The following is a 114850-nucleotide window of genomic DNA, read 5'->3' on the forward strand; positions in this document are numbered from 1 at the left end:
ATAAAAGGGTTTTTCTTGTTCTTGAAGTTAAGATTTCGATCGAAGTCGCAGAAGCATCGCTCCATGTCCATCCCGCAAGCGAACAAAACGATCTGGCGTAGCGCCGTTGCGACAGATAAGGAAGCTGCTAGGAGAGTCGAACGCTTGGGCCTGTTCACGATGAATGACGGCGACTGCGACTTTCAGCAACGGGGTAAGACTGAGGATATCATGAGCAAGAACAAGCTGATCCGTTTCGACGTCGCCGACAATCAGGCCGGCGGCCAGCGTCGCCCTTTCGCCAAGGCCGTCAGGGCAGGCGATTTCGTGTACGTTTCGGGCCAGGTTCCGACCATCAACGGCGAAATCGTTACGGGCAATATCGTCACGCAGACCGAGCAGGTCATTGCCAATATCAAGGATGTCCTTGCTCTTGCCGATTGCACGCTCGAGCATGTGGTGAAGGTCAATGTGTGGCTGGATGACGCTCGTGATTTCTCGAGCTTCAATGCGGTATTCGAAAAGCATTTCATCGATCATCCGCCAGCCCGTTCGACCGTTCAGTCGCCAATGATGGTCGATGTGAAGGTGGAAATGGACGTCATCGCCTACAAACCGCTCGACTGACCGAGCGCTGTTTTTTGCCTCGATTGCGGTGCGGCAAGGGCTGCATCGCAATTGATCTCGCGTCCATTTATGGTGACGCAATTTAATAATCAGTTTCTCCAATATCTGCTCTTCAATCCCAAAACAGGCGCGCTGTCTGCTTCGGGATTTTGGATAAGCGCACGCTTTTTTTTCCCGATTGCGGCCCTGTAGTCGCGACTCGCTCTGCTGCCACCAGGACACAGCTCTCGCGATATCCCCACGCAATTTCCGGTAGCGGGGGCTTGCGTGCCGACATCAGCGGCAATCTTCCAAATCTTAAAATCGATGCCTGTTGATTTCCAATCAGCGATTGACGAGCTCTGAAACTCGATATTAAATCAATTTGATTGACTACTCACAAACAGCAAGAGGGGCTGGAAATGAGAATGAGGAAAAAGTCATTGCGCAATCTATTTTATCGGACATCACTGGCAGCGGCGGCGCTTGGCGCTTCACTGGCGTTCGGTGCAGGCATGGCATCTGCGGAATCCGTGCTGACGATGCACATCGAGGAGCAGACCAGCTGGGTCAGCAACTTCAATCCTTTCGATCTGGCCGGTCGTCGCCAGAGCACGATGGATTTCATCTACGAGCCGTTGGTCATCTTCAACGCCAATGACGGCGGCAAGCCGGTCTGGCGTCTCGCGACCAGCTACAAGTTTTCCGACGATCTCAAGTCGATTACGTACGAACTGCGCCCCGGCGTGAAATGGTCGGACGGTCAGCCGCTGACGTCGGCCGACGTGAAATACACGATCGACCTGATGCTGAAGAACCCGGCTGTCGACACCGTTGGTGTCGGCCAGACAGTCGCCTCCGTCGAAGCACCGTCGCCGACAGAGGTGACGATCAAGCTCAAGGCCGTAAATTCCGAATTCCCAGAATCCCTCGCCGATCTCGCCGTCGTGCCCGAGCATATCTGGAAGGACGTGGCCGATCCGGTCGCCTTCAAGAACGAGAAGCCCGTCGGCTCCGGCCCGATGACCGAGGTTCGCCGCTTTACCCCGCAGGTCTACGAGCAGTGCCGCAATCCGAACTACTGGGATGCGGCGTCGCTGCACGTCGATTGCCTGCGCCTGCCGCAGATTTCGGGCAACGACCAGATGCTGGCGCTGCTGCCGGAAGGCACCGTGGACTGGATCGGCTCGTTCCTGCCGCAGATCGACAAGACTTTCGTCGCGCTCGACCCACAGCATAATGGTTACTGGCAGCCGCCGGCGGAAACCGTTGCCTTCGAGATGAACTTCAAATCTTCGAGTGTCGGTAATTTCGAGGCATTCAAGGATCTCAACTTCCGCCATGCGTTCAGCCTCGCGATGGACCGCAAATCGATGGTCGATATTGCCGGCTTCGGTTATCCGGTCGTCAACCTCCATGCCAGCGGCCTGCCGCCGCGCTTCGAAAGCTGGCGCAACAAGGCTGCCGAAGGCGACAAGGACGCCTTCATGGGTTTCGATACCGACAAGGCAAACAAGATCCTGGATGACGCCGGCTACAAGAAGGGCGCGGATGGCTTCCGCACCACGCCGAGCGGCAAGCCGATCACCTTCGCGGTCATCGTGCCGAACGGCTGGACCGACTGGATCGATGCCGTGCAGATCGCCGTCGAAGGGCTTCGCGCCGTAGGTATCAATGCCTCCGTCGCCACGCCGGAATACGAGCAGTGGCGCAAGCAGCTTCTCGATGGCAGCTTCGATGTCGTCATGAACTCGCGCGCCGACAGCGCGACGCCGTTCCAGGGCTATTATCAGAGCCTGTCGACGGCCTATGCCGGCAAGCTCACCGTCGCCGCGCCACGCTACTCCAACCCGAAGCTCGATGCGCTCTTCGATCAATATCTGAAGTCGTCTTCCGATGATGATCACAAGAAGATCTTCAACGATATCCAGGTTCTGATCGCCGACGATTTCCCGGTCGTTCCCGTCTTCAACGGCCCGACCTGGTATCAGTATTCCAGCAAGCGTTTCACCGGTTGGGTCACGGACAAGGATCCGGTGATGAATCCGGAAAACCATGATAACAACCGCATGCGTCTCATGCATCTTCTGCGTCTGAAGCCGGTCCAATAAGGCCAAAGCGAAGGAAGCAGATATGCGTGTTTCGAGCCGGCGCCTCGGCGTCTATGCGGTGGCACTGGCCTTCGCGATCGTCGTGAACTTCATTCTTCCCCGGCTTATGCCGGGGAGTCCCGTCGATGCCATGGTCGCCCAGCTCGGGCCGCGGGCCACGCCCGCGGCAGTCGAGGCGATCAAGGCCCGTTTCGGCGAGATCGACCAACCGATCATGATGCAGTTCCTCGATTACCTTAAAGGCCTCGCCACCTTCGATCTTGGCGTTTCGGTCAAATACTATCCGCAGACGGTGGTCCAGGTGCTGAGCCGGGCGACTCTCTGGACCATCTTCCTTGTGGTCACCGCGATCATATTTTCGCTGTGTGTCGGTGTCGTGCTCGGTGCGGTCGCGGCATGGAGGCGCGGCGGGCGGTTCGATACGGTCGTATCGCCCTTCGCGGTCATCCTGTTTTCGATACCGCCCGTCATCGTGGCGCTCACGACCCTGTTCGTCTTCGCCGTATCGTTGCGCTGGTTCCCCGTGGGATATGCCTATGATCCCAACCTCGATCCGGGTTTCAATTTCACCTTCTTGGGCAGCGTGTTCATGCACGCGATCCTGCCGGTGCTGACGCTGTCACCATTCCTGATCGGTGAGTTCCAGACCACCATGCGTTCTTCGATGATCGTCGTGCTTGGCGAGGATTACGTGACGATGGGCCGCGCCAAGGGGCTGAGCAATCTCGCCGTCATGTTCGGCTATGGCGCGCGTAACGCGCTTTTGCCGGTTCTCACCAATCTTGCGCTGATACTCGGCGCCGTCTTCGGCGGCTCGATCGTTACCGAGATTGTCTTTAATTATCCGGGTCTTGGGCTGACGTTGTTTACCGCCAGTGTGGCGCGCGACTATCCCGTCATCCAGGGACAATTGCTGCTGATGACGCTCGCAACGCTCGGCGCCAATTTCCTCGTCGACATCATCTACGGCCTCGTTGACCCGCGATTGAGAGAGGCAGGCCGATGAGCTTCTCCTTCCGATCTATTTTCAGCCAGAAGAAGGCGCTTGTCGGCTTCGTCATCGTCGCGGCGCTATGCCTGATGGCGATCTTCGCGCCGATCATCGCTCCCGGCGAGCCCGGCGCTCGCGTGGGGCGGTCACATCAACCACCATCCGTCGAGCATGTCTTCGGCACGACGAAGATGGGCCGCGACGTCTACAAGCAATTCGTCTGGGGCGCCAGAAGCTCGCTTTCGGTCGGCTTCGCCACGGGCATCGCGATTACCGTGCTCGGCACCGCCATCGGTCTCATCGCCGGCTATACCGGCGGCAAGACCGATGCGGCACTCGACCTTGCCACCAACGCGGTGCTGGTCATCCCGAACATGCCGCTCCTCATCCTGCTCGCTTCCTTTGCCGGCACAGTCGGGCCGATGACGATCATGACTATCATCGCCCTGACGTCCTGGCCATGGGGTGCGCGCATGACGCGTTCCCAGACGATGGCGCTGCGCAACCGCGATTTCGTCACCGCCGCCAAGATGATCGGCGAGCCCGCCTGGCGCATCATCTTCGTCGAGATCCTGCCGAATCTGACGCCGCTCATCGGCATCAACCTGGTCGGCAGCATCATCTATGCGATCGTTGCCCAGACCACGCTCGAATATCTCGGCTTCGGCGATCCGCTGAAGGTTACTTGGGGCACCATGCTTTACAACGCTCAGAATGCCTCGGCCATCATGGTCGGCGCCTGGTGGGATATCGGCATACCGGCCATCGGCATCGCGCTGACGGGGCTTGGTCTTGCGCTGATCAACTTCACCTTCGATGAAATCGCCAATCCGCAATTGCGTTCCGGCCCGGCCTTGACCCGCTGGTTCCGCCTGACACGCGCTCGCAACCGCATGATGAGGACCGAGCAATGAGCGGCAATCTGCTTGAGATCGAACATCTCAATATCGACTATCTGCTCGACAAGGGTGATTTCCGCGCGGTGAAGGATGTATCCTTCAATATCGGCCGCGGCGAAATCTTCGGTCTTGCCGGCGAATCCGGCTGCGGCAAGAGCACGATCGCCTATGCGATCACCCGGCTCTCCAAGGCTCCGGCCTGGATCAGCGGCGGAAGCATTCGGCTTGACGGGCAGGATCTGCTCAAGATGCCGGAAGGCGAGCTGCAGAAGATCCGCTGGAAGCGCATCGGCATGGTATTCCAGAGCGCCATGAATTCTCTCAATCCGCTGATGCGGGTGGAGGCACAATTCCACGACGTCTTGCGTCGCCACACCGGATGCACGTGTCAGGAATCGCGTGCGCGGGCCGAAGAAATGTTCAAGCTGGTCGGCATCCCACCGCATCGCGTCGGCGATTACCCGCACCAGTTTTCCGGCGGCATGCGCCAGCGCATCGTCATCGCCATCTGCCTGGCGCTACGTCCTGAACTCATCATCATGGACGAACCGACTACAGCGCTCGATGTCGTCGTGCAGCGTGAGATTCTCGAACAGGTTCTCGACCTGCAGCAGACCTATGGCTTCTCGGTGCTGTTCATCACCCATGACCTGCATCTGATGGCGCAGCTATGCCACCGTATCGGCGTCATGCTGAGGGGCGAACTGGTCGAGGTCGGTGATGTCACTCAGGTCAGCCAGTCGCCCGTTCATGAGTACACGCGCAAGCTTTGGAATGCCATTCCACAGCTTCCGGCCAGCGCCCATCCTCTCGGAGTTTTCGCATGAAACCGCAGATACAGGCTGTGACTGCAGAACCCGTCATCCGGCTCGATGATATCCAGCGCCATTTCGGCCCCGTGCACGCGTTGAAAAGCGTTTCCCTTTCACTATTCGCGGGAAAGGCGCTGGCATTGGTCGGCGAATCCGGCTGCGGCAAGACCACCTGCGCCCGCATCATTGCCCGCCTCGACAAGCCGACTGCCGGCCGGCTCCTCTTTCGCGGACAGGATCGCACGGCGCGAGGGGCGAGCAAAGACGAGCGGATGTACCGCAAGGATGTGCAGATGGTGTTTCAGGATCCGTTCTCCTCGCTCAACCCGGCCTTCACGATCAATCATCACATCGCAAGGCCACTGCAGTTGCACGGTGGAGACAAGCCCAAGGCCGAGCGAGAGGAGGATATCGCGAAGCTGCTCGAGAGTGTCGGGCTCGATCCTGCGGTGACGCGGCAGAAGTTTCCGCACGAACTCTCCGGCGGTCAGCGCCAGCGCGTCAATATTGCCCGAGCGCTTGCGGTTTCTCCGAGCGTACTGGTGGCCGACGAGCCGACTTCGATGCTCGACGTCTCGATCCGCAAGGACATTCTCGATCTGCTGGCACGGGTAAAACGGGAAAACGATCTCGCCATGCTCTACATCACCCATGATATCGCAACGGCTGCCCATGTTGCGGAGGAGATCGTGGTGATGTTTGCCGGCCAGATGGTCGAGTGGGGCGAGACCGATGCCGTCCTCGCCAGTCCAAAGCACCCCTATACGCAGCTTTTGCTTTCTGCTGTGCCGGATGGTGGCCGTAGGTTCGTGACCGGCGGCAGTGCCCGCTTCCTCGAACAGGCGGAGAAGATCCGCGCGCTCAGCCGGCCGGTCTCGACAGTGGTCGAGGAGGTCGGCCCCAATCATTTCATGCGTGCGCTCGTCGCATCGAATTAGGAGGAATTCCCCTTGGACTACCTGGTCAATCTATCGGCCCTGCCGATCGACACCCAGTCGCCGGAGCGCATGGCGAAGGCAGGCGTCACCATTCGGCGGGCACTGCCGCCCGAGTTGAGGCTTATCACCGGTTGGGTGGCGGAACATTTCAGCCAGGGCTGGGCGAGCGAGACGACTGTCGCGATGAGCCGCCAGCCGCCGACATGCTTTATCGCCACGCGCAATCGGGAGCTTGTTGGCTTTGCCTGTCACGAGGCGACTGCTCGCGGCTTCTTCGGCCCGACCGGCGTCGACGAAAGCGTTCGCGGCCTCGGCATCGGGCGCGCGCTGCTGTTTGCCTGCCTCAACGACCAGAAGGCTATGGGCTACGCCTATACGGTCATCGGCGATGTCGGCCCGTCGGAATTCTACGAGAAGACGGTCGGCGCGATCCAGATCCCCAATTCCGCACCCGGCATCTACGCCGGCATGCTCAAGCTTTGAACGAACCCCTCAGGAAGAAAGAATGCTCATGTCCACACCGCGATCCCTGGCTCTGCGGCTTGAAACAACCTGGAACCCGCCGACGGGCGATAAGGAATTTTCCTATGTCCTGCGGCTGAAGAACTTGTCATCAGAGCCGCTTTCCGGATTCGCGCTCTGCGTCAGCGGCCCCGGCCGCGTTGATCCTGCCGGCATCGTCGAGGGCGCAACGGTCACGAAACGGCTGTCCAATTTCACCGAATTCCAGCCGCCGGAAGGCTTCATACTGGCTGGTGGTGAGACATGGACCATTACGGTTCATGCTTTGAGCTGGCCCTTCCGTCACTGGACGGATGGTGCCACCAGTGCTTATCTGGCGCTTTGCGATGGAACTGCCGTATCCCTTGCCACTGAGCCGACGCGCACATCGTCAAGCAATGCACCTTTGAAGCGCGGCGCCGAAATCTATCCCGTTCCGGCCAATCCTCCTGTTCCACTGGCGATCATTCCCTGGCCGAACCGCGTTGCGGTTTCGTCGCGCCGTCCGCTGCCGGCGGGCTTTGCGCTGAAGGCGACGACACCAGAAGCACAGGCGGCGGCTGCAAGCTTCACGGCTCTCGTAGAGCATCTCTTCGCGGCCGAGGGACTTGTCCGCGCCGAGGCGGAAGGCGCTGCAACGGTGGTGCTGCGTCAAACGGAAGGTCTAGGCCCCGAAGCCTATAGGCTGGAGTTTGCCTCGGAGAGCGTCACTGTCGAGGCGAGTACCCAGACCGGCTTCGTCTATGGCCTCGTCACCATCGGCCAGATCTGGCGCGGGGCACGCCTGCATCCACAGGCTTTCCATTTCCCGGCCGCCGGCGAGATCGTCGACGAGCCGTCCATGAGCTGGCGCGGCCTGCATCTCGACGTCTCGCGCCAATTCTACGGCACGGCTGAAATCAAGAAGCTGATGGCGGTTCTTGCCTGGAACAAGCTCAATCGCTTCCATTGGCACCTATCGGACGACGAATCCTGGCGCGTCGAGATCGATGCCTATCCGGCATTGACGGAGATCGGCGCATGGCGGGGCCACGGACTGCCGTTGCCGCCGCTTCTCGGCTCCAGCCCGGCTCGCACCGGGGGCTATTATACCAAGGCGGCCGTGCGCGAGATCGTCGCTTACGCCAAAGGTTTCGGCATCGAGATCCTGCCCGAGATCGACATGCCCGGCCATTGCTATGCGATGCAGCAGGCGATCCCGGAGCTTCGCGATCCGAACGAGGTCGGCAGCTATTATTCGGTGCAAGGCTTCCCGGACAATTGCGTCAATCCGGCGCGCGAAAAGACCTATGAGGTTATCGAGACCATCCTTTCCGAACTGATCGAACTCTTCCCGTTCAAGACGATCCATATCGGCGCCGATGAAGTGCCGCTTGGCGCTTGGTCCGGCTCTCCGGAGGCGCTTGCCCGTCTGCGCGAACTGGCCGGCGACGAGTTAGCGGACGCCCATGCCAAGCGCCTGAACGTCATCACCAACACGCACGGGGCCGACGATATTCACGGCTCGGGTGCTGCTATCCTGCAGGCCGAATTCCTGGAGCGTATCCAGGCGTTTCTTGCCTCGAAGGGCTGCATAACTGGCGGTTGGGAAGAGGCGGCGCATGGTGACAGGATTGACAAGGACAAGAGCTATCTCTGCAGCTGGCGCAACGTCGAAGTGGCGGCTGAGCTCGCTGGTCGTGGCTACGAGATCGTCGTCTGCCCTGGCCAGGTCTATTATCTCGACATGGCGATGCGCCCGGACTGGGACGAGCCGGGCGGCAGTTGGGCCGGCTATTCCGACGCGGAGAAGATCTACACCTTCGATCCCGTCGGCGGCTGGACGGATGCGCAGAAGGAGAAGCTTCGTGGCATCCAGGCCTGCATCTGGTCGGAGCCGATGACCGACCGCGCCGTTTTCGACCGGCTCGTCTTCCCACGTCTTTCGGCGCTGGCGGAAACCGGCTGGACCAAGCCTTCGGCCAAATCGTGGGAGCGATTCAAGGCGCTCGCAGGCACGATGCCGCTGCTTTACGGCCTGCATCAATTTTGACAGCTTGATGCACGGCCCTCAGGCGCGACCCAGCCGGGTCGCGCCTGAGCAAGGTTGCCAGAACGCAGCTCGAGCCGCTTGCCTAGCCTATGACGGCGCGGTGCGTCAGCGGCTTCTGAAGCACATCGAATTGAGGGTTGGTTTCCGAGAAAATGGGCAAGGCCGCCGCGCCGAGGATGGCGGTATCCTTGCCGGTGGCGCCGATCATCAACCGGGGAATGGTGCGCTTTTCCATCGGATTCACTGGAGTGTACAGCGGCTCCACGCGCTCGGCCAGTCCGATCATGAGGGATGTGGGAGCGCTGCCGCCAAGCACGATCGTCTGCGGATCGAAGGCCAGTTCGAGGAAATCGAGCGTCTGTCGAAGCGGCTGCACAGCCTGTTCCAACCAGACCTCCAGGCCGCGGTTGTTGGCCGCAATCATCGCATCCAGTTGATCCGGGTCCAGCTCCTGCGCATCCTCGATCTCCAGACATTCGTAGGCGACGGATGGCGAGACATAGCGGTCGAGACAGCCGCGCTTACCGCAGGTGCAAAGCCTGCCATGCGGCTCGACGATGATGTGGCCGATTTCGCCGGCATTGGCACGGCTGCCCTTGTAGAGGTGGCCGTCGAGGAACATGCCGGCGCCGATGCCGCCGTCACCCGCCAGAAAGAGATAGACGAAGCTTCCGAGGCCGCGGGCAACACCATGGAGCCGCTCGCCGATCGCCGCCGCTGTGGCATCGTTTTCGACAAGCACAGGCAGGCCGATCAGGCGTTCGAGTTCACGGGCCACGGGAAAATCCTGCCAGCCCGGCAGGTTCAGTGGGCTTAGCGAGGTGACGCCGCCATCGGCGTAGCGACCGGGTAGGGCAATGCCGACGCCCAGCAACCGGGCGTGATCGAAGGAAAAGGCTTCCTGCAGATCCCTGACGATCTCGGCAAAGATCGACATTGCCTCGGTCGGTCCCGGCCTGTCGACATGGCGGTCAATGCGGACGCAAACCGTGCCGGAAAGATCCGTGAGTACCCCGGCCGCACGCTGGCGGCCGAGTTCGAGGCCGATGGAGTAGGCCCCCATGGGATTGATGGTGTATGGGATGATGGGCTGGCCGCGGGCGATCTTCTGCGCCTCCATCGGGATAAGGAGGTGCGAACGCGCGAGTTCCTCCACGATATTCGAAACCGTCTGTGTGGTCAGTGCTGTCATGCGCGCAATCGCTGCGCGCGACATCGGCCCGTTGGTGCGAATGGCCTCGATCACGACACGCCGATTATGCGATTTGGCCTGTTCGAGATTCGTGCCTGAAATTGTCTTCATGGGAGGACCGGAGATGACTTCATTTTATGTTGTTGCTTGCCACGCTTACCATGGCGTGGAGGAGGGGCTGCATGCCGCTTCTGCGTCTATATGTAGTTTCTATGCTTTTGCCGATGCGTTCAAGCGGCGATCAATTGAGGTCGCGCCGTTTGAACGGGAGTGCATGCGCTTTTTCTCGTCTATAGATGATCCGCGCGTCTCTTTACTGCGGCTGACATTGCGTTAGTGTCTGGTTACCTCGGCCTTTTGCCGCGGTAAGCCCCGGAGGAACTCGATGATCAGACTGCTCGGAATCGCCATTATCTCGACCTGCATTGCCGGTGGTGCGATGGCGGCGGATGCGACATGCAAGGCCCAGGCCGCCGATAAGAAGCTGGCAGGCGCCGCTTTGACCAGTTTTACCAAGAAATGCGAGAAGGACGCCGCAGCCGCCTGCGATACCCAGGCAGCATCAAAGAAGCTTGCTGGCGCCGCAAAGACCAGCTTCGTCAAGAAGTGCACCTCCGACGCCGCCGGCAGCTGATCGCCCAATTTTTTGTCTTGTCTCAAGAGGCTTCGGCCGTCGTTGGCGGCCGGGTCAAAAAGTGCCTCGCTACCGAGGTCGATCCGGCGATCGGTATATTCCAGTCTCGCGAGCTATGCTTCACCCAGTAGGCAACCGAGTTCGGACCATATTATTCCTTGCGGTAGGTACCTTGCAGGGTCACGCCATCCGCAAAATCGCACACACCCGCCTGTGATACGCGCCAGGTTCTTGCGTCGAGACGGTCAAGGCCGATCTTGCACGCTTCTCTGGTGAGTTCAGCGTGCTCCTTCGTCAGCGGGACGACACCGTCGATGCCATCGGCATTGACATCGCCCGCGTCGGCGCCGCCCGGGCCAACATAGGTCGAGGCGAGCGAGACCGCGAGGAAGCCCTCAACCGGCCCGAAGATCGCGAGATGACCCTCATTGCCGTCGGCGCCGGTCGACTGGAAATCCGCCGATGCGCTTTGTCCGCCCTTGGTCCTCAGGAGAGACGCGATCCGGTCGTCGTAGGCCTGTCGAATGCATTCAGCGTCGCTGCAGGACTGTACCGTCGTAATCCAGTGCCGTTGCTGTTCCCGGATTTTGCCCGCGTCGTCGTGCTTCAGCGCGGCAGCATAGAGATCGCTCACCATCGCATCCCGGGCCAGCAGCGATTTGTCCCGACAAATCATGTGGTCACCTGTCGAACCAGGTTTTGCGCAATCGATCCCTGCGGCCTCGGCGTTCATGGCAAATAAACCGATGATGGTCACCGCCGAGGCGGATCTTGCAATCTTCATGGGTACCTCCATCCTCCGACACCGAAGCTAATTATGGCTGCTGGCGGTTTCGTAAAGGTCATCCGGCAGACGGCCAAACTCGACAAATGTCGCACCGGTGTTTGAAGATCGTCGATATCCTCCTAGTTTGGACAATCTGAGCGGATTGATGTCGATGGGAGGTCGCGTGGAAGGCGAAAAGCAATTGTCCGGCAGGATCACGTTCCTGATTGTCGGTTCCTTGTTTCTTGCCATTGCCATAGCGATGGGAGCCTTGGCACTTCACCTTTATCGGACCTACGCAAACGCGACCGCCATGGCAGCATGCACGGTTTTCTCCTGGGGCTTCGGCAGCATGCTCATTTCGATGGTGCTCGTGCTTCTGACTTCGAGAAAGAAGGTTAGGGGCAGGCTCGCCACCAGACGCGGCAAGGTGACAGTCAGGCTCGGCAATAGGCCCCCAGGCTCCAATAGTCACGTGACCGGCGATGGTGTTGAAGCCGAAGGCGAGGCGGGGGTGCCCATCACAAGCCTAATCCCCTCTCTCTTCCTGATGGCCTCCTCGATCGGCTTGGCGCTTCTCGGCCTCTTCCTTTTCGGCCTGCATCGGCTCGATCTTATCGGATCGGGAATGTTCATTGCATTCGTGATCTATATTGCAAATTGGAGCAGGCTGGCTTGGCCGCGGAGATAGCTTTCTTGTGTCGGCGGGGGCGTGGAAACTTCGCCGGCTATTCCGCCTTCCTAGATAGGTTTCAACAGATCGATCGAATGTCAGGCTGCATCCTTGCGATCGCTTTCGAACGAGGTATTTGCCTCCAGCGGATCGAGATCGACCCGATATGCGAACAATCTACGGCTAGCTCTGACGGTCATCGGAATAAGCAGAGGCAGAAGCAAATCTCGCAGAAACAGGCTAAGGCGACTGTTTTTTCGTTTCCTCGAAGCATTCTGCCGGGTGAGCTTCACCACGCGGGCAATACGCGGGCGCCGGAAAGCCTCATAGCGGGCAAAGGCTGCGCCGTGGTCGAGCGTCGCTGCGAGACAGGATGACAAGACTACCGCATCTTCTATTGCCATCGAGGCACCCTGGCCGGCATGTGGGCCGATGGCATGCGCGGCGTCGCCCAGCAAGACGACACGCCCGGTCGACCAGACCGGAAGCTGCGGCATATCGAAGATGGGATAGCTGCGCTCGACCTGACCGACCGCTTGAAGGATCGATCTGTTTGGTTCGGGATCGTCGGCATGCATCTGACGAACGTGAGCGGCGAGTGCTGCCGGTTCCAGTGCGCGTACGGCGTCCGCTGTATCAGCGGGGAAGGAATCGAACCAATATACTGGACGGGATGCCGTCTTGATGTAACCGAAGAAGGCTTTCTCGCCGAAGGTCATGCGCATGACGCCATCCGTAGCCGGTATGTCGGCATCGACGATGCCGCCTGTGCCGATAAGGCCGGTAAATTGCGGCTGGGGATAATCCGGAAATATTTGTGTACGGACGAAGGATCGCAGTCCGTCGGCGGCGACGAGCAGGTCGACGGCAAGACCAACCCCTTCGGAGAAGTTGAGCGTTACGGCATGCGCATGATTGTCGACCTTGGTCACGCGCCGGCCAAATTGTATGGTGATGCCTTCGGCTTGGCACTTTTCGATCAGGATGCCTGTGAGAACGGCGCGCCTGATGGTGACGGCGGGTGTGCCGAATGCCGCCAAATGGTCGCTCTGATCGACGAGCGCGAGCCTTTTGCCACGCGCATTGCAGAGCTCGATGGCACGGGTTTCCAATCCCTCACGCAATACTTCTTCGTAGCAGTCCACCGCGCGCAGCCCGTTCATGCCGTTGGACGCGAGCGTCAGAAACTCCCCTTCGGACAAGGCGGCTTCCTTGGAGCGGGCTTCGAACAGGACCGGATGAAAGCCAAGTCTTGCCAGCCGGAGCGCGAGCACAAGCCCGCCTATGCCGGCGCCGCATATGCCAATCGTCGCCTCGGAGTTTGTCGCTCGATTCATGGTTGCGGCAGGATCGTCAATGGGGCACATTGGTTCTTCCTTCTAATAGTTTGATGAATGAATTATTCGATGATCGAACAAAAGTCAAATGAAGATGAGCGTCATCTCGTGGAAGCCATCAGCCTTGCCTGCATGCGCTGGCAGGAGGCGACCGAGAGCTTCGACGAAACCTTCGGCAAGCTGCATGGGCTCAATAGCGCCGAGCGGCGCTGTCTCAGCGTAATCATGCGTGCGCCGCAGCCCGCAAACGCCGTCGCCAAGGCTATCGGCCTTGCACCGCCATCGGTTACTGCCTTGATCGATCGCCTTTCGGCCCGGGACCTTCTCCACCGCGTTCCCGATCCGGACGACCGACGTCGCGTGCTGGTAGCACCGTCCGAGAAGGCGATCAGGCTGGGACAAGAAGCCTATGGCCCAATCGAGCAGGCCGGCGCGCAGATGCTTAAACAGTTTTCCGAGGCGGAAAAGCAGGTGATCTTGCGCTTCGTCACGCAAGCCATCGAGATGCAGGAGCGAGAGCTCGAGCGGCTGTTGCAGCAGGACAAGAGCTGAATTCAATCGTCGGCGGACGATGCTCCGATTTTAGGAGCGCGGTACGTCTTGTCATGATCTACGACATTTCTTTACTATCCGATGTTATAATCGGGCTCGGGGATAAATTTGAAGGCCCGCTGGGAGAAGATGCTGGACGCGGAAATCGTCGCATTCCTGGAAGCGTGTCCGATGGCGGCACTTGTGCTCGACGCCGTCGGCACGATCGTCTTCGCCAATGCGGGAGCCCTGGAGCTCTTTATCCTTTCAGATGCGCCTCACGACCTATCCGTCTCGGATTTGATACCGGAGTGGCCGCTGCCGGGCGCTGCGTCGCAGCCATTGCTCGTGACAGGCGCCGGCCATCGACGGGATTGCCGGGTCAACGTCATGACTTGGTCCTCGGCGTCAGGAAGGTTGACGGCGGTTCTTATCGAACCAGGGAGTGAAGACCGCCATGCTGCGGTGGCGGCGAGAGAGGCCAATCTGCGCCTTCGATATGTGATCGAGATGCTGCCGGAAGCGGTCTGCGTCTTCGATGCGAGTGATCGCTACGTCCTGTGGAACGAGAAATATGCGGAGCTCTATCCGGATATCGCCGATCACCTCAAACCGGGCATCGCGTTCGAAGATATTCTGAAGATCAGCCTTGCAAGCGGCCGCATGCCGGAGGTTGTCGAAGACAAGGATATGTGGCTGAAGCAGCGCATGCGAAAGTTTCGCCAGCCGGTTTCACAGGAGGAGCAGCAGCTCCAGGATGGGCGATGGCTTCGGCATGATGATCGGCGTACGCCCGACGGCGGGGCCATTGGAATGCGGATAGACATTAGTGAGCTGAAACAGCGCGAAGAGCGGTTGCGGCAGCTTTTCGATGCCAATCCGATGCCGATGCTCCTATGCGATGGCAGCAATCTGCAGATCCTTCAGGTCAACCGGGCAGCTATCGACTTTTATGGCTTTTCAAAAGCGACGCTGCTCTCGCGGAGGGCGTGCGACATGCATGCCGAGAGCGAGGCGGATCGCTTTGCAGATGGCCTTCTCGAACTCGAGGGCGATTGCGAGGCCAGAACCGTCTGGCGGCAGAGAGTGGCCGATGGGTCGGAACGCCACGTGCTTGTTTACGTTCGATTGCTCCACGAAGGCCTGGAACGCCGCCTCCTGCTGACCATTGCCGATGTCAGCGATCGCATTCTCGCGGAGGCCGAAGCCAATCGTCTGGCACGGCACGACATGCTCACCGGATTGCCGAACCGGATGTGCTTCTACAAGGCTCTCGATGACGCCTTGAAGGTAAATAACGGAAGGAGCGTCGCCGTTTTCTGTCTTGATCTCGATGGGTTCAAGCCGGTCAACGACACTTTCGGGCATGCTGCCGGCGACGAGGTTCTCAAGATGGTGGCCGAGCGGCTGCGTGGTGCGGCCAGAGGCCACATGGTTGCGCGCTTGGGCGGTGATGAGTTTGCCATCCTGATGACCGGGGAGGTGGGCGATGTCGCCGACGTGGCGAAGGGTTGCATTGCTGCCTTCAAATCCTCCTTTCGCATTGAGGGCACCACCGTCGATATCGGTATCAGTATCGGCGTTTCGGCGGCGCCGGAGAATGGCGAGAACGGAGAAGTTCTGATTCAGGAAGCGGACCGTGCCCTCTACCGAGCCAAAGCCAACGGCCGGAACACATGGCGGATGGCGAGCAGTGACCACCGCCAACAGACCGTTTCAGCACGCGTGAGATAAGAGGCGGTTCAAAAACGCACGGGCATTTGTGGCTCTTGAACTTGGCTTGATCTCTCCTCATTTCAGTAGTCACTGTTTCAATCTGTCGAACCGACAGCCTCCTGCTTTTCAACAGTTGCTGCCGTTCCTCTATGCGACGCGTCCGCGTCGGAGGAGTTTTCATGGGCTTTATTGATCGCGATATCCAGCCGTCATCTGATGCCGGGCTGCTGGATGCCTATTCTCAGTCGGTATCGAGTGCCGTCGATCTCGTCGGTCCGGCAGTCAGCCGCATCGAGCGTTTGGGCGGCCGTGCCGGACATGGCTCGGGCTTTGCCATTTCGCCTGATGGCCTGGTCGTCACCAACAATCATGTCGTCGACGATGCCAAGGCGGTACGCATCAAGACCCCGGAAGGGGCGACCGTTGAGGGCAGAGTGCTTGGGCGCGACCCGGATACCGACCTCGCTCTCATTCGCGCCAATGATTGGCCGGGCAATTGGGCGCGACTTGGCGACTCCAAATCGCTGAAGCGTGGTCATATCGCGATCGCCATCGGCAATCCCCTCGGCTTCGAATGGACTGTGACCGCCGGCATCGTCTCGGCGCTTGGCCGCTCCATGCGCGCGGCCAGCGGGCGTCTCATGGAAGATATTATTCAGACGGACGCCGCCCTCAATCCCGGCAATTCCGGCGGTCCGCTGGTTTCTTCCGCCGGTGAAGTGATCGGCGTCAATACCGCTGTCATCCAGGGTGCGCAGAGCATCGCGTTTTCGGTCGCCTCCAATACGGCCAAGCATGTGGTGTCCGAGATTCTGCGTTTCGGCCATGTCCGGCGCGCTTATATCGGCATTGCCGCTGATATGGTCGAGCTGCATCGGCGCATCGCGCTGGAAGCCGGCGTCACACATTCGACCGCCGTGCGTCTGCGTCGTGTCGAGAAGGATAGTCCGGCCGAAACGGGCGGCTTGCAGGAGGGTGACTACCTGCTTGCCATCGATGGGCACGCCGTCTCCGGCATAGATGATGTCGTCAGGCTACTTGATGGCGACAAGATCGGCATGGAGATCGAGGTCTTGATCTTCAGCGTCGGCGGTCTGGTCGAACGAAGGCAGGTCAAGCCTTCGGCACGACCTGCTATCTAACGAATGGCGCTAATCCTTGAGACGGCAGCATTGCACTCGCGGTGCTGCCGTTCTCTTTTATCCTCTTCCGACAAGCGGCATTTTCGTTGCCATTACAGTCATGGAAAGAACATTGGCGTCGAGCGGCAGGGTTGCCATATAGACGACGGCGCGGGCAACATGCTCTGCCGAAATCGTCGGCTCCGCTGCGGTCTCGCCATTTGCCTGCAGCACGCCGGCACTCATCCGCGCCGTCATGTCGGTGGCGGCATTGCCGATATCGATCTGGCCGCAGGCGATGTCGAAGGGACGACCGTCGAGCGCCGTCGATTTCGTCAGGCCGGTGATCGCATGTTTCGTGGCCGTATAGGGTGCGGAATGCGGCCGCGGTGTCGTCGCTGAGATCGAACCGTTGTTGATGATGCGGCCGCCTTGCGGCGCCTGGGCTTTCATCAGGCGGAATGCCTGCTGCGTACAGAGGAACGCGCCCGTCAGGTTCGCACCGAGAATGGCGTTCCATTGCTCGAAGCTCAGCTCCTCCATCGGCACGGCCGGCAGACCCATGCCGGCATTGTTGACCAGAAGGTCGAGGCGGCCATAGCGGTCGGCGATCATATCGAAAAGGCTGCGGACCGATGAGGGGTCACTGACATCGGCGGCAACCGCAAGAAATTCCGTTCCGGTCTCCTCGGCAAGCTCGCGGGCAGTTTTTTCTAGAACGTCAGCCCTGCGTCCTGAGATGACGACCTTGAAGCCTGCCGAGCCGAGCGCCTTGGCGATGGCTCGACCGATGCCCGTGCCGCCACCAGTCACCAACGCGATCGCATTTTTTACATCCGATGATGCCTGCGTCATACGACCCTCCCGTCCAGTTCATCTTCGATATGCGCCCGCAGAATCTCGTCGAAGCTCTGTTCGGCCTTGAAACCGAGATCGGTCGCACGCTTGGCGTCGAACTGTGTCGCCCAACCGGAAACGATGCGCTCGATCATCGGATCCGGCTCGCGGCGGATGAGCGCAACCGCCTTGTCGCCACCGACACGGCGCAGGGCATCGATCTCATCGGCAACGAGCGCCGAAAGTCCCGGCATGGTGAGATTGCGACGCGGCCCGACCTTCGCCGTATCGAGCGTTGCGGCGTGCACGAAGAAGCCGACGGCGGAGCGGGGACTTGCAAACCAGTGCCGCACCGTATCGCTGACGGGCAGAACGGCCTCTTTGCCGACCAGCGGTTCACGCAGGATGTTGGAAAAGAAGCCGGAGGCCGCCTTGTTGGGAGTGCCGGGACGCACGCAGATGGTCGGCAGTCGGATGCCAATGCCATCGAAAATGCCTCGGCGCGAATAATCGGCAAGCAGGAGTTCCGTGATTGCCTTCTGCGTGCCGTAGCTCGTCAGCGGCGCGGTCAGGAATTCGTCACCGATGACATCGGGGAAGGGGGTGCCGAACACGGCAATGGAAGAGGCGAAGATGACGCGCGGGGTATAGGCCGATTTCAGGCCTTGCTGGCGAATGGCTTCGAAGAGTGCCCGCGTGCCGTCGAGATTGACGGAGTATCCCTTGTCAAAATCGGCTTCGGCCTCGCCCGAAACGATGGCGGCGAGATGGAAGATCATATCCGGACGGTCTTCGATGAGCTTTTCCGCAACACCAGGGCTCGCAAGATCGATCGTTAGGGCTTTCGATATGGATTGAAGCGCTTCCGGCACCGGCGGCTGGAAGGCATCGACCAGCGTCAGGTGATCGATAGCCTTGCCGAGAATCGTCGGCTCGTCGGCGATGCGGTTGACGAGCTTGCGGCCGACCATGCCGGCAGCGCCCAGGATCAAAACATGCATATTGGATTTTCCTCCCAATAGAGCAATTCCAGGAAAAGTGCGGTTTTCCATTCGGAATTGCGAGAAAACAAGCAGACGGAGCGGCTCAAAGGATTCAATGAAAAGCTGAACCACTCCAAACTGATATCAGTCTTCGGGATCGATCCCGAGCAAATGTCTTTGATGGCCATCCGGCATCGAGGATGCCAATCACCTTTTATTTGAATGCCTGCAGCCAGGCGAGCCCTGCCTCCGTCGTGGTTGCCGGCCGATATTCCGCGCCGATCGGCCTGTCATAGCCAAGCTTCTCCAGGAACTGCAGAATATGACGGTAGTCGATCTCCCCGTGGTCTGGTTCCCGTCTATCCGGAACGGCGGCGATTTGGATGTGGCCGATTGCCGCCATATGATCCTCCAGCCTGCGGGTCAGGTCGCCCTGCATGATCTGGAGGTGATAGCAGTCGAACATCAGCTTGAGGTTGGCGGCATCGATCGCGGCTATGATATCGAGTGCCTGATCGGCAGTCTGCAGGAAGTAGCCTGGCGCATCGCGATAGTTGAGCGGCTCGATCAGGATCGTCGTCCCCGTCTTGTCAGCGCGTTCGCAGGCATAACGCAGATTGGCGATGAAAGTGCCCCGCGCCTCGTCGCCGGCGGACTTGCCCGCCATCACATGCACGTTTCGCGCGCCGATGGCGGCTGCATAATCGATCGCCTGATCGATGAGACGACAGGCTTCATCCTCGCGGCCCGGAATGGCGGCAAGTCCATTGTCACCGGCCGCGATATTGCCGCGGGCGGTGTTGAGGCCGAGCATGGAAAGGCCAGTCTCCTCCAATGCCTGACGCACGGCTTCAGCGGGCGTGTCGTAGGGGTAATGGCATTCCACCGCATCGAAGCCGGCGCGCTTGGCGGCGCGGATAGCGTCGGGAAGGGAAAGCTCCTGCCATAGGAAACCCAGATTGGCCGAAAAGCGCGTCATGGTCAGTCCCATTCCACATCATAGGTGCGGATGAGATCGGCGATCTGTGCCTCCGTCAACAGCGAAGGATTGGCCCCGCGCGTCAAGATGGCAAGCTTTGCCGTCTCTTCCAGTTCTTCAATCGCATAGACAGCCGCTTCCAGATCTTTCGCGGAAACGACGGGTCCATGTGCTGCCAGCATGACGGCGCTGCGCTTGCCGGCCAGTCCGCGAATGGCATCGCCCATCGCCGGGTCGCCCGGCATGAAATAGGGCAGGAGTTTTACTTTGCCGAGCTTCATGATCGAATAGGCCGTCAACGGCGGCAGCATGTTGTCGGCATCGACGCCGGGCAGGATCGAGAGGGCCACCGAGTGGCTGGAATGAAGATGGACCACGGCGCCCGTCTTCTTCGGCCGTGTCTCATAGAAGGCGGCATGCAGCGGCATTTCCTTGGTCGGCTTATCGCCGCCGATCAGACGCCCTTTGTCTTCGAATAGCGAGAGGCGTGCCGGATCGAGGCGCCCGAAGGAACTGCCCGTCGGCGTCACCAAAAGCCTGCCGTCGCTGAGGCGTGCCGAAATATTGCCCGAAGAGCCGGCGGTCAGCCCGCGGTCGTAGAGCGACTTGGCCATCATGCATATCTGTTCGCGCAAGTTCGCTTCTTCGCTCATACCGTCTCCAATCGGTCGAAAGCGTCCGCAAAGAAGGTTTCTTTGCCGAAATTGCCAGATTTTAAAGCTAGAGCGACTGTTTCACCTCCAAGGGTCGTGAAAGTCCAAGGCACGCCGGGTGCGATTTCCGGCCCGATAGTCAGATGCGCCGCGCCGAGCGCCTGCGTGATTGCACCGGACGTCTCGCCGCCTGCAACGACGAAGCGGCGCGTGCCGCAATCGAAGGCCGTGCGGGCGATCACGGAAAGAGCGTCCTCGACCACTTTGCCTGCCTTGTCCCGCCCCAAACGTTCTTGCGCCTGCCGCACTTCATTAGGCTCGGCGGTGGCGTAAATGAGTTTCGGCGCGTCGGGGAATTGCTGGCGCAGCCATTCCAGCGCGGTACCGGGGCCTTCCTCTGCAAGCGCGATCGGATCGAGCCGCAGGCTGGCGACCTTGCCGGCGTAATTGGCAACCTGCTTCCGCGTCATGGCAGAACAGCTACCGGAGAGCACGATCGAACCGCCGGTGATCTTTGGCAGTGCCTGTCGATGTTCGGAAAGGCTGACGAGACCTTCCTCCATGTAGAATTGCGGAAGCTGGCCGGCAATCGCGCTGCCGCCTGTCACCAGCGGCATGTCGAAAGACGCTGCTGCGATCGTTCGAAGATCGTCGTCGGATACAGCATCGACGATTACATGCCGAATGCCGCCGTTGCCGAGTTGTGCCAACTTTGCTCTCAGCGATTCCGCTCCCTTCGAGACGATATTATGGTTGGCAAGGCCGACAGCGCCATTCACCTGCGGCATCAGAAGCCGTACAAGGCTTGAATCGCGCATCGGCGTCAGCGGATGGTCCTTCATCGGACTCTCCGACAGAAGCTGTTCGCCGACGAAAAGATGACCCATGAAGATGCTGCGCCCATTTTCCGGAAAGGCTGGGCAATAGATCGTCTGGGTCGCGCCGGTCTCCGCCATCAGCATATCCGCGACCGGACCGATATTGCCTTCAGCCGTGCTGTCGAATGTCGAGCAATATTTCCAGAAGAAGCGGCTCGCTCCCGCTTCCTTGAGCCAATTCAGTGCTTGCCGGGCCTGCTTCACGGCGGCCTCGACCGGCGATGTCCGGCATTTGAGGGCGATGACTTCGAAAGCCGCCGTCTCGTTCGGGTAGCGTCTGTCTTGCGGAATGCCGATCCGCAGCGAAACGGGCAGTCCGCTGCGCGCCAGCAGCGCGGCAAGATCGGTCGCTCCGGTAAAGTCATCGGCGATACAGCCAAGCAGGAGTGTCATGGCCTACCCCTTAACGCCCGGCAGGCTGGCGCCGCTCCTGGCGGCCAGAATCTTCGCAACCGCGGCGTCATCCTCCAGGCCCAGGCCCGCCTCCGATGCTTCTACGAAGAGGTTGAGCGCCGTAGCAGCAAGCGGCGTAATGGCACCAGCTTTGTCGGCCTCCGATGTCACGATGCCGAGATCCTTGACGAAAATATTGACCGCCGAGCGCGGCGTATAATCGCCGGACACGATGTGTTCGCCGCGGTTTTCGAACATCCACGACGAGCCGGCCGATACGCAGATCACGTCATAGAGCGTTTTCAGATCGATGCCGGCCTTGGCGGCAAGCGTCATGGCTTCTGCCGTTGCGGCAATATGCACGCCGGCCAGCAACTGGTTGATCATCTTGACTTGCGAGCCGGCGCCGGGGCGATCCCCGAGGCGGAATACCTTGGCGGAGATAGCTTCGAGCACTGCGGATGCCTTATCGAAAACCTCGGGCATGCCGGATGCCATGACGGTAATCTCACCCGAAAGCGCACGGACATGGCCGCCGGAGACGGGAGCGTCGATGACGAGCATGCCAGCTACCTCCAGTCTTTCGGCAATGGCGATCGTGGCGCTCGGGGCCATGGTGGTGCAGAGCAGGAACACGGTGGAGCGCCGTGCGGTCTTCAGCGCGCCGTCCTGGCCGAAAAGCACGTCTTCGACCTGCTTGCTGTTGACGACATAGACAAGGATCACGTCGGCATCTTCCGCCGCTGATGCCGGTGTCGTGCATGACGTACCGCCGTTCTCTGCAAAACGGGCGAGAACCTCGCTGCGAACATCGCAGCCGCGCACGGCAAAGCCCGCTTTCAGAAGGGAGAGAGCAGCGCCCCAGCCCATGGACCCCAGGCCGATAATGGCTGCCTTCTTCGTGTTCTGCACGGTGCTACCTCCGCTATTTTCAGCTATGTTACCGATACCGGTATCGGTAACATAGCTTTATTTTCCCGGGAATTGTCAATAGGCTGATGTTTGCCTTTTCGCGGAAACATTCTATGAAGAAGAGCGGCATCGTGCCAGCCGCCATGGGTCATCGAGGGTTGCTTGGGGATGCGCAAACCCACTCTGGAGGAAGTCGCGATCGAGGCGGGCGTCAGCAAGATGACGGCATCGCGCGCCTTGCGTGGCGTAGCCGACGTCTCCAGCGAAACGCGTGACAGGGTGATCGAAGCGGCAACGCGGATGAATTACGTCGGCAACAGGCTGGCGCTCTCCTTGTCCTCGCAACGCACAAACCTGGTCGCCGTCGTCGTTCCCAGCATGTCGAACATCGTCTTTCCAGAGGTACTTGCCGGTATTTCCGCCGGGCTCGATGGTTCCGGCATGCAAGCCGTGTTCGGCATATCCGATTATGACATGGCAAAGGAGCGCGAGATCATCCGCGACATGCTCTCCTGGCAGCCTTGCGCCATCATCGTCACCGGGCTCGATCAACCGGAGGAGACGGTGGAGTTGCTCCGCCACGCCAATATTCCGGTCATCCAGCTCATGGATCTCGACGGCACGCCGATCGATTTCAATGTCGGATTGTCTCATGGTGCGGCGGGAGAGGATATGGCCGAAGCGTTGATTGCGGCCGGGCGAAGACGGTTCGGTTATGTCGGCAGTGCCCTGGCTCGAGATCTGCGCGCGGGCAAGCGAAAAGCCGGCTTCGAGCGCGTCCTGCATGCGCATGGCCTCGGGGTTGCCGGGCAGCGAACCGATGACGTCTTTTCCTCGATCGCGCTCGGAAAGCAGCTCACGACATCGTTGCTTGCGGCGGTACCAGACCTCGATTGCATCTATTATTCCAATGACGATATGGCGAGCGGCGGCTTGTTTGCCTGCATGGAACTGGGGGTTGCGGTTCCTGATAAAATGCTGATTGCCGGCTTCAACGGGCTGGATCTGGTCAATTCCTTGCCCGCGCCGATCGCAACCTCGCGCTCGCCCCGGCGCGCTATCGGTGAGGCTGCGGCGCAATTGGTGCGCCAAGCAGTCGGGATAGGCCGGGAACCGATGCGGAAAACAATAGTGTTCAAGCCGACGATCGTGGGAATTGACGGTTAAGATTTAGGTCAAGACGGCATCGTCTTTTGGAGAATGCAGGGACAGGAGCAGCGCAAGAGAAAGTTGTCATTTCGGATGCGCGGCACTAATCTGTGCCGCATTGAAGGGTTGGCAATTCATGCATGACGATTCGATCCTGCCGATAGAGCTCGCCGTTTCGCTTGGCTTGTTATGCAATATCGGCGCTCCGCTTCTAGCCTTTTGGATGGCGGCAAAATTGCCTCGTTTGCGCCTGTGGATTCATAGCGCCGCTTTCCTCGCGATCCTGGCTTCGCCGCTGACGGCGATGATGCTTGGGTTGCCGGATCTGCTCCCCGAAGAGGATGACAACCCCAGCGCTCGTTTTGCCTTTCTGCCGCTGATCGTCGAAACGGCCATCATTGTGTTGCTCTATTGCCTGGCAGGGGCGATGCTTCTTTCCCAATCCGTTCATTCGGCAATCACCGACTGGCATGGGGATGCGCGGCTTTCGCAAGTGGCTTCGCGTCCACGCCGCGATGGCACATCATCCTCTTTCGCATCCAAAGGTTCCAAGTCACAATAGATGTTGTCCACCCGAACGCCGGATCGGCGCCGATCCGAAGCTCGCGCGACCGTGTGACACGGCGCGCGATCTGGTTTTGGCTGTGTTCAGGCAGAGTTCATGCGAATCGGCGTATCTCTATTTTCATCCGCAAGATAGGAAATTTGGGGGTAAGGAAAATGCTTGAAGGTTTGGTACGGATCTCGCGTATCGCCGTGGTCGGATTGGCCGCGTTGCAGCTGATGACCTCTGCGGCTTCGGCTCAGTATTACGGCGGCGACGACGGTTATGCACCGCCGCCCTGGCAGCGCGATCAAGGTCGCGACTGGAGAGGGCCGCCGCGCGATCGTGGCTGGGACCGTGACAGAGGTTGGGACCGCGATCGGGGCTGTGACAGACGTGACCTGATGCGCGCTGCGCGCGCGGAAGGCTTCCGCCGCATCGATTCGGTTGATAGCAACGGGCGCCGAATTGTCGTCCGCGGCTGGAATGACGGCGGCCCCGACCGCATGGTCTTCGCCAATCGGCGCGGCTGCCCGGTTATTGACTGACGCTCAAGTCAGCATGTGAGCGGAGCCGAGTTTGGATCGGCCTCCGCTTGCTTCGCGGCAGGGCATGCTTTCGACTGGCTGAAGTTGGCGCATATGCCGCCAGCGGTGATCATTTTTCCGATGATCTTGCTTCACTCGGGCGTCAGGCTGCGGCGGCTCGTGGTTTTGCGGCAACGATATCGCCGTCATGTTCCGTTTGAGCTTTGGCTGATGTTCCAACATCGGCAGCTGGTGACTTGACCTGGAATTGCCAATATATGCCCCAGGGATCTGTCACTCCGCCGCGATCATCCGGGCAACCCTTCCCCAGCGCATAACGCAAACGGCTTGCCTCGTCTTCCGTCGCGCACTCGACGGTGACCGAAGAATTATGCTCCAGGTAGTCGAATGGCCCAGCCTCGAATCCCATGTAGGAACGGTTTCCGAGTTTGAAGCCCGCGAATTTTACGCTGCCGGCCGGTCCATTCGGTTGATCGGTCAATATGTTCGAGATCCATCCGACGGCCGAACCAGGGATAAGCGCCGTATAGAGCTCTATCGCTCTTTCCATATCCCGGCGAAACCAAAGATGCTGCCTGACCTTCATTGTAGCGCTTTCATCAAATCCTTGATGGATGGCGATTGGCATAAAAGAGCTACGCCTGCCGTTCGCCGAATAAAAAATCATGCCGCCGATGACCCGCTTCTTATGGAACGGTGCCGCCGGCGGCATGCTGAAGAGTTGCTTCTTACCGTTCGTGCTCACCCCTGCGGAGCGCGGACGGAGGCCGCAACACTATTTCTCCGCAACTCTACCGGCGAGAGCCATCACGTAGTCGTCGGCAATATCGGCCAAGGTCAAAGCGACCTCAGGCTCATTCCAGCCGGCGGAGACCACCGTTTGGACGAAATCGCGAAAGGCCAGTTCAAGGACCTCTTCGCGCTCGACCGCGCGGTATGAATCAGTGACGGGATGCTGGGGCTTGCTGATCTCTATTGTTTGGCGAGTAGATACCATTGCTGTTTTCCCTAAGGCTTGCCCCGATGGACGCAGGGTACATTCACCAAACATTGGGGCTTTGGTGTCTGAGCTAGTATTCCCTTTCATTTTTAATGGTTTACCTATCGGGTGTCGTTAGCCATGCATCCCGAAACTTGCAGCAGCGTCCATTTTCGCGATTGCTGAAGTGCGGTGTTTCCGCTTGTGCATGGATGGGCGCGACGGGACGCCGCGCATCGGAGTCATTCGACTGCGTTTCATTCAAGAGATTTTGAAGCCGCTATACAGAATTCTCTAATGATAATAGCCTAGGGTTTTCAGCCATTCGTCGAAAGAGTGGCTGTTGCCGGACGGCGCCGGTGAGATGATCTGTCCGACATAGCGTGGGATGGTAAGGTTTCTGGCTTCGCGAGGGCTATAGCCGAATTCCTTGCCGAATGCCCGGCTGAAATGCGCCGCCGAGGAGAAACCTACGGCAAAGGCGATGTCGACGATCTGCTCACGATTGGCGGGATCGCTGAGAGCCGCATGCGCCGACAGGAGACGGCGGCGCTGAATATAGTGATGCACGCCGCCATATTGTTCAAATATCTGATAGAGCCTGGTGCGGGATACGCCAAGCTCGCGGCATATGCGTTCGGCGGTCAAATCGCCCGAGATCAGGTTGGCTTCGACGAACCGCCGCACCCGTTCCGTCAGGGCGAGGGCGCTATGCTGTTCTGTGCCGGTCGATTGAGCCGCTGAGGTCGAAATGGCAGCCACGATCATGTTGCGCACCGTCTGTACGACATGGGGTAGATCAGTGGCTGCAAGACGTGCGAGATTGTGTTCGACGCTATCGAGAAATTCAATCAGCATGTTAGTGAAGACGCCGGAGAGGGCAATATTGTTCTCGATTTCTACCGGTGCGGGAACGTCGAGCAACAACGCCCTCGGCAGAAAGAGTGAGAGGACCTTCGCCTCGGTCGAGCGCCCTCGAAAAGGGTGTCCTAGCGAACGCAACTCCACCTTGCCCGGCTCGCCATCCAGAACATGGCCATCGACTTCCGTCCACGTCCGGCCGCTGGATAACACGGAAATGTGCCAGTGATCGATGTGATTGGCTTTCACTTTCGCCTGCGAGCGCATGTAACTGTGAGCCGGCGCATCCTGCTGAACGACAAGCATGCCGCCCAGATTCCATGCTGTATGGTCTGCCGGAAAGCCGGCTTCCGGAGAGGCATTATCCGGCAGCCGGACGTCGGCCAAGGGAGCGACATAAGTCTGCCAAGCGGCAAATTGATCGCCGGGCTCCATACCACGTGTCGAAAATTTCAAGGGCTGCAAGGCTGGCGGCGGCAGGGCGCCCTCCGCTGCCTTCTCCGGCCGGGGAAAGCGCCGCCGTTCGGACTGCATGGATTTCCTATCGCCACGCCATGACTCGTCCTGCGCCTCGTCTGACGCGGATTGGGATCGGTCGTCGCGTCGCAAATCAGACAATCAAGTCTCTCCGAATGCCGTCGGGCGGAAGATAAGCATCGCTGTCAACTCTCCATCCGCCATACCGACAGGTTCCTGCTGCCCGCTTCCATCGGATAAGCCCGAAACTTGCTATGAATTGCTCTTTTCAGCGAGCCGATACGCGGCGATCCTGGTCTTATCCCGGGTTTTTTCACCTCAATACGGTTTTCATTTGCTGCGCATTTTCGAAAAGGCAAGTCTCGCGGGTTGGCAAATCAATATTCCCGTTTCACTTGTCCCAATATATGGCACCAATTCGCACCGATCTGTGCAGATGCGTTTGCTGGCCGACGCGACAAGGGGGCGGCGTCTCCATTCCAGGAGTTTGAAACGAAAGCGCAAATCGCTCAATGCGTGCCCTCTGCAACGTTCAAGGCAACACTATCCGTTTTTATTGCACTCGACCTGACATGGCTTCCACCCATCTTACTTTCGCGGGAGTTTTTAGCCAGGTGTCTTGCGAGCGGCCAATTCGTTTTTTGCAGAGCTATGAATAATTTGCAGTTGCCCATTCCGCCAAGCTTGCCTAGGCAGATAGCAACTGCGGTGTTTGGAATGAGACATGACCGAATCCTCGATAATTCCCGTATTCGATGGCCATAACGACGTGTTGCTCCGGCTGCGTCGCGGCGGCTTGAATTCCATCGATGCTTTCCTGAATGGCGAAGCTGCCGGACATATCGACCTGCCTCGCGCGCGTCGTGGCGGTCTTGCCGGTGGGCTCTGCGCCATCTTCATCCCTTCGCCGGATCAGCCGAAGCCTGGAAATGCCGATTTTGCGACGCCCGCCCAGCCGGACGCGCTGAACGAAACCCTGGCCATGGCGCGGCTTTTGCTTGCGATCGAGGCCCGGTCGCAAGGAGCCGTAAAGGTTTGCCGTTCGGCCGCCGATATCAGGCGGTCGATTGCCGAAGGCCAGTTCGCCGCCGTTTTCCATATCGAGGGCGCGGAGGCGGTCGCGGCCGATCTCGATGCCCTATACGTCTTGCATCAGGCCGGTTTGCGCACGCTTGGACCTGTCTGGAGCCGCCCCAATGTCTTTGCCTATGGTGTGCCTTTCCGGTTTCCTTCGACGCCGGATATTGGCCCCGGGCTCACCGACGCCGGCAAAGATCTGATCCGCGCCTGCAACGAGCTGAGGATCATGATCGACCTCTCGCACATGAATGAGCAGGGGTTCTGGGATATCGCCAAATTGTCGAATGCGCCGCTGGTTGCCTCGCATTCCAACGCGCATGCCATCAGCCCGCACAGCCGCAACCTGACCGACAAGCAGCTTGACGCCATCCGCGATACCGGCGGTTTGGTCGGTATAAATTTCGGCGTGTTGTTCCTGCGTGACGATGGCGTCAGGAACACCGATACGCCTCTCGAAGTCCTCGTTCGCCACGTTGCTTACATTGCAGAGCGCATCGGCATCGAACATGTCGCGCTCGGTTCCGATTTCGATGGTACGACCATTCCGGCAGCGCTCGGTGATGCGAGTGGCCTGCCGAAGCTGATCGACGCCTTGCGCGCGCATGGGTTTGACGCTCCCTCGCTTGCCAAGATCGCGCATCAAAACTGGCTTCGAGTCCTCGAACGGACATGGGGCAGCTAAGACGGGAATTGTCCCGTCTCAGCCAAAGACACGCACCTTTGTCTAAAGCCTATCCGACGCGTCTGGGAAGAGCGTTGGCTTCGCCAAGATTGCGATAGCCGGTTGCTGGATGCGGGACTGCAAGCCGGGGTCCGCTGCCGCCAAGCTTCTCCCGCAAGGTGCCTGTGCGATACTCGGTCTTGTAGACGCCGCGCTTCTGCAGTTCCGGCACCAGAAGATCGACGGCATCCTCGAAGCTTTCGGGGGTGACGGCATAAGCGAGATTGAAGCCGTCGACGTCGGTATCCTCGATCCATTCCTGCATCAGGTCGGCAACCGTCTGTGGCGAGCCGACAAAGACCGGGCCGAAGCCGCCAATGCCGACCCAATCGGCCATTTCGCGCACCGTCCATTCCTTGTCCGGGTCGATGGTGGTGAAGGTCTCGACGGCCGATTGCACTGCATTGGTATAGCGATGGCGTAGCACCTCGTCAGGCGAGAATTGGCCAAAATCGATGCCGGTCCAACCGGAGATCAGCGCCTGCGCCCCTTCGAGCGAAACATATTGACGGTATTCGTTGAACTTGCGCTGTGCCTCGGCATCGGTCTCGCCCAGGATCACTGTCTGTAGATTGAAGGAAAGGATTTCGCGGGGATTGCGCCCGATGCGCTCGGCTGCTTCGCGAACATTGGCGACATAGCGCTTCAGGACTGCCTTCGAAGGTGCCGCGACAAAAATGCATTCGGCATGCGCACCGGCGAAATCCTTGCCGCGGCTGGAGGCGCCCGCCTGGTAAAGCACGGGGGTACGCTGCGGCGACGGCTCGCTGAGATGAATGCCGGGCACGCTGAAATGCTTGCCGGAATGGCGGATCGGGTGGACTTTTTCCGGTCTCGTAAAGATGCCGCTCTCGCGGTCGCGAATGACTGCGTCGTCTTCCCAGCTACCCTCCCACAGCTTGTAGCAGACTTCGAGATATTCCTCGGCCAGGGAATAGCGGTCGTCATGCTGCGTTTGTGCAGACTGGCCGATGTTGAGCGCGCCGCTGTTCAAATAGGAGGTGACGATATTCCAGCCGACGCGCCCTTTCGTCAGATGATCGAGCGTCGAGATGCGCCGCGCGAATGTGTAGGGATGCTCGAAGGAAAGCGAAGCTGTCAGACCGAAGCCGAGATGCTCCGTCTCATAGGCCATGGTCGGGATGAGCTGCAGCGGATCGTTGACCGGCACCTGCGCCGAATGGCGCAAGGCCGCATCGACATTGCCGTTCAATACGTCATAGACCCCGAGCACATCGGCGATGAACAAGCCATCGAATTTGCCACGCTCTAGCGTTTTCGCCAGATGGACCCAATAATCGAGATCCTTGTAGGTCCAGGATTTGTCGCGGGGATGGCGCCAGAGGCCTGGTGACTGGTGTCCGACGCAGTTCATGTCAAAGGCATTGAGCCTGATTTCGCGTGTCATCTTGCTATTCCTGCGATTGTATCGTTCGGTCGGCGCTCAGGCGCCAACCGCTTTCTTGTTGACGAAGCTGAAGGTGAGCACGGCGAAGATCAGCAGACCGGTGCCGACCTGCTGCCAGTAGAAATTCAGGCCCGTCAGCAGCAGGCCGTTGGCGACGATGCTCAAAAGCAGAACGCCAAGCACCGTGCCGGCGACGTTCGGCCGCCCCAGCGACGAAAAGGTCGTGCCGATGAAAGTGGCCCCAATGGCGTTCAGCATGAAGCCGTTGCCGGAAGAGGGGATATAAACCGTCACGGTCGCCGTCAGGATCAGGCCGGCAAAGGCAGCAATCGTGCTGGCGAGGATGAAGGTCACGGCCACATGCTTTGCGAGACCGATGCCCGAATAGCGAACGGTGCGCGGCTGAATGCCGATCGCAAGCACGGCGCGGCCGAAGCGCATGCGGGCAAATAGCAGTGCTGCTGCCGCGATGATGACTGCTGCGATCAGAAGCGGCACCGGAAAGCCAACAAGCGTTCCATGCCCGATAAAGCGGAATGCTGCGGGAACACCGGAGGGCGGCAGATAGACCGGATTGCCGCCATCCGTCAGGAGTTGCTGAATGCTGCGGCCGATGAATAGTGTTCCGAGCGTTGCCAAGAACGGCGATACGCCGATTGCCGAGATCAGGATAGCATTGAAGGCACCGACTAATGCGCCCGCGCCAAGACCCGCCAGGGCGGCCAGTGGTACCGGTAGACCAGCCAATATGCCGGAGACGAACGCAAAGCTTGCGAAATCGACTGCCGTTCCGACGGAGAGATCGATGCCGCCGGCGGCAACAGCGAAGGTCATGGCGATCGAGACAATGGCAAGCAGGGTGAAGTTATTGACAAGAATGCTTTGCAGATTGCCGACGCTGAGGAAGGTCGGCGCCACGGTCGAAAACAGCGAGAAGACGAGGACAAGGGCGACGATGAGTCCATAGCGGGCAAGGCCAGCGAATGACCGTGTCAGGGCAATGGCAGCGATCACGGTTCAGATCTCCCGTTTGCGAAGCAGTGTGGTGGCCGAAACCACGATGAGGATCAGAAGACCTTGAACGCCGCTGACCAGCGTGCTCGGCAGATTGAGCAACTGGAAGCCATTGATGAGAAAGCCGACGAATAGTGTCGAGATCAGCGTGCCGCCAATGGTCGGCACGAGCCGGCGGGAAAACACCGAGCCGAGCAATGCGGTGACGACGACGGGAAGCAGCATCTCGCCGGAGCCGGTGGTGCTGCCGCTGAGATAGGCGACGGAGAGGATGCCGGCGATTCCACCGCAGAATCCGCTCGCCACGAACGCCCCCGCAACCAGGCTCTTCAACGGCAGGCCGGCGGCGCGTGCGGCCTCGGGAAACTCGCCGACGGCATAAAGCCTGAGGCCAAGCGGGGTGAATTGCACGATCGCCGTCGCGACGATGGTAAAGCCGATCAGCACATAGGCGAGGATCGGAATGCCAAACCCGTCCGACGATGAAAGTGCGGTGAGAAGGTCTGTCGAGGCCGGAAGCACGGTATTCTGGGTCAGCACCAGCTCCAGCCCGGCGACCACATTCATCACGGCAAGCGTCGCGAGCAACGGCACAATGCCCGCAAAAACGATCGCCAGCGCGTTGACGATGCCGATCGCCAGCCCGGTGGCCAGTGCAGCCGCCCCGGCGACCACATCGCTGAAACCGAGCTGGATGAGGGTTGCGTAAACTGCGGCGCTGAGCCCCATATTGGCGGCAAGCGAGAGATCGATGCCGCCGGTGACGACATTGGAGCCGCCGGCGATCAGGACGATCGTGAGGCCGATGGCGAGAACACCCGAAATGGCCGATTGTCCGAGCACGTTGCCGATATTGCCGACCGTCAGAAAATAGGGCGCCGTCGCCGCGAAAATCACCAGAATGGCTGCGAAGGCAAGCAACGAACCGAACCGCAAGGCGGCGGCAGCGGCAAGCTTGCCGCTGGCCGGCGACGCCTTTGTCGTCGAAGTTTCGGGTAGGGAGGCAAATTGAACGTCAGCCGACATGGCGCAATCCTTCCAAGGCACCGGTCGATGCCGACAGAACTTCGTCCGTTGTCGTCTCGGAGGAGATGAGTTCGCGCGTCACGCGACCGCGAAACAGCACAAGGATCCTGTCGGTGATGCCGACAAGCTCCTGAAGATCCGAAGACAGCACGATTACGCCGGCACCGCGGGCGGCAAGCTCGCCGATCAAAGTGTAGATTTCGACCTTCGAGCCGATATCGACGCCGACGGTCGGCTCGTCGAGCAGGTAGATTTCCGAATGGCGGCTCAGCCATTTGGCAATCGCCACCTTCTGTTGGTTGCCGCCTGAGAGTGTCCGCACCAGTACCTCGCGCCCAGCCGTCTTGATTTGCAGCCGCTTGATCAGCTCGTCGGCGTCGGCGCTTTCTCGCTTGCGGTTGAGAAAGCCGAAACGGGTATAGCGGCTCAGGCTCGACAGTGTGATGTTTTCACGGACGCTGAGCTCCAGGCCTACGCCGTGGCCGCGCCTATCCTCCGGCACCAAGGCGATCTGATGATCGACGGCTTCGACCGGGGTGCGCAGCTTCAGGCCACGCGCATCGACATCGATCGTCCCACCTGTTGCCGCCTGCAACCCGAAGAGGGTGCGAACCAGATCCTTTGCCCCCGAGCCGAGCAAGCCCGTAATGCCGAGGATCTCGCCGCGACGCAGTGAGAGGCTGACATCGTGAAAGCGGTCTGTTGCCGAGAGATTCCTGACTCTGAGTATCTCATTCCCTAGTTCGACTTGCCGCTTGGGAAACATGTCGGCGATATCGCGTTCGACCATCAGGTTGGCAATCTTGCCTGCCGAGATTTCGCTTGCCCTCAGAGACGCGACATCGACACCATTGCGCAGAACCGTAACATCGTCGCACAAGGCCTCGATTTCATTGAGATAATGCGAGACGTAGATAATGGTCACGCCTTCGCTGCGCAGGCGGCGGATGAGGCGGAACAGGATCTCAGCTTCCTGGCGCACTAGCGCTGCGGTCGGCTCATCGAAAACGAGAATCTTCGGCTTGTGCAGCAGCGCGCGGGTGATCTGGACGATCTGCCGTTCCGCTGTCGACAGTTCGCTGATCAGCGCGTTCTTTGGCAAATCGACGCCGAAATAATTGGCAAGGAGTTCTGCGGCCCGCCGTTGCATGGCGCTGCGGTCGAGGAACGGTGTCTTGCCGAAGCGGGTCTCTCGCCCGAGAAAAAGCGATTCTCCGACAGTGAAGGTTGGGACCAGCAGCCGATCCTGATGGATAAAATGAATGCCGAGCTCTTCGCACAGATGCGGCGCCAGGCGCTCATAGACCTGCCCCTCGATCTCGATCCGTCCCTCATCCGGGATGTGCAGACCTGCCAGCAGCTTGATCAAGGTGGATTTGCCCGCTCCGTTCTGGCCGACAAGCCCATGGACGGTGCCGCGCCTGATGGCAAGCGACGCTCCGGCCAGCGCCTGCGCGCCGCCGAAACGTTTAACGATGTCGTCGAAGCGCAGGATGTGCGACGTGTTGTCTGCTTTGGTCACATGCTCGGCTGCGGTCATGAAAGAGGCCCTTCGCCTTTCGAGAGGCGATGCGGGAAAATCCGCATCGCCGGTTTGCACGTCAGCCGATGCCGAGCGTCTTGATCACGTCGGCGACATTGCTTTTGTTTGCCAAGAGGGCAGGAACATAGGTTTCGCGTGGCAGCGTTTGCCCCGAAAGCAGCTTGGCGACGTTGCGGATGGCCGTGCGACCGATTTCCGCTGGCTGCTGGGCTGCATCGGCCCCGGCTGGCGAATTGGGATCCGCAACGAGCTGCAGCACTTCCGGGCTGCCGTCGACGCCGTAGGTGCGGATCTCGGTACGACCAGCGGCCGCGAGCGCCTGTGTGGCGCCGAGCTGGGGAATGTCCCAGGCCGACCAGATCGCCTTGATTGAGCCCTTCTCCGGATATTTGTTCAGGATGGCGGTGATCTGCGTGAAGGCGTCCTGAACCGTATTCGGAATGACATCCCGAAGTTCTGGTTGAATGATCTTCACCTTCGGGAAGTATTTGACCACATTGACGAGCTGGTCGTAGCGGATTGCGCAGGGCGTTACGCCATAAAAGCCGTTGAAGACGATGACATTGCCTTCGCCGCCGATATCGGAGACGAGCTGCAGCGCCAGGTCCTTGCCGATACCCCAATTGTCCGATGTGGTGTTGTTGATCGAATTGGTCGAGCCGACATCGACGGTCAAAACGGGAATGCCGGCGTCGCGGGCCTTCTTCAGCCAGGGATCGATGACGCTCAGCGTGCCGAGGATCTGGACTATGGCGTCCGGCTTCTGCGCAATCAGCGTCTGCAGCTGCGAGACAAGCTTGCCGTCGTTGCGGCCGGCATCGACGGCGATCGGCGTGCCGCCCAGCCGTTTCACCTCGTCAATCTGCGCATTGTAGGCCTGAAGGTCGAAATAGTGGTCGGTTCCCGTCGCGCTGATAGCGATCCGCTTGCCTTTCAACGACAATGCGTCGTCGGCAGCGGCGGCGGTCTTCGACAGAATGCTTGAAGCCGCGAGCGCCGTTCCGGCAACCGCCGTCAGTTTAAGAATATCCCGGCGTCCTAGGCCGGTCGTCTGTCCCTTGGTCATGAAAGCATCCTCTCCAGCAATTCATAAATGCCAATAGAATATAAAATAGGTAGATTTAAGTGACTTAAGGGAGGAACATTTTTCCAAAACTGGGGTGGCAGGGGAAATTTCCGTCATCTGCCTTTCTAATGTACAGATCGGGTTTCCACAGCCCGCGTAATGATCGTTAGCTTTATGGTCACTTTTTCGGATGCCGGTCTATCGCCCCTCAGCCATAGACCCGCGTGGACTGCCCGCGAGATTGCGCGATCTTTTAGGCAAGCCCTTGCCGCCAAGCCTTCCCGTCGCGAACAAAGAATCTCCGAAGGCGGGTAAAATCAGATGATTTAATCTACTAAAAACATAGAGTTTATATCTAAATAATTGCATGCGTCGCAGGGTCATCATTCCGTCAGACGACGCTTCCGATTGATCGTGAGGATCGCGACAATGAAATTTCTCACACGGCTTGCCCTAACGGCCGTTGCTCCTCTTCTTCTTACGCAGGCTGCGCTGGCTGGCGGTGTGAGTGGCGCTCCCGCCCCCTTTGATAAGGGCGGCGTGAAGATCGCCTTGATCAGCTACATATCGGCCGGCGACTTCTTCCAGGCTTATCAGGCCGGCGCGGAAGCTCAGGCAAAGGCGCTCGACATCGATCTGCGCGTCTTCCCCGGCCGCCAGGATGCGGCTGCGCAGCGCGAACAGATCCTCCAGGCGATCAATCTTGGTGTCTCCGCCATCGTTATCGATCACGGCCTGCCGGAATCTCTCGGCGATGTCGTTCAGCAGGCGCTCGACAAGGGCATCAAGGTCGTTGCCTTCGACGTCAATCTCAACAATCCCAAGATCCCCCAGGTCGAGCAGAGCGATCATGAGCTTGCCGATCTTGCCCTGAAGCAGGCCGTCAAGGACAACGGCAGCAGCTTCAAGGCAGGTTATGTCTATGTCGCCGGCTTTGCGCCGCTCGATCGCCGCAACGAGGTTTGGGACGCTTTCAAGAAGCAGAATGCAGGGGTTGTTGAAAAGGCTCGCTTCGGCAATGTCAGCGATACGACGGCGACCTCGACTGCGGACCAGGCAAAGGCGGCGCTGACGGCCAATCCCGACATATCAGTCGTTTTCGCACCCTATGACGAGTTCGCGCGCGGCGTGAAGCTTGCCGCGACGGATCTCGGCATCACGGGCAGGCTGAAGATCTATTCCGCTGACGTATCGACGGCCGACATTCAGGAAATAACCGAACCGGGTAGCCCGTGGGTTGCGACGGTGGCGACCAATCCAGCCGTCGTCGGTGCGGTTTCCATCCGAGCCGCCGCTTTGCAGGTGGCGGGCCAAGAGGTTCCGCATCAGATCACCGTCAAGCCGACGCTGCTGACGCAGGAGGGACTTCGCGCCGCCAATGTCCGGACGATCGAGGAACTGGCCAAGAAAGTTCCTGCTTTCAACACGAGCGACGCGGTAACCGCCAGCTGGATACCGGAGAAGCTTTTCTAAGCAGCTGTCCACGATCCCGGCGAGAATTTCTTAATCTCGCCGGACTACGTCCATGAACCGGAGTTCATATAATGAGTCAGTCCAACGTCGTCTTTGCGGGCAGTCGAAACGCCACGCGGGAAGACCTTTTTGCCCGAGCGGAAGAGATTGCCGCCGATCTTTCCAAGCGCGCTCCAGAACTTGATCGCGAAGGTCGTCCACCGCTCGGCGAAATCGTCAAGCTGAAGAATGCGGGCTTGCTGAACGCCTTGCATGCTGCGCAGGTTGGCGGCGGCGGCCTCGATTGGGTGGATGGCTTGCGGTTGGTGCGCATCCTTGCGCGCGGCGAAAGCTCCATTGGCCAGCTTCTCGGCTATCACTACGTCAACAGCCAATATGTCTATTGGGCCTTCGAGGAGGCGCGTGCGCAGGAGCTCGGCAACAAGACGGTGGCAAACAGCCTCTACTGGGGTGCTGCCGTCAATCCGCGCGATCCGGGCCTCGTATTGACGCGCCGCGGCAATGGCTATGTCCTGAACGGCCGCAAATCCTTCTCCACCGCCGCCCACGTGTCGGATTACATCAACGCCAATGCCGCTCTTGATGATGGGATCGTCGGTTTTGCCGTTCCGACCAATCGGGCGGGTTACAAGGCTAATGACGATTGGGACAATTTCGGCCAGAGACTGTCGGACAGCGGCAGCGTCGAATTCCACGATTTTCCCGTCTACGAAGAGGATCTGGATAGGGCGGCAACCGTCGGCGGCGAAGCGCCGGTGCTCGCAACCTTCAACACACCCCTCATTCAGCTCGTTTTCGTGAACTTCTATCTCGGCACGGCTGAAGGCGCTTTGCGAGAGGCGGTCGACTATGTCCGCAGCACGACTCGACCGTGGGTCACATCCGGCGTCGAACGTGCATCGGACGATCCCTATATTCTCGAGCGTGTCGGCGAGTTCACTGCGGCCTTGAAGGCTTCCGCTGCGCTGGCCGACAGCGCTGCGGCAACGGTGCAGGAGGCGCTTGCGGGAGGAAGCAGGGCAACGGCACGCGAGCGCGGCGAGGCAGCAGCCGAAGCCTATGCGGCGAAGGTGCATGCGACCCATGTTTCACTCGATATCACCTCGCGCGTCTTCGAACTCACCGGAGCGCGCTCGACCGCGGAGAAATATCGTTTCGACCGCTTCTGGCGCAATGTACGGACGCACACGCTGCACGATCCGGTCTTCTACAAGGCCAAGGAGGTTGGCGAATTCGTTTTGAACGACCGGATTCCCGAAGTCAGTCTTTACAGCTGACACGAGGGCGAGGACGTGGCGCAGTCTAAAAAGGGCATAGGCTCATAATCTACGCTGCGCTGGTGCTGACTCCACCTGTACTCAAGATCGGTCAGCGTCATTATATCTGGTGTGGTGTGGGCCAGGGTTGGAGCACACCACAGCTTCAAGCAGGCTCACCGATTGTGGCCTTTAATCAATGCTGGATGATTGATGTTTCAATATCCGGCTTACAAATCCTGTGCTCAACTCATTATTCTGTGGAGGGTTGCCGGCGCATGCCGCAATCCGCACACGTTCCTCATTAGGATCTCTTCGCTCACGAATCGTTTTCAACCTCCAGAAGGGCAGGCGATCTCGATTGAGAATGAAATCGATCCAATGGAGTCCTTCATGGCTGACACGCGCGCACCACTTTCCGGGGTGATACCGAAGATTTCTGTCGTCGGTGTCGGCGGTGGCGGCGGCAACGCGATCAACAATATGATCGCGCAACAACTTCAGGGCGTTGAATTCATCGCGGCAAACACGGATGCGCAGGCGCTTGCGACGTCCAAAGCGACCAGGCGCATTCAACTTGGCGCACAGGTGACGGAGGGCCTCGGTGCAGGCTCCCTGCCGGAAATCGGACGAGCCGCCGCCGAGGAATCCATCGATGAGATCATGGATCATCTCCAGGGCACGCACATGTGCTTCGTGACGGCCGGAATGGGCGGCGGCACCGGTACGGGCGCCGCGCCGATCATCGCTCAGGTCGCGCGGCAGGCGGGCATCCTCACGGTCGGCGTCGTCACTAAGCCCTTCACGTTCGAGGGCAACCGGCGCATGCGCACGGCCGACGAGGGCATCGAGCGACTGCGCGAAAGTGCGGACACCGTTATCGTCATTCCCAATCAGAACCTGTTTCGCATTGCGGACGCCACGACCACCTTCGCAAACGCCTTTGTGACTGCGGACCGCGTCCTTTATGCGGGCGTCAGCTGCATCACGGACCTGATCATCAAGGAAGGTCTCATCAATCTCGACTTCGCCGATGTCAAATCCGTGATGCGGGGAATGGGACGTGCGATGATGGGAACGGGCGAAGCTTCAGGACCGGGCCGCGCATTGAAAGCGGCAGATGCCGCAGTCTCCAATCCGCTTCTGGACGACATGAGCATGAAGGGCGCGCGCGGCGTGCTGATCTCCATTTCCGGCGGAACGGACATGACGCTGTTCGAGGTCGATGAGGCCGCCAGCCGCATCCGCGACGAAGTCTTTGCGGATGCCGATATCGTCGTCGGTGCCATCTTCGACAAGACTCTCGACGGGGTATTCAGGGTATCGGTCGTTGCAACCGGTCTGGAAAGTCTCGCGATGTCAGCCGGTCAGCCCATGGAAACCAATATGGATCGGCACTAATTGGCTTCAGCGTGGCGCTGTGGATATGTGCCTTTGATTATGTGAAAGCCTCGTCGCCGGCGACGGGGCTTTCGTCTATCCGTTAAAGCGCGCCGTTTTTCGGCGGGATGACGTCGTTGAGGTGATAATTGCCGACGACGTGATATTTCCAGCGAACCGGATCGTGGAGCGTATGCGTGCGGGCATTGCGCCAGTGGCGATCGAGATTGAGATCGAGCTTGACCGAGGCCGTGCCGGCGAGCTCAAACAAGGTGTTGCTCGCTTCGATGGCAATTTCCGTTGTCAGCACTTTTGCGGCCGCTACCGCGAGCGTCGCCTCGACCACCCTCTTTTCTGTTGTCTCGACCTGGGCGGCATCGACCTTGCGGCCGGCGCGCTCGACGGTCGCGGTAGCAGCTTCCAGCCGGACGGCGATCTGCCCGACCTTGGCGATTGTCAGCGGATCGTCGCTCGCCCGCTCTACACCGCTATCCATCCAGGGGCGCGACCGGGTCTTCACGAAATCAAGCGTTTCGGCAAAGGCTGCCCGAGCGATGCCGAGATCGACGCCGGCATGAATGATCTGGCCGACGGAGCCAATCGTCGTCGGCCGTTCGAAGCCTTTGTGGTGAAGAACAACATGGTCGGCATTCACGTAGACATTGTTGAGGACCGTGGTGCCGCTGCCGGTCGTGCGCTGCCCGAAGCCATCCCAATCGTCAATGATTTCGATGCCTTCCGTTCCCTTCGGGACGAAGGCCATGACCAGCTTGTCGGCTTCGTCGAGCGCAAAGACAGTGACCCAATCGGCGAAGAGGACGCCCGTCGAATAGAACTTGCGGCCATTGATGCGATAGCCCGGACCATCGCGGGTGATACGCGTATCATAATGCCCGACTGTCTTCGTGCCGCGCTCGGAAAGAGCGTTGCCGAAGCGATCGCCGGCCAATGCGCGCGCGAAGAAATAGCGCTTCTGATCTTCCGAACCATCGACGCGCAAGGCTTCAAGAATGTAGAAGTGGTTCTGCGGGATCTGTCCGATCGAACCGTCGGCCTGGGCGAGTGTCGCCGTGATCTCCGCCAAGGTGGCATTGGAGACATCCAGGCCGCCATACTCCTCGGGAACCGTAATTGCCAAGAGCCCGGATTGTGCCAGCGCATCCATCTCGACAAAGGGAAGCAGCCTCTCGCTATCGCGCTCCGAGGCGGTGGCGGCAAAACGCTGGGCCAGCTCCTGCGCGACGGCCAGCGCCTGCTGTTCAGTCTCCAACACGGTGGCCTTAGGATGCGTGGCGTTGATATGGTGCAGTTGCGCGTTCATGGGCGGGCTCCGATTTCATTTGGCGCCACGATGCCGCATTAAAAGCCGGTCTTCGAGAAAAGGCATTTCATTTTTGAAGAGGTCGTCGCTTCTTCATTCCTTTCTCTATAGAATTGATAGTCAATTGCTGCCTGAAGGTGTATCCACATTGGTAAGCATCGACAGTCTCGCCAATCTTACCCAGCTGTCACGCCCGGTTCGCCGGTCTTCAAAGCATTCGGCGGACGCCAACCACTCGTCGCGTCGGAACAAAACCGGTCGCGGACGAGATGGGGCTGCGTCCTGCCTGCCGGCGTTGCCGATTGGATCGGTACTCGAAGCTGTGTGGGGTTTTGTGTTCTGCCGACGAGGCAGTTAAAGGACGTACCGGCCATCATGGCCGGTACGCAGTTCATTTTAGGAAGCCATACGACGCAGAGGCCGTGCAGAAATAGGCTTGGCGGGAACTCTTAAAGGGAGCTTCGTGGCGACGGGGGGCTTCCGTGCCGTGCTGGTTTTCGGCGCCCCAAGCCAGCGAAGAATCGCATCGAAGCCGGGCTGGGCGGCCCGTTTGAACTCGGGGCTCATTTCCTCGTCCATGCCGCAGAGAGAGGCTATTTCCTGGAAATCCACACGTCCTGCCCGGAGAGGAGGGCGCGATTGGAAAACGATAAGGCCGATCATGAAGCCTTTGATATTCTCGAAGCTACGCGGCTGAAGCAGCGGCTTGAGCCGCAGATCGCAAAAATCTGAAATCTTGCGCTGGAAAACGTCAGAGGCGGAGCTTTTTTTTATGGGCATTATTCATTCCTTGCAGGCGACATCATCCAATGGTCGGGGTGTGGCCCGCTAAAGCACGGAAGTTAAGGAAGCGCAAACAACCGACCGATTGGCCGCTTTCAATTCTACGATGAGCCGGGATTTGGCAAGTGGCAGATTGATCACGCTTCGGTAAACTCCGCTTCGGGTGGAATGCGATACCGGCAAGATCAGAGCTTCTTCGGTCGCGCCGCTAAGATTATGAAAAAACTGTAACTTGCCTCCCGCGCCATTGAGAGCGACATTTTCCTTGCGCCGGATATATGAGGTGAAAGACATGTCAGTCTTAGAAATATTGGTCAGACGCCGGATGCAGGAAGAATATGCAAAGGGTACACCACCAGAGCGCATTACCCGCCTTCTGCAGGAATTCTTCAACGGAACGGAAGCCTCCCAAGCTGATGTTGCCGCGCGACGGTCTTCCGGCAATCGATAAATGACGGTGGCCGGCCTCGATACTTCGCAAGGCCGGCCGTTTGTTGAAGCAATTAAATCCTCATAGCAGCTCTTTACTGGACCGCATTGGATCCCTGCATGTCCTCGACGGCTGTCAGGATTTTGTAGGCTGCCGCGACGCGTGCAGGGATCGGAAAATTCCGGTTTGCAAGCAAAACGATGCCGACCTGTCTGGCTGGTATGAAGGCAGCGTATGCACCAAAACCGTTCGTTGAGCCTGTCTTGTTGAGCAGGATATCCTTGCGCGGCTGCTGAGGCGGGTCGAGCCGGGTGATTTTATGCGGCTCAAATGCCATGTCCGACGAATTGCCGGCAAGCAGCCGGGCGAGCGTCGTTGGATAGGCATAGATCTCCCAACCGAGCGCCTGCGTCGTGTTGTCGACGCGGTAGTAGCCGACATGCGTCGCGTCGATGGCCTGCTGAAGCTTATCGTCGAGCTCTGCTTCGCCCATATTCGCTTCAAGAAAGGCAAGCATATCGGAGCTGGTAGTCTTGATGCCATAGGCCTGCGTATCGAAAACGCCGCCGTTGACGCGGATCGGCTTGCCCTGCTTGGAATAGCCATAGGCATAATTGGCCATCTCAGCCGGTGGAACGCGGACATAGGTGTGACGGAGGCCAAGACCAGGAAGAATTTTTTCCTGCATCAGCGTATCGAACGGCTCTCCGACGGCCTGCGCTGCCAGGTAACCGAATAGGCCGATGCTGGGATTGGAATATTGCCGATACGTACCGGGCGCAAAGGTGGGATGCCATTTGCGATAATAGGCAACCATCTTGTCCTGATCCGTCACGTCGCTGGGAAACTGCAGTGGCAGACCGCCTGCCGAGTATGTGGCGAGATCGAGCAGGCTGATCCTGTCGAAGCTGCTGCCCGCAAGTTCCGGCATATATTTCGTCGCCTTGTCGGAAAAGGACAGTTTTCCACGGACTTGAGCGTAGGAGCCGAGCGCTGCCGTAAAGGTCTTGCTGATAGAGCCGAGCTCGAAGATCGTGTCGCTCGTCACCTTCTGGCCGCTCTCCTTCGAGGCGACGCCATAGTTGAAGACATAACGCTTGCCTTTGACGGTCAGCGCGATCGCCATGCCCGGCACATCGTTTTCCTTCATCAGCGGGCGGACGATCTCGTTGACGGCCCGCTCCAGCCGATCTTGGTCATTGCCGTCGGCAGCCTGTGCGCCGACGCCATAGAAAAGGCAGCTGGCGACGAAGCCGATCTTCTGCAAAGAATTGGTACGTATATTCAAAATGATATCCTCATTGTGATGATCGACCGTGCAGGATCGTACGGTCGAAAAAGAGGTGATGATTGGTGGCGGTTGTTATCCGGGGCGTATGTTCTCAGATCGCCGCGGCAATGCGGCCGATTTCGGCAATGATGGCGTTGCGTTCGTCAGCTGCGATGGCGGGGATCTCGCAATAGGCCGTCACGATGATGGGCGCGCGCTTCGTTGGCCATAGCACCGCGATGTCGTTGGCATTGCCGTGTTTGTTGCCATTTGTTCCGGTCTTGTCGCCCACCAGCCAATCCTTCGGAAGCCCGGCGCGCAGGCGGGCGTCGCCCGTCTTGTTGGTGATCAGCCAGGCCGCGAGCTGCGATCGCGAGGCGGGCGTCAGCACATCGGTGAACAGAAGCCGCTGCAGGTTTTCCAGCATCGCCGAAGCTGTCGTCGTGTCGCGCTCATCGTTCGGTGTGTCGTGATAGTTCAGCGTGGGCTCGGTGCGGTCCAGGCGGGTGATCTCGTCGCCTATGCTGCGGCAGAAGGTCGTAATTGCCTCCGGGCCGCCAAAGCTCGCGAGCAGCAGATTGGCCGCGGTATTGTCGCTGAGCGTCACGGCCGCTGCGCAAAGTTCGCCAACGGTCATGCCATTTTCTCCGGCATTGGGTTTGGTGGCCGGAGAATAGTCGATGAGATCGCTCTTCTTGTAATGAATGCGTCGGTCGAGCTTCTCTTCTCCCTTGTCGACGCGAGCAAGCACGAGAGCTGCCGCCAGCGCCTTGAACGTGCTGCACATGAGAATGCGCTCGCCGGCGCGGTGCTCGATGCGCCTGCCGCTTGCCATGTCCAGAATGCTGACACAGAAGCGGCCTGGATGCTTGCTTTCGAGCGCGGCAAGCTGCGCCTCGCCTGTATTATCGTCTGCAGTACGTCCAACCGAGCTCAGCCCTGCCAGTACAGGCAGCGCAAGCAAGCTGCCGGCAAGGCTTTGCCGGCGCGACAATAAGATCGTCATCTTGTTTCCACTTCGATTTTGCGTTGGGCAACGGTGCGCCTATCAGCCCGTGGAGGTCATTGGGGTGTGGCAAATCACCGTGCGAGGCAGACTATGGCTCTGGTTTCTGCCCTAGACAAACGATCAATTCTGGGCTTAGACATGAGAAAAACTTGGCCTTAGGACACAAATGGACATTTCCCAACTGCCGCTGAACGCGCTGCGGGTTTTCGAGGCCTCGGCGAGGCATGGCAGTTTTACGCGGGCTGGCCTGGAGCTTCGGGTCACGCAGACGGCGATCAGCCATCAGGTCAAGGCGTTGGAAGACGTGCTGGGCGTGACCCTCTTCAAGCGCCTGCCACGCGGCCTCGCGCTGACCGACGAGGGGCATGCGTTGCTTCCGGTGCTGACGGACGCCTTCCGCCGCATGAGCGCCACGCTCAGCCAGTTGGAGGAGGGGAATTTCGCCGAGATCCTGACGGTCGGCGTCGTCGGGACTTTCGCGATCGGCTGGCTCCTGCCGCGCCTCGGCAGTTTCAAGGCGCAGCATCCCCATGTCGATCTGCGCCTGAAGACCAACAACAACCGAGCCGACATGGTGCTCGACGGACTGGATTTCTTCCTGCGCTTCGGTGACGGTGCATGGCATGGAACCGAGGCGATCCATCTTATGGATGCGCCACTCTCCCCAGTTTGCACGCCGGATATCGGCGCGCGATTGCGTACGCCTGCCGATCTCGTCGATGTCGAACTGTTGCGATCCTATCGGGTCGATGAATGGTCGCTCTGGTTCAGGGCGGCGGGCCTGCCGCCACCGCATCTTCGTGGCTGGATGTTCGATTCGTCGCTGACGCTGGTGGAGGCTGCAGCACGCGGCGTCGGTGTCGCGTTGGTGCCGGTCGCCATGTTTTCCCATGACATCGAAGCCGGCAGGATCATGCAGCCGTTCCGGATTACCGCAATGACCGGCAGCTACTGGCTGACGCGCTTGAAATCGCGAGCGGAGACGGCGTCCATGAAGGTGTTTCGCCAATGGCTGTTGGCTGAAATCGAGGAGATGCCGTGAGGCTGTATAGTTGAAGACAGCCCCGGGTTCATATCCGGAGCCGTTTGGAATAAGTGGCAATTGGAATGCGGATGATTGCGGTGTGCGGCAACTGTTTCAGCTTGCGAGTTTCAGCCTGACGGCCCCGGTCCGCGTTCCCGAACGCACGGTCTTGAATCGTCCGACCAGACCGGCGAGCTCGTTGCTGATATCGGCGAGGTGTCGCGTCGAGGCATTCGTCTCTTCCATTAGCGCAACATTCTGCTGGGTCATCTGATCCATGTTGCGAACGGCGGAATTGATCTCGCTGATGCCGACGGCCTGTTCCTGCGCCGAACGGGCGATTGCACCGACATTCCGGTCGATGGAAGCGACCTGATTACCGATGAGCGCCAGCGCCTCTCCGGTCCGGTTGACGAGCTCCACGCCGCGACGCACATCGTTGGATGATCTGTCGATGAGATCCTTGATTTCCTTTGCGGCGGTCGCCGAACGCTGCGCCAATTCGCGGACTTCCTGGGCGACGACGGCGAAGCCCTTGCCCTGTTCGCCCGCTCTCGCCGCCTCGACGCCGGCGTTCAAAGCCAGAAGGTTGGTCTGGAAGGCGATGTCATCGATGACGGAGATAATATCTGTCATCTTGCGCGACGAGGTTTCGATATCGCCCATGGCGGAGACGGCCTGCTGCACGACCTCGCGCGAGCGTTCCGCCTCCGAGGCGGATTCCTTGACGATTGCCTGAACCTCGCGCGTCCGCTCAGCGGTCTGTTCGGAAATCGTGGTGATCTGGTCGATCGCAGCGGCACTTTCTTCAAGGGCAGAGGCTTGCTGTTCCGTGCGCCTTGCCATGTTGTCAGCGGCGGACGAGATCGAACCGGCTTCGTCGCGAACGCGTGTCACTGAATCTTCGATGCGCTGCATTGCAGTGCCGAGGGATGCGAGCGACTCGTTATAGTTGCTCTTCAAGACCTCGAATTCGGCCGAAAGGGCTTCTGTGATATCAGCCGTGAGGTCGCCGTTTGCAAGACCGTTCAGCGCTATGCCGAGTGCGTTAAGCGCGCGTTCCTGCTCGCGCTGGGCAGCAGCCCGCTCGGATTCCGCGCGGTCGCGCTCATCGGCGAGCACCTGCAGGTAAACCGAAATGCCGTAATCCATGTCGACGAGGGCGGCCTTGACGATCGCCGACAGCCGCCGTGAGAGGGCTTGTTCATGCTTGCGCTGCATGAAACCATTGAGCTGCTGTGCGACGATCGATCGCACCATCCCTTCGAGGATCAAGGCGTAGCCGCCAATATACCAGCGCGGCTCGAGGCCGAGGCGGGCATGGGTCCTGCCCACCGCCGAGACCGCTTCGACATAATCGGGTCCGTATTTGCCTGACGCGATCGTCTTCCAATGGTCCTGCTGCTTGGATTTGGCGTGGTGTACATGCTGTTGCGACGAAAAGAATTTCGACATCGCCGGATGTTTGGTGATCTTCTCGTAAAAGGTGTCGAGAGAGCCTTTGACGGCGGATTCGATAGTCGGCTGCAGCTCTGCCAGAGCCTGCCTGGCATCCTGTCCCAGTCCAACAAAGTCGAGCCGGTCGTCCAACTTGTCCATTTTTGATGCGCGCACCATAATCTGCTCCAAGAAAGAAATTACAAGTAGTTAGGGCACGATCATGGTTAAAAAATCATTAGATTTTCACCTCATTTTCAATGCGCGGCCGACAGCATTGAATGTGGTGGCTGCGACCATGCCCGTCGCAACATATTGCTCGGTTCGATGTCATCTGCTAAACGCTGTGGCCATCACGTATCTCGCCACGAGGCCATAGGCATGGGCAATTCCAAGTCAGCAGATAGATAAGCCGCAACAGCTTTTTGTTGTTGCGGCGTGCTGTCGAACTCATTCCCGTTGATACCAGTGGCAGGCGCCGCCCGAACTCTCTTTCGAGCGGAATTTTTTCATGTCTGACATACGCCCGTCCTGGGCTTACTCGCTGCCGGCGGCACTGCTGCTGATGGCGCCTTTCGACATCCTCGCCTCGCTGGCCATGGATATCTACCTTCCCGTCGTGCCGTCGATGCCTGGCATCTTTAACACGACGCCTGCGGTGATCCAGCTGACGCTTAGCCTCTATATGATTATGCTCGGTCTCGGGCAGGTGGTGTTCGGCCCGCTTTCGGATCGTCTCGGCCGCCGCCCAGTCCTGCTTTGCGGCGCGCTTCTGTTTGCCGTCGCCTCTCTCGGAGCGGCCCTGTCATGGGGTGCGCCTGTCTTCGTGCTATGCCGCCTGCTGCAGGCCATAGGCGCGTCGGCAGCCTTGGTCGCGACCTTCGCGACCCTGCGGGATGTCTACGGCAATCGTCCGGAGCAGGCCATTATCTATGCCACATTCGGATCGATACTCTCCTTCGTGCCCGCACTCGGCCCCATAGCCGGCGCCATGATTGCCGATCAGTTCGGCTGGCGTGCTATTTTCATATTGCTTGCGCTTTTGGCGCTGGCTGCGACTTTTCAAGCCATGGCGAAGTGGCATGAAACGAGGCCTCAAGGCTCTATCGGCCCGCGCCGTTCCATATGGCCGATCTTCAAAAGCCGGTCGTTCTGGACTTATACTCTCGCCTTCAGCGCGGGCATGGGCGCATTCTTCGTGTTCTTCTCGACCGCACCGCGCGTGCTGATCGGCAGGGCCGGCTACTCCCAGCTCGGTTTCAGCATTGCCTTTGCAACGGTTGCCGTCGTGATGATTGCGGCGGCACGCTTCGCCGGATGGTTTGTCGAAAGATGGGGTGTCGCAGGCTGTGTTGCGCGGGGCATGGGACTGCTTCTTATCGGTGCGGCAGCTCTTGCGCTTGGCCAACTCTACGGAGTGCCGTCCTTCGCAAGCTTCGTGCTGCCGATGTGGATCATGGCGGTCGGCATCGTCTTTGCGGGATCGGTTACGGCGAACGGCGCTCTGGCGGAATTCGGCGATATCGCCGGCTCGGCTGTGGCGTTCTATTTCTGTATTCAGAGTCTGATTGTAAGTGTCGTCGGAACGTTGGCGGTCGCCGTGCTGGATGGCGATAGCGCATGGCCGCTTGTGGCGTTCTCCGCTGTCATGGCGCTGCTGGTATTGGCAGCACTTCATAGGCTGCGGCGTCACTACGCTTTGGCTTGATCCGCCAAGCATGCGCCCTTCACGTGGTAAAATCTGAAACGACCGCCCGCGAAGGTGAGCTTCGCGGGCGGTCAGTTTTGTCTCGTCCTGTTTCAGAACCCTCCTAGCGCCACCCCAATGCCGGTGCGACCTGCGTCAGGATGCTCTCGATGACATGGGCGTTGTAGTCGACCCCAAGCTGGTTCGGCACCGTCAGCAGCAGGGTGTCGGCCGCGGCGATGGCTTCGTCCTTTGCCAACTCCTCGATCAGCACATCCGGTTCTGCGGCATAGCTGCGGCCGAAAATGGCGCGTGTCTTTTCATCGATGAAGCCGATCTTGTCAGCATCCTTGCCGCTCTGGCCGAAATAGGCGCGGTCGAGATCGTTAACCAGCGCGAAGATGCTGCGGCTAACCGAAACTCGCGGCTCGCGTTTGTGCCCGGCTTCTTTCCAGGCCTCGCGATAGAGCCTGATCTGATCGGCCTGCTGGACGTGGAAGGGTAGGCCGCTTTCATCATCCTTCAGCGTCGAGCTCTGCAGGTTCATGCCGAGCTTCGCGGCCCATACGGCCGTGGCATTGGAGCCGGCACCCCACCAGATCCGCTCGCGCAGGCCCTCGGAATAGGGTTCCAAGCGCAACAGACCTGGCGGGTTGGGGAACATTGGCCGCGGGTTGGGCTGTGCGAAGCCTTCGCCGCGCAGCAGATCGAGCAGCACTTCCGTATGCCTGCGGCCCATATCGGCATCGCTTTCGCCCTCCATTGGGGCATAGCCGAAGTGGCGCCACCCGTCGATCACCTGTTCGGGCGAGCCGCGGCTAATGCCGAGCTGCAGCCGGCCGCCGGCGATAAGATCGGCAGCGCCGGCATCCTCGGCCATGTAGAAAGGATTTTCATAGCGCATGTCGATGACGGCAGTGCCGGTTTCGATGCGGCTGGTCTTGGCGCCAACAGCTGCCAGCAGTGGGAAGGGTGAGGCAAGCTGACGTGCGAAATGATGCACTCGGAAATAGGCGCCGTCCGCACCCAGCTGTTCGGCCGCGACGGCAAGGTCGATCGATTGCAGCAGCGTGTCGGCAGCTGAACGGGTTTGCGACTGGGGCGAGGGCGTCCAGTGGCCGAATGAAAGGAAACCGATCTTCTTCATGGTACAGTCCTACTACTATATCCGGTTAGCACGGCCCGATTTTGCATCACGCATGTCCATGCAGAAACCGGCACGTCAAAGCTGCCGCTCGCTTGCGTCTTCATGGCGTGGCTTGCAAAGGCCGTAGGTTCAGGCGGCTATATGTGCATGGATGCAGCGGATGGAACAGCGCAATCTGTGAACTGATCGTCAATGCCGACGGGGTTGTGTTCTTCCCATATATGGTTTCCTGCGTGTTTCCTAACATGAACAAATTTTAACGAAGACATTAACAATCAGATAACGCACCGCACCGAAACTGCCGTGCGTGTGAGTGCGTCTCTCGCTTTCAATGTCCTTGAAACAAGAAATGGCAGGAAACCATGTTTGCAAGAAATTTCGCCCCCGCTCTGGTCTTCGTCGCATTCGGCGCCGGTATCGCGCATGCGGAAGTGCCTGTCCGTATCGATCAATTCGATCATTGGGGCGCATATTCTTATAAGTCCGGCGACAATGTGAATTGCTATGTTCTATCGAGGCCGGTTGCGCAGCAGCCCGCCAGTGTCGACCATGGCGACAATTTCTTCATCGTCTCGCGTCTGTCTCCCGGCGATAAATTGGTTCCGGAGGCCGCGATGGGCTATGACCTGAAAGACGGTGCTCAGATGACGGCGACGGTCGGCGACAAGACATTCCCGATGTTTACGAAAGACCGGCACGGCTGGGTAAAAAACGAATCGCAGGAGCCGACCATGGTCAACGCCATGAAAGGCGGTGCGCAGTTGCAACTGCAGGCAACCTCTAAGCGAGGCACCGAGACGAGTTATTCCTACTCGCTGTCAGGCATTACCGCTGCCTTGAAGCGGATAGAGACATGCCGGTAAAAGTGGAGGCTGAGCGGCGATCTAGGATTCCGTCCCGCCAAGTTGTATAGCCCGCGAGCTGGCTGGCGTCTTCTCATTGCGTGGAGAAGGCGCTAGGCCGGAGCATCTCGAGTAATATCTCTTGTGAAATCAAAAATCCTGATATAATGAAATCTATTGATGGGGAATTCAGGATTTTATGCAGCGCGGCTTTCTGACAATTTATGCGGGTGAGAACGCTGCGGTTTTCCGGGCGTTATCGGCGCCGGCACGTGTCGATATGTTGAAGCTGCTCTGCGCAAGGGGCTCGCTGAATGTCAACGAGATCGCCCGGGAGCTTGATCTGCCGCAATCGACCGTCGCGACTGGTATCATGATCCTGGAGGAGGCCGGTCTTGTCGAGACCAAGGCTGCAAAGGCGCGCAAGGGTTACCAGAAGATCTGTACCGCGCTTTACGATGAGATCCTGCTGAGCTTCGAGGATCAGGCCTTCAAGCATGATGAGGACGTGATCGAAGTCGCCATGCCGATCGGTCTCTACACGAGCTGCGAGACGCATGCGCCTTGTGGCCTGTGCTCGACCGAGGGCGTCATTGGCCTGCTTGATGTTCCCGACTATTTCCTTGATCCGCAGCGCATGCAGGCAGGTCTTCTCTGGTTCGGGCGTGGCCATGTCGAATATAAATTCCCGAACAATGCCAAGATATTGAACAGGAACGTCAATGCCATCGAATTCTCGATGGAGCTCTCGTCCGAAGTGCCTGGCACCAATCCGGACTGGCCGTCCGACATCACTGTGTGGATCAACGGCGTCGCCGTTGGCACATGGACGTCTCCGGGCGATTATGGCGATAAGCGCGGGGCTTTTACGCCAAGCTGGTGGAAGCTCGAAGGCTCTCAATACGGCAAGCTCAAGACCTGGCGAATCTCCAAGAAGGGCACCTTCATCGACGGCGTTGCCTCTTCCGATGTGACGATCGATGATCTTGCCATCAGTCAGCATTCGTCGATCCGCCTGCGGATCGGGATTGCCGACGATGCGCGCAACACCGGTGGCATCAATATTTTCGGCCGCGGTTTCGGCAACTATGGCCGCGATATCCTTATGCGCATCGATTTGGCTCAATAGTATCGTAATTTATGATACATAATATCGCGTCGGAGCCAAATGCCGACAAGTCATATTTTTCATAAGTCTATGAATTTAAAAGTTATTTTGTTATCTCGTGAGTGTCGCTACCATAGCTTTAGCGATATTTTCCGTCTTGAATGCGTTGACGACCTTCCAAAAGTGTATCAAGATCAAGGTATAAGAACGAAATATCTGATATATATGGGAGGAAGGCCGTGAAGGCGCATGTGATCGTCCACCGTGATTTCCGAATTGCCGACATCGATGATCGGCTTTACAGCTCTTTTCTGGAGCATCTGGGGCGGGCGATTTATGGCGGCATCTACGAGCCGGGCCATCCAACCGCCGATGAGCATGGATTTCGCAAGGATGTGATTGAGCTTGTGCGCGAGCTCAACTCGCCCTACTGCCGCTATCCTGGTGGTAATTTCGTTTCAGCCTATAATTGGGAAGATGGCGTCGGGCCGCAGTCCGAGCGCCCTGTGCGTCTCGATCTTGCCTGGCGGACGCGGGAGAGCAACCAGATCGGCGTCAATGAATTCGTCGATTGGTGCAAGAAGGCCAATACCAAACCGATGCTTGCCGTCAACCTCGGCTCGCGCGGACTGGATGCGGCGAGAAACTTCCTTGAATATTGCAATCATCCGGGCGGCACCTATTGGTCGGATCTGCGGCGCAAGCACGGCTGGGCCGATCCGCATGGGGTGAAGCTCTGGTGCCTGGGCAATGAAATGGACGGTCCCTGGCAGGTGGGTCACAAGTCCGCCTATGAATATGGACGCCTGGCCGATGAGACTGCCAAGGCCATGCGCGGCTTTGATAAATCGCTCGAACTCGTCGTCTGCGGCTCGTCCAATTCCGATATGAAGACCTATCCCGATTGGGAAGCGCAGGTTCTGGATCAGTGCTACGACAGCGCCGACCATATCTCGCTACATATGTATTTCGCCAACCGCGAGAAGAACACGCTGAACTATCTCGCAAAGGCCGAGAAGCTGGATCGCTATATCGTCACCATCGGCGGTGTCATTGACTATATCAAGGCGAAGAAGCGCTCGAAGAAGACGATCGGCATTTCCTTCGACGAGTGGAACGTCTGGTATCACTCAAACCAGCAGGACAAGGAGATTCTCGCCCGTGACGAATGGCCGGATGCGCCGCATCTGCTGGAGGATGTCTATAATTTCGAGGACGTGCTGCAGGTCGGCGGCATTCTCAACACCTTCATTCGCCGCTCCGATCGCGTTCGCATTGCCTGCATCGCCCAGCTTGTCAATGTGATCGCACCGATCATGACGGAGGATGGCGGCCCGGCATGGCGGCAGACGATCTACTACCCGCTCTATTTCGCCTCGAAATATGGCCGCGGTTATGCGTTGCGCCTCGTCACGGATGGTCCGACCTATGACAGCGACGAGGCCGATGACGTGCCTTATCTCGATGTGTCGGCCGTTCACGACGAAATGGGAAAGATGGTTACGCTGTTTGTCGTTAACCGTCATCCCGACAGCGCGCTCGATCTAGATACACGTCTCGAAGGCTTTGCCGGAGCCCGTGTCGTCGAACAGCATGAAATCGTCAACAACGATTTGCAGGCAACCAACACTGCAGCGCATCCGAACGCGGTCGTCCCGACCAATACGGGCGATGCCAAGATCGAGGATGGCCGGCTTCGTGCCACGCTGAAGCCGCTGTCCTACACGGTGATCCGGCTGGCGGTCTGACGCCGTGTCGCCGGGGGGCGATACGCCCGGCACTAAAAGCGGTCGAACAGTCGCGAGGAGGCGGCTGACGACCCGTTGCAGGCCCGGACCGCCGCGCGCTGTTTTGAGCGGTCGGCCGGGAAAAAGGGGTGAAAATCGCGGCCTGCTCATCATCACTTGAGTGTACCGCGCAGTCGATAAAAATGGGAGGAGATCATGAAGCAGTGGAAGAAGCTTGCCTTCGGCGTCGCGCTGGCCACGTTCGGCCTCATCGCGGCGGCCCAGGCTCAGGACTATACCTCTTTGCCCCGCAAGGAGACCTTGATCGTCGAAAACCCTGAGGGAACGATCAAGAATCCGGGCTGGTTCAACATCTGGGTCAATGGTGGCGGCGGCGTTTCGACCGGCCTCCAGCAGCTGACCATGGACACGCTCTGGTACATCGATCCGGAGAAAGGTCTGGGCGGCTCGGCCTGGGACAACTCACTTGCTTCCGACAAGCCGCAATATAACGACGATTTCACGCAGATGACGGTGAAACTGCGCAAGGGCCTTTATTGGAGTGACGGCGTCGAATTCACGGCCGATGACGTCGTCTACACCGTCAAGACCCAGATGGATCATCCGGGTATGAACTGGAGCGCGGCCTTCTCGGTTCAGGTCGCAAGCGTCGAGGCGCCGGATCCCTATACGGTCGTCTTCAAGTTGAAGAAGCCGAACTCGCGTTTCCACGCCATCTTCACCGTTCGCTGGAACGGCGCCTGGATCATGCCCAAGCATGTCTTCGAAAAGGTCGCTGATCCCGTACGCTATGACAATGCCAATCCCGTTTCGCTCGGCGCCTATAAGCTGAAGGCGTTCGATCCGCAGGGCAAATGGTACACCTGGGAGAAGCGTGACGACTGGCAGCGCACCTCGCTTGGCCGTTTCGGAGAACCGGCCCCGAAATATGTCACCTATGTCGATCCCGGTCCGCCGGATAAGCGCACCATCGCGCAGCTCGAGCACAATCTCGATATCATTCACGACAACACGCCGGAAGGCATGTTCACGCTGAAGGAAAAGTCGAAGACCGTCGACAGCTGGTTCCCCGGCTTCCCGTTCGCCCATCCGGATCCGACGCTGCCGGCTGTGATCTTCAACAATCAGGATCCGCTGTTCCAGAATGCCGATGTGCGCTGGGCCTTGGCACTGCTCATTGATATCAAAGCTGTCGATATGGCGAGCTATCGTGGCGCGGCCACGCTTTCCGCGCTCGGCGTTCCGCCGACGGCAATCGCCATGACGGATTATCAGGCGCCGATGCAGGATTGGCTGAAGAATTTCGAAGTTGACACCGGCAAGCGCAAGATAAAGCCCTACGATCCCACGATCGGCCAGCAAATCGCCGATATCCTGCGCAAGCAGCCGAAATACAAGGATCAGATCCCGACCGATCCGGCCGCCATCAGTGCTGCCTTCGGTTACGGCTGGTGGAAGCCCGATCCGCAGGCCGCCGCTGAGCTATTGGAAAAGGCCGGCTTCAAGAAGGTGGGCGGCAAATGGATGACGCCTGACGGGCAGCCGTTCAAGATCCGTTTGACGGTCGAAGGCGATACTCGCTCCGTCTTTACCCGTGCGGGCACTCTGATCGCCCAGCAATGGGCAGCCTTCGGGATCGATTCCAAAGCTGCTCCTTCCACCAGCGTCTGGCAGGCGGGATTGCAGCCCGGCAACTACCAGGTTGCGATTGCATGGAGCGTCGAGACCTGGGGCGGCGATCCCGATCTGTCCTTCTTCCTTGACAGCTGGCATTCGGAGTTCGTCGCCAAGAAGGGTGAGAACCAGGCACCGCGCAACTGGCAGCGTTGGTCCAATCCGGATCTCGACAAGATCATCGAAAATATTCGCCGCGTCAGCGCCGATGATCCGAAGGGCATCGAACTTGGCAAGGACTATCTGAAGCTGGTCGCGCAGCAGATGCCGACCATTCCGCTGATGTCCTATAACGTCTTCACCTCGATGGATACGACCTACTGGAAAGGCTATCCGACCATTGCCGACCCCTATACGGACCCCGTTCCCAATTGGGCGAACTCCCGATTGATGATGGTCAAGCTGAAGCCGGCACAGCCCTGATTTCTCCCGACCCTGATGCGGCAACCGCCGCGTCAGGCACCTTTCGCCGGACACTAGGCAGGTCCGGCGAATCTTTTGAATTGATGATGAAGCGCAAGCAGCGAGGAAGACGGCGGCATGACGTCCTATCCAGTTTTCGTATTGAGACGATTTGGCCAATTCCTGCTCGTTGTCTTCCTCGGCATTTCCGCAACATTCTTCATCACTCACATGACGCCGATCGATCCCGTCGAGGAAAGCATCGGGACCATCCAGCAGATGGGCCAATCCGATCCCCGTGCCGTCGACCTGATGCGTCAGTCGTTGCGTGAGCTTTATGGTCTCGAGGGCTCCATCTGGCAGCAATACCTGCATTTCTGGGGGCGCCTTGCGACCGGCGATCTCGGGCCGTCGCTTTCGGCCTTTCCCACGCCTGTTTCCGCCATCATCGCGAGGGCGCTGCCTTGGACGATCGGTCTGATGACTGTTTCTGTCATCCTGACCTTCATTCTCGGCAACATGATCGGCGCGCTCGCCGGCTATTATCGCAAGAGCGCGGTGCTGAAGGCCGTCAGCCTCGTTTTCATCGCCATGCAGCCGATCCCCTATTACATTCTCGCCTTCGTGCTGATCATTCTCTTCGGCTATGTCTGGCCGATCCTGCCGATCAATGGCGGCTATGAGATGAACACTAACCTCAATCTCTCCGTCACGCTGGTGCTCGATATTCTCCGCCACTCCATCCTGCCGGCGTTGTCGCTGATCCTTGTCGGGACTGGCGGCTGGCTCATCGGCATGCGGGCGCTCGTCTCCAATATCATCACCGAGGATTACGTCGTTTTCGCCGAGCTCGGCGGCGTGCCGAAGCGCAAGATCCTGCGCTCCTACATCGCCCGCAATGCCATGGTGCCACAGTTTACCGGCCTTGCCATGTCGCTTGGCGCGGTCTTCAACGGCACGGTCATCACTGAAATCGTCTTCGGCTATCCCGGTATCGGCAATCTCCTGATTTCGGCTGTGCATGCCGGCGACTACAGCCTCGTCCTGGGGCTCAGCGCGCTATCGATCGTCGGTGTCGCGGCGGCCGTATTCATCATCGACATATTGGGTCCGCTGATCGACCCGCGCATCAAGGTGGAGTAGGCCATGCTAACGATCGTTCGCGACCTTGCTCGCCAGAATATGGAATTCCTTTTCGGTCTTCTGTTGCTCGCCATCATCGTCGGGCTGGTGATCCTGTCTTATTTCTCGCCCTATGGCCCAGCCGATCTTTATCTGCTGCCACCCGACATGCCGCCAGATGGGCAATACTGGCTGGGTACGACGTCGCGCGGCCAGGATGTTTTCTGGCAGCTTACGACAGCGCTCCGCAACACGCTCTATTTCGGCATCGGCGTTGCCATCCTCTCGCGCATCATCTCGCTTGTCGTGGGACTGGTGGCTGGCTATGCCGGCGGCGCTGTCGATCGCGTACTGATGGCGATCAATGACAGTATCATGGTCATTCCGCAGTTTCCGCTACTGATCCTGTTCTACTTCGTGCTCAAGGATGAAATGACCTGGACGGTGCTCATCATTGTTATGGCCTCGCTCGGCTGGTCCTATGACGCACGCCTGATCCGCTCGGTCGCGATCAGCCTGAAGACGCGGCCTTTCACCACGCAGAGCGTCTATTCCGGCATGAGCATGCGCAAGATCCTCGTCGAGGAACATCTGCCCTATGTGCTGCCGATCGTCTTTGCCACGACGATGAACAACATGATCTGGTCGATCGGCATGGAGATCACGCTTGCGGTGCTCGGTTTCACCGATATCGAAACGCCGACCATGGGCATGATGATCTATTGGGCCAATGCGCATTCGGCGCTGATCGCCGGAACATGGTGGTGGGTTGCAGCGCCAGTCGCCGCCATCGTGGTGCTGTTCATGGCGCTCTTCCTGCTGTCGATGTCGATGAATGAATACAACGATCCCCGCAGTCGTTTAAACCGGATGGGAGGCTAGCCATGGAGGCTGTCGTTGAGGTCAACAACCTCAAGGCTTATTACCGGGCCTTCCTTTATGGCGTCGATCGCGAGGTGCGGGCGGTTGACGATATCAGCCTGTCGATCGGCCGTGGCGAGATCTATGGCGTTGCCGGTGAATCGAGCAGCGGCAAGACGACGCTGATCAAGACGATCGCGGGCGCGATCCGGCCGCCGCTTCGCGTTGTCTCCGGTGCCGTCAAATTCCATTTCAACAATGGAACCCAGGACATTTACGCCATGACGGCGGAGCAGCGATCATCGCTTCGCTGGCGGCATCTTTCCTATATCATGCAGGGATCGATGAATGTGCTCAATCCCGTCCGCCGTATCCGGCACTCCTTCACCGATTTTGCCTTCCGCCACATGAAGGCCGATCGCGCCACCTTCTTCGATCGCGTTGGCACCCATCTCCAGCGGCTGAAGTTGGATGCGAATCTTCTCGATGCCTATCCGCATGAATTGTCCGGCGGCATGCGGCAGCGCATGACGATCGCGCTCGCCACCATCCTGACGCCCGAATTCATCATCGCCGATGAGCCGACGACGGCGCTCGATGTCATCGTCCAGCGTGACGTGCTGCAGATGATCCGCGAGATACAGCGCGAGATGGGGTCGTCCTTCCTGTTCGTGACCCACGACATGGGCGTGCACGCCGCCGTTTCCGATCGCATCGGCATCGTCTATGCCGGGCGCCTGGTCGAGGAAGCGCCGACGCGAAAACTCTTTCACATGCCGCTCCATCCCTATACGCAGCATCTGGTCGCAAGCCTGCCGCGGATCGGGGATGCCTCCACGCGCCCCTCGCTCGAGGGCAGGCCGCCCAATCTCGCCATGCCGCCGGAGGGATGCCGCTTTCATCCGCGCTGCCCGAAGCGCATGGACATCTGCAGCCGCGAAGTGCCGCCTATGGTCACCGTCGAGCCGGATCGGCGCGTCGCCTGCTTCGCGGTGACGGGAGGAGCGCGATGAGCGATCTTCTTTCACTCTCGCATGTCAGCAAGATCTATCGCCAAGGGGGCATGCTCAGCCGCCGTCATATCACGGCGGTTCGCGATGTCAGTCTGAGCCTGGGAGAGGAGCCGGAAATCCTCTCCATCGTCGGCGAGTCGGGCTCGGGCAAATCCACTATCGCATCGATGATCCTCGGCCAGACGGCGCCGACATCGGGCAGCCTGAATTTTCGCGGCAGACCAGTGGCTATTCACGGACGGTCCGAGCGGCGCGCCTTCATGCGGGAGGTCCAGCCGGTCCTTCAGAATCCGTTCGAAGCGTTCAACCCCCTCAAGAGGGTTGATCGATATCTTTTTGAAACGGCAAGGAATTTCGCGCCGATGGGCCCAAGGCCAAGCCGAGCCGATGTCGAGCGTATTGCAGACGAGGCGCTTGCCCATATCGGCTTGACACTTGCCGAGGTGAAGGGGCGGTTTCCGCATGAGCTTTCGGGCGGCCAGCTGCAGCGCACCGCCATTGCCCGCGCGCTGATACCGCAGCCCCGTTTGCTGGTAGCCGACGAGCCGGTTTCGATGGTCGATGCTTCGCTTAGAATGGCGATCGTCAATCTCTTCGGTCAGCTGAAGAAAGAGCTCGGGCTGTCGATCATCTACATCACGCATGATCTGGCGACCGCCTATTATATCAGCGATCGCATCATCATCATGAAGAAAGGCGAGATCGTCGAGCAGGGCGGTGCGCGAGCCGTCCTCGACAATCCGCAGCATCCCTATTCGCGGGCTTTGAAGGAGGCTGTCCTCTCCACCACGCCCGAGATGGAAACGGCAACGACCCTATGATCGTCTATTTTCAACGCGAGATTCGGGTCGAAAGGATGATGGATGACAGGGTGCGCTCGACGCCGTCGATCGTGCCGATACCATCGATCAGCTGATCCAGCTCGGAGATCGAGGGTGCTGCGATGATGGCGATCAGATCGAAGGTGCCGCTGACGGAATGAAGCGTCGTTACCTCGGGGATAGCATTCAGCGATGCCGTCACGGCTGACAGCGCCTTCGGCGCGATCGTAATCAGCACATGCGCCCGAATGAGACCAGAAAGATAGGTCTCGGACAGCCGCACGCCATAGCCTGAGATCACACCTTCCCGCTCCAGCCGTTCAAGCCTCGCCTGGACGGTGGTGCGCGACAGCGACAGCTTTTTAGCGAGAGTCGCGACAGGCATGCGGGCATTCTGGCCGAGCAAGGCGATCAGTTCGCGGTCCTTATCGGTGACCTGCATGGCGACTCCTGCATTGTGCAAATTCTATTCGTCAGTTTGTATAGTTTTGTACAACGAAATGCGTTTTTTGTCGCTATGAATCGTTCAACTCCTACCTACACTTATAAAAATCTTATCAATGAAATGCAGGGGAGTCATATGAAAGACATAGTGGTCATCGGCGCGGGCAAGATCGGTGGGGCGATCGCTCTAATGCTGGCCGAAACAGGCGACTACAAGGTCGTTGTCGCCGACCGCAGCCAGGAACAGCTCGACAAGATCGATCGTCACCCTGCAATTTCTACTGCCGCCGTCGACATTGCCGACCGCGCCGGGCTCGTCGGCGTTTTGAAGGGCAAGTTCGCCGTCTTGTCGGCCGCACCGTTCCATCTCACCGGCTTCGTCGCGGAGGCGGCGCTTGAAGCTGGCGTCCATTATCTCGACCTCACCGAAGATGTGGCTACGACCAAGAAGGTCGAAGAACTGGCTCAGGGGGCAAATACCGCCTTCATCCCGCAATGCGGACTTGCGCCGGGCTTCATCTCGATCGTCGCCAATGATCTCACCAAACGTTTCGATAGCCTCGACAGCGTGCGCATGCGTGTCGGCGCGCTGCCGCAATATCCGTCCAACGCTCTGAACTACAATCTGACCTGGAGCACGGACGGCCTCATCAACGAGTATATCGAGCCCTGCGAAGCGATCGTCGAAGGCAAACTCGTGACTGTGCCGGCCATGGAAGAGCGCGAAGAATTCTCGCTCGACGGCGTCACCTACGAGGCCTTCAACACGTCCGGCGGTCTTGGAACTCTTGCCAAGACTTTGGCTGGCCGCGTGCGCACGATGAACTACCGCACCATCCGCTATCCCGGCCACCAGGCCATCATCAAGGCGCTGCTCAACGACCTCAACCTCAAGAACCGCCGTGATGTGCTGAAAGATCTCTTCGAGAACGCGCTGCCGGCCACCATGCAGGACGTGGTCGTCGTTTTCGTCACCGTCTGCGGTTGGCGCGAGGGCCGTTACATGCAGGAAACCTATGCCAACAAGGTATATGCAGGCATCGTCGCGGGCAAGAAGATGAGCGCCATCCAGATCACCACGGCTGCCGGCATTACCACGGTGCTCGATCTGCTGGCTCAAGGCAAGCTGCCCGCCAAGGGCTTTGTTTGCCAAGAAGAAATCGATCTTGGCGATTTCTTGGCCAATCGCTTCGGGCAGGTGTACAGCCTTGAGAAGATCAGCATGAAAGAAGCCGTCTAAGCGGCTAATTTACTTGATGTTTTTCATGTGGCGCCTTCGGGCGCCACATGTGTTTTAGCCTTTAAAGATTACTTTATGGAGGCTACCTTGTCAGACGCTCGAGGATCTCAACGGGATGCGGGATGGCCTGGTTATCGATCTTGGCAACTTGCGAACGACAGGAAAAGCCGGTCGCCATAACCATCGTCTGATTGCCGTTTTCGGCGATCTTGTCCTGCCAGCTCATCGCGTAGAGCTTTTCCGAAATGGCGCGATTGCGCACCTCGTGGCCGAAGGTGCCGGCCATGCCGCAGCAGCCTACATCGGGCATGTCGAGCTTGATACCCAATTTCCCGAAAAGCACGGACCATTGCTTGAGAGCAGCCGGCGCATTCGTTCTCTCCGTGCAGTGGGCAAGCAGCGTGAAGCGTTCGTGCGGCACAGCCTCTGATGCTGGTATTCGGTCGAGATTGGCCGCAAGCCATTCCTGAAGCAGCAGCACCGGCGCGCGCAGCTTGGCGGAGGGCAGGGCGGCATATTCGCTGCGATAGGTCAGCGTCATCGATGGATCGATGCCGACAAGCGGAATGCCCATTTGCGAGATACGATCGAGATAATCACGCGATTTCGCGGCCGCCTTCTCGAAGCGGCCGAGATAGCCATGCACATGCAGGGCCTTGCCGTTGTTCTGCGACATAGCGAGCAACGGTTGGAAGCCTATCTTCAGGGCGAGCTTGAGCGCGGCGATGACGACGGCTGGATCGAAATAAGTGGAGAAGACATCGGCTACAATGACGACCGCTTGGGCTCGCTCCTCTGTGGTGAGCTTTCTCAACCGTTCAGGAGTAGCAACCTGCACGCCGAGACGAGCGGCTTCCCTTTCCAGCGATACTGCAGGCATGACGGGAAGGGCGGTGAGGCCGGCAAGCCGCATCAAGCCCTGGCCGGCGGTCGATCCGGTCAGCAGATTGTAGCCTAGTTTGAAGCGCGCCATTAGCGGCAGGGTCGTCTCGATGGCAGCAACGATTGGGTCCTTGAAGGGCCTGAGGTATCGGCCGTAATAGAGCTCCAGGAATTTCGAGCGGAAGGCCGGGACGCTGACCTTAACCGGACATTGGCCGGCACAAGCCTTGCAGGCGAGGCAGGTATCCATCGCCGCCCGCACCTCATGAGAGAAATCGTTCCGATTGGCCGGGTTAAGCGAGTTGACCGTCCGCCGCAGGAGGTTCCCGATAGGGTTGGCTCGGCGCAGCATGTCCGCCTCCCGCCGCGGATCGACCTTACGCTCGGCAAGCAGGCGCAGCCATTCGCGCATCATTGCCGCGCGACCCTTCGGCGAATAGCGCCGATCGCCCGTCGCCTTGAAGGAGGGGCACATTGGGCTCGTGGTATCGAAATCGAAACAGGCCCCGTTGCCGTTACAATAGGCGGCATTATCGAAGGCGGCGCGGATATCGTTGCCGATAATGCGATCAAAGTCACCGCGCAGTGATACTTCGTCGATCTTCAGTAACGGGCGGGAGGAGCCGGATGCGATCTTGCCGGGATTGAGGCGATCGTCGGGGTCGAATGCGCGCTTGATGTCCTGCAGGCTGGGATAAAGCTCGCCAAAATACTCAGGGACATATTCCGAGCGAACGCCCTTGCCATGCTCGCCCCAGAGCACACCGCCATATTTGCGGGTGAGGCTAACGACGCCGTCGCTGATCTTGCGGACAAGCGACTGGTGGTCGGCGCGGGTAAGATCAAGCGCCGGGCGAACATGCAGCACCCCGGCATCGACATGGCCGAACATGCCGTAATCCAGCCCTTCGGCATCAAGAAGGGCGCGGAATTCCCTTATATAGGCAGCCAGATGCTCGGGCGGAACGGCAGTGTCCTCCACGAAGGGCACCGGGCGCACCGGTCCTTCGACATTGCCGAGCAGGCCGACCGCGCGCTTGCGCATCGACCAGATTGCTTCGATCTCGGCCTTTTCGCGTGCGATTGTATAACCCTTGTGGCGTGCTGAAGAGCGGTCATCAAGCGCGGTGGTGACATCTGCGAGCTTGCGCCCCAGCTCATCGCGATCGTCGGCCAGCACCTCGACGATATTGATGCCGTTGGCCGAGCCGGACGCATCCTCCGGAAAGAAGTGGGCGATGCCGCTCCAGACGATGTCACCCTTCGCCAAGCCGAGCACTTTCTCATCGACCGTTTCGACCGAGGCGACCTTCAGCGCCACCAGCCGCCTTGCATCCTCGAGCGCCGTGTTGAAATCATCATAGCGGATGTTGATGAGGGCCGATTGCGCCGGTATCGGCAGCACGTTGAGTTCGGCCTCGGCAATTAAAGCAAGCGTGCCTTCCGAGCCGCACAGTAGCGCATTGAGATCGAAGCGGCCGTCCTCTCGCCGGATATGGGCGAGATCATAGCCGGTCATGTAGCGGTTGAGTTTCGGGAAGGTCGCTTCGATCAGCTCGCTTTTATCTGTGGCTATCGCATCGACCACCCGGTGAATTTCGCCGATCCGATCATCACGCGCCTTGATCTCGTTCAGCTCGGTCTCGGCGAGCGGGCGCGACCACCAATCGCTGCCATCTGAGAGCACCACATGCAGGCCGAGAACATGGTTGCTGGTCTTGCCGTAGAGACACGAGCCCTGGCCGCAGGCATCGGTGGAAATCATGCCGCCGATCGTGGCGCGGTTGGAGGTGGAAAGCTCTGGCGCGAAGAACAGGCCGTAAGGCTTCAATGCCTTGTTGAGTTGATCCTTGACGACACCGGCCTCGACACGGGCGATCTTTCGGACCGGATCGATCTCCAGGATGCGGTTCATATGCCTGGAGCAATCGACGATAATGCCGGAGGTCAACGATTGTCCGTTCGTTCCGGTGCCGCCGCCGCGCGGTGCGATGACGAGATCGGAAAAGGCGGGCTCGGATATGGCCTTGGCGACGAGTTTCAGATCTTCGACGCCGCGTGGATAGAGGATTGCCGTCGGCGTGACCTGATAGATGGAATTGTCGGTCGAGGCGACCGTCCGCGCGCCGTCATCCGTCTCAACATCGCCTTGAAAGCCTAGTGCGCCCAGTCGGCGCTCGAAGGCGCCGATCTGATGTTGCGAACTGTCTTTCGCCGAAACGAGGCGTGGTATCATGATATGAAGACTTCCGGCGTTTTACGCGGTGATTGAAGCATTCCCGCTTTTAAACGGAATTATGGAAATGCTCTATCTCTTTGTTTTCACGCAATTCCGGATGGGCAGCCGTCTTGCGCGTCTGCCGCCACTGTTCTAGCGTCGGAGCGCCGCGCAGGCGCGCTCGATACGATCAAGGGCTTCGATGAGATCACCTTCCGACGTCGCGTAGGAAATACGGAAATAGGGCGACAATCCGAATGCCGAGCCGGGCACGACGGCGACATGGGCCTCATCTAGCAGATAGGCGCAGAAATCCGCATCCGTCTCGATCATCTTTCCGGATGGTGTCGTCGTTCCGAGTATGCCTGCACAGCCCGAGAATGTGTAGAAGGCACCTTCCGGCACCAGGCAATCCAGGCCTTCAATGGCGTTAAGCCGACCAACCACCAGATCGCGCCGACGTTGGAAGCTTGCCTTGCGACCCTCAAGAAAATCCTGCGGGCCGTTGAGCGCAGCAACGGCCGCGGCCTGGCTGACCGAGGAGGGACAGGAGGTCGCCTGGCTCTGGATAACGGCCATGGCCTTGATGAGAGCCTTGGGGCCGCCGGCATAGCCGATGCGCCAGCCGGTCATGGCATAGGCCTTGGAAACGCCGTTGACCGTCAGCGTCCGGCTTTTGAGGCTCGGCTCGATCGCGACGGGCGTGGTGAACTCAAAGCCCTCATAGACGATATGCTCATACATGTCGTCGACCATCAGCCAGACATGCGGATGGCGCAACAGCGCCTCGATCAGCGGCAGATAATCGGCCTTGGAATAGGCGGCACCCGATGGGTTCGATGGCGAATTGAGCAACAGCCAGCGCGTCTTCGGGGTAATGGCCTGTTCGAGCTGATGAGCCTGCAGGCGAAAACCGGCCTTGGCATCGCAGGGGATCAGAACAGGCACGCCGCCGCAGATTTCGACGATATCGGAATAGGAGGTCCAATAGGGCGTCGGGATGATGACTTCGTCGCCCGGATTGATCGAGGCCATGAAGGCGTTGAACAGGATCTGCTTGGCACCCGTCGCCACGGTGATTTCGTCGAGCGCGTAGTCGATGCCGTTCTCGCGCTGGAATTTTCCGGCGATCGCCTTCTTCAGCTCCGGCGTGCCGTCGAGTGCGGTGTATTTCGTTTCGCCGCGATCGATGGCGGCCTTGGCCGCTTCCTTCACGTTGTCGGGCGTATCGAAATCCGGTTCGCCGGCGCCGAGAATGATGACGGGCAGGCCTTCCCGCTTCATCGCACTGGCGCGCGCGCCGATTTGAAGAATGGTGGAAACGCCGATGGATGCGATGCGTGAAGCGGGCTTGAAGCCCGCCTCCTCGATTTTCGTGGCGATCGTCATGGAGCTTACTCGATGTCGAAGGAGACACCCTGCGCAAGCGGCAGGGCCTTGGAGTAATTCACCGTGTTCGTCGCCCGGCGCATATAAGCCTTCCAGGCATCCGAGCCGGATTCGCGGCCGCCGCCCGTTTCCTTCTCGCCACCGAATGCGCCGCCGATTTCAGCGCCCGAGGTGCCGATATTGACGTTGGCGATGCCGCAATCCGAGCCATCGGCTGCGAGGAAACGCTCGGATTCCTGCATGTCGCGCGTGAAGATCGAGGACGACAGACCGGCGGCAACTGCATTGTGCTGATCAATAACCGTATCGAAATCGTCATAGGGCATGACATAGAGGATCGGCGCGAAGGTTTCTTCCATAACCGGGCCAGCCTGCTTCGGCATTTCCACAAGCGCCGGCTTCGCGTAATAGCTGTCGGCATGGCCGACATCGATACGCTCGCCGCCGGTGACGGAGCCGCCATGGGCCTTGGCCTCGGCAATCGCCTTCTGCATGTTGTCGAACGCGGCCTTGTCGATCAACGGGCCTACGAGCGCGGAGGAATGCAGGGGATCGCCGACCGAGACACTCTGATAGGCCTTCTTCAGCCGCGGCACGAGCTGATCGTAGACGCTTTTGTGGACGAAGAGACGGCGTAGCGTCGTGCAGCGCTGGCCGGCCGTGCCCATGGCGCCGAAGGCGATGGCACGCAATGCCATGTCGAGATCGGCTGAGGGGCAGACGATGCCGGCATTGTTGCCGCCGAGTTCGAGAATGGCGCGGGCAAAACGCTTGGCAAGCCGCGGTCCAACCTCACGGCCCATGCGCGTCGAGCCGGTTGCGGATACGAGCGGCACCTTCGGATGGTCGACGAGGATTTCGCCGATAGCGCGATCGCCGATCAGTACCTGCGAAAGACCTTCCGGCGCATCGCCGAAACGGGCAAGCGCACGATCAAGGATAGCCTGCGAGGCAAGCGCGGTCAGCGGCGTCTTTTCCGAGGGCTTCCAGACGACGGCGTCTCCGCAGATCAGAGCCAGCGCCGCATTCCACGACCAGACCGCGACCGGGAAGTTGAAGGCGGAGATGATGCCGACGACGCCGAGTGGATGCCAGGTTTCCATCATGCGATGGCCCGGGCGTTCGGTGGCGATCGTCAGGCCGTAGAGCTGACGGGAAAGACCGACGGCGAAATCGCAGATGTCGATCATTTCCTGCACTTCGCCGAGTCCTTCGGAGCGGATCTTGCCGGCTTCGATCGAAACCAGGCGGCCAAGATCGTCCTTGGCGGCGCGTAGCTCTTCTCCGAGCAGGCGCACCAGTTCGCCGCGCTTCGGGGCCGGCACGAGGCGCCAGGCGCGGAATGCTGCATGCGCCTTCTCGATCTTGCTTGCTGCTTCTTCGGCAGAAACGGTCTTGAGGTTGCCGATCTTCTCGCCGGTGACCGGGGAGTAGGAGGGCATGTCACCCTCAGTATAAAGCGCCTTGTCGACGCCGAGCTTTTCGAGAATGGCGGCAGCTTCGGCTGCAACGGAAGGGGTCTTGGCTGCAATGTTCATCTTTAGAAACTCCACTTGTCTTGATCCGGATGGCGCGCGGCTTTTATTGCCGCATCACCTCACTCGGCGGCGTCTTGTTTGGATAATGCCCCCAGGCAGGCGTCGATTGATGCTTGTTCGATGCCGGCGTAATGGTCGAATTCGTTCAGCACCTTCATGCCGAGATCGGCTTCGAAGCGCTGCTGGTTCGGACTGGCGACGAAGTCCTGCTGTGCGCCATCGCCGAGATTGGACTGGAAAATGCCGGCGGCGCTGACGGGGAGGAAATCCTCGTAGACGATCGGATCGAACTGGACGAGGCCCTGGTCGATCAGCGTATCGATGTCCTCATGGCTCGTAGCGGCGGTCTTGCCCTGGGCGGTCAGCGAATAGGTGAAGTAGCCGAGGCTTTCGGCGCGGATTGCCGCCCAGTCATCCGGGAATTCTGCAAAGCTCTGGGCAAGCGCCGCCTCATAGTCGCGCGCGTTCGATCCATCCGCAGCCGGGCGTACGATCTTGCGCGACTGATCGAGCAGCTTGTCATAAAGCGCGCGACCCTTTGGCGTCAGCGCAATGCCGCGCTGCTCGATCTCGCCGAAGCGGGCGGTGTGCGAGCCGGCTTCCCAGATGCCATCGGCATTGCGGAAGGAAACGGGTTCTTCGAGCGCCTTGAACGAGGTCTGGCGCAGCAGGATCGGGCAGTTGCGCGTGGGCGGCCCCTCGACCACCGCTTTTGGCGCGATGTCGTACTCCGGCATCAGCGCCTGGACGCGATCGATATCGAGCGTGCGCGGCGTCAGATGATTAATGTGCGGCCCCTTGAAGGACACGACATCGGCAATCAGGCGATGGGCATCATGGAGGCGATGGTACATGCCGGCATCGACATTGGCCTCGTCATGCCAGCGGAAGGTTTCCAAAACCTCGCCGACGAAGCGCTGGGCATCGTCCTTGTTCAGGCCACCTTCGCGCTCGGCCTTTTCGGTGAGTGCAACGGCGCCATCGGTGAAAATCTGGCGCTTCGCGAGAATGTCTGCGGCGGCCTTGCGAAGGTCTTCGTCGGCGATGAGATCAAGCCGCAGCAGCGAGGTAAAAACGCGGAAGGGATTGCGCTTCAGCTCCGCATCGCCGATCGGCCGGAATGCGGTCGAATGAACCGGTACGCCGGCGGTCGAGAGGTCGTAGTAGCCGACCGGGTACATGCCCATGACGGCGAAGACGCGGGCCATCATCGCAAGTTCCGCCGCCGTGCCGAGCCGGATGGCGCCATGCCGCTCCTCGGAGATGCGATCGAGATAATCGGTCGCTTCCAGCCGCTCTCTCAGCTTGGGCTGTGCTGTCAGCGTTTCGTCGTTGACGCGGGCGACCAGTTCCATGAGCGTGCCATAGGCGGGCACTTCTTCGCGATACATCGCCGACATGGCGGCGGAAAAAGCGCTGCGAATATCGCTGGTCGAGACGTGATCAGGCTTCATGTGCGATCTCTTCCTGAAAGACTATGTCATTCCTATCTGGCAGAATATCTCTTGTTCGACTACCGGTCTTGTGAGAGAAAATTCTAACTTGATGCGAAAATGGAATGACCATGCGCCGCCGCCTCATCCCTGACATCGTTAACCTGCAGGCATTCGAATGCGCCGCGCGCCACCAGAATTTCTCGCGTGCGGCCGAAGAGCTCAATCTCACGCAAAGCGCCGTCAGCCGCCAGATCAGCGATCTCGAGCAGCAGACGGGCCTGAAATTGTTCGAGCGTGTTCGGCAGCGCGTCGTGCTGTCCGAGGCCGGACTTCGGCTGTTGCCGGAGGTGAAGGACCTGCTGCTGCGCTCCGAGCGGCTGATGATAGGCGCTGTTGCTGCCGGCCAGATGAAATTATCGCTGAAGGTCGCGACCTTGCCGACTTTCGGTACGCGTTGGCTGGTGCCGCGCCTCGGCCGGTTTCTCGACGAACATCGCGATGTCGCCATCACGGTGGAATCGCGATCCAAGCCTTTCAATTTTGAGGAGGATAATTTCGATCTCGCCATTCACTACGGTCTGCCGGCATGGGCGGGAGCCGTCGCGACCTTCCTTTGTAACGAAACCGTGCTGCCTGTTGCCAGCCGGGAACTCGCCGGACGGCTGGGTCTGATCTCGCCGGAAGAATTATCGGGAGCCCCACTGTTGCATCTGACAACGCGGCCGAAGCTCTGGGCGCAATGGTTCGATCTTCAGGAGCTGCCGACCGAGAACGCATATCCCGGGGCGCGCTTCGACCAGTTTTCCATGATCATCGCAGCGGCCATTGCCGGGCTCGGTGTGGCGCTTCTGCCCACCTATTTGATCGAGGATGAGCTCAAGGCCGGCACGCTTCTGCCGCTCTTTAATCTGCCGATGCCGACCGAGAACAGCTATTACGTCGTCATGCCGGAAAAGAAGCAGACGAATGAGACGGCGATATTGTTTCAGGATTGGTTGCTGAGCGAGGTCGCGCCGCAGTCGTAGGTGACGACGCCAGAGGGTTGTATCGAGTAAAAAGGTAAGGTCACTAGATGTAGCCCCGCCTTTTCCAAGGTGGTCAAATCGTGTCGAATATGGCCGATGCTACGATGACTTCGGTACCTGCGAGGCCGACCGAACAGAAGAGCGTCGTGTCGAGGGGCGATGTTCGACCGACCGTATGGCCGGCGACTATTGTCGCAAGATCGAGCATTCGCTCCTCGTGCATGGTTCCGGAAAGGAAAAATGGAGACGCATAGGCGCGCGTTTGCTCCGGAGAATCCGTAGCGATGACGCCGGCGATGTCCGCGACATCCAGGCCGAGTTCATGCCCCTTGAGCGTCTTCGGACCGATTGTATTGATATGGGCGCCGGCTTTTAAATCAGAAGCATCGATCACCGGTATGTCGCTGCTTGTGGCGCATAAAACAATATCGGCATCGGCCACGGCTTTTGCGGCACTTGTGACCGGTTCAACCGCAATGCCGAGTTCCAATTGCATCTCCTCAGCGAATGCGGCGCAGTTTCTTGGGTTTCGGCTGAAGACGCGAACCGAGCTTATGTCGCGAACGGCGGCCGCGGCAACCAGCTGGGTTCGCGCCTGCGCACCACTGCCTATGACGCCGAGCGTTCTGGCGGCTGGAGCGCTGAGGTAACGAATGGCCACGCCGCCAATTGCCCCTGTCCTGATCTGGCCAAGCCGCTCGCCCAGGATGACGCCCTGCAGTTCAGCAGTGTCGGCACGCCAGACAGCGACGACTTGTGAATGCTGCCCGCCATCAAAGGTTTCATAGGCGCGAAAACCGGCAAGCGGCCGCTCGCTATCGATGCCGCCGACCGTAAACACGATGTCTCCACGATCGGGAAAGGAGACATGATGCCGGGGTGGGGACACGAGCTTGCCGGCCGCCTTTGCCCGAAAGGCGATTTCTAAGGCATCGATCGCCCCACGCATGACTGCGGCAGGGCATAAATCCTCGTCTTTCAATATCTTCATTGCGGATCGGCCTCGTTATGCCAGCCACTCTGCAACCTCAAGTGCAGTTGAGGTCAATAGCAGATGTGGCTGATCTAGCGTTTCGCGTTGCCCAGCTTTTCAGGCGCAAGCCATTGAGTTTGATGAAGCCCTCGGCATCGTGGTGGTCGTATGCTCCGGAACTGTCCTCGAAGGTGACGAGGTCGGTCGAGTAGAGCGATGCGGGCGAGGTGCGGGCCATCACACTGGCTGAGCCCTTGTAGAGCCTAAGCGTCACTTCGCCGCTGACATGGATTTGGCTCCGGTCTATCAATGCCTGCAGCATTTCCCGCTCGGGCGAATACCAAAATCCGTTGTAGATCAGCGCAGCATAGCGAGGCATGATCTCGTCCTTCAAATGTGCAGCGGCGCGGTCGAGCGTGATCGATTCGATCCCGCGATGGGCGGCGAGGAGGATCGTGCCGCCCGGGGTTTCGTAGACACCGCGCGATTTCATCCCGACGAAACGGTTCTCGACGAGATCGATCCTGCCGATCCCATGCCTGCCGCCCAATTCATTGAGCTTCGTCAGCAGCGCCGCTGGTGCCATTGCTTCGCCATTCAGGGAAACCGCATCGCCCTTTTCAAAGCCGATGACGACGATTTCCGGCTCGTCTGGTGCCTCCAGAGGATCGACCGTGCGCTGATAGATATAGGATGGCGCGATTTCGGCCGGGTCTTCCAGGACCTTGCCCTCGGTGGACGTGTGCAGGAGATTTGCGTCGATCGAAAATGGAGCCTCGCCACGCTTATCCTTCGGCACTGGAATTTGGTGCGCTTCGGCGTATTCGACCAGCTGGGTGCGCGATTGGATGGCCCACTCGCGCCATGGCGCAATGATCTTGATCGATGGACCGAGCGCATTGGCCGCCAGTTCGAAACGTACCTGGTCATTGCCCTTGCCTGTGGAGCCGTGGGCTATGGCATCGGCACCCACCTCGCGTGCGATATTGATGAGATGCTTGGCGATCAGCGGGCGGGCGATCGAGGAGCCGAGGAGATATTGCCCCTCATAGAGCGCGTTTGCCCGGAACATCGGGAAGACGAAATCCCGAACGAATTCCTCGCGGACATCTTCGATCCTGATATCTGTCACGCCCAATTGCTCGGCCTTTCGGCGAGCAGGCCCAAGCTCTTCGCCCTGGCCAAGGTCGGCGGTAAAGGTCACGACTTCGCAGTCGTAGGTTTGCTGCAGCCATTTCAGGATGATGGATGTGTCCAGTCCTCCCGAATAGGCGAGCACGACTTTCTTGAGCTTTTTCGACATCAGCTTTCGTCTCCATGTTAATGCATGAAACGATAGGCCAATCTGTGCGCAATGAGCTTGCAAAGAGTTCAAGAATACGAGAGAATTTGGCATATTATTCCATTTTTTTGTTCATAGGAGCTATATTGTGTCATCGACACTGGATGAGATAGACCGGCGTATTCTCAAGGTGTTGCAACGGGATGGACGCATTTCCAATGTCGATCTCGCGAAGGAAGTGGGGCTGTCGCCGTCACCCTGTCTTCGCCGCGTGCGATTGCTGGAGGATGCCGGCATCATCGATCGCTATGTTGCCGTGCTGGACCCGGCAAAGGTGGGTGCGGGCCTCACCGTGTTCGCCCGCGTCTGGTTCAAGACGCAGGATGCGCAGGTCACCCTGCAATTTGCGGAGGCTGTCAGGGGGTTTCCCGAAGTGATGGAATGTTATCTGACTACCGGCGAGTGCGATGCCATCTTGCGCATCGTCACGACTGATCTGCACAGCTATTGGCGGTTTCAGGCCGACCACTTGACTCGCATCCCGAGCGTATTGAACGTCAAGACCGATGTGCCGATGGAAACGCTGAAGCGAAGCTTCGAGTTGCCCTTGGCCTCGTAGCATTGCGGCCAGCTGTCGGCCAGTTATGGCGGCGGCGAAGTGCCGTTCAGCTCACGGAGCCGATGCCTGCCTGCTCGGACCCTGGCGGGCATATCGGACCTGCAATAGAATTGATGTTTGGAGAGCGAAATGAGCATATTCGAAACGGCGATGCAGGCGACACGCCCGGTTCTCGCAAGCCGTTTTCCAGGCTATTCCTTTGCCTTTGCCTCAGGGTCAATCATACGAGGCGAGGGAAGAAAGGGCTCTGACATCGATCTGGTTGTGGTCTTCGATCGGCTCGAAACCGCCTGGCGCGAAACCTTTATCGAGGGCGAGTTTCCATTCGAAGTGTTTGTTCACGACCCGGAGACGCTCAGCTGGTTCTTTGAGAGTGATGTTGCGCGCGGCTATCCCGTTATCATTCATATGGTTGCGACAGGCCAGATCCTCGGGCCAAATCCTGACAAGGGGCAGATCTGGAGGGACTATGCTGCCAGCATTCTCCACGCCAGCCCACCCGAGCTGGAAGGTGAGAAGCTGAATGCTCTGAAATATCAGATCACCGATCTTCTCGATGACCTTCGTGGTGAGCCGACGGCTCCGGAGATACAAGCGATTGCCGCGCAACTCTACCAGCCTTTGGCTGACCTTATGCTGCTGGGACGAGGAAGATGGTCGGGCAGGGGCAAATGGATTCCCCGCCTGCTTCATGAGGTGGATCGGGACTTGGCCGATGGCTTCGACGATGCTTTCGGTCGGGCCTCAGCGGGAGATGTTGAGGCACTGTGCGACCTGACGCTCAGCGAATTGGGCCGGCATGGTGGGCCGTTTTTCGCCGGTGACAAGCGTATGGCGTCGCAACAGGCAAGACGAAAGAGCCTTGTTTCACTGAGCTGATCGTTATCCGCTGATCGTAAAATTTTAAGCTTGAAATTCTTCATGGCAACGCTAACACATTCCTATCGGGTCGCTGCGGATCTTGCAGGATGGACGCGAGGTGAAACTCGGGGGAGGAGGAAGCCGCCATGAAAATGCACCCGCTGAAGGGGCCGAACCGGCTGAAGCTCGGTGTTTTCTCGACCAATGCAGATGGCGGCCTTGCCATTACCGATGTACCGGAGCGCTGGACGGCAGGCTGGCAGGACAATCTGACCGCAGCACAAATCGCCGACCGGGCGGGGCTCGAATTCTTTCTGCCGATTGCCCGCTGGCGCGGCTTCGGCGGCAAGAACCGGGTGCGGGAATGGTCGTTCGAGACCTTCACCTGGGCGGCGGCTCTTTCGGCCGCGACCGAGCAGATCGGTCTCTTCATGACGGTGCACGTGCCGCTCGTCCATCCCCTTTATGCCGCCAAGTCGCTTGCGACGGTCGATCATATCAGTCGGGGGCGGGCAGGGCTGAACATCGTCTGTGGCTGGAATCCGAAGGAATTCGGCATGTTCGGCGTGCCGCTGGTCGAAAACGGCTACGATCAGGCCGCCGAATGGCTCGAAATCGTCGAGAGGCTCTACGCCTCCGATGAGCCGATCGACTATGTGGGCAGCTACTATAATCTGAAAGAAGCCGTCAGCCGTCCCGCAAGCCTGCAGGCGCCGCGGCCGGTGACGATGAATGCGGCTTTCGGCGGCCCCGGCCGAGACTTTGCCGCCGCGCATTGCGACTATCTCTTCACCACCTTTACCGAGATCGATGAAGCCGGAAAGCATGTGACCGACATCGCTGCACGGGCGGAAGGCACGGGCAGGCAGGTCGGCGTTTATACGGTTTGTCACGTCGTCTGCCGCGAGACGCAAGCGGAGGCGGAGGACTACTATACGCGTTATGCCGTGACCATGGCCGATCACGCCGCCGTCGACCAACACATGGCCGGCAAGAAGGAGTTCTCACAGTCCCATGATCGCGAGGCCTATGATCGCTATCGCCAGCGCTTTGCCGGTGGAGCGGGCAGCTATCCGCTGATTGGCACGCCGCAGCGCATTGCCGAAGAGATGATTGCCATCGCCGAGCAAGGCTATGCCGGCATCGCCTTGTCCTTCGTCAATTATACGCAGGAACTGCCCTATTTCTGCGATCGAGTGCTTCCGATTCTGAAGAAGGCTGGCCTCCGGGCGGAGTGAGCCACCGCTTCGATGCATTGCACCTCACGGCTCGCGGGAATGTGATCATCCCTTTGATGGCGACATATTTGTCCTCGTAAGGCTGGTTTTTCAGGCCACTCACGGCACTGTCGCTTTCATGGGATGGTGTCGCAGGTGCGACATGTGTGCAACGCAGCAAAAAACTTGAGAACAAGGGGTTTACAAGCGTGGCCCCGGATGGGATTCTTTTAAGCGAAGGGTGCTGCTTGATTGGAAGCAGCGTTGTTCCCTTCAACCGGATGCCGTCATCCTTGGCTCCGATGTGCCGCAATTTTGCCGGCGCTTAACCGAAAAAATCAATCTGAAGCCGGAATGCGGTTGTTCCGCATCTGGCTGTTGCCTTGGTACGCCTGAATATCGTCAGGTCGGGGCATAGAGAATGCGGGCTTTAACATGGGCTGCAAGTCAAAACGCGTCCTCCGCGGCGTTCTTGGTCTTCTTGCGAGTGTCAGCTTGCCGCAGGTCACCAAAGCCAGCGATCTGATGATCTGGTCGCCGGTCAAGGTCGCTCCCAGAACATACAAGACCACTCTCGGTTTCCGGCTGCCGATGGCCTGGGATGTCAGCGCCGGCATGGATCTCGGACTTGGTAGCGCCGCCACCGGCGCGATCTTGCGAAGCAGCAGCTTGGCGACCCTCTGGGGCACGGCAATCGACGATCACAAGCGCTTTTCCACCGTATGGCGCCGCGAGGTGTCATTGAGGGTCGATGCGCTCAACAGCACGGGAACGCTTTGCCTCGAACGCTCGCGGAGCTGGACGGTGTCGGAAAACCTGGACATGAGCACTTCGAGGTCGCTGAACGTCAATTACGCGGGCACGCGGAGCGCGGCAAACTCCATTGTCGCGACGCAGGCCGTTACCGTTGCCGTTCCCTGGACAGGAACTTCGATCTCCGCGATCGGCAACCTGAAGGACGTCAGCAGTGCCTTTTCCAGCACGGTCTCATTTCGGCAGCCCTTGGCGCCGAACCTGAATTTCTCAGCGTCTTTTGCTGATCCGCAGACTTTGACGCCAGCTGGCAATGTCCGTCTGGACTACCGCATCAAATGGTAGGGTAATCGCAGAGTTCGGATGATGCGGAACAAATGCCGCTAGCGGAAGTTTAGACCTCGCAAGAAATCGATCTTGCTTGAGGTGTCGTGCCTCGCAAAGCCTGCCGCTTGCTCAGCTCCCTGCCGGCGGCAGGCTTGGCTTTCGTCGAGATCATTCGTCGGATCCACCCACGCCTGCGGTCGTTTTGATTGTGATGTCCGGTTCGGCAAGTCGAGCCTTCAGCTTGGACACCACGTCATGCCGGACATCCGACCAGGACGATGTGACTGTCCAATATTCTATGTCGAGCACGGCTTGATCGGCCGACAGATCATCGAGGTAGACCTTCGGTGCAGGCGCGGCCTTGATGCGCTGATCCGCTTTCAGGATGTCGAGGATTGTCCTGCGGGCAAGATCGATGTCGATTTTCTCGCCCATTGCAACGGACAATTGCTGGCGGCGGTCCGGCTCGCGGCTGTGGTTGAGGATGGGCGTGTTCCAGAGCGTCGAGTTCGGCGCCATGAGGTAGAGACCGTCGGCCGTCCTCATCTCCGTCGCGAAGAGCCCGATCTCCTTGATATAGCCTTTGACGTTCGTCGTCTCGATATATTCGCCAACCCGGAACGGCCGCAGGATCAGCAGCATGATGCCGGCGGCGATGTTTTGAAGCGTGCCCTGCAGCGCGAGGCCGATCGCGAGACCCGCGGCGCCGAGAGCGGCGATGATGGAGGCGGTCTGCACGCCGAACTGGCCAAGTACGGTGATGAAGACAAGGATGAGCAAGCTATAGTGCAGCACATTCTGAAAGAAGCTCGCCAGCGTTTCGTCTATGCCGCGAATGCGTGAGATGACGCGATAGGCCGAGCGGCTGATAACACCCGCAAGAAGCCAGCCACCGATCAGAAGAATGATCGCGCCAAGAAGGGAGAAACCGTATTGGACCGCGAGTGCTGAGGCCTGGTCGAGCGCGGTCCGGGTTGCGACGACGATGTTGGCGGCTTGATCGTCCATGTCAAAACTCCATCTTTCCCCGCGAGCCAAATGAGAAGTCGCAATCTTTGTTCCCGGTGATCGGCCCTGTGAAAACGGATTGTTTTAATAGACTATAAGGGCTCTAGCCGAGTGCCGGGCCTCAGGCGCCGTTCTTTGTTCGATGTGGGCGTTTGGTAGCCGCTGCGGCGTAATGAGCCTTCTTCTGCTCGTACATGCCGAGATCCGCACGCTTGATCATGGCTTCCATGGTCTCGCCGGGCTGGCTCGTTGCGACGCCGACGGAGACGTTGAGAGGCGCGCTTGAATAGAACTGGTTGTTGATCTTCAGCAGCTCGTTGATCGTCTCGACCATTGCGGCGGCAGTGATTTCATCGGCGCCCGGCAGGAGAACGGCAAATTCGTCGCCGCCAATGCGCGCCGCGTGATTTGGCAGCGAGACGACGCTGTTGAGCACCTCGCCCATGCGGCGCAACAGCGCGTCGCCGGCATCGTGGCCGCTCTCGTCATTGGCTTCTTTCAGCCCGTCGAGATCGATGATAATCGCAGAGACAGGCCGAAGCGATTTGCGCTCCAGCCGGTTGAGCTCCTCCATATAGAAGGCGCGGTTGAAAAGCCGGGTGAGAACATCGTGCTTGCCGAGATATTCGAGATAGGCTTCCGCTTTCTTGCGTGCGGTAATATCCGTCAGTGCCACCTGCACGAGCGACCAGTCGTTCTCGTAACCGGGAAATACGGAAAATTGCAGGAGGACATGGCGCTCCGATCCGTCGAGAGCGTAGTTCAGCACCTCGCGCTGATGGAAGAGGCGTCCGTTCCACAACTCCATCAATTGCCCGCGAAAATGCTTTTCCATATCGCCGCGGAACACTTCACCGATCCGGTGGAGCAAGGTCTGGCGATCCGGCGCACAGAAGAGATCGAGCGTTGCCTGATTGACGTCAAGGACGCTGATTTCGCTCATGCATTGCTGGACGAATTCCGGATGCACATCGAGAAAGACCTGAAAGTCGACGATGCCGCGGTCGCGGATTTTATCGAGCAGGATTTTTACGCGGCTGAAATCCTCGACCCAGAGGGAAACGGGCGAATGTTCGAACATGCCTTCCGCATAGCGGCGCTGCCGCTCTTCCTGCCGTCTTGCCTCCTCACGAGCGGTCACGTCTTCCGTGGTCAGCAACAATCGGCTCCACGAGTTCTCGTGACCCGGCAGGATAATGCCGCGCAGCTGGATGTCGAGCCTTTTGCCGCCGAGCGAGTAGTTGACCGCCGTGCCGGAAAATTCGGTCTTGCCCTCCCAGAGCGCCACAAGTTCGTTTACATGGCTTTGCAGCATCTCGTCCCGGAACACTTGCGAGAGATTTCCGACAAGCGTCTCGAAGGACGGCGCCTCGAAAAGCTCAAGCGTTCTGCCGTTGACGGCAAGAAGCCTGATCTTCTGCGAGCAGGTCGCAACGCGCTGCAAATCGGCAAGCAGATAGGAACGCAGGTCCGTCACGCCTTCAGCGCGCCAGAATTCGAATTGTTCCCTGACGCCGCTGAAGTCCTCCAGCCACATGGCGACGGGGGCAAGATCGAAAATGGTGCTGCTGAAGTCCTGGGCGTTCATCATGATTCCCTGCGCCGGCAATAAAAGTCAGTATTCGTAATACAAAGGCCGACAGTTCGCTAAGTTCTGGTTAGCAAGCATTCGTAAAGCTTGCATTGACATCAAGTAGCGGGTCAAGCCGAACGCTGTGTATCGATTTCTTTTCAACTCATTCTTGTTGAAAATATGCCCAGAAGAGGCTCTGACTTGATTGCAATCGGTTTTTGTCAGCTGCAAGCAGTCACGTCCTCAAGAAGCGCTCGAAGGCTTCGAGTGTCCTTTGGCTGACGTGATGTTCAATTCCTTCGGCGTCATTTCTTGCCGTATCGGGATCGACGCCGAGACGGCAGAGGACCGCTTCCACGATCTCGTGACGTCGTCGGGTTGCCGCGGCCAGGCGCTGGCCTTCTTCGGTCAGAAAGACGCCGCGATAGGGGCGCTGCGTGATGAGATTTTCCTCGGCTAGCCGCTTGAGCATCTTGGCAACTGTCGGCTGCGTTACTCCCAGCCTCTGTGCAATATCGGTCTGGCGTGCCTCGCCGGCATGTTCTATCAGATCGGCGATGAGCTCGACGTAGTCTTCCATCAATTCCGTGCGTCGATCTTCGCGGCTTTTCTGAAAGGCCTCGGCGTGCGTCTCGATCTCGGTCGACGACAGACGGCTTTCCGCGGCGACAGGCAATTTCGTCAAGGCGGCTCATCTCCCCATGATTAAGAACCGTGTAATGATGTTTAGCCTCGACTATAAATAATTCAGCGACGTTATGAAACCCCGACGGCCGATTTCGACCGCCTGTGAAATCGAAATAGTCCTGCCTAAGCTGATATGGCGTCTGAGAGACTTCAGCCGCGTAAAAGCGGCAGCAGCTGCTCGCCCTGCCGTTTGATCTCCGGCAGATAGGGCGTGTCCGAGAGGACGAAGTGCATGATGCCGAGATCGCGGTATTTGCGCAGGGAGCGGGCGACATCCTCTGCTGAGCCGACCAGCCACGTGGTGCCGGCGCCGCCACCGCCGAACTTGCCGGGCGCGGTATAGAGATTGTCATCAAGCACGTCGCCACGCGCGGCGAGATCGAATAACCGTTTCTGGCCCACCGCGATCGATTGCCGGTGATCGTTCCAGCCGACGCCCTTATTCTCAGCCATCTCGGCGACTTTCGCCTCGGCATCGATCCAGGCCTGCTCTGTCGTGTCGCGCACCAGCGTCGTTATGCGCAGCCCGAATTCCAGCGGCGGCAGATCGCGATCAAGATCTCGGCTGAGTGTCCTGAGCCGGCTGATCCGCTCAGCGATATCGGCGAGCGGCTCGCCCCAGAAAAGCTGCACATCGGCCTCCGTTGCTGAGACACGCTCTGCCGCATCCGAAGCGCCGCCGAAATAGAGTTTGGGATGCAGGCGTTTGCCGCGAGGCTCGATGCGGGGCGCAGCCGTGGATTCGCTGACGCGAAAATGTTCTCCTTCATAGGTGACGTTCTCTTCGGTCCAGAGCCTGCGGGTGAGCCGCATGAATTCCTTGGTGCGGCCATAGCGGTGGGCTTGATCGCCCTCGCTGTCGCCATAGGCGGCAAGATTGTCCTTGCCGGAAACGATGTTGACGCGCACCCGGCCGCCGCTCAGCTGATCCAACGTGGCGGCGGCGGAGGCGAAGTGCGCCGGCCGCCAGTAGCCGGGGCGGATTGCGATGAGCGGCTCGAAGCTAGTGGTGCGTGCGGTAAGTGCGGCCGCGACGGTGAAGGTGTCGGGTCGGCCCCAGCCGGTGCCGATCAATGCGCCCTTCCAGCCGTGATCTTCCAAGGCTTTGGCATGGCTGGTCAGGGTCTCCAGGCTGTTATGATTTTCGACAGCGGAATCGCCGCGGTGGCCCGGTTTGACATCATTGGGGATGTACCAAAGAAATTCGCAATTGCTGCTCATGCTGTGCCTGTCAGTCTTCTGAATCCAACGAGGGACTTGATGGTGAGGAAAGCCGTAAGCGATCTCGGCTTCCGGCCGTTGCGACTAAAGCTTGCCCTTCCACGGAACGAGGACCGCCTCGAGGATGCGAATGGCGGCGGAAAATGCGAAGGCGCAGACCGCAATGATGCCGATGCCGACGAAGACAACGTCGGTGGCAAGGAACTGCGATGCCGACATGATCATGAAGCCGATGCCGCGTGTCGAAGCGATGAGTTCCGCCGCTACCAGCGTTCCCCAGCCGATGCCGAAGGCGATCCGGATGCCGGTCAGGATTTCCGGCAGGGCCGAAGGCAGGACGACATTCAGGAAGAGCTGCAGCCGGTTCGCTCCCAGCGAACGCGCAGCATTGACCCGCTCCAGCGGCAGCGAACGGACGCCGGCCTGAGCGGACAGGCAGATCGGCGCGAACATGGCGAGCGCGAGAAGGGTGATCTTCGAGGTTTCGCCGATTCCAAGCCATATGATCATCAGCGGCAGATAGGAAAGGGGAGGCAGCGGCCAATAGAATTCGATGGGCGTATCCAGAATTCCCTTTGCCCAGCGGTTGAGACCCATCAGCAGACCAACGGGAATGCCTATCCCGATCGCGATGGCCGCAGCAACGACGATACGAAACAAGCTCGCCAATATGTGTTCGGAAAGCGAGGCGCCGGCATAGCCATCGCGATAGACGACGCCGATCTGCGTCAGCACCTCGTCAGGCCGGGGCAGGAAGAGATGCGACACCAGTCCGAGCTTGGCGACGAACCACCACAGCGCCAGGCAGGCGACTGCCGTGGCGATGCTGATGGCGATGGTGGGTTTTTCACCAACGCCGAAGCCGGGAATGCGAACCAGCTTCGGGCGCGTTTCCTTTTCAGGTCCGGCGACTGGGCGCGTTTCGATAATATCGCTCATGCCGCACTCCTGACGTGATCGGCGCTGTGAAGGATCGCGCGAATCTCGTCCCGAAGGTTGCCGAATTCGGGAGATGACAGGATCGCTCTCGTATCGCCGCTGGCGGCAAAGCGATGTACGAAATCGAGTTCGAAGCGCGCAACGACACGCCCCGGTCTCGGAGACATGACCAGAACCTCCGTTCCGAGGAAAAGCGCCTCCTCTATCGAGTGGGTAATGAAGAAAATGCGTTTGTCGGTTCTGGCCCAGACGGAGACCAGCAGTTCCTGCATCTGCTCGCGCGTCAGGCTGTCGAGCGCGCCGAAGGGTTCGTCCATCAGCAATATGTCGGGATCAGTGGCGAGTGCCCGGGCAATGCCGACGCGCTGGCGCATGCCGCCCGATAATTCATAGGGCAGAGCGCTGGCAAAGTCGGTGAGGCCCACCAGCCGCAAAAGCTCGGAAGCGCGATCACGGCGTTCCCGCTTGCCCAATCCGGCAAATTGGAGGCCGAGAGCCACGTTGTCGATGACGGACTTCCATGGCAGCAGCGAATCCTTCTGGAAGACGACGCCTCGATCGGCACCTGGTCCTGAAACAGGCCTGCCGTCGAGCGTGATCTTCCCCTCGGACAACGGCAGGAAGCCGGCGATCGCATTGAGCAGGGTGGATTTGCCGCAGCCGGACGCGCCGAGCGCTACGACGATACCGCGCTCCGGAATGGTGAAGGAAACACGATCGAGCGCGTGAACGGTTCTGCCGTCACGCGCTGCAAAGAAGACGCTGGCATGGTCGACTTGAAGCATGGGCTCTCTCGATATTGCGACGCCGGCGCGACAAGCGCGCCGACGCCAGGGAGGATCAGTTGCTTGCGCTGACAAGCGCGTCGGCGGTGACGAACGCGCCGTAGTTCGGCAGGACTTCGGAGACTTTTCCTTGGCTCTTCAGGAAGGCTGCCGTGTCCTTGAGGATCTTGGCCGCACCGGACTGATCGCCGCCACCGAGCCAGGCGGCCGATGCCTGCACGTCGGGCGTCAACAGCGTGAGGTTCTTGAGCGCGGCCGCCTGCTGGTCTGCCGTGCCGCCCAGAAGCTTGGCGAGCGCCTTGGCGTTGTCGCTGTCCGGCCCCCAGGCGGCCTTATCGGCTGCAAACGAGGCGTAGTATTTGTTGATCACCGAGGCATAGGCCTTCAGGAATTGCGGATTGTCCGCGGCAAATTTCGAGGTAGCGACCCAGGCGGAAAACGTCGGGGCACCCTTGTCGGCGACGTCCTTGGATGTCACCAGCACCTTGCCGTTCTTCTTCAGTTCGGTGAGTGCCGGGTCCCAGACGAAACCGCCGTCGATATCGCCGCGATTGTAGCTTGCGACGATTTCCGGCTGCGGAACGGCGAAGACCTGTACGTCCTTTTCGCTCAGACCAAGGGACTTGATGAGAGCGAGCAGCTGATAATGGTCGGTGGAAACGGGGGCTGCCGCGAGCTTCTTGCCCTTCAGATCGGCAAGTGTGTTGATGCCGGAGCCATTGCGCACCACGAGCGCTTCATCGACGCCGGAGATAGACGAGAGGTAGAATGCCTTCACCTCCAGCCCGCGCGAGGCGGCTGCAGCAAACGGGCTTGAGCCGACATAGCCGATCTGGACGTCGCCGGATGCGATGGCGGCGAAGATCTCCGCTCCGGAGTTGAACTTGCGGAAGTCGATCTCATAGCCCGTCTCTCTGGCGAACTCGCCGTTGGCGATCGCGACGGAGGAGGGCAGGGCATCGGTCTGATAGGCGACGACGACCTTCTTGTCGGCAGCGGCCGCGCCGACCGCCATCGAAATGCTGGCGAGACCCATCAGGGCCGCAGTGATCAGTGTGTTGAACTTCATAACTAGTCCCCTTGGCCGGATCAGATCTGCCGGCGGTTCCGTGAATGCAATGCGCAGAACCTAGCGAAATCGGGGAGATGATCGATAGAAATAGCAAACTATTTTTATAGACTATAATAGGAATTGTTTGTCTGAATTCGTACAGAATGCGGCCGTGGCATCTTTCCAGCAAGAGAAACAACCGGCTGCCATCAACATATGAACTGTAGCGCCTGCCCTCGTGAGGACAACCTACCCACGCCTCAATAGCGAAAGAGCCGAAATTTAAGCTCTCTTGCGACGTGACCCGGATGGGGCCATCAGGTCATCCGCCGAAGCAATGCAATCAAAGCATCTGCGTTGTCATTGGTTTCAAGCGAGAGCAAGTGCTTGTCCGCAAGCTCACCAATCGCGAGAACGACCTCACGTTCAGACCATCCCGCCATGATCGCAGCGCTCACCAATTCTCGATAAGCGGCTTGAAGCGCGTCCTGGCAGCGAATGTCCCGATCAGGGTCATCATCGGTCACGAATGGTCGTGCGATATCTGGCATGGCCGAAAGGTGAACTGATTTGCGGGTTTTGGCAATCTATTGCATGCAATCGCCGTCGATTGCGCCTTTTCCCTTTGCCGAATGCGCTTGGAATCGTGAATTCACTGCCAGCTCGCACGACACTGCCGTTTTTTTCCGCATCCGGCGGAAGAAAAAGAAAGCTGTTTCTTAAATAACTTAAAATCTATGTTTTTTATAGACTATAGCGCTCAATGGTCGGCATCGAGCGAAAACATGGACGAAACGGCATGTCTTATCTCCTTAGTCTTCTCGACAAAAGTCCGATTGAACCGGGGCTCAGTGCCACCGATGCGCTTGGCGCAACGACGAGGCTGGCCGTTAGGGCCGAAGAACTTGGCTATCATCGCTTTTGGGTCGCCGAACACCATAATATGGCGAACCTCGCAAGCTCGGCGCCGGAAGTCCTGATCGCCCATCTTCTTGCCCGCACTTCGCGGATCCGCGTCGGCTCCGGCGGCGTCATGCTGCAGCACTACAGCGCCTATAAGGTCGCCGAGACTTTCAATCTCCTGGCCTCGTTGGCGCCGGGGCGCGTGGACCTCGGTGTCGGCAAGGCGCCGGGTGGGTTTCCGCTGTCGACGCGGGCATTGCAGCGGGCCTTCGATCCCGAGAAGAAGCCTGACTTCGCCGAGCAGCTTTCCGATATCAACATTTATCTCGCGGCCGACCCTCGTTCCGATGGCGCGCTGGCGACGCCGTTTCCGCCACGCGCGCCAGAGCGCTTCCTTCTTGGCGCCAGCGTCGAGAGTGCGAAGCTTGCCGCGGAGAAGGGCTGGAGGCTGGTGTTTGCCGGCCATCTGAACGGCGATCCGGAAAATTTGCGCAATACCTTCGAAGCCTACGGGAATGCGACGGGCGGCAAGGTGCCGATCCTGGCGCTCGCAGCCTTTGCTGCCGAAAGCGAAACCCATGCCCGTGAGCGCGTCGGCCAGCTGCGCATCGTCAAGCTCTTCCTGCCCAACGGCCAAAGCGTCAATGTCGGCACCCAGGAGCAGGCGGCGGAATTTGCGCGGCAGGCCGGCTTCTCGGACTTCCGAACCGAGGAGAAGGCACCGAGCGTGCTGCATGGCACGGCGGCGCAGATCCGTGACGAGCTCGACGCACTCCATCGACGCTACGGCGTCGAGGAATTCGTGCTCGACACGCCGGCGCTAACCGCAGCCGAACGGCTCAATTCCATAGAGCTGCTCGCCAAAGAACGCCTTTCCCTCGTTGCCTGAGCGGCCTGTCCCAGGAGGATCATCATGGCTCAAAAACACGTCACTTTCGGTATCATGCTGCAAGGTCCCGGCGGCCACATGAATGCCTGGAAGCATCCGAGCGTCCCGGCGGATGCCAGCACCAATCTGAACTTTTTCGTCAAAACGGCCCGCAAGGCCGAAGAGGCTGGTATCGCCTTCGCTTTCGTCGCGGACGGGCTCTATATCAATGAGCAATCGATCCCGCACTTCCTCAATCGCTTCGAGCCGCTGACGATCCTTTCGGCGCTTGCTGCCTTCACCACGAAGCTCGGCCTGGTGGGTACGGTATCAACCTCTTATAGCGATCCCTTTACCATTGCCCGGCAGTTTGCCTCGCTCGATCTCATCAGCGGCGGCCGCGCGGGCTGGAATGCAGTGACCTCGCCGCTCGAAGGCTCCGGCCGCAACTATAGCCGCGAACATCCCGAGCACGAGCTGCGATACGAGATCGCTGATGAATATCTCGACGCGATCAAGGGGCTCTGGGATTCCTGGGACGACGATGCCTTCGTGCGCGACCGTGAGACCGGCGTCTACGCCGACAAATCCAAGCTGCATCGCCTGAACCATAAGGGCCGCTTCTTCCGCATCGAAGGCCCTCTCAATATCGGTCGCTCCAAGCAGGGCCAGCCGGTGGTCTTCCAGGCTGGTGCATCCGATTCCGGCGTCCGGCTGGCCGGTAAACACGCCGATGCCGTCTTCACCAATGGCGGTCCGCTCGAAGACGCGAAAACCTTCTACAGGCAGGTCAAGCAATCCGCGATCGCGCATGGCCGCAGCGCCGCCGATATCGGCATCTTCCCCGGCATCGGCCCGATCGTCGGCGCTACGCAGGAGGAGGCGGAAGCCAAGTATCAGGCGATCCGCAATCTCGTCACCATCGAGGAAGCGCTCGCCTATCTCGGCCGCTTCTTCGATCATCATGATTTCAGTGCCTACCCGTTGGACGAGCCGTTTCCCGACCTTGGCGATATCGGCCGCAACAACTTCCGCGCCACGACCGATCGTATCAAGAAGACCGCGCGGGAGAAGGGGCTCACCCTGCGCGAGGTGGCGCTCGATGCGGCAACGCCGCGAACCTCCTTCATCGGCACGGCTGAACACATTGCCAGTGAAATCATCCGCTGGGTGGACGGAGAGGGCGCCGACGGCTTCATCCTCGGCTTCCCCGTCATCGGTGAAGGCTTCGACGATTTCTCAAGGCATGTCCTGCCGATCCTGACCGAGCGGGGCTATTTCGATCCCGCTTTGAAAGGCGAGACGCTCCGCGATCATCTGGGACTGCCATATCGCGAAAGCCGTTATGCGGCAGAGGCTGCCGACATCGAACCCGCAAAGGCCGTAGGCGCTTGAGCCAGGACGATCACCATGAACGCCATCATCAAGACCGTTTCGATTACCGATCCAATCGCGACAGGGATCGCCGCCTATCTCGATGAGATCGTCGCTTTGCGGCACGATCTGCATCAATATCCCGAACTCGCCTTTCAGGAGCATCGTACCGCCAAGAAGGTGGCCTCGCTGCTTGCCGAGTGGGGCTACGACGTCGCAACAGGCATAGCCGGTACCGGCGTGGTCGCGACGCTGAGGCGGGGCAGTGGCAAACGCAGTATCGGCATCCGCGCCGACATGGATGCCTTGCCGATCGAAGAGGCGACGGGGCTTGATTATGCGAGTTCCAATCCCGGCGTCATGCATGCATGCGGTCACGACGGGCATACGTCGATCCTGCTGGCTGCAGCCCGCTATCTTGCCGAAAGCGGCAATTTCAGCGGCACGCTGCGGCTGATATTCCAGCCGGCTGAGGAAATCGGCGCCGGTGCGCGCAAGATGTTGTCGGAGGGACTTTTCGATCGCTTCCCGGTCGATGCGGTCTTCGGCCTCCACAATTGGCCCGGCGTGCCCACGGGGCAGTTTGGTTTCGTTGCCGGCCCGGCGATGGCCTCAGTCGACAAGGCGGTCATCACGATCGTTGGAAAGGGCGGGCACGGTGCCGAGCCGCATCGTGCGATCGACCCGGTGCTGGCTTCGGCCTCGTTCATTACGGCCCTGCAAAGCGTTGTCTCGCGCAATATCGATCCTCAGGAGATGGCTGTCGCAACGGTCGGTTCCATTCACGCCGGTTCGGCTTCGAACGTCATCCCGGAAAGCGTGGAGATGAAGCTGACCGTGCGCGCCTACAATGAGACTGTTCGGGCGAGATTGCAGGAACGAATTTCCGCCCTGGTGCGCGCGCAGGCGGAAAGCTTTGGCGCCGTGGCGGAAGTCGATTACCGCCGAGGTTTTCCCGCGCTCGTCAATCATGCCGAAGAGACGGAATTCGCCCGCAATGTCGCCTTGCAGGCGCTTGGAGGCGCTTCCGTCGAGGCGGATTTCCGGCCGAGGACGGCGAGCGAAGACTTTGCCTTCCTGCTGCAGGCAAAGCCCGGGAGCTACCTCTTCGTCGGCAATGGCGACAGCGCGCCGCTGCACAGCGCCCGCTACGATTTCAACGACGCGATCATTGCGCCAGCAGCTCGCTACTGGGTGCGGCTCGCCGAAGCTTTCCTCGCGAATGACAACGGGTGACGAACGATATGAGCGACACGTTTCTTTATACGACCACGGTGGACCCGCGCGCCAAGCCGCTGATCGACGAGCTGATCCATGAATATGACAGCCGCTACGGCAACTATTTCAATGCCGAAGGGGCGGCTGCCGAACTCAATCGCTATCCGCCGGAAGCCTTTGCGCCGCCGCATGGCAATTTTCTGCTCCTGCTCCGAAACGGTGAGACGATCGGCGGCGGCGCTTTCAAGCACTATGACGACCAAACCGCCGAATTCAAACGGATTTGGACGCGGCACGATTTCCGTCGTCAGGGATTGGCGCGCAGGCTGCTGGTCGAACTGGAGGCCCAGGCGGCGCGGCAGGGCTATCGCCGCATCTACCTGACGACAGGCTTTCGCCAGCCCGAGGCCGTCGGTCTTTACCTCAATAATGGCTACACGGCCCTGTTCGATACCTCCGTCGATCCGGAAATCTACAAGAGCCTGCCTTTCGAGAAGGATATCAGCCATTTAGCTCTGGCCTATATCGCCGAAACCTCGGGCTCGCAGCAGCGCTTGGCAGCCGCCGGCCGGTAATGCGTAGCGGATCAACGACAATCAAAAAGGGTAAGGATCATGGCGCTGACGACGGATTTTGCGGGTGTCGATCGAGGCACTGGAGCCGCCGAGACGAAGACAGATTATTCGCGTTATCGCATCGTGCCGGCGAGGCACCCTGGACGAACCGCCGGCACGATCTTTGCCGCAGTCGTCATGGCGGTCGTCCTCTACTCCACCTTCACCAATCCGCGCTGGGGCTGGGGTGTCTTCGCCGAGTGGTTCTTTGCGGAGCCGGTACTGGTCGGGCTTGGCAGGACGTTGCTGCTGACAGCGCTTGCGGCGGTATCAGGATCCATCCTAGGAACGGCATTGGCGCTGGCGCGCGTATCGAAGTCGCCGCTACTTGCAAGCCTCTCCTGGGGCTATATCTGGCTGCTGCGTTCGATTCCGATGATCGTGTTGCTGCTGGTTCTCAATAATCTCGGCTATCTCTATGAAACCATTAGCATTGGAGTCCCGTTCAGCGACAAGGTTCTGTTTGATTATCCGACCACGCAGCTCCTGACGCCGTTTGCCGCGGCCTTTCTCGGGCTGACGCTGAACCAGTCGGCCTTCTTTGCCGAAATCGTGCGCGGCGGCATTCTGTCGGTCGATCAAGGCCAGCTGGAAGCGGCCGCGTCCCTCGGCCTGTCGCGCCGCCGTCAGGCGTTCCGCATCGTTCTGCCGCAGGCGATGCGCTCCATCCTGCCCACGGGCTTCAACGAGATCATTGGCCTCGCCAAAAGCACCTCCATGGTCTACGTGCTGGCCCTGCCGGAACTCTTCTACACGGTGCAGGTCATCTACCGCCGCAATCTGGAAGTCATTCCACTGCTGATGGTGGCAACCGTCTGGTATCTCGTCATCATGACGGTGCTATCGATTGCCCAGCACTATATCGAGCGCTATTTCTCCAAGGGTGCGGTGCGCAATCCGACACCTTTGCCGTTTCAGGCATTCTTCCGACGCTTCCAGCGGCCGCTGCCCGCTACTGTAGACGGTAGTTCGGACAACAGGGCATTCGCCGCTTTTCGGAGCGTGACAGATCTTCGTGCCAGGGGCGGTGCCGTGCGCATCCATGGTATTTCGAAGAGCTTTGGCACGCTGAAAGTTCTCGACGATGTCGAGCTTAACCTGCCGGCCGGCAGCGTCACGGCTATCATCGGCCCGTCAGGTTCGGGAAAATCGACGCTGCTGCGTTCGATCAATCATCTCGAGCGCGTCGACAGCGGCTTCATCTCCGTCGATGGCGAACTCGTCGGCTACACGCAGAAGGGCGAGGTGCTCTATGAGCTTAAGGAAAAAGACATTCTGAAGCGCCGGACCGACATCGGCATGGTCTTTCAGAACTTTAACTTGTTTCCGCATCTCACTGTTTTAGAAAATATTATTGAGGCACCCATCCAGGTACGTGGGGTGAGCCGCGACGAAGCGACCGCCTATGCGCAAGAGCTTCTCGCCCGCGTCGGCCTTAGCGACAAGATCGATGCCTATCCCCGCCAGCTCTCCGGCGGCCAGCAGCAGCGTGTTGCCATCGCCCGTGCCCTGGCGTTGCGGCCGAAGGTCCTTCTCTTCGACGAGCCAACCTCCGCACTCGATCCCGAGCTCGTCGGCGAAGTCCTCGATGTCATCAAGGAGCTTGCCCGCACCGGCACGACGCTCGTCATCGTCACCCACGAGATCGGCTTTGCCCGCGAGGTCGCCGATAGCATCGTCTTCATGGAGGGCGGCCACGTCATCGAAGCCGGCACGCCCACACAGATTCTCAATGATGCGAGACATCCGCGCACGCGCGCTTTCCTCGCCAAGGTTCTCTAGCAGTCGCAGGCAGGCACTCGATGCTCTGACGCAGCAGGCGTGCGGATCATTGTAGCAGCATAGACAACTTATAATTGAAAAAGGAGAAGGGAAATGACATTCATTGAGAGAGCAAGATATATCGTTGCCGGCGTCCTGACGGCGGTAGCGATGAGTGGGACGCCGACGATTGCGGCGGAAAAGTTCAACCTGAGCCCGGATACATCCAATCGCATCCGTGCCGAGAAGGACGAGGCAGCGATCAAGGCGATTGCGCCGGGCTTCAAGTTCGTCAATCCCGGCAAGTTCACGGTCGCGATCAACCCCTGGGACCCGCCGATCGCCACCTACGCGACCGACGCGAAAACGGTCGTCGGCACCGATCCCGATATCGCGCAGTTGCTCGCCGACTCCCTCGGCCTGCAGCTCGACCTGGTGCCGGTCGCCTGGGAGGACTGGCCGCTCGGCGTCTCCTCCGGAAAGTATGATGCTGTCATTTCCAACGTGACGGTCACGGAAGAGCGCAAACTGAAGTTCGATTTCTCCACCTATCGCAGGGATGTGCTTGGCTTTTACGTGAAGGCCGACAGCAAGATCACCTCGATCAAGGAGCCGAAGGATGTTGCAGGTCTCAAGGTGATCACCGGGGCCGGCACCAACCAGGAGAAGATCATTCTGGAATGGGACCGGCAGAATGTGGCAGCCGGCCTGAAGCCCATCGAGGTTCAATATTACGACGACCGTGCCGCCGCCGATCTTGCCTTGCAGTCCGGTCGAGCTGATGTCGAATTCAATCCGAATGCGACGCAGGCCTATAAGGCCGCTATCAACGGCACGAGGAAGCTTGTCGGCACTGTCTCCGGCGGTTGGCCGCTGACGGCCGAAATCGCCGTGACGACGAAGAAGGGCGCTGGCCTTGCTGACGCGATCACCCTCGCACTCAACGATCTGATCAAGAACGGCAAGTATGGCGAAGTGCTGAAGCGCTGGAGCCTGACTGCCGAAGCGGTCGATCAATCCAAGACCAACCCTGCAGGCCTGCCGAAGAGCGGTTCGTAATGTTGGTCGGGCGGACCGGCGTCAGTGGGGCTCACGTCGGTCCGCTCCCATCCATCTCAAATGGAGATACAGGTTCCGTGACTATCCGCATCAACTTCAAGACTATGCTGGCAGCCGCAGTGGCGCTTGCCTTGACCGGTCTCGCGCCGGCAATGGCGACCGAAGATTTCGATCTGAGCCCGGAACAGCCGGGACGTGTTCACGCGTCGAAAAACGAAGCGGCGATTGCCGCTATTCCGAAGGATTTCAAGTTCGTTACATCAGGCACATTCACCGTGGCGGTCGCACCAGGCGGTCCGCCGCTTGCGACCTATGCGACTGATGCCAAGACGGTGGTTGGTGCCGATCCCGATTATGCCTATGCGGTTGCCGATGCGCTTGGCCTGAAGCTCGAGCTTGTCCCGGTCGCCTGGATCGACTGGCCGCTGGGGCTGACCTCGGGCAAATACGACGCCGTGATCTCCAATGTCGGCGTCACCGAGCAGCGCAAGGAGAAGTTCGATTTCTCCACCTATCGACAGGGCCTGCACGGCTTCTTCGTCAAGAACGACAGCAAGATCACTGGTATCAAGGAGCCGAAGGACGCGGCTGGCCTTCGCATCATCGTCGGTGCCGGCACGAACCAGGAGCGCATCCTGCTCAAATGGAGCGATGAGGATGTCAAAGCCGGTTTGAAGCCGATAGAGCTGCAATATTACGACGACGAGGCGGCGAGCCTTCTGGCTCTGCGTTCCAACCGCGCCGATGTCATCGTGCAGCCGCACGCCCAGCTTGTCTACATCGCCGCCCGCGACAAGGATATCAAGCGCGTGGGCACGCTGAGCGCCGGTTGGCCGGATCGCTCGGATGTCGCGATCACCACGCGAAAGGGCAGTGGCCTTGCACCGGCGCTGACGCTCGCCACGAATGGACTGATCAAGGATGGCACCTACGCCAAGATCCTCGAGCATTGGCATCTTGCCGAGGAAGCCTTGCCGAAATCGGAAACCAATCCGCCGGGCCTGGCGAAATTTTGAGGAGACAGCCGCATGAGCCGCCAAGCCGCATCGATCAGCCATATAGGCTTTCTCACGCCTGGAAACTATCCGGACGAGGATCCACTCGCCGGTCTGGAACAGACCTTGCAATTGCTCGAATACGGAGAGCAGAGGGGGTTCAACAGCGCCTGGGTTCGCCAGCGGCACTTGGAGCCCGGCATTTCCTCGGCGAGTGCCTTTCTGGCGGCTGCGACGCAGCGCACGCGCCACATCGAGCTTGGCACCGCCGTCATTCCCATCGGCTATGAAAGCCCATATCGGCTGGCCGAGGATCTGGCGACGGTGGATGTGCTCTCGCGCGGACGGCTGAACATCGGATTGAGCGCTGGTCGGCCGCTGCATGCGGATCTGATCGGGCCGCTTGCTTTCGATGGCGATTGGGAGAACCACGATTTTTCCCATCAGCGGGTGCTGCGCTTTGCCGACAATCTGAGGGGCGCCTATCTCGGCAATCAGGATACGCTCATCAAGACGCCGTTTGGCCCGCAACGGCCGCGGCTTCAGCCCTATGCGAAAGGCTTGATCGATCGCATCTGGTATGGCGGCGGTTCGTTGCGGTCTGCCGAATGGGCCGGCCGCAATGGCTTCAATCTGCTGATCGGCAATGTCACGACAGGCGAGCAGACCGACGATTTCTTCGTTGCTCAATCGCGACAGCTGGAAACCTATCGCGCCTCTGGCGGCGATACGAGGCGGGTGGCGCTCGGGCGAGTCATCGTGCCTTTCGACAGCGCGGATGCGATCACCCGCAAACGCTATACCGACTATGCCGCCGGCCGCTATGAGCGCACGCTTTCGCCTCACGGCGAACGGCGCACGCTTTTCGCGCGCGATCTTGTGGGATCGTCGGACGAAATCCTCGAACGCCTGCGTAAGGATCCGATCCTTCCTCATATCAGCGAATTCCGCCTGGAACTGCCTTACGAGTTCCACGATGAGGAATACCGGCAGATCATCCATGACTTCGTGACGCTGGTCGCTCCGGAACTTGGCTGGAAGGAGACCACGCTTCTGCGTCGATCCGCATCCTGAGGGTCGCGACCGTCCCACATCTATGTTGGATCGATGGGCTCTATGCCAGTCAGGTCCGGTTCGCTTATGCCCTGAAGACGGTCGGGCATAGCGTCGGTTAGCAGGCGAGAGAAGTCGCGGCGTCCTTTCCTTTCAGAATCCGCTCAGCAAGAAGCAGCGCTTCCTCCCGAGACGCAACGATTTCCATTCTTATGCCGAATGCCTTCGTTGCAAGGCTCATCTGCAGCTGCATGGCGGCGCGCTTGATTGCGCTTGCCTCAATGCCGATGACTGCCTTGCAAACGGCAGCAAGCGCCGTCTTGTTCTTCTTCAGCCAGATGCCGCGGGCCTTGCGATCCTCGTGCTCTTCGGTGTGTTCGTCACCTTCCATGATCACGACGAAAGGCATCGAGAGGGCGAGCAGGGCGTCCATCTCCCGCTCCCATTGCTTCGAATAGCCCGGATGCACTGAGGCAGCGGAATGGCGCACGATCGGCCATAGAGCGACATTGTGAAAGGCGAAGTCGGTTGTATCGATTGTCATATCGGTCTCCTCAGGCGATCTTATCGGTCACGGCAGCAAACAGCATCTCGGCGCCGTGTTGCGACGACGCGATGGCGTAAGCCGCCCGTTCACGCATATCGGTCTCGTAATCCAGCAGGGCCGTGCAGGTGGTCTTTGTCTCCTTTCCGGCTTCGGCCAGGATCTGCGCCAGCATGCGGGCATCTTCGAGGGCCGTATTGGCGCCGAGGCCGCCGGCAGGGCTCATTGCGTGGATTGCATCGCCCAGAAGCGTGATGGCACCGAACGGCCAAAGGGCGTCGGGGCGCCCGCCTCTGACGGGAAGCGCTGCCACCGCTTCGACCTTGCTCCGGCTGATGATCTGCTTCAGCTCCGGATGCCAGCCGCGCATGGCGGTTCTCAGCAAGACGGGCAGATCTTGCGTATGGTCATATGTTTCCAGTCCCAGCCTCTGGCGGGGGGCGATCAGCGCCCAATAGAGATAATCGGTAAATGACGTCAGCTTGCAAGCGGGCGCGAGACTGGCGGCAAGGTTCGGGAAGTGATCGCCGAACCGCATGAGATCGAAGATTGCCGTGCACCCATCGGCAAAGATCACGGTCGTTCCGTCTCCAAGCAGATCGGCGGCATCGCTCAGTGGTATTTCGCTCTTGCCGTAGACACAGATGGAGCCCGTGTCCACCGGCTCGGCATAGGGCGCCAACTGGCGTCGCACCTGCGAGTTCACACCGTCGGCACCGACGAGCATGCTGCAGGAAACCGAGGCGGCACCTTCGAAATGCACCTCGACACGCCCGTCATCCATGTAGCGATACCGCGTAAAGGCATGGCCGAAATGAACGTGGTCCTCGATCCCCGACAGCAGGATTTCGCGAAGGGTGAGGCGATTGACGCTCAGATCGCCATCGTCGTCATTCTCGCCGGTATCCCAGCTCGTCGGCGTGCGGCCGGTAACGGGCAGAAGCTGAGGGGTCAGGAAGCATGCGGATCGAGGGCTCGTCGAGGCGGTCGCTCGAAAGAGGTCAAACAGAGCGGTCGGCAGGCATGATGCTAGCGCTTGCTGCCCGTTTGCGTCGATACGGATGCGATAGCCTTGCAGGCGGCTATCGGCAGCCGGATCGCGCTCATACACGTCAAAACGGATGCCGGCGCGCTTCAACCCCTGTGCGAGGCACAAGCCACCGAGGCCAGCGCCGATGATGACGACATGAAAGTCCTGCATGGGTCTTCTATTCCATTCATTGGTCGATTTCGATCTTTCGAGAGAAATATAGCCGAAGGCCGCCGGAGCGTGATAACGACATTCGGTCTTTAAATGTTGCAAAACGGCCAAACGAAACATGAGCATCGAAGATATTGGCGACCGTCTCGACGGGCCGCCGCTCATCGCCTTTTGGGGATCGGACGAACCGGGCAGCGCCTTCCGTCTCGGCACTCAGGAATATGATTGGCACGCGCATAGCCGCGGGCAGCTTTTCTGCATTGAGAGCGGGCTCGTCCGTGTCGATACGCCAGGCGGTTCATGGTTGCTACCGCCGCAGCGTGCGGGCTGGATTCCGCCTGGTGTCATGCACAAGGCGGGGATCAACGGCGTGCTGAGCGGCTGGGGCATCCTGCTGACGCCAAGCGCCAGCGCCGGCTTGCCGGTGACGCCTTGTGTTCTGAGCGTCAGTGACGTGTTGCGAGCATTGGTGCGCCGGGCAACCACATGGCATTGGGAGGAAAAGTTGTCGGCGCAGCAGCGTCGCCTCGCGGCCGTTCTACTCGATGAGGTTCGGGCCGCACCGCGTGAAAGCCTGCATCTGCCGATGCCGACGGACCGGCGTGTTCTGCGCATCACGGACGCCGTACTGCAGGACCCCGCCAGCGAGGAGACCTTTCAATCACTGGCGCAGCGGGCGGGCATATCCGAGCGTTCAGCCAGGCGGCTGTTCCATGCAGAAACGGGCATGTCTTTCGCAAATTGGCGCCAGCAGGCTCGGCTGTTGCTGGCACTGGAGCATCTGAGCGCGGGAGCACCGATCGCTGAGGTGGCGGACAGCTTGGGCTATGCGAGCGCGAGCAGCTTCATCGCCATGTTCCGGAAGGCATTCGGCCTGTCGCCGCGCCGTTATCTGTCCGCCAGGAGATCCTGATCTCTTTGCAATCTCGGAATTGATATCAGGGCGCCGGCCTGTTCGTCGGCGCCCGTCAACAATTCAGACTGCGACCCGGCGCGGCTTCAAGGCGAGCAAGCGAAGGGCATTCATGGTCACCAGTACGGTTGCACCGGTATCGGCGAGGATCGCCGGCCAGAGCCCGGTAATACCAACGATCGTGGTCACCAGGAAGACACCCTTGAGGCCGAGCGCGATGGTGATGTTCTGGCCGATATTGCTCATCGTCCGCTTGGAAAGATCGATCATCTCGATGACATCTCCGACGCGGCCATGCAGCACGGCGGCGTCCGCCGTTTCCAGCGCAACGTCGGTACCGCCGCCCATGGCAATCCCAACATCGGCGGCTGCCAGCGCTGGCGCATCGTTGATGCCGTCGCCGACCTTGGCGACCTGAAAGCCTTGCCGCTTCAGCTCACCGACGATCCGCTGCTTGTCTTCGGGCAGTAGTTGCGCGCGAACCTCTATGCCGAGCGTCTTGCCGATCGCCTGCGCCGTGCGCTGATTGTCGCCCGTCAGCATGATGGTCTTGATCCCCGCATCAGCAAGCGCCTTGAGACCCGCGGCCGTATCGGCACGGGGTTCATCGCGCATGGCAAGCAGGCCGGCGGCCGCACCCTTGGCAACCACGACGGAAACCGTTTTCCCTTCATCGTTGAGCGCGGCGATCCGGGCCGATTGCCCCGAAGTCAACGACACTCGGTCAGCAGCCGCCTGCGGCGATCCGAGGAATACATCCACTCCGTCGACCGTACCGCTCACACCCTTTCCGCCGATCGCTTTGGCATCGATGACCTGAGGGATATCCGTTCCGGCTTCAGCTGCGCGGTCGAGGATGGCGCGGGCAAGGGGATGGCTGGAGCCGGTTTCGAGCGCGGCTGCCAGGCGCAACACGTCCGTTTCATTCATGCCGAGACCGACAATATCGGTGACCTTGGGCTTGCCTTCGGTCAAGGTGCCGGTCTTGTCGAAAGCAACGGCGGTGACCTTGCCGATATTTTCCAGCACGGCGCCACCCTTCAGCAGCAGACCGCGGCGGGCGCCTGAAGACAGCGATGCCGCAATTGCCGCCGGCGTCGAGATGACCAGGGCGCACGGGCAGCCGATCAGCAGGATCGCCAGACCCTTATAGACCCACTCGCTCCAGTTGCCGCCCAGGAATAAAGGCGGGATGACGGCGACGAGTGCACCGACAACGACGACACCTGGCGTGTAATAACGCGAGAAGCGATCGATGAAACGCTCCGTCGGAGCCTTCGATTCCTGCGCCTCTTCGACCAGCTTGACGACGCGGGCGATGGTATTGTCCGATGCTGCTGCCGTTACCCGAACGCGCAGCGCGGCGTCACCATTGACCGTGCCGGCAAAGACGCTTGCATCCACGCCCTTGCGCACCGGCGTGCTTTCGCCTGTCACCGGGGCCTCGTCGATGGCGCTTTCGCCGGAGAGAATCACGCCGTCGGCCGGAACGCGGTCGCCGGGGCGCACCAGGATGATGGCGCCGACAGCAAGGCTTGCAGCCTGCACTTCGCGGGTCTTGCCATTCTCCTCGATGAGCGCGGTCATGGGCACCAGATCCGTGAGGGACTGGATGCTGGCGCGCGCCTTGCCGGCCGCAACGCCTTCCAGCAGTTCGCCGATCAGGAAGAGGAAGACGACGGCAGCAGCTTCTTCGCTGGCACCGATGACAACGGCGCCGATGGCCGCGATCGTCATCAGCATTTCGATCGAGAACGGCGTGCCCATCCTTGCGGCCATGAAGGCGCGCCTGGCGATCGGTAACAGGCCGACCAACATGACCACGCTGAATATCCAGACGTCCAGTGCCGGAACCAGCTTGCCGATACCCCAGGCGGCGGCGAGCGCCACACCGCTTGCGATCGTCAGGCGGCCCTTGGCGGATTTCCACCATGGCCCGCTGGTCGGCCCATGATCGTGACCGTGGAGGCCGGCAACCGAGGCATCGCGCTCATCCGAAGCGTGGTTGTGACCGGAATGATCATGTCGATGCCCGTCGGCGCCGTGATCGTGGTCGCCGCCGTGATCATGCTTGTGGTCGTGACCCGCATGACCATGGTCGCGGCCATCAGACTCGTGCGCGTGATGGTCGTGCCCGCAACCGCAGGCGTGATCGTCATGATTGGCTTTTTCTGTCGGAATGCTGCTTTGCGACAGTGGAAAAACCTTGTAGCCCAGTCCCGTAACCCGCTTGTTTATGTTGGGTAATAGGTCCGAGGCGCTCTGATGCTTGATCGTCATCGTGCCTGCGGTGACCGAGACGGAAACATCCTCGACACCCTGCAGCCGGCGAACGGCCGTGTCGATTTTCGCGGCGCAGGAGGCGCAATCCATGCCCTCTACGCGATAGCGGCTCTGTTGTATTGGCGACGTCATGTTTCGGTTCCAGATTTTGTCTTGGAACCATCGCTACATCCTCTAGTAACTAGAGGGACAAGAGCAATTCCGCGAATTTTTGCGTAATCGTTCGCAGGCGCTGCAATCGATCTAGCCGCGTACCACGAAGCCGCCCCAGCTCTCTGCGGCGGCGGCTACGCCAAGGCCTAGGAAACCTATAGTAATTTGAGCAGAACCTTACCGGTCTTGCCGGGCGCCAGCGATGATTTCACAGCTTCCGAGATTTCGGTGATGTCGTAGGCTGCCTCCACGGGCAGCTTGACTTCGCCTGAGGCGACACGTGTGATGAGTTCGCTGATCAGCCGCCGCCGCTCTTCCGCCGGCATGGCTGCGCTGATCTTGATGCCCCAGAAGCCCTTGATCGTGAGCTGCTTGAAGATGACGGCCCTCGAGGCGATCTGCATCGGCTTGCCGGCAGCAGTGCCGAAGGAAACCAGCAGGCCGTTTTCGCCCAGCAGGTCTGCCAGGTCGTTGCTCGCAACACCACCGACGGAATCGACTGCGGCACGGATCGGCGCGTCGCCGATCATGGCGCGCACCTTCGCCTTCCAATCTGGCGCCGCGGTCGAGACGGCATTGCCGATACCGAATGCGGATAGCTCATCGATGCCGCCGTCTCGCCGAACGAGATTGATCATGTGTATGCCGCGGCTATGTGCCAGCATGGCAAGCGTCTTGCCGACAGCCCCATTCGCCGCGTTCTGGATGATCCAGTCGCCGCGCTCGACATTGAGGAATTCCAAAAGCGAGATAGCGCTGAACGGCATGGCGATCAGCTGCGCTGCGGCTTCGTCGGAGATCACGTCAGGCACCGGAACAAGGCTTGCTGCCGGCGCCGTGAATTGCTCTGCCCAAGTGCCATGGACACCGGCCGCGACGACGCGCTTGCCGATCAGCGCCTTGTCGACGTCAGGCCCGACGGCATCGACAAAGCCGACCGCCTCGCTGCCGCCAATGGCAGGCAAAACCGGCTTGTAGCCATAGGCGCCGCGCACGGTCCAAAGGTCATGATTGTGGATGGGGGAGAGAATGGTGCGAATGCGCACGTCTCCGGCGGCAGGCTCCGGCAGCGGCATGTCGGCCAAATAAAGGACCGAAGCCGGATCGCCAAAGACATCGTGGATGGCACTGCGCATTGTATTTTCCTTGTGTGTTGACATGCTGGTCCTGCTTTGGATCAAAGGCCGCCGGGTGCCAAAAGGGCTTGCTCAGTGGCAAGCATGGCCTGGTCGAGCGGTGTCTTGTCTTTTCCTAGCTTCGCCAGGATTGCCGCCCCGAGCCATAGGCTATAGAGCGAACGAGCCGTCTTTTCCGGGATGCAGGATAGCGAAATCGAACCGTCCTCGCGTCCCTCGGTGATTGTGTTGGTGATGCGGCGAATGAGGTCCTCGACACCGCCGAGCAGGATCACGCGCATATTGTCCGAGAGATCGGAGATCTCGGCGGCAAGCTTCACGACCAGGCACCGATCGGCGAGGCTGGCCGTATTGCCGTCGGAAAGCCAGGCATTCCAATAGAGCATCAACCGCTGGCGGCCATTGCCTTTCCAGCCGAAGAGCGCGTCGAGCCGCTCCGCGTAGTCGGAGCAATATTGCTTCAGCAGGGCGCAGCCGAAGGCCTCTTTGGATGCGAAATAATAATAGAATGAGCCTTTCGGCACGGCACTCTGCTCGAGCAGCTCCTTCAGGCCCACGCCTCCGAAACCCTTGCGCAGCACCAGTTCCCGCCCGATTGCGAGAATATGGCTGCGAGTCAGCTCCGATTTCTTCTTCGTCATCATGAGCGGTCCGTAACAAATAATCGACCGGTCGTCTATAAACTCGATGTTGTTCGCAGTCAGATCAGTGCGAGGGCCGCAAGCGAGAGGATCAAAGCCGGAAACATCACGAGAGCGCCGATCCTCAGAAAGGCCAGCGCTCCCATATGCAGCCCTTCGCGGCGAAGGGCGGAAAGCCAGAGGATCGTGGCAAGCGAGCCGGTAACGGAGAGGTTGGGGCCGAGATCGACGCCGATCAGCACGGCGCCGGCAATGGAATCAGGGACATGGGCTGCCTGTACGGCGCTGCCGGCGAAAAGACCGGCTGGCAAATTGTTGACCAGATTAGAGACGATCGCAACCGAAAGCCCGGCAGCGCCGACCGCCTGTGTCTGCGACTGGGCCGCCAGCAACGCCAGCTTTTCGGACAGGAGGGCGGTGAGCCCGGTGTGGTTGACCGCCTCGACGATCACGAAAAGGCCCGCAACCAGAGGTATTACGCTCCAGCTGATGCCGCGAACCGTCTCCAGCGGATTTTGCCGGGTAAGGGCGAGAACGATGACGGTCGTGAGGAGGCCCGCGACAAATGTCGGGATGCCGAGATCGACATTCATGGCCGACGCCACGATCAGAATGAGGGCGGTGACTATCAGCCCCCATCCTGCCAGCCTGGCGCTATGGGAAAGGGCGGGTTGGCCAACCTCGCGGGCGATCGTGTCTTCCGCCAGTGCATGGCGCTGCGTCCAGTAGAGGCAGGCGAAGGTGACGATGATCGACACGATGGATGGCAGCAGGAAGGTCTGCATCCAGCGCGACAGGGACGGCATCTCGCCGCCGGCGAAGATCACCAGATTGGCCGGATTGGAGATCGGCAGCACGAAGCTCGCGGCATTGGCGATGAAGGCGCAGACCAGCAGATATGGCATGGGGTCCTTCACCCGCGCCGCACGGCAGGCTGCGTAGACGGCCGGCGTGAGCACGACGGCGGTGGCGTCGTTCGACAGAAAGACCGTTACGACTGTGCCGACGACATAGACGAGCACGAACAGCCTGCGGGGAGAGCCCTTGGCATGCGACGTGGCGATCGCCGCCACCCAGTCGAAGAGCCCTTCGCGCCGTGCGAGCTCCGACAAAAGCATCATGCCAATCAGGAAGAGATAGACATCGAACCCTTTGGATATGCCTGTCCATACCTCGGCTGGACCGATGAGCCGAAGCGCAACGAGAAGCGCTGCGCCGAGAACCGCCCAGATCGCTTCTGGCCACCGGAACGGACGCGTGACGACACCGAGGGCGGTCAGGCCGGCGATGCTCCAGGTGATTGCAGATTCCGTCATTCAACTCATCTTGGATTTGGGTCGGAGCGGCTATGTAGCATCACCGCGGAGCGGCGCAAACCGTAACCGCGCTATATTCGAAGAGAACCCAGCAAGAAAGGCCACTCCGAGGGAGCGTTATGCCTTCTTCGCCGTATCCGCTTTCCCAACAATATCGTCATGCGATTTGTCGGCTCGCTCGACGAGGACGGAGCATTTCGCATGGCGGATGACGTATTCGACCGTCGAACCGAAAATGCGATCGATGATATCGGACGTATGCGTTGCGAGGATAATCAGGTCGGCCTTCTTCTCCTTGGCGATGGTCAGCAGCGTCGTCGATGCCGTGCCCATGCGCACATCGATGGTCGCGGTAATGCCGAGACGCCTACACAAGGCATTGAGCTTTTCCTCGGCTTCCGTGATCGTTGAGACAGCCCATTCGTCCGGGCTTTCCCGCCCCGAGAGGAAGCGCTCGATAACGTGAGCGACCGTCAATTCGCCGTCCGGAGACAGTAGTGCGTGGGATGTGCGCAACAGGCGCTCGGCGCGTTCGCGTGAGCCGAGCCCAATGGCGCAAATGATATTGTTATACATTGCATTCTCCCAAAACGCCCTGGCCGCAGTCGTTCTTGGCGTCACTGGCATCTGTCCGGTTAAACTTGCGGCGAATACGGGCGAGCATACGAATATTCAGCACATCGATAATGGCGGGATTCGTCAAGTCTCGCCGCTGCCATGATGCAAACCAAACCATGCATATCTGCTCGCGCCGTCGCCGTGTGGCGTCGGTTTATCCCGCCTTGCCCGGAAGCAGCTGCGTCATTCTGACAAATGGACTCGATCATTCCATTCATTATATATGCATTGTATGCATGTAATGTACTAATTGATTGCATTCACTTGATAGACTGAATCAGGAGTAATGTCATGGATATTGACTATCCCCCGCTGAGCCCATTGCAGACTGGTCTCCGGTGCCGCTGCCCGCGCTGCGGTCAGGGGCGCATGTTCGATGGATTTCTGACCCTGCGCAAACGATGCGAGGCGTGTGGGCTTGACTATTCCTTTGCCGATCCGGCCGACGGCCCGGCATTTTTCGTCATCTGTTTCGCCTGTATCCCGAGCGTTCTTCTCGGCGTCTGGCTGGAGGTGGCCTTCTCCGCTCCGGTTTGGGTGCAGTTTCTGTTGACTGGCCCCTTCATGCTGGCGACCTGCATCCCACCTCTACGCCCGCTGAAGGGCTGGCTTGTCGCCAGTCAGTATTTTTATAAGGCCGAGGAAGGCAAGCTCGTCCGCCTGCCGGCAACCGAGGCGCCGCACTCAGCGAGCTAAGTCTGTGGGCCTCATCTCGAATTGATGACCGTTTCGAGGTGGTGCTCCTCATGATAAGTAGTGTCAATTAGCCTGGAAATATCCGAAATGTGGGATTGGTTCCCTATAGTCTTCATCCTGTTCAAGGTTCTCGTGTTAGGCACGGGCATGTTCTTCGCCATCAAGTGGCATCACGATCAAGGGAAGCAGAAATAACGAGCGGACCGCAAGCGCCCGCCGAACGCCCCCTTGACGCCTCGGATCAAAGCGAAATTCTCGGCGCTCGATACCGGATATCGACCCTTCGGCATCGCGGTGCCTATGCCGCACGGCACATTTCGCCAAATAAGTCACCCTTCAAGTCAAAAAAGTATCAGTCGAGCGTACAAGGCGTAGTAGCGGCGGGCGCTTATGAGCGGTAGGTTTACCACATAGAAGACGTGATGGCCTCTGGGGAGGAGGCGCCGCAACCGTTGCAATACGGACGGATGGAAAGGAGGCTTGCCGATGAACCCCGATTTGGAAGTGGTCGCGATCGGGAGCGGAGAATCCTTCAAGGCGTGGGAACACGGTTATCCCTACCGCACGGTTCGCTGGCATTTCCATCCCGAATATGAAATCCATCACGTCGTCGCGACGACGGGCCAATATTTCATCGGCGACTTCATCGGTGAGTTCGAACCGGGTAACCTGGTGCTGACGGGGCCGAACCTGCCGCATAATTGGGTGAGCGACGTGCCCGTCGGCGTCACCTTACCGCTGCGCTGCCGCGTACTGCAATTTTCCGAATCCTTCTTTGCCGATGCCAGTAAAGTCTTTCCGGAGCTATCGGCCTGCGCAGGTATTCTTGAAACGAGCCGCCGCGGTGCGCTCTTCACGCCTGAGACGGCTGTCATCGTAGGCCCGATCCTTGGCGAACTGGTCGAGGCATCAGGCATCCGCCGCATCGAACTCTTTATGAATATTCTCGACGCCATGAGCCGCGCTGAAGGCACGCGCACGCTTGCCAGCGCCGGCTATCAGCCGGACCCTTCCGGCTTCATGTCGGCGGGTGTCAACCAGGCGCTGGCTTACATCAATGCGCATCTGACCGAGCCGTTCAGCGAGTGCGATCTTGCCGAATTGACCGGCCAGAGCCCGAGCGCCTTTTCGCGCAGCTTCCGCCGCCATACCGGCATGGCGCTCGTGCAATATGTCAATCGGCTGCGCATCAACTTCGCCTGCCATCTCTTGATGAGCAAAGCTGACATGACGATCACCGACATCTGCTTTGCGGCTGGATTCAATAATATTTCGAATTTCAATCGGCGTTTTCTGGATCAGAAGGGCATGGCGCCCTCCCGGTTCAGATCGCTCTTGGCACAGCACGCACGCGCGGTGGAGGCCGCCTAACAAAAGGGAGGACAGGGAGGAGAGACAAAATTCAGGGCAAGCGAACGGGCAGGCACCTTTGCCGTCCGAAGGAGAAGGCTTGTCCGAAATTACCGCTGCGTCGGCCCGATGGCCGTTGTTTGCGGACAACCAAACAAGAGCATCGCGTGCGGACAGCCGCGATGATCGATGGAAACCATTACCATTTGGAACGGAGAAATTCCAATGAACCATTTCGCACTGAAAATCGCCGGCGCAGCCGTGCTTGCCGCCGGTCTTCTGGCCGGCACCGCCGCCTTTGCGCAATCCGCCAAGGTCACGGACGCGACCGTCGCCTTCCTGATGCCCGACCAGAGCTCCACGCGCTATGAAGAGCACGATTTCCCCGGCTTCCAGGCTGAGATGAAGAAGCTCTGCGCCGGCTGCAAGGTCATCTACCAGAATGCCAATGGCAATGCTTCGCGTCAGCAGCAGCAGTTCAATTCGGCAATTTCGCAAGGTGCGAAGGCCATCGTGCTCGATCCGGTCGATTCCACTGCCGCGGCTTCCTTGGTGAAGCTCGCGCAAAGCCAGGGTGTGAAGGTCATCGCCTACGACCGCCCGATCCCGTCGGCCGCTGCCGACTATTATGTCTCCTTCAACAATGAAGAGATCGGCAAGATGATTGCCAAATCGCTGGTCGATCATCTGAAGGCGAAGGGCGTGAAGGCTGGCGATGGCGGCCTTCTCGAGATCAACGGCTCGCCCACCGATGCTGCCGCGGGCCTGATCAAGAAGGGCATCCATGCCGGTCTGGCCGACGGCGGCTATCCGGTGCTTGCGGAGTTCGACACGCCGGAATGGGCGCCGCCGAAAGCACAGCAATGGGCAAGCGGCCAGATCACTCGCTTCGGCAAGAAGATCCTCGGTGTCGCCGCCGCCAATGACGGCACCGGCGGTGCCGCCGTCGCCGCCTTCAAGGCCGCCGGCTTCGATCCTGTTCCGCCGGTCACCGGCAACGACGCGACCATCGCCGGCCTGCAGCTCATCATTTCCGGCGATCAGTATAATACGATCTCCAAGCCGAGCGAGATCGTGGCTGCCGCCGCCGCCAATGTCGCGATCGAACTGCTGTCTGGCGAGACGCCGAAGGCTGACACGAAGCTCTTCGATACGCCGACCAAGCTCTTCACGCCGGCACTGGTCACGTCCGAAAACCTGAAGGCTGAGATCATCGACAAGACCGTCAACGGCAAACCGATCCAGACACCGGACCAGCTCTGCAACGACCGTTATGCCGATGGCTGCAAGAAGCTCGGTATCGGCAGCTGAGATCTGCCCCTCCCAGTCTCCGGCCGCTTCGGCGGCCGGAGGCAAAACGCATCCGATTGCATTTCAACCCGAGAAGGTGGCTGGTCATGAGTGACGCTTCCGATCATAGAGCCCCGTCCGGCGAGCTTGTGCTTAGCCTCAAGGGGGTCTCCAAACACTTCGGCGCCGTCTCGGCACTGACGGATATCAACCTAGATGTGCATGCCGGCGAAGTCGTGGCGCTTGTCGGCGACAATGGCGCGGGAAAATCGACGCTCGTCAAGGTTCTTGCCGGTGTCCATCAACCGAGTGCAGGCACGATCACATTCGGCGGCAAGCAGGTGACCCTCAGCGATCCCGCAACGGCGCTCGATCTCGGTATAGCCACGGTCTTTCAGGATCTGGCGCTTTGCGAGAACCTCGATGTCGTCGCCAACATTTTCCTCGGTCGGGAACTGAGCCCGCTGAAGCTCGATGAAACCGCCATGGAGGTTCGCGCCTGGACGCTGCTCAATGAGCTCGCAGCGCGCATTCCGAGCGTGCGCATCCCGATCGCATCGCTTTCCGGCGGCCAGCGGCAAACGGTGGCGATCGCGCGTTCGCTGCTGCTCGAGCCGAAACTCATCATGCTCGACGAGCCGACTGCAGCGCTGGGCGTCGCACAAACCGCCGAAGTGCTGAACCTCATCGAGCGCGTCCGCGACAAGGGCCTCGGCGTCATCATGATCAGCCACAATATGGAGGATGTGCGCGCCGTTGCCGACCGTATCGTCGTGCTGCGCCTCGGCCGCAACAACGGGATTTTCTATCCTGACACGTCAAACCAGGAACTCGTCAGCGCCATCACCGGGGCCACGGAAAACGCCGTGTCGCGACGGGCAGGGCGACGTCAGGCCCAACAGGAACTCAGAGAAGGGGGCCAGCCATGAGCGAGAATGGCAAGCAATCCACCCTGCTGCTCGACCGCAGCGACGTCCGCGTCAACCATGATACGGGGCTTGCGGCCACGATCCGCTCCTCCATCGACAAGGTGCGTTCCGGCGATCTCGGATCGTTGCCCGTCGTCGTCGGGCTCGTCATCATCTGGACAGTGTTCGGCACACTCAACCCGACCTTCCTTTCGAGCAACAACCTGGCCAATCTGCTGTTCGACGCCTCGACGGTCGGCATCATCTCGCTCGGCATCGTCTGCGTGCTGATGGTCGGCGAGATCGATCTTTCGGTGGGGTCGATCAGCGGCTTCGCCTCGGCCATGGTCGGCATGCTCTGGGTGAATGAGGGCTGGCCGGTGGCCTTGGCGATCGCGGCGGCGCTGGTCGTCGGCGGCCTGATCGGCGCCATCTATGCCGTGCTGTTCAACCGGCTGGGCATGCCGAGTTTCGTTGCCACATTGGCAGGCCTTCTCGCTGTACTCGGCATGCAACTCTATCTGCTCGGCGCCACCGGCTCGATCAATCTGCCCTATGGCTCGGCGATCGTGAATTTCGGCCAGCTTCTGGTGATCCCCCGTCCGCTTGCCTATGTCTTCGCGCTCATTCCGGGTGCGGTCCTGCTGTTGACCGGCTGGGGCACTGTGCGGCGGCGCAAGCAGGCGAACCTCTCCGCGCCCTCCGTCGGCGGCCTGTTGGCGAAGGCGGCCGTCATTACCGTGGCCTTGGAATTCGTCGCCTTCTATCTCAATCAGGATCGTGGCATTCCCTGGATGTTTGCCCTGTTTGTGGTGCTCGCCATCGTCATGAATTATGCGCTGACACGCACGCAATGGGGCCGGTCGATGTCCGCCGTCGGCGGCAATCGCGAAGCGGCGCGGCGCGCCGGCATCAATGTACGCAGGATCTATACCAGCGCCTTCGTGCTTTGTGCCATGTTCGCAGCCCTTGGCGGTGTGCTCGCGGCAGCGCGCCTGGCCTCGGCCAGCCAGCAGGCGGGCACCGGCGACGTCAATCTGAATGCGATCGCGGCGGCTGTCATCGGCGGCACCAGCCTCTTCGGCGGCCGCGGCAGCGCCTATTCGGCACTGCTCGGCATCGTCGTCATCCAGTCGATCGCCAGCGGCCTCACCATGCTCGATCTGTCGTCGGCGCTTCGCTACATGATTACAGGCGCAGTTCTTGCCATTGCCGTCATCGTCGACTCGCTCGCCCGTCGTTCCCGCGCCTCGCATGGGCGCGGCTGATTTCTTCAAGAAGGTAAGGATTGCTATGAGACAGGATTTTGCCGGCAAGGTTGCCGCCATAACCGGGGCTGCGTCCGGAATTGGCCTGGAATGCGCCAGATCGCTATTGAACGAGGGCGCCAGCGTCGCCCTCGTCGACCGGGCCGAAGATAGCCTGAAAAGCCTTTGCGCCGAACTGGGGCCGAACGCCTTTCCCGTCGTCGTCGATCTCTTAAACCCCGAGAGCGTGGCGACGATGATGCCGCAGATTCTCGGCAAGTTCGGCAAGCTCGATATCTTCCATGCCAATGCCGGCGCCTATATCGGCGGCGAGGTCGCGGAAGGCGATCCCGATGCCTGGGACCGGATGCTGGATCTGAATATCAACGCGGCCTTCCGTTCGGTCCGCATGGTGCTGCCGCACATGATCGAGCGCAAGACGGGCGATATTATCATGACCAGTTCGATCGCCGGCTTGGTGCCGGTGGTATGGGAGCCGATCTATACGGCATCCAAGCATGCCGTTCAGGCCTTCACGCATACGGTACGGCGTCAGGTCGCCAAGCACGGCATCCGCGTCGGCGCCGTGGCGCCGGGACCGGTGGTGACGGCGCTGATCAGCGACTGGCCACAGGCTAAACTGGACGAAGCGATTGCCGCAGGCGGCCTGATGGAGGCGACCGAAGTGGCGGAGGCGGTGGTCTTCATGCTATCGAGACCGCGTAACATCGTAATCCGGGATCTGGTGATCCTGCCCTTGAGTACGGATCTCTGATGACGGCACCTTATTTCATCGGCATCGATGTCGGCACGGGCAGTGCCCGGGCCGGCGTTTTCAATGCACATGGTCATCTGCTGGCTGCGGCCAAGCGGCCGATCACCATCTGGCACGGGGCCGGCAGCATTGTTGAGCAGTCAAGCGAGCAGATATGGAAGGCTGTTTGCGACAGCGTCAAAGAGGCTGTCGCCATGGCAAAGATAGCGGCCGGTGATGTCTCAGGCATCGGCTTCGATGCAACCTGCTCGCTGGTCGCGGTCAAGGCGGATGGCAGCCCCGTGGCTGTAGGACCATCGGGCGATGCCCATCGGAACATCATCGTCTGGATGGATCATCGAGCGGCCGGCGAGGCGGCGGAGATCAATGCCGGCGATCATGTCGTCCTGCGCTACGTCGGCGGCCGCATCTCGCCGGAGATGGAGACGCCGAAGCTGCTTTGGTTGAAGCGCAATCTGCCGCAATCCTTCGCCGCAGCGAATCATTTCTTCGATCTCGCCGATTATCTGACCTGGCGCGCGACGGGTTCGCTGCAGAGATCGGTCTGCACGGTGACGTGCAAGTGGACCTATCTGGCTCACGAAAAGCGCTGGGACGCGCAGTATTTCAAGGATATCGGCCTTGGTGAGCTGGCCGACGAAGGCTTTGTGCGGATCGGCACCGAGATCGTCGAGCCGGGTACGGCGCTTGGCGAGGGCTTGAACGAAAGCGCCGCCCGCGATCTTGGCCTTGTCGTTGGTACGCCGGTCGGCGCATCGCTCATCGATGCCCATGCCGGCGGTGTCGGCACGCTTGGCGGGCAGGGACCGGATGGTAAAGCCGATGTCAGGAACAGGCTCGCCTATATCTTCGGCACATCCGCCTGCTCGATGGCATCGAGCGAAGCGGCCATCTTCGTCGATGGCGTTTGGGGACCCTATTATTCGGCCATGGTGCCCGGCCTCTGGCTGACCGAAGGCGGTCAATCCGCTGCCGGTGCCGCGATCGATCACCTCGTTACCATGCATCCGGCATCCGGCGAGGCTCGTCAGAAGGCCGAGGCGGACGGCTTGTCGCTGGTCGCCTGGCTTGATCGACAGGCTATGCAGACGAGCGGCAACGCGTCCGACGCCGTGAAGCTCGCGCAATCCATTCAGGTCGTCCCCGAATTTCTCGGCAACCGCTCACCCTATGCCGATCCCGATGCGCGCGCCATCATCTCCGGCCTCGGGCTGGAAACCGGCATCGACGATCTCATCGCTCTGTACATCGCCGGCCTCTGCGGTATCGGCTATGGCCTCAAGCAATTGCTCGAAAAGCTGGCGAAGGACGGCATCGCCTGCGATCTGATCATCGCCAGCGGTGGTGCTGCCCAGAGCGGATTGGTGCGTCAGCTTCTCGCGGATACGACCGGCAGACCTGTCGCCGTCGCCGATACGGAGGAGCCGGTGCTTCTCGGTGCGGCCATGCTCGGCGCTACGGCTGACGGGCATTGCGGCTCGCTCTTGGAAGCCATGACAACCATGTCGCGACTGGCGAAGAAGTTCGAGCCGGCGGACGGTGCCGTCAAGGCGTTGCATGCACGACGTTACGAAGCTTTCGAACTGCTGCAATCGGCAGATCGGAGCATCCGGGCCTTGATGGCGTCGTAAGTCCGGCGAGAAACGACATTTATTGCTCCAATTCATAAGTCTATACGCGGATGGCCCCCTACCGCTTTGTCAATTGCGGGCTAAATTGCCCTCATGCAGCCGAGCCGTCACGGCTCATCGCAGGAAAGGATAGTCATCATGGATATCACGAGGAACGGTGCGCAGCCCTCCGGCAAAGGCCCTTCGGACTGGTTCACCGGTACAGTCCGCATCGACCCCGTCTTTGCCGCCAATGATGCGCGGCGAGCCGCAGCCAGCAGCGTCACGTTTGAACCCGGCGCAAGAACTGCATGGCATACCCACCCGCGCGGCCAGACCTTGATCGTCACCGCGGGCCTGGGTCTCGTTCAGCGCGAGGGCGGCTCGGTCGAGGAGATCCGCCCCGGGGATATCGTCTGGTTCGAGCCGGGCGAGAAGCACTGGCACGGCGCTTCGCCGACGACAGCCATGACCCACATCGCCATCCAGGAGCATCTCGACGGCAAGGTGGTGGATTGGCTGGAGCATGTGACGGACGAGCAGTATCAGGGGAAATGATTGCGAAGAGGCAAGGTGCCCACAACGTAGGTTGCGATTAGCACCAGCGGTAAGCAGCCCCGGCGTATGTCTGGCAAATGTCGCCATCGCGGCGGTGCTGGCCGTAGGCAGATAAGCGTTCGGTTGCATCGCCGCGTAGTGTCGATGTACAGGCACGAATCGAGGATATCCAATGACCTCTGCTGAACGTCCTATGCCGAGCGAAGCCGGCATCTTGCAGTTCATGGAAATCTGCGATTCCTTCTATCCGCCGGATGCGGTAACGGCCTCCATCGCACAGCAGCGTCAATGGTATGACGCGCTCTGCGCTCGTTTCGATCGCCCTTTACCGGAGGGCATGCAGACGACGGATGGCTTCGTATCCGGAACGATACCCGTCAGGCGTTACAAGCCTGCCAATATCCGCACGGCAACGAAGCTCCTCTATCTCCATGGCGGCGGTTTCGTCGTTGGCTCGCTTGAAAGCCATCATGCCATCTGCGCCGAGATTGCCGATCATGCCGGCGCCGAGCTGATCTCCGTCGATTATCGGTTGGCGCCGGAATATCGCTGGCCGGCCCAAACGGATGATTGCTTCAGTGTTCTCAAGCAAATGTTGGCCGAGAAGAAGTCTGTCGTGCTGATTGGCGATAGTGCCGGCGGCAATCTCGCGGCAGGGCTGGCGGTGCGGGCGCAAACCGAGGGGCTTTCGGGCATTGTCGGCCAGATCTTGATCTATCCCGCACTCGGCGGCGATCTCGTCTCCGGCTCCTATGAAGAAATGGCGGAGGCACCGGGCCTGACAACGGCCGATGTCGCCTATTACCGCACTGTTCTGCAGGCGCCTGAAGGCGATCCGGTCTCAGGGCCGCTCGCCCTATCGTCAATGGCTGGCCTTCCTCCCGCTTTCATTACCGTGGCTCATTATGATCCGTTGCGCGACGACGGCCGCAATTATGCGGCGCGTCTGGCGCAGGCGGGCGTCGAGGTGTGGTTCCGCGAGGAGCAGCAGATGGTGCATGCCTGGCTGCGGGCACGGCATATGAGCGAAGGCGCGCAGGCCGGCTTTGCCGCCATATGCGCGGCGGCAAGCCGATTTGCGGGGTCGCGCTGACCTACATCAGGTCGCGGGCGACGCGCTTCTCCTCGAAGATCTTCCTGAAGATTTCGGTTTCACCCTCATAGGCGACGACCGAGGCGCTGATCACCCAGTCCTTTGCCGTGCAGGAAATGGACGATGTCGCGACCGTGCGGACGAACCAGCCGGGGCGGCTCATGTCGCACGTCCATGTCGAGATACCCGTCATCGACAGCGGGTCATCCGGTGCGATAGACCAGGTTTCCTCGCGCAGCTGCCGGGTGGAAAGGCCTGTGCCGGGATGTTCAGAAAGGCCGGTATCCTCATGGATTTCATAGCGGGTGACGCCGGCTGAGAGATCGCGCACCACCTGCCGCTTCGTCGAGCCCGGCGCATGGTCGATATATTTCGGCAGCGGATCGGGATTGTCGGGCTGCTTGATGTCGATGAGCTCATGGGCGCCGAGCTTGGGCAAAGCAAGGCCGATGGAGGCGATGTCGATCGTCAGCCCCGGATCTTCCGGTGGCGGCAGCACCATCGGCCAATAGGCTGTCGACAGCGACAGGCGGATGCGGTGCCCCTTGCGGAAACGATAGCCGCAGGCATCCAGCGTCACGGTCACCCTGACCTGCTGCCCCTTGTTTAGAGGCTCCGGCGCGGCATTGCCATCGCGATGAGCGAGGTTGAGCACACCAAAGGAAACGCGTGTTGCCGTGCCGTCCGGATGGATGTCGACGAGCCTCGCGCAGAGATTGGCGGTTTCGGCATCGCACCGCAGCGTCAAGGTGACGACGGGGCGGCCGAGATAGTCGTGGTCCTCGATCAGTGGCGCTGTCTGGAAGGTCAGCGACCCGGCATCGTCGGCGCGTTGATCGATTGCCAGTTCCGCGTCCGGCTTCAGGGTGAACCATTCACCCGAAGCTGTGCCAGTGTCGAGCGGCGAACGCAGATAGACGGGATGTTCCGGCGCATGCGGGATCGGCATGCCTTCCATCAGCGTACCGAACTGCTCGACATAGAAACACTGCATCTCCGGCTGCTGCCATTCTTGCTTCGCGATCCAGAAACCCGGGTCGAAGTCGCGGCGTTTGGCGGGCTTTATGGCGTCAAGAATATAGGCGCGCACCGATGGCACGGCCTCGACGCCGTTGGGTTCGCCGCGCAGCCAGTGGTTCCACCAGGCGATAGCCTCTCCGTGGAAATCGACCCGCGGCTTTGGCCAGGCGAAATGCGGATACTTGTGAACCCACGGGCCGATCAGCGCCTTCGCCTTATCGCCCAGCCCTTCGACGGCCAGCAGCGGCGTATTGCGATAGCCGTCAGCCCAGCCGGCGATGACGATGGCGGGAATATCGAAGCCGGCGAAGTCTTCGCAGATGGACCCATGCCGCCAGAAATCGTCACGACGCTGATGCTGGAGCCATTCCTCCATGAAGAAGGGTTCCTGCTCGAGGCGCTGCAGCCACATATCGCGCCAGTCGTCACCGACGATGGCCGGATCTGGCGAGCGCGATTGATAGCCGAGCATTGTCGCCGCCCAGGAAAGCTGGGCGGAGAGGTGGCAGCCGTTCTTGTAGTGGATGTCGTCATTATAGCGGTCGACCGTGGAGGCGATCGAAATCACCGCCTTCAGCGCCGGGGGCTTCAAGGCCGCCACCTGCAGGCAGTTGAAGCCACCCCACGAAATGCCCATCATGCCGACCGAGCCGTTCGACCAGGGTTGCGCTGCGATCCATGCGATCAGCTCGCAGGCATTGGCAAGCTCCAGCTCGGTATATTCGCCATCGATGACGCCGCTGGACTCTCCGGAGCCTCTGATGTCGACACGCACGCCGGCAATGCCGGCTGCGGCGAAGACCGGGTAGGTGGATTCATCACGCGGGCTCGTTCCGTCGCGCTTGCGGTAGGGCAGGAATTCGAAGACCGCCGGCACGGGATCGCTCTCCGCTCCGTCAGGCATCCAGATACGCGCGGCGAGCCGCGTGCCGTCCTTCAAGGTGATCCACTGATTCTCGATGGTGGTGAAGCTGCGCTCAGCCATGATCATATATCCCGAGGAGTTTTAGGCATTAAACCATACACGGCTGCCGATGTAGCCGTTGGACATATCGTTGCCGATGTCGTCGACATATCCCTTCAGCGTTTTTGAAGAGGCCATGATGTAGTCGTTGAAGACCGGCAGGATCAGACCGCCATCGTCTCGCACTATCAGAGCCAGCTGTCGATAAAGCACCTTGCGCTTGGCGTCGTCGAGTTCGGCCCTTGCCTGCAGCACCAGCTTGTCGAAGTCCGGACGCTTGAAACGCGTGTCGTTCCATTCTGCGGTCGAGAGATAGGAGGTGGAATAGCGCGAATCCTGAGTCGGGCGGCCACCCCAGAAGGAGGCGCAGAAAGGCTTGTTGTTCCAGACGTTGGTCCAGTATCCGTCTTCCGGTTCGCGCTTGACGTCGATCGCGATGCCGGCCTTGCGCGCGCTCTGCTGAAACAGGATCGCCGCATCGACAGCGCCCGGAAAGGCTGCATCGGAGGTTAGCAGCTGAATGGGGCGATCAAGACCCGATTTCTTGAAGTGGAAGGCGGCCTTGTCTGGATCATATGGCCGCTGCTCGATATCGGTCGGCGCAAGCGCGTAGTTGGAATTGACCGGATAGTCGTTGCCGATCGTACCGTAGCCGCCCAGAACCTTGTCGAGGATCGACTGGCGGTCGATGGCATATTTCAGCGCGAGACGAAGATCGGCGTTGTCGAAGGGCGCCGTGTCGCAATGCATCAGGAAGCAGTAGAAGCCCTTGCCGGCGTTGCGGAGAATGTCGACGGTCGGTGCCCGCTGCAGCATCGGGACGGTCTTCGGGTCGACATTGTTGACGAAATGAACCTGGCCGGAGGCGAGCGCTGCAATGCGGGCGGTGTTGTCGTTGATGACGAGGATTTCAACGCTGTCGACAAAGCCTCGGTCGGAGCGCCAATCCCTAGGGTTCTTCTCGAAGGTGGCGCGAACGCCCGGCTCAAAGCTTTTCAGAATGTAAGGGCCAGTGCCGACCGCCGCCGGCTTGTCGACGCCACCCTTCGGCTGGATGATCAGGTGATAGTCGGTGAGAAGGAGAGGTAGGTCCGCATTGCCTTCACTTAGCGTCAGGACAAGGTCGCCCGCTTTTTCTTCGATGCCGGTGATGGAGGCCATGAGCCCGAGAGCGCCCGACTGCGAGTTCTTGTCCGCATGCCGCTTCAGCGTCGCGACGATATCGGCGACGGTCATCTTGCTGCCGTCGTGAAATTGCACATCGTTCCTGATCTTGAAGGTCCAGACGGACGCATCAGCCGATGGTGTCCAGGACGTTGCCAGCGACGGCAGGGGTGCGCCGGTCTTGGGATCGGATTCCACGAGCGTATCGCCCCAGAGGCGGCCAATGACGAACAAGACGGAGGCGCTATAGGTCGCCGGATCGAGCGCATCGCTGGTGGCGCCGCCCTTGAGGCCGAGCTTCAGATGGCCACCACGCTTTGCTTCCTGCGCGCGGGCATCGCGCGGCATCAGGAGGCCGGAGGCAAGGGCAGGCAAAACGCCTAACGCTGCGGCACCCCCAAGGAAATGGCGGCGGCCGATTTTCAGCGGCGAAGATTGATCCTTTTCATGCGTCATGACAGTTCCCTCGTTTTGCATTTTGTAGGTGGGAACGTAGAGGCCGGGCTGGGCCACGCAATTTCGCGACTTGACGCATCTTTAAGCGAGTTTACGCTAGTTCATTCCAAGACGGAGTTACAGATGCCTCACCTGGTCGAGAACCTCAAAATTGCCTGCGCAACGCAACGTTCCATTTCGCATCTGTGCCGTGCAATCGATATCAACCGGCAACAATTCAACCGATATATCAATGGTCAGACGCGGCCGTCTGCCCATAATCTCGCGCGTATAGCCAAGTATTTCGATCTCGACGCAGCCGACTTTGGTCTCGCTCCGAGGCTCTTTCGCGAGCGGCTTCGCAAACCGGCCCTGGACCTCAATCAAAGTTCCGAATTGTTAAAGGCGTTCCCCGGAGATCTGATCGCGCTCCGACGCCATATCGGCTATTTCCAGACCTACCATCGCTCACCGTCCTGGCCTGGAATGGTCGTCTGTTCCTGCAGCCGCATTATCGAGCAGGGCGGGCTGGTGCATGTCAAATCGATGGAGCGCCTGCGTGACCCCGGAAACGGCATCCAGCAGTTTTCCAAATATGTGGGTTTGGCAGCCTTCTATCGAAACCGGATCTTCATTACCGAGCGTGTGGTCGGCCCGAATCCCATACTGTCACAGACGATCCTCCTGCCATTCGACGAGTATCAGCGCGTCTACTTGCGCGGAACGACAATGGGCGTTTCCTGGCGAAAGGAAAACCTTCCCTATGCCTCGCGGATGATCTGGCGTCACGTCGGCACTGAGCCGGATCTTCGTGAACTTCTCTCGCGTTGCGGACCTGTGCCGCTATCCTCGCGCAGATTGCCGCCAACGGTGCGCTCGTTCCTCGCCGATCCATCCGCAGAAGTCTATGCGATACCGGCAGAG

103 protein-coding genes (1 of these 103 only partly in view) are annotated in these 114850 nt (G+C 59.7%); 55 read left to right on the top strand and 48 right to left on the bottom strand.

Annotated features, from left to right (window positions below; translation table 11 throughout):
- The first annotated feature begins 210 nt into the window (after window positions 1-210).
- The 8 genes from FHX05_RS17610 to FHX05_RS17645 all read left to right on the top strand — a co-directional run bounded on the left by FHX05_RS17610 (window position 211) and on the right by FHX05_RS17645 (window position 8869).
- Complete coding sequence (locus FHX05_RS17610) at window positions 211-606, top strand: RidA family protein (protein WP_112411413.1); 396 nt, start codon at window positions 211-213, stop codon at window positions 604-606.
- Window positions 607-1007: 401 nt separating this feature from the next.
- Complete coding sequence (locus tag FHX05_RS17615) at window positions 1008-2696, top strand: ABC transporter substrate-binding protein (protein WP_183873327.1); 1689 nt, start codon at window positions 1008-1010, stop codon at window positions 2694-2696.
- 22 nt (window positions 2697-2718) lie between these two features.
- Complete coding sequence (locus FHX05_RS17620) at window positions 2719-3702, top strand: ABC transporter permease (protein ID WP_112603872.1); 984 nt, start codon at window positions 2719-2721, stop codon at window positions 3700-3702.
- On the top strand, window positions 3699-4601 hold the full coding sequence (locus FHX05_RS17625) for an ABC transporter permease (RefSeq protein ID WP_112603870.1): 903 nt from the start codon (window positions 3699-3701) through the stop codon (window positions 4599-4601). Before FHX05_RS17620 ends, FHX05_RS17625 begins: the two co-directional genes overlap by 4 nt.
- Window positions 4598-5413, top strand: coding sequence for an ABC transporter ATP-binding protein (locus FHX05_RS17630; RefSeq protein ID WP_183873329.1), 816 nt, complete (start codon window positions 4598-4600; stop codon window positions 5411-5413). The genes FHX05_RS17625 and FHX05_RS17630 overlap by 4 nt, the downstream gene beginning before the upstream one ends.
- Window positions 5410-6336 (top strand): ABC transporter ATP-binding protein, encoded by a 927-nt coding sequence (locus tag FHX05_RS17635; protein WP_183873331.1) that lies wholly within the window; start codon window positions 5410-5412, stop codon window positions 6334-6336. The genes FHX05_RS17630 and FHX05_RS17635 overlap by 4 nt, the downstream gene beginning before the upstream one ends.
- A 12-nt stretch (window positions 6337-6348) precedes the next feature.
- A complete protein-coding gene (locus FHX05_RS17640) occupies window positions 6349-6819 on the top strand; it encodes a GNAT family N-acetyltransferase (RefSeq protein ID WP_183873333.1) in 471 nt (156 codons plus the stop codon).
- A gap of 22 nt (window positions 6820-6841) precedes the next feature.
- On the top strand, window positions 6842-8869 hold the full coding sequence (locus FHX05_RS17645; protein ID WP_183873335.1) for a beta-N-acetylhexosaminidase: 2028 nt from the start codon (window positions 6842-6844) through the stop codon (window positions 8867-8869).
- Between the two features lie 82 nt (window positions 8870-8951).
- On the opposite strand, the gene FHX05_RS17650 is transcribed toward FHX05_RS17645, so the two are convergent.
- Window positions 8952-10172, bottom strand: a complete 1221-nt coding sequence (locus FHX05_RS17650) for an ROK family transcriptional regulator (protein ID WP_183873337.1) — start codon at window positions 10170-10172, stop codon at window positions 8952-8954.
- 274 nt (window positions 10173-10446) lie between these two features.
- Between FHX05_RS17650 and FHX05_RS17655 the strand changes: the two genes are divergently transcribed.
- Entirely contained in the window at window positions 10447-10695 is a 249-nt protein-coding gene (locus tag FHX05_RS17655) for a hypothetical protein (RefSeq protein WP_112603861.1), read from the top strand.
- Window positions 10696-10846: 151 nt separating this feature from the next.
- On the opposite strand, the gene FHX05_RS17660 is transcribed toward FHX05_RS17655, so the two are convergent.
- Window positions 10847-11479, bottom strand: coding sequence for a hypothetical protein (locus tag FHX05_RS17660; protein WP_183873339.1), 633 nt, complete (start codon window positions 11477-11479; stop codon window positions 10847-10849).
- A gap of 166 nt (window positions 11480-11645) precedes the next feature.
- Between FHX05_RS17660 and FHX05_RS17665 the strand changes: the two genes are divergently transcribed.
- On the top strand, window positions 11646-12152 hold the full coding sequence (locus tag FHX05_RS17665; protein ID WP_183873341.1) for a hypothetical protein: 507 nt from the start codon (window positions 11646-11648) through the stop codon (window positions 12150-12152).
- 80 nt (window positions 12153-12232) lie between these two features.
- Here the strand turns inward: FHX05_RS17665 and FHX05_RS17670 are convergent, their stop codons facing one another.
- Window positions 12233-13501, bottom strand: coding sequence for an FAD-dependent monooxygenase (locus tag FHX05_RS17670; protein WP_183873342.1), 1269 nt, complete (start codon window positions 13499-13501; stop codon window positions 12233-12235).
- A gap of 39 nt (window positions 13502-13540) precedes the next feature.
- Between FHX05_RS17670 and FHX05_RS17675 the strand changes: the two genes are divergently transcribed.
- From FHX05_RS17675 to FHX05_RS17685, 3 genes are all read left to right on the top strand, one after another.
- Complete coding sequence (locus FHX05_RS17675) at window positions 13541-14023, top strand: MarR family transcriptional regulator (RefSeq protein ID WP_246698979.1); 483 nt, start codon at window positions 13541-13543, stop codon at window positions 14021-14023.
- A gap of 129 nt (window positions 14024-14152) precedes the next feature.
- Entirely contained in the window at window positions 14153-15736 is a 1584-nt protein-coding gene (locus tag FHX05_RS17680) for a diguanylate cyclase (RefSeq protein WP_210294900.1), read from the top strand.
- Window positions 15737-15897: 161 nt separating this feature from the next.
- Window positions 15898-16860, top strand: a complete 963-nt coding sequence (locus FHX05_RS17685; protein ID WP_183873344.1) for a trypsin-like peptidase domain-containing protein — start codon at window positions 15898-15900, stop codon at window positions 16858-16860.
- Window positions 16861-16917: 57 nt separating this feature from the next.
- Here FHX05_RS17685 and FHX05_RS17690 read toward each other — a convergent pair whose 3' ends face one another.
- The 6 genes from FHX05_RS17690 to ltnD form a co-directional block, all read right to left on the bottom strand.
- Window positions 16918-17694 (bottom strand): SDR family oxidoreductase, encoded by a 777-nt coding sequence (locus FHX05_RS17690; RefSeq protein ID WP_183873346.1) that lies wholly within the window; start codon window positions 17692-17694, stop codon window positions 16918-16920.
- Window positions 17691-18677 (bottom strand): D-erythronate dehydrogenase, encoded by a 987-nt coding sequence (denD, locus tag FHX05_RS17695; RefSeq protein WP_183873348.1) that lies wholly within the window; start codon window positions 18675-18677, stop codon window positions 17691-17693. The genes FHX05_RS17690 and denD overlap by 4 nt, the downstream gene beginning before the upstream one ends.
- Window positions 18678-18873: 196 nt before the next feature.
- Complete coding sequence (locus FHX05_RS17700) at window positions 18874-19638, bottom strand: TIM barrel protein (RefSeq protein ID WP_183873350.1); 765 nt, start codon at window positions 19636-19638, stop codon at window positions 18874-18876.
- A gap of 2 nt (window positions 19639-19640) precedes the next feature.
- A complete protein-coding gene (gene otnC, locus FHX05_RS17705) occupies window positions 19641-20291 on the bottom strand; it encodes a 3-oxo-tetronate 4-phosphate decarboxylase (RefSeq protein WP_183873352.1) in 651 nt (216 codons plus the stop codon).
- Window positions 20288-21562, bottom strand: a complete 1275-nt coding sequence (otnK, locus tag FHX05_RS17710) for a 3-oxo-tetronate kinase (RefSeq protein ID WP_183873354.1) — start codon at window positions 21560-21562, stop codon at window positions 20288-20290. Before otnK ends, otnC begins: the two co-directional genes overlap by 4 nt.
- 3 nt (window positions 21563-21565) lie before the next feature.
- The gene (ltnD, locus tag FHX05_RS17715; protein WP_183873356.1) at window positions 21566-22474 is read right to left on the bottom strand and encodes an L-threonate dehydrogenase; all 909 of its coding nucleotides are present in this window, start codon (window positions 22472-22474) and stop codon (window positions 21566-21568) included.
- A 168-nt stretch (window positions 22475-22642) separates the two neighbouring features.
- Here ltnD and FHX05_RS17720 point away from each other — a divergent pair, with 168 nt between their 5' ends.
- The 3 genes from FHX05_RS17720 (at window position 22643) to FHX05_RS17730 (ending at window position 24715) form a co-directional block, all read left to right on the top strand.
- Window positions 22643-23641 carry a LacI family DNA-binding transcriptional regulator gene (locus FHX05_RS17720; protein WP_183713994.1) on the top strand — a complete coding sequence of 333 codons (999 nt, stop codon included), beginning with the start codon at window positions 22643-22645 and terminating at the stop codon, window positions 23639-23641.
- A gap of 205 nt (window positions 23642-23846) precedes the next feature.
- A complete protein-coding gene (locus tag FHX05_RS17725; protein ID WP_246698980.1) occupies window positions 23847-24185 on the top strand; it encodes a hypothetical protein in 339 nt (112 codons plus the stop codon).
- A 158-nt stretch (window positions 24186-24343) separates the two neighbouring features.
- Window positions 24344-24715 carry a hypothetical protein gene (locus tag FHX05_RS17730; RefSeq protein ID WP_183713991.1) on the top strand — a complete coding sequence of 124 codons (372 nt, stop codon included), beginning with the start codon at window positions 24344-24346 and terminating at the stop codon, window positions 24713-24715.
- Between the two features lie 142 nt (window positions 24716-24857).
- Here FHX05_RS17730 and FHX05_RS17735 read toward each other — a convergent pair whose 3' ends face one another.
- The 3 genes from FHX05_RS17735 to FHX05_RS17745 form a co-directional block, all read right to left on the bottom strand.
- Complete coding sequence (locus tag FHX05_RS17735) at window positions 24858-25301, bottom strand: VOC family protein (RefSeq protein WP_183873358.1); 444 nt, start codon at window positions 25299-25301, stop codon at window positions 24858-24860.
- 189 nt (window positions 25302-25490) lie between these two features.
- Window positions 25491-25712, bottom strand: coding sequence for a hypothetical protein (locus tag FHX05_RS17740; protein ID WP_112603841.1), 222 nt, complete (start codon window positions 25710-25712; stop codon window positions 25491-25493).
- Window positions 25713-25988: 276 nt separating this feature from the next.
- Window positions 25989-27173, bottom strand: coding sequence for a helix-turn-helix domain-containing protein (locus tag FHX05_RS17745; RefSeq protein ID WP_348648324.1), 1185 nt, complete (start codon window positions 27171-27173; stop codon window positions 25989-25991).
- Between the two features lie 583 nt (window positions 27174-27756).
- On the opposite strand from FHX05_RS17745, the gene FHX05_RS17750 reads away from it, so the two are divergent.
- Window positions 27757-28794: a dipeptidase gene (locus tag FHX05_RS17750; RefSeq protein ID WP_183873362.1), complete on the top strand. Its 1038-nt coding sequence runs from the start codon at window positions 27757-27759 to the stop codon at window positions 28792-28794.
- Between the two features lie 49 nt (window positions 28795-28843).
- Here the strand turns inward: FHX05_RS17750 and FHX05_RS17755 are convergent, their stop codons facing one another.
- The 5 genes from FHX05_RS17755 to FHX05_RS17775 all read right to left on the bottom strand — a co-directional run bounded on the left by FHX05_RS17755 (window position 28844) and on the right by FHX05_RS17775 (window position 34890).
- Complete coding sequence (locus FHX05_RS17755) at window positions 28844-30241, bottom strand: LLM class flavin-dependent oxidoreductase (protein ID WP_183873364.1); 1398 nt, start codon at window positions 30239-30241, stop codon at window positions 28844-28846.
- A 36-nt stretch (window positions 30242-30277) separates the two neighbouring features.
- Window positions 30278-31255 carry an ABC transporter permease gene (locus FHX05_RS17760; protein WP_183873366.1) on the bottom strand — a complete coding sequence of 326 codons (978 nt, stop codon included), beginning with the start codon at window positions 31253-31255 and terminating at the stop codon, window positions 30278-30280.
- A gap of 3 nt (window positions 31256-31258) precedes the next feature.
- Window positions 31259-32281, bottom strand: a complete 1023-nt coding sequence (locus FHX05_RS17765; RefSeq protein WP_183873368.1) for an ABC transporter permease — start codon at window positions 32279-32281, stop codon at window positions 31259-31261.
- Complete coding sequence (locus tag FHX05_RS17770) at window positions 32271-33821, bottom strand: sugar ABC transporter ATP-binding protein (protein ID WP_112604045.1); 1551 nt, start codon at window positions 33819-33821, stop codon at window positions 32271-32273. Before FHX05_RS17770 ends, FHX05_RS17765 begins: the two co-directional genes overlap by 11 nt.
- A 61-nt stretch (window positions 33822-33882) precedes the next feature.
- On the bottom strand, window positions 33883-34890 hold the full coding sequence (locus FHX05_RS17775) for a sugar ABC transporter substrate-binding protein (protein ID WP_183713974.1): 1008 nt from the start codon (window positions 34888-34890) through the stop codon (window positions 33883-33885).
- Between the two features lie 429 nt (window positions 34891-35319).
- Here FHX05_RS17775 and FHX05_RS17780 point away from each other — a divergent pair, with 429 nt between their 5' ends.
- The 3 genes from FHX05_RS17780 to ftsZ all read left to right on the top strand — a co-directional run bounded on the left by FHX05_RS17780 (window position 35320) and on the right by ftsZ (window position 39020).
- Window positions 35320-36363 carry a substrate-binding domain-containing protein gene (locus tag FHX05_RS17780; RefSeq protein ID WP_183873370.1) on the top strand — a complete coding sequence of 348 codons (1044 nt, stop codon included), beginning with the start codon at window positions 35320-35322 and terminating at the stop codon, window positions 36361-36363.
- Window positions 36364-36434: 71 nt separating this feature from the next.
- Window positions 36435-37640, top strand: coding sequence for an acyl-CoA dehydrogenase family protein (locus tag FHX05_RS17785; RefSeq protein ID WP_112603825.1), 1206 nt, complete (start codon window positions 36435-36437; stop codon window positions 37638-37640).
- Between the two features lie 372 nt (window positions 37641-38012).
- Complete coding sequence (gene ftsZ, locus FHX05_RS17790) at window positions 38013-39020, top strand: cell division protein FtsZ (protein ID WP_112415136.1); 1008 nt, start codon at window positions 38013-38015, stop codon at window positions 39018-39020.
- An 82-nt stretch (window positions 39021-39102) separates the two neighbouring features.
- On the opposite strand, the gene FHX05_RS17795 is transcribed toward ftsZ, so the two are convergent.
- The 4 genes from FHX05_RS17795 to bla form a co-directional block, all read right to left on the bottom strand.
- Window positions 39103-40320, bottom strand: coding sequence for an SfnB family sulfur acquisition oxidoreductase (locus FHX05_RS17795; protein WP_183873372.1), 1218 nt, complete (start codon window positions 40318-40320; stop codon window positions 39103-39105).
- 396 nt (window positions 40321-40716) lie between these two features.
- Window positions 40717-41100 carry a hypothetical protein gene (locus FHX05_RS17800; RefSeq protein ID WP_112337267.1) on the bottom strand — a complete coding sequence of 128 codons (384 nt, stop codon included), beginning with the start codon at window positions 41098-41100 and terminating at the stop codon, window positions 40717-40719.
- Between the two features lie 527 nt (window positions 41101-41627).
- Window positions 41628-42821 (bottom strand): class C beta-lactamase, encoded by a 1194-nt coding sequence (gene ampC, locus FHX05_RS17805; RefSeq protein WP_210294902.1) that lies wholly within the window; start codon window positions 42819-42821, stop codon window positions 41628-41630.
- 94 nt (window positions 42822-42915) lie between these two features.
- Window positions 42916-43809: a class A beta-lactamase gene (bla, locus tag FHX05_RS17810; protein WP_183873374.1), complete on the bottom strand. Its 894-nt coding sequence runs from the start codon at window positions 43807-43809 to the stop codon at window positions 42916-42918.
- A gap of 169 nt (window positions 43810-43978) precedes the next feature.
- On the opposite strand from bla, the gene FHX05_RS17815 reads away from it, so the two are divergent.
- Complete coding sequence (locus FHX05_RS17815; RefSeq protein WP_112603813.1) at window positions 43979-44854, top strand: LysR family transcriptional regulator; 876 nt, start codon at window positions 43979-43981, stop codon at window positions 44852-44854.
- A 96-nt stretch (window positions 44855-44950) separates the two neighbouring features.
- Here the strand turns inward: FHX05_RS17815 and FHX05_RS17820 are convergent, their stop codons facing one another.
- A complete protein-coding gene (locus FHX05_RS17820) occupies window positions 44951-46453 on the bottom strand; it encodes a globin-coupled sensor protein (protein ID WP_183873376.1) in 1503 nt (500 codons plus the stop codon).
- 331 nt (window positions 46454-46784) lie between these two features.
- Between FHX05_RS17820 and cml the strand changes: the two genes are divergently transcribed.
- Window positions 46785-47981 carry a CmlA/FloR family chloramphenicol efflux MFS transporter gene (gene cml, locus FHX05_RS17825; RefSeq protein WP_183873378.1) on the top strand — a complete coding sequence of 399 codons (1197 nt, stop codon included), beginning with the start codon at window positions 46785-46787 and terminating at the stop codon, window positions 47979-47981.
- Between the two features lie 103 nt (window positions 47982-48084).
- Here cml and FHX05_RS17830 read toward each other — a convergent pair whose 3' ends face one another.
- The gene (locus tag FHX05_RS17830) at window positions 48085-49107 is read right to left on the bottom strand and encodes an LLM class flavin-dependent oxidoreductase (RefSeq protein WP_183873380.1); all 1023 of its coding nucleotides are present in this window, start codon (window positions 49105-49107) and stop codon (window positions 48085-48087) included.
- 362 nt (window positions 49108-49469) lie between these two features.
- On the opposite strand from FHX05_RS17830, the gene FHX05_RS17835 reads away from it, so the two are divergent.
- The 8 genes from FHX05_RS17835 (at window position 49470) to FHX05_RS17870 (ending at window position 58698) form a co-directional block, all read left to right on the top strand.
- The gene (locus FHX05_RS17835) at window positions 49470-49970 is read left to right on the top strand and encodes an invasion associated locus B family protein (RefSeq protein WP_183873383.1); all 501 of its coding nucleotides are present in this window, start codon (window positions 49470-49472) and stop codon (window positions 49968-49970) included.
- A 178-nt stretch (window positions 49971-50148) separates the two neighbouring features.
- Window positions 50149-51078, top strand: a complete 930-nt coding sequence (locus FHX05_RS17840) for an ArsR family transcriptional regulator (RefSeq protein WP_095436627.1) — start codon at window positions 50149-50151, stop codon at window positions 51076-51078.
- A gap of 218 nt (window positions 51079-51296) precedes the next feature.
- Window positions 51297-52805: an alpha-N-arabinofuranosidase gene (locus tag FHX05_RS17845; protein WP_183873385.1), complete on the top strand. Its 1509-nt coding sequence runs from the start codon at window positions 51297-51299 to the stop codon at window positions 52803-52805.
- Window positions 52806-53000: 195 nt separating this feature from the next.
- Window positions 53001-54902 carry an ABC transporter substrate-binding protein gene (locus FHX05_RS17850; RefSeq protein WP_112603803.1) on the top strand — a complete coding sequence of 634 codons (1902 nt, stop codon included), beginning with the start codon at window positions 53001-53003 and terminating at the stop codon, window positions 54900-54902.
- 117 nt (window positions 54903-55019) lie between these two features.
- The gene (locus tag FHX05_RS17855; RefSeq protein WP_112603801.1) at window positions 55020-56024 is read left to right on the top strand and encodes an ABC transporter permease; all 1005 of its coding nucleotides are present in this window, start codon (window positions 55020-55022) and stop codon (window positions 56022-56024) included.
- A 3-nt stretch (window positions 56025-56027) separates the two neighbouring features.
- Window positions 56028-56885, top strand: a complete 858-nt coding sequence (locus FHX05_RS17860) for an ABC transporter permease (protein ID WP_015342901.1) — start codon at window positions 56028-56030, stop codon at window positions 56883-56885.
- 2 nt (window positions 56886-56887) lie between these two features.
- Window positions 56888-57877: an ABC transporter ATP-binding protein gene (locus FHX05_RS17865; protein ID WP_183873387.1), complete on the top strand. Its 990-nt coding sequence runs from the start codon at window positions 56888-56890 to the stop codon at window positions 57875-57877.
- Window positions 57874-58698 (top strand): ABC transporter ATP-binding protein, encoded by an 825-nt coding sequence (locus tag FHX05_RS17870; protein ID WP_183873389.1) that lies wholly within the window; start codon window positions 57874-57876, stop codon window positions 58696-58698. The genes FHX05_RS17865 and FHX05_RS17870 overlap by 4 nt, the downstream gene beginning before the upstream one ends.
- Window positions 58699-58708: 10 nt before the next feature.
- Here FHX05_RS17870 and FHX05_RS17875 read toward each other — a convergent pair whose 3' ends face one another.
- A complete protein-coding gene (locus FHX05_RS17875) occupies window positions 58709-59140 on the bottom strand; it encodes an Lrp/AsnC family transcriptional regulator (protein ID WP_112337254.1) in 432 nt (143 codons plus the stop codon).
- 138 nt (window positions 59141-59278) lie between these two features.
- Between FHX05_RS17875 and FHX05_RS17880 the strand changes: the two genes are divergently transcribed.
- Complete coding sequence (locus FHX05_RS17880; protein WP_183873391.1) at window positions 59279-60382, top strand: saccharopine dehydrogenase family protein; 1104 nt, start codon at window positions 59279-59281, stop codon at window positions 60380-60382.
- 82 nt (window positions 60383-60464) lie between these two features.
- Here the strand turns inward: FHX05_RS17880 and FHX05_RS17885 are convergent, their stop codons facing one another.
- The 4 genes from FHX05_RS17885 to FHX05_RS17900 all read right to left on the bottom strand — a co-directional run bounded on the left by FHX05_RS17885 (window position 60465) and on the right by FHX05_RS17900 (window position 67863).
- A complete protein-coding gene (locus FHX05_RS17885; protein ID WP_183873393.1) occupies window positions 60465-63500 on the bottom strand; it encodes an FAD-binding and (Fe-S)-binding domain-containing protein in 3036 nt (1011 codons plus the stop codon).
- A gap of 135 nt (window positions 63501-63635) precedes the next feature.
- Window positions 63636-64871, bottom strand: coding sequence for a pyridoxal phosphate-dependent aminotransferase (locus FHX05_RS17890; RefSeq protein ID WP_183873395.1), 1236 nt, complete (start codon window positions 64869-64871; stop codon window positions 63636-63638).
- Window positions 64872-64876: 5 nt separating this feature from the next.
- A complete protein-coding gene (locus tag FHX05_RS17895; protein ID WP_183873397.1) occupies window positions 64877-66409 on the bottom strand; it encodes an aldehyde dehydrogenase family protein in 1533 nt (510 codons plus the stop codon).
- 59 nt (window positions 66410-66468) lie between these two features.
- The gene (locus FHX05_RS17900; RefSeq protein ID WP_183873399.1) at window positions 66469-67863 is read right to left on the bottom strand and encodes a VOC family protein; all 1395 of its coding nucleotides are present in this window, start codon (window positions 67861-67863) and stop codon (window positions 66469-66471) included.
- Window positions 67864-67967: 104 nt separating this feature from the next.
- Here FHX05_RS17900 and FHX05_RS17905 point away from each other — a divergent pair, with 104 nt between their 5' ends.
- On the top strand, window positions 67968-68870 hold the full coding sequence (locus FHX05_RS17905; RefSeq protein WP_112603785.1) for a LysR family transcriptional regulator: 903 nt from the start codon (window positions 67968-67970) through the stop codon (window positions 68868-68870).
- 73 nt (window positions 68871-68943) lie between these two features.
- Here the strand turns inward: FHX05_RS17905 and FHX05_RS17910 are convergent, their stop codons facing one another.
- Together FHX05_RS17910 and FHX05_RS17915 are read right to left on the bottom strand one after the other, a co-directional pair.
- The gene (locus tag FHX05_RS17910) at window positions 68944-69861 is read right to left on the bottom strand and encodes an ornithine cyclodeaminase family protein (protein ID WP_183873401.1); all 918 of its coding nucleotides are present in this window, start codon (window positions 69859-69861) and stop codon (window positions 68944-68946) included.
- A gap of 37 nt (window positions 69862-69898) precedes the next feature.
- Window positions 69899-71146 (bottom strand): argininosuccinate synthase, encoded by a 1248-nt coding sequence (locus FHX05_RS17915; RefSeq protein WP_183873403.1) that lies wholly within the window; start codon window positions 71144-71146, stop codon window positions 69899-69901.
- A gap of 127 nt (window positions 71147-71273) precedes the next feature.
- On the opposite strand from FHX05_RS17915, the gene FHX05_RS17920 reads away from it, so the two are divergent.
- From FHX05_RS17920 to FHX05_RS17935, 4 genes are all read left to right on the top strand, one after another.
- The gene (locus tag FHX05_RS17920) at window positions 71274-71744 is read left to right on the top strand and encodes an Lrp/AsnC family transcriptional regulator (protein WP_112603779.1); all 471 of its coding nucleotides are present in this window, start codon (window positions 71274-71276) and stop codon (window positions 71742-71744) included.
- Between the two features lie 129 nt (window positions 71745-71873).
- A complete protein-coding gene (locus FHX05_RS17925) occupies window positions 71874-72623 on the top strand; it encodes a nucleotidyltransferase domain-containing protein (RefSeq protein ID WP_183873405.1) in 750 nt (249 codons plus the stop codon).
- A 128-nt stretch (window positions 72624-72751) separates the two neighbouring features.
- A complete protein-coding gene (locus FHX05_RS17930; RefSeq protein ID WP_183873407.1) occupies window positions 72752-73843 on the top strand; it encodes an LLM class flavin-dependent oxidoreductase in 1092 nt (363 codons plus the stop codon).
- 474 nt (window positions 73844-74317) lie between these two features.
- Complete coding sequence (locus FHX05_RS17935) at window positions 74318-74920, top strand: hypothetical protein (protein ID WP_246698981.1); 603 nt, start codon at window positions 74318-74320, stop codon at window positions 74918-74920.
- Window positions 74921-75070: 150 nt separating this feature from the next.
- Here FHX05_RS17935 and FHX05_RS17940 read toward each other — a convergent pair whose 3' ends face one another.
- The 8 genes from FHX05_RS17940 to FHX05_RS17975 form a co-directional block, all read right to left on the bottom strand.
- Window positions 75071-75910 (bottom strand): mechanosensitive ion channel domain-containing protein, encoded by an 840-nt coding sequence (locus FHX05_RS17940; protein WP_112603773.1) that lies wholly within the window; start codon window positions 75908-75910, stop codon window positions 75071-75073.
- Window positions 75911-76031: 121 nt separating this feature from the next.
- The gene (locus FHX05_RS17945) at window positions 76032-77501 is read right to left on the bottom strand and encodes a sensor domain-containing diguanylate cyclase (RefSeq protein ID WP_246698982.1); all 1470 of its coding nucleotides are present in this window, start codon (window positions 77499-77501) and stop codon (window positions 76032-76034) included.
- 217 nt (window positions 77502-77718) lie between these two features.
- On the bottom strand, window positions 77719-78168 hold the full coding sequence (mntR, locus tag FHX05_RS17950) for a manganese-binding transcriptional regulator MntR (RefSeq protein ID WP_183873410.1): 450 nt from the start codon (window positions 78166-78168) through the stop codon (window positions 77719-77721).
- Window positions 78169-78320: 152 nt separating this feature from the next.
- Window positions 78321-79391: an LLM class flavin-dependent oxidoreductase gene (locus FHX05_RS17955; protein WP_183873412.1), complete on the bottom strand. Its 1071-nt coding sequence runs from the start codon at window positions 79389-79391 to the stop codon at window positions 78321-78323.
- An 84-nt stretch (window positions 79392-79475) separates the two neighbouring features.
- Window positions 79476-80330, bottom strand: coding sequence for an ABC transporter permease subunit (locus tag FHX05_RS17960; RefSeq protein ID WP_183873414.1), 855 nt, complete (start codon window positions 80328-80330; stop codon window positions 79476-79478).
- Entirely contained in the window at window positions 80327-81115 is a 789-nt protein-coding gene (locus tag FHX05_RS17965; protein ID WP_112603763.1) for an ABC transporter ATP-binding protein, read from the bottom strand. Before FHX05_RS17965 ends, FHX05_RS17960 begins: the two co-directional genes overlap by 4 nt.
- A 55-nt stretch (window positions 81116-81170) precedes the next feature.
- Window positions 81171-82184, bottom strand: coding sequence for a taurine ABC transporter substrate-binding protein (tauA, locus tag FHX05_RS17970; protein ID WP_183873416.1), 1014 nt, complete (start codon window positions 82182-82184; stop codon window positions 81171-81173).
- Between the two features lie 299 nt (window positions 82185-82483).
- The gene (locus tag FHX05_RS17975) at window positions 82484-82693 is read right to left on the bottom strand and encodes a hypothetical protein (RefSeq protein WP_310234476.1); all 210 of its coding nucleotides are present in this window, start codon (window positions 82691-82693) and stop codon (window positions 82484-82486) included.
- A gap of 272 nt (window positions 82694-82965) precedes the next feature.
- On the opposite strand from FHX05_RS17975, the gene FHX05_RS17980 reads away from it, so the two are divergent.
- From FHX05_RS17980 to FHX05_RS18015, 8 genes are all read left to right on the top strand, one after another.
- A complete protein-coding gene (locus tag FHX05_RS17980; protein ID WP_183873418.1) occupies window positions 82966-83958 on the top strand; it encodes an LLM class flavin-dependent oxidoreductase in 993 nt (330 codons plus the stop codon).
- Between the two features lie 24 nt (window positions 83959-83982).
- Window positions 83983-85332, top strand: a complete 1350-nt coding sequence (locus tag FHX05_RS17985) for an LLM class flavin-dependent oxidoreductase (RefSeq protein ID WP_183873422.1) — start codon at window positions 83983-83985, stop codon at window positions 85330-85332.
- A 15-nt stretch (window positions 85333-85347) separates the two neighbouring features.
- Complete coding sequence (locus FHX05_RS17990) at window positions 85348-86547, top strand: M20 aminoacylase family protein (protein ID WP_183873424.1); 1200 nt, start codon at window positions 85348-85350, stop codon at window positions 86545-86547.
- 8 nt (window positions 86548-86555) lie between these two features.
- The gene (locus FHX05_RS17995) at window positions 86556-87104 is read left to right on the top strand and encodes a GNAT family N-acetyltransferase (protein ID WP_183873426.1); all 549 of its coding nucleotides are present in this window, start codon (window positions 86556-86558) and stop codon (window positions 87102-87104) included.
- A 39-nt stretch (window positions 87105-87143) separates the two neighbouring features.
- Entirely contained in the window at window positions 87144-88925 is a 1782-nt protein-coding gene (locus FHX05_RS30780) for an amino acid ABC transporter permease/ATP-binding protein (protein ID WP_183873428.1), read from the top strand.
- A gap of 93 nt (window positions 88926-89018) precedes the next feature.
- Window positions 89019-89963 (top strand): ABC transporter substrate-binding protein, encoded by a 945-nt coding sequence (locus tag FHX05_RS18005; RefSeq protein ID WP_015342931.1) that lies wholly within the window; start codon window positions 89019-89021, stop codon window positions 89961-89963.
- 104 nt (window positions 89964-90067) lie between these two features.
- Complete coding sequence (locus FHX05_RS18010; RefSeq protein WP_183873601.1) at window positions 90068-90979, top strand: ABC transporter substrate-binding protein; 912 nt, start codon at window positions 90068-90070, stop codon at window positions 90977-90979.
- A 12-nt stretch (window positions 90980-90991) separates the two neighbouring features.
- Window positions 90992-92032 (top strand): LLM class flavin-dependent oxidoreductase, encoded by a 1041-nt coding sequence (locus FHX05_RS18015; RefSeq protein WP_183713918.1) that lies wholly within the window; start codon window positions 90992-90994, stop codon window positions 92030-92032.
- A gap of 97 nt (window positions 92033-92129) precedes the next feature.
- Here the strand turns inward: FHX05_RS18015 and FHX05_RS18020 are convergent, their stop codons facing one another.
- Together FHX05_RS18020 and FHX05_RS18025 are read right to left on the bottom strand one after the other, a co-directional pair.
- Complete coding sequence (locus FHX05_RS18020) at window positions 92130-92555, bottom strand: hypothetical protein (protein ID WP_183873430.1); 426 nt, start codon at window positions 92553-92555, stop codon at window positions 92130-92132.
- Window positions 92556-92565: 10 nt separating this feature from the next.
- Window positions 92566-93756, bottom strand: coding sequence for an NAD(P)/FAD-dependent oxidoreductase (locus FHX05_RS18025; protein ID WP_183873432.1), 1191 nt, complete (start codon window positions 93754-93756; stop codon window positions 92566-92568).
- A 118-nt stretch (window positions 93757-93874) separates the two neighbouring features.
- Here FHX05_RS18025 and FHX05_RS18030 point away from each other — a divergent pair, with 118 nt between their 5' ends.
- A complete protein-coding gene (locus tag FHX05_RS18030; RefSeq protein ID WP_112603748.1) occupies window positions 93875-94669 on the top strand; it encodes a helix-turn-helix transcriptional regulator in 795 nt (264 codons plus the stop codon).
- 63 nt (window positions 94670-94732) lie between these two features.
- Here the strand turns inward: FHX05_RS18030 and FHX05_RS18035 are convergent, their stop codons facing one another.
- From FHX05_RS18035 to FHX05_RS18060, 6 genes are all read right to left on the bottom strand, one after another.
- Window positions 94733-97084: a heavy metal translocating P-type ATPase gene (locus FHX05_RS18035; RefSeq protein WP_183873434.1), complete on the bottom strand. Its 2352-nt coding sequence runs from the start codon at window positions 97082-97084 to the stop codon at window positions 94733-94735.
- 176 nt (window positions 97085-97260) lie between these two features.
- On the bottom strand, window positions 97261-98241 hold the full coding sequence (locus FHX05_RS18040; RefSeq protein WP_112337223.1) for a zinc-binding dehydrogenase: 981 nt from the start codon (window positions 98239-98241) through the stop codon (window positions 97261-97263).
- A gap of 41 nt (window positions 98242-98282) precedes the next feature.
- Window positions 98283-98885: a TetR/AcrR family transcriptional regulator gene (locus FHX05_RS18045; protein ID WP_183873436.1), complete on the bottom strand. Its 603-nt coding sequence runs from the start codon at window positions 98883-98885 to the stop codon at window positions 98283-98285.
- A 56-nt stretch (window positions 98886-98941) separates the two neighbouring features.
- Window positions 98942-100198, bottom strand: a complete 1257-nt coding sequence (locus FHX05_RS18050) for an arsenic transporter (RefSeq protein WP_183873438.1) — start codon at window positions 100196-100198, stop codon at window positions 98942-98944.
- Between the two features lie 117 nt (window positions 100199-100315).
- Window positions 100316-100774, bottom strand: a complete 459-nt coding sequence (locus FHX05_RS18055; RefSeq protein WP_183873440.1) for a universal stress protein — start codon at window positions 100772-100774, stop codon at window positions 100316-100318.
- Window positions 100767-100934, bottom strand: a complete 168-nt coding sequence (locus tag FHX05_RS18060) for a hypothetical protein (protein ID WP_162707997.1) — start codon at window positions 100932-100934, stop codon at window positions 100767-100769. The genes FHX05_RS18055 and FHX05_RS18060 overlap by 8 nt, the downstream gene beginning before the upstream one ends.
- A 173-nt stretch (window positions 100935-101107) precedes the next feature.
- On the opposite strand from FHX05_RS18060, the gene FHX05_RS18065 reads away from it, so the two are divergent.
- The 9 genes from FHX05_RS18065 (at window position 101108) to FHX05_RS18105 (ending at window position 110343) form a co-directional block, all read left to right on the top strand.
- Window positions 101108-101512: a DUF983 domain-containing protein gene (locus FHX05_RS18065; RefSeq protein WP_183873442.1), complete on the top strand. Its 405-nt coding sequence runs from the start codon at window positions 101108-101110 to the stop codon at window positions 101510-101512.
- A 486-nt stretch (window positions 101513-101998) separates the two neighbouring features.
- Complete coding sequence (locus FHX05_RS18070) at window positions 101999-102883, top strand: AraC family transcriptional regulator (RefSeq protein WP_015342945.1); 885 nt, start codon at window positions 101999-102001, stop codon at window positions 102881-102883.
- A 204-nt stretch (window positions 102884-103087) separates the two neighbouring features.
- The gene (locus tag FHX05_RS18075; RefSeq protein ID WP_183873444.1) at window positions 103088-104173 is read left to right on the top strand and encodes a sugar ABC transporter substrate-binding protein; all 1086 of its coding nucleotides are present in this window, start codon (window positions 103088-103090) and stop codon (window positions 104171-104173) included.
- A gap of 86 nt (window positions 104174-104259) precedes the next feature.
- A complete protein-coding gene (locus tag FHX05_RS18080; protein ID WP_183873446.1) occupies window positions 104260-105081 on the top strand; it encodes an ATP-binding cassette domain-containing protein in 822 nt (273 codons plus the stop codon).
- On the top strand, window positions 105078-106328 hold the full coding sequence (locus FHX05_RS18085) for a sugar ABC transporter permease (RefSeq protein ID WP_183873448.1): 1251 nt from the start codon (window positions 105078-105080) through the stop codon (window positions 106326-106328). The genes FHX05_RS18080 and FHX05_RS18085 overlap by 4 nt, the downstream gene beginning before the upstream one ends.
- A 25-nt stretch (window positions 106329-106353) precedes the next feature.
- Window positions 106354-107082 carry an SDR family oxidoreductase gene (locus FHX05_RS18090; RefSeq protein WP_112398570.1) on the top strand — a complete coding sequence of 243 codons (729 nt, stop codon included), beginning with the start codon at window positions 106354-106356 and terminating at the stop codon, window positions 107080-107082.
- Window positions 107082-108713 carry an FGGY-family carbohydrate kinase gene (locus FHX05_RS18095; RefSeq protein WP_183873450.1) on the top strand — a complete coding sequence of 544 codons (1632 nt, stop codon included), beginning with the start codon at window positions 107082-107084 and terminating at the stop codon, window positions 108711-108713. The genes FHX05_RS18090 and FHX05_RS18095 overlap by 1 nt, the downstream gene beginning before the upstream one ends.
- Before the next feature lie 138 nt (window positions 108714-108851).
- A complete protein-coding gene (locus FHX05_RS18100) occupies window positions 108852-109250 on the top strand; it encodes a cupin domain-containing protein (RefSeq protein WP_183873452.1) in 399 nt (132 codons plus the stop codon).
- A 172-nt stretch (window positions 109251-109422) separates the two neighbouring features.
- Complete coding sequence (locus tag FHX05_RS18105) at window positions 109423-110343, top strand: alpha/beta hydrolase (RefSeq protein WP_183873454.1); 921 nt, start codon at window positions 109423-109425, stop codon at window positions 110341-110343.
- 1 nt (window position 110344) lies between these two features.
- Here the strand turns inward: FHX05_RS18105 and FHX05_RS18110 are convergent, their stop codons facing one another.
- On the bottom strand, window positions 110345-112348 hold the full coding sequence (locus tag FHX05_RS18110) for a CocE/NonD family hydrolase (protein ID WP_183873456.1): 2004 nt from the start codon (window positions 112346-112348) through the stop codon (window positions 110345-110347).
- Window positions 112349-112369: 21 nt separating this feature from the next.
- Window positions 112370-113947, bottom strand: a complete 1578-nt coding sequence (locus tag FHX05_RS18115; protein ID WP_183873459.1) for an ABC transporter substrate-binding protein — start codon at window positions 113945-113947, stop codon at window positions 112370-112372.
- Between the two features lie 123 nt (window positions 113948-114070).
- On the opposite strand from FHX05_RS18115, the gene FHX05_RS18120 reads away from it, so the two are divergent.
- On the top strand, window positions 114071-114850 hold the 5' portion of the coding sequence (locus tag FHX05_RS18120) for a helix-turn-helix transcriptional regulator (RefSeq protein WP_112603726.1). Its footprint extends 6 nt past the window's final position; only the first 780 of its 786 coding nucleotides appear in the window; its start codon is at window positions 114071-114073; its stop codon lies beyond the right edge, outside the window.

It is taken from the genome of Rhizobium sp. BK491 (genome assembly GCF_014194925.1).
Lineage (GTDB): Bacteria > Pseudomonadota > Alphaproteobacteria > Rhizobiales > Rhizobiaceae > Rhizobium.

What these genes read in the sequence shown, in the direction of transcription:
- FHX05_RS18040 (WP_112337223.1), bottom strand. Translation starts at nt 98,241, where the DNA reads ATGCGCAGTGCCATCCACGATGTCTTTGGCGATCCGGCTTCGGTCCTT.
- FHX05_RS18070 (WP_015342945.1), top strand. Translation starts at nt 101,999, where the DNA reads ATGAACCCCGATTTGGAAGTGGTCGCGATCGGGAGCGGAGAATCCTTC.
- FHX05_RS17680 (WP_210294900.1), top strand. Translation starts at nt 14,153, where the DNA reads ATGCTGGACGCGGAAATCGTCGCATTCCTGGAAGCGTGTCCGATGGCG.
- FHX05_RS18105 (WP_183873454.1), top strand. Translation starts at nt 109,423, where the DNA reads ATGACCTCTGCTGAACGTCCTATGCCGAGCGAAGCCGGCATCTTGCAG.
- FHX05_RS17615 (WP_183873327.1), top strand. Translation starts at nt 1,008, where the DNA reads ATGAGAATGAGGAAAAAGTCATTGCGCAATCTATTTTATCGGACATCA.
- FHX05_RS17755 (WP_183873364.1), bottom strand. Translation starts at nt 30,241, where the DNA reads ATGACACGCGAAATCAGGCTCAATGCCTTTGACATGAACTGCGTCGGA.
- FHX05_RS17955 (WP_183873412.1), bottom strand. Translation starts at nt 79,391, where the DNA reads ATGAGCAGCAATTGCGAATTTCTTTGGTACATCCCCAATGATGTCAAA.
- FHX05_RS17780 (WP_183873370.1), top strand. Translation starts at nt 35,320, where the DNA reads ATGAAATTTCTCACACGGCTTGCCCTAACGGCCGTTGCTCCTCTTCTT.
- FHX05_RS17725 (WP_246698980.1), top strand. Translation starts at nt 23,847, where the DNA reads ATGGCGGCAAAATTGCCTCGTTTGCGCCTGTGGATTCATAGCGCCGCT.
- FHX05_RS17870 (WP_183873389.1), top strand. Translation starts at nt 57,874, where the DNA reads ATGAGCGATCTTCTTTCACTCTCGCATGTCAGCAAGATCTATCGCCAA.
- FHX05_RS17625 (WP_112603870.1), top strand. Translation starts at nt 3,699, where the DNA reads ATGAGCTTCTCCTTCCGATCTATTTTCAGCCAGAAGAAGGCGCTTGTC.
- FHX05_RS18035 (WP_183873434.1), bottom strand. Translation starts at nt 97,084, where the DNA reads ATGACGTCGCCAATACAACAGAGCCGCTATCGCGTAGAGGGCATGGAT.
- FHX05_RS17990 (WP_183873424.1), top strand. Translation starts at nt 85,348, where the DNA reads ATGAACGCCATCATCAAGACCGTTTCGATTACCGATCCAATCGCGACA.
- FHX05_RS17855 (WP_112603801.1), top strand. Translation starts at nt 55,020, where the DNA reads ATGACGTCCTATCCAGTTTTCGTATTGAGACGATTTGGCCAATTCCTG.
- FHX05_RS17940 (WP_112603773.1), bottom strand. Translation starts at nt 75,910, where the DNA reads ATGGACGATCAAGCCGCCAACATCGTCGTCGCAACCCGGACCGCGCTC.
- FHX05_RS17770 (WP_112604045.1), bottom strand. Translation starts at nt 33,821, where the DNA reads ATGACCGCAGCCGAGCATGTGACCAAAGCAGACAACACGTCGCACATC.
- FHX05_RS17925 (WP_183873405.1), top strand. Translation starts at nt 71,874, where the DNA reads ATGAGCATATTCGAAACGGCGATGCAGGCGACACGCCCGGTTCTCGCA.
- FHX05_RS18085 (WP_183873448.1), top strand. Translation starts at nt 105,078, where the DNA reads ATGAGCGAGAATGGCAAGCAATCCACCCTGCTGCTCGACCGCAGCGAC.
- FHX05_RS17740 (WP_112603841.1), bottom strand. Translation starts at nt 25,712, where the DNA reads ATGGTATCTACTCGCCAAACAATAGAGATCAGCAAGCCCCAGCATCCC.
- FHX05_RS17930 (WP_183873407.1), top strand. Translation starts at nt 72,752, where the DNA reads ATGAAAATGCACCCGCTGAAGGGGCCGAACCGGCTGAAGCTCGGTGTT.
- FHX05_RS18080 (WP_183873446.1), top strand. Translation starts at nt 104,260, where the DNA reads ATGAGTGACGCTTCCGATCATAGAGCCCCGTCCGGCGAGCTTGTGCTT.
- FHX05_RS17880 (WP_183873391.1), top strand. Translation starts at nt 59,279, where the DNA reads ATGAAAGACATAGTGGTCATCGGCGCGGGCAAGATCGGTGGGGCGATC.
- FHX05_RS17685 (WP_183873344.1), top strand. Translation starts at nt 15,898, where the DNA reads ATGGGCTTTATTGATCGCGATATCCAGCCGTCATCTGATGCCGGGCTG.
- FHX05_RS17670 (WP_183873342.1), bottom strand. Translation starts at nt 13,501, where the DNA reads ATGTGCCCCATTGACGATCCTGCCGCAACCATGAATCGAGCGACAAAC.
- FHX05_RS18030 (WP_112603748.1), top strand. Translation starts at nt 93,875, where the DNA reads ATGAGCATCGAAGATATTGGCGACCGTCTCGACGGGCCGCCGCTCATC.
- FHX05_RS18050 (WP_183873438.1), bottom strand. Translation starts at nt 100,198, where the DNA reads ATGACGGAATCTGCAATCACCTGGAGCATCGCCGGCCTGACCGCCCTC.
- FHX05_RS17610 (WP_112411413.1), top strand. Translation starts at nt 211, where the DNA reads ATGAGCAAGAACAAGCTGATCCGTTTCGACGTCGCCGACAATCAGGCC.
- FHX05_RS18060 (WP_162707997.1), bottom strand. Translation starts at nt 100,934, where the DNA reads ATGGTTTGGTTTGCATCATGGCAGCGGCGAGACTTGACGAATCCCGCC.
- FHX05_RS17775 (WP_183713974.1), bottom strand. Translation starts at nt 34,890, where the DNA reads ATGACCAAGGGACAGACGACCGGCCTAGGACGCCGGGATATTCTTAAA.
- FHX05_RS17765 (WP_183873368.1), bottom strand. Translation starts at nt 32,281, where the DNA reads ATGTCGGCTGACGTTCAATTTGCCTCCCTACCCGAAACTTCGACGACA.
- FHX05_RS17800 (WP_112337267.1), bottom strand. Translation starts at nt 41,100, where the DNA reads ATGCCCATAAAAAAAAGCTCCGCCTCTGACGTTTTCCAGCGCAAGATT.
- FHX05_RS18020 (WP_183873430.1), bottom strand. Translation starts at nt 92,555, where the DNA reads ATGACAATCGATACAACCGACTTCGCCTTTCACAATGTCGCTCTATGG.
- cml (WP_183873378.1), top strand. Translation starts at nt 46,785, where the DNA reads ATGTCTGACATACGCCCGTCCTGGGCTTACTCGCTGCCGGCGGCACTG.
- FHX05_RS17840 (WP_095436627.1), top strand. Translation starts at nt 50,149, where the DNA reads ATGCAGCGCGGCTTTCTGACAATTTATGCGGGTGAGAACGCTGCGGTT.
- FHX05_RS17655 (WP_112603861.1), top strand. Translation starts at nt 10,447, where the DNA reads ATGATCAGACTGCTCGGAATCGCCATTATCTCGACCTGCATTGCCGGT.
- FHX05_RS17750 (WP_183873362.1), top strand. Translation starts at nt 27,757, where the DNA reads ATGACCGAATCCTCGATAATTCCCGTATTCGATGGCCATAACGACGTG.
- FHX05_RS17675 (WP_246698979.1), top strand. Translation starts at nt 13,541, where the DNA reads ATGATCGAACAAAAGTCAAATGAAGATGAGCGTCATCTCGTGGAAGCC.
- FHX05_RS17830 (WP_183873380.1), bottom strand. Translation starts at nt 49,107, where the DNA reads ATGAAGAAGATCGGTTTCCTTTCATTCGGCCACTGGACGCCCTCGCCC.
- FHX05_RS17645 (WP_183873335.1), top strand. Translation starts at nt 6,842, where the DNA reads ATGCTCATGTCCACACCGCGATCCCTGGCTCTGCGGCTTGAAACAACC.
- FHX05_RS18100 (WP_183873452.1), top strand. Translation starts at nt 108,852, where the DNA reads ATGGATATCACGAGGAACGGTGCGCAGCCCTCCGGCAAAGGCCCTTCG.
- denD (WP_183873348.1), bottom strand. Translation starts at nt 18,677, where the DNA reads ATGCATGTTTTGATCCTGGGCGCTGCCGGCATGGTCGGCCGCAAGCTC.
- FHX05_RS18010 (WP_183873601.1), top strand. Translation starts at nt 90,068, where the DNA reads ATGCTGGCAGCCGCAGTGGCGCTTGCCTTGACCGGTCTCGCGCCGGCA.
- FHX05_RS17995 (WP_183873426.1), top strand. Translation starts at nt 86,556, where the DNA reads ATGAGCGACACGTTTCTTTATACGACCACGGTGGACCCGCGCGCCAAG.
- FHX05_RS18110 (WP_183873456.1), bottom strand. Translation starts at nt 112,348, where the DNA reads ATGGCTGAGCGCAGCTTCACCACCATCGAGAATCAGTGGATCACCTTG.
- FHX05_RS17820 (WP_183873376.1), bottom strand. Translation starts at nt 46,453, where the DNA reads ATGGTGCGCGCATCAAAAATGGACAAGTTGGACGACCGGCTCGACTTT.
- FHX05_RS18005 (WP_015342931.1), top strand. Translation starts at nt 89,019, where the DNA reads ATGACATTCATTGAGAGAGCAAGATATATCGTTGCCGGCGTCCTGACG.
- FHX05_RS18115 (WP_183873459.1), bottom strand. Translation starts at nt 113,947, where the DNA reads ATGACGCATGAAAAGGATCAATCTTCGCCGCTGAAAATCGGCCGCCGC.
- FHX05_RS17905 (WP_112603785.1), top strand. Translation starts at nt 67,968, where the DNA reads ATGACCATGCGCCGCCGCCTCATCCCTGACATCGTTAACCTGCAGGCA.
- FHX05_RS17660 (WP_183873339.1), bottom strand. Translation starts at nt 11,479, where the DNA reads ATGAAGATTGCAAGATCCGCCTCGGCGGTGACCATCATCGGTTTATTT.
- FHX05_RS17910 (WP_183873401.1), bottom strand. Translation starts at nt 69,861, where the DNA reads ATGAAGATATTGAAAGACGAGGATTTATGCCCTGCCGCAGTCATGCGT.
- FHX05_RS17985 (WP_183873422.1), top strand. Translation starts at nt 83,983, where the DNA reads ATGGCTCAAAAACACGTCACTTTCGGTATCATGCTGCAAGGTCCCGGC.
- bla (WP_183873374.1), bottom strand. Translation starts at nt 43,809, where the DNA reads ATGACGATCTTATTGTCGCGCCGGCAAAGCCTTGCCGGCAGCTTGCTT.
- FHX05_RS17895 (WP_183873397.1), bottom strand. Translation starts at nt 66,409, where the DNA reads ATGAACATTGCAGCCAAGACCCCTTCCGTTGCAGCCGAAGCTGCCGCC.
- FHX05_RS17865 (WP_183873387.1), top strand. Translation starts at nt 56,888, where the DNA reads ATGGAGGCTGTCGTTGAGGTCAACAACCTCAAGGCTTATTACCGGGCC.
- otnK (WP_183873354.1), bottom strand. Translation starts at nt 21,562, where the DNA reads ATGACACTCCTGCTTGGCTGTATCGCCGATGACTTTACCGGAGCGACC.
- FHX05_RS17700 (WP_183873350.1), bottom strand. Translation starts at nt 19,638, where the DNA reads ATGACGCGCTTTTCGGCCAATCTGGGTTTCCTATGGCAGGAGCTTTCC.
- FHX05_RS17890 (WP_183873395.1), bottom strand. Translation starts at nt 64,871, where the DNA reads ATGACGATCGCCACGAAAATCGAGGAGGCGGGCTTCAAGCCCGCTTCA.
- FHX05_RS18015 (WP_183713918.1), top strand. Translation starts at nt 90,992, where the DNA reads ATGAGCCGCCAAGCCGCATCGATCAGCCATATAGGCTTTCTCACGCCT.
- FHX05_RS17735 (WP_183873358.1), bottom strand. Translation starts at nt 25,301, where the DNA reads ATGAAGGTCAGGCAGCATCTTTGGTTTCGCCGGGATATGGAAAGAGCG.
- FHX05_RS17630 (WP_183873329.1), top strand. Translation starts at nt 4,598, where the DNA reads ATGAGCGGCAATCTGCTTGAGATCGAACATCTCAATATCGACTATCTG.
- FHX05_RS18025 (WP_183873432.1), bottom strand. Translation starts at nt 93,756, where the DNA reads ATGCAGGACTTTCATGTCGTCATCATCGGCGCTGGCCTCGGTGGCTTG.
- FHX05_RS17835 (WP_183873383.1), top strand. Translation starts at nt 49,470, where the DNA reads ATGTTTGCAAGAAATTTCGCCCCCGCTCTGGTCTTCGTCGCATTCGGC.
- FHX05_RS18095 (WP_183873450.1), top strand. Translation starts at nt 107,082, where the DNA reads ATGACGGCACCTTATTTCATCGGCATCGATGTCGGCACGGGCAGTGCC.
- FHX05_RS17860 (WP_015342901.1), top strand. Translation starts at nt 56,028, where the DNA reads ATGCTAACGATCGTTCGCGACCTTGCTCGCCAGAATATGGAATTCCTT.
- FHX05_RS17850 (WP_112603803.1), top strand. Translation starts at nt 53,001, where the DNA reads ATGAAGCAGTGGAAGAAGCTTGCCTTCGGCGTCGCGCTGGCCACGTTC.
- FHX05_RS17795 (WP_183873372.1), bottom strand. Translation starts at nt 40,320, where the DNA reads ATGAACGCGCAACTGCACCATATCAACGCCACGCATCCTAAGGCCACC.
- FHX05_RS17720 (WP_183713994.1), top strand. Translation starts at nt 22,643, where the DNA reads ATGCGCAAACCCACTCTGGAGGAAGTCGCGATCGAGGCGGGCGTCAGC.
- FHX05_RS17915 (WP_183873403.1), bottom strand. Translation starts at nt 71,146, where the DNA reads ATGTCGAAAAAGCTCAAGAAAGTCGTGCTCGCCTATTCGGGAGGACTG.
- FHX05_RS17650 (WP_183873337.1), bottom strand. Translation starts at nt 10,172, where the DNA reads ATGAAGACAATTTCAGGCACGAATCTCGAACAGGCCAAATCGCATAAT.
- FHX05_RS18090 (WP_112398570.1), top strand. Translation starts at nt 106,354, where the DNA reads ATGAGACAGGATTTTGCCGGCAAGGTTGCCGCCATAACCGGGGCTGCG.
- FHX05_RS18055 (WP_183873440.1), bottom strand. Translation starts at nt 100,774, where the DNA reads ATGTATAACAATATCATTTGCGCCATTGGGCTCGGCTCACGCGAACGC.
- FHX05_RS17900 (WP_183873399.1), bottom strand. Translation starts at nt 67,863, where the DNA reads ATGAAGCCTGATCACGTCTCGACCAGCGATATTCGCAGCGCTTTTTCC.
- FHX05_RS17875 (WP_112337254.1), bottom strand. Translation starts at nt 59,140, where the DNA reads ATGCAGGTCACCGATAAGGACCGCGAACTGATCGCCTTGCTCGGCCAG.
- FHX05_RS17785 (WP_112603825.1), top strand. Translation starts at nt 36,435, where the DNA reads ATGAGTCAGTCCAACGTCGTCTTTGCGGGCAGTCGAAACGCCACGCGG.
- FHX05_RS17815 (WP_112603813.1), top strand. Translation starts at nt 43,979, where the DNA reads ATGGACATTTCCCAACTGCCGCTGAACGCGCTGCGGGTTTTCGAGGCC.
- tauA (WP_183873416.1), bottom strand. Translation starts at nt 82,184, where the DNA reads ATGAAGTTCAACACACTGATCACTGCGGCCCTGATGGGTCTCGCCAGC.
- FHX05_RS30780 (WP_183873428.1), top strand. Translation starts at nt 87,144, where the DNA reads ATGGCGCTGACGACGGATTTTGCGGGTGTCGATCGAGGCACTGGAGCC.
- FHX05_RS17690 (WP_183873346.1), bottom strand. Translation starts at nt 17,694, where the DNA reads ATGACGCAGGCATCATCGGATGTAAAAAATGCGATCGCGTTGGTGACT.
- FHX05_RS17885 (WP_183873393.1), bottom strand. Translation starts at nt 63,500, where the DNA reads ATGATACCACGCCTCGTTTCGGCGAAAGACAGTTCGCAACATCAGATC.
- ftsZ (WP_112415136.1), top strand. Translation starts at nt 38,013, where the DNA reads ATGGCTGACACGCGCGCACCACTTTCCGGGGTGATACCGAAGATTTCT.
- FHX05_RS17945 (WP_246698982.1), bottom strand. Translation starts at nt 77,501, where the DNA reads ATGATGAACGCCCAGGACTTCAGCAGCACCATTTTCGATCTTGCCCCC.
- FHX05_RS18045 (WP_183873436.1), bottom strand. Translation starts at nt 98,885, where the DNA reads ATGATGACGAAGAAGAAATCGGAGCTGACTCGCAGCCATATTCTCGCA.
- FHX05_RS17635 (WP_183873331.1), top strand. Translation starts at nt 5,410, where the DNA reads ATGAAACCGCAGATACAGGCTGTGACTGCAGAACCCGTCATCCGGCTC.
- otnC (WP_183873352.1), bottom strand. Translation starts at nt 20,291, where the DNA reads ATGAGCGAAGAAGCGAACTTGCGCGAACAGATATGCATGATGGCCAAG.
- FHX05_RS17960 (WP_183873414.1), bottom strand. Translation starts at nt 80,330, where the DNA reads ATGAGCGATATTATCGAAACGCGCCCAGTCGCCGGACCTGAAAAGGAA.
- FHX05_RS17730 (WP_183713991.1), top strand. Translation starts at nt 24,344, where the DNA reads ATGCTTGAAGGTTTGGTACGGATCTCGCGTATCGCCGTGGTCGGATTG.
- FHX05_RS18065 (WP_183873442.1), top strand. Translation starts at nt 101,108, where the DNA reads ATGGATATTGACTATCCCCCGCTGAGCCCATTGCAGACTGGTCTCCGG.
- FHX05_RS17965 (WP_112603763.1), bottom strand. Translation starts at nt 81,115, where the DNA reads ATGCTTCAAGTCGACCATGCCAGCGTCTTCTTTGCAGCGCGTGACGGC.
- FHX05_RS17620 (WP_112603872.1), top strand. Translation starts at nt 2,719, where the DNA reads ATGCGTGTTTCGAGCCGGCGCCTCGGCGTCTATGCGGTGGCACTGGCC.
- FHX05_RS17980 (WP_183873418.1), top strand. Translation starts at nt 82,966, where the DNA reads ATGTCTTATCTCCTTAGTCTTCTCGACAAAAGTCCGATTGAACCGGGG.
- FHX05_RS18075 (WP_183873444.1), top strand. Translation starts at nt 103,088, where the DNA reads ATGAACCATTTCGCACTGAAAATCGCCGGCGCAGCCGTGCTTGCCGCC.